The sequence below is a fragment of the Roseibium sp. genome (assembly GCF_965276855.1).
In the GTDB taxonomy this organism is placed as follows: domain Bacteria; phylum Pseudomonadota; class Alphaproteobacteria; order Rhizobiales; family Stappiaceae; genus Roseibium.
The window spans coordinates 2957444-3068252 of record NZ_OZ255700.1 but is presented as its reverse complement, the minus strand read 5'-3'; the positions used below and the strand labels follow the sequence as shown (position 1 = coordinate 3068252).

Sequence of the window (110809 nt, the reverse complement as noted above, 5' to 3'; positions counted from 1 at the left end):
GGGAAAGTCTATGCCAAAGAGCTGCAGCAACATGCCCCATTATCAAAACACAAAAGGCAAATGCCGCTCGATGATGCAAAGATTGCGGCGGAGCCTGGGCTAGAAGGTCCGGGTCGGGAACATTGCCGCTCAGGATCTCGGGCGCAGCGCCTGTCAAAACCAATATGCCCACCCCGCTCACCAGAAGAATTACGGGCAGAACGCGCAGAAAGCCGTGAACCATCTTTCCGGCCCAATCTATCCCTTTTGATTGATGCCCAATCGTCGAAGCCTGTCCTCCTGCAACCAGCCAGACGGCTAAACGCATCAACGACAACAATCCGGCGAGCAAACCAGCCGCGAGATGGATCCTTAGGAACTCACCGCTCATGGATGGTATCTGCTGCGCCATGTAGCCCGTCGCAAGCGCCAACGCCACGAACACTGCAATCAACCAGTGAAGGGTTCGGGTTTTCGAAACGGCTCGAACCATCATGACCCGTCCTCCTGTTCGATCGGCACATAGAGAGCTGCATGAAACACAGTTCCCTTGAGCGCGCCTGCAGCACCGCTCTCACGGTACTTTTTGATTGCCGCGGCGTAGTCATCGGCGCTCTCCCACCTTGCAACATTCACAAGCTGGAATTTCGCTTTCGGCATGATTGATCTGTGAAGCTGGGTTTCGATGTAACCCGGCTGTGTCTCCAGGAAAGCTCGTGCGGACCTCCATCCTTCAATCGTTGTTTCCACCTGGTCCGCTGGCACTTCAAACGCGTTGATGAGTGTGACCGGTTCTTCGGGCGGCATCTCCTGCGCTGGAGCTTGGGAAGAGATTGAAAGAGCCGATGTGGCAGCGGCGAGAGTGCGTCTGGTTCGTTTACTGAGCATTTGCGATCTCCATTAAATAGCAAGCTATATTTATTTATATAGTATGCTATGTATCGTATATGCAAGGCATGGCATTTGAAAAAAATTCTTCAGCCGGCTACCTGGCAAATCATATGGCGCGCCTGTTTGCGTCCGGCCTTCAACGGCGGATCAAACCGCTGGGGCTTGCGACAGGCCAGTTCCCAGCACTTCTCGCTCTTTGGCAGAAGGAAGGCCAGACGCAGAAAGACCTGGTCGCCGCGCTCGACATTGAACAGGCAACGCTTGCAAACACCTTGTCGCGTATGGAGCGCGACGGCCTCGTCATACGCAAACCATGTGACGAAGACGGCCGCGTTCAGCGCATCCATCTGACACCTAAAGCGCGTGCACTCAAGGACGATGCGATCGATGCCGCCATGGCTCAAAACGCCGTTGCGTTGGACGATTTAACAGAAGAGGAAACCGCGCAGTTTCTGGAATTTATGCGCCGGGCAATTGCCTCAATGCAGTCCGGCTGAAGACCCAGGCCTCACGCTGGCTGGATCAGATCCCATTTGTTTCCGAATGGATCCTGAAACACCGCCACTGTGCCATAAGGTTCGCGTCGCGGGGCCTCCAGAAACTGGACACCCTTCTTCGACATAGCGGCGTAATCCCGATCGAAGTCATCGGTCGCTAGAAACATGAACACCCGCCCGCCGGTCTGGTTGCCGATGGCTGCCTGCTGCTCCGGCCCATCTGCCTTGGCCAGGAGAAGCCGCGTTTCCGCGCTACCAGGAGGAGCGACGAGAACCCAGCGCTTGCCAGGCTCCAATTCTGTATCTTCAATCAACTGAAAACCGAGCACATTGACATAGAACTCCAGACCTTCGTCATAGTCCGGTACGAGAAGTGACACGGCGCTGAGAAACTGTTTCATGAAGACGCTATCCTGCGGTTACGGGGGCTCGCACCGCTATCACGGGCAACAGTCATTTCCAACGCCGCATCTGCAAGCGTCCAAAGGAGTTCTCACCCCTAACCTGCTGCGGCCTGCCTGGATTAGGCTGCCTTGTCTTGGCCGTTCTCCCAGATGTCGTTGTTCAAGAAACCGTTGACCGCCTCACTCAAGGAACTGCTTACATCCGCCAAGACCCGGCTGAGCTCTTCAACTTCATTGGAACTGCCGCGTGTTTCCGTGATGGCGTCCTGCAGGACATTGACGTTTTCAGTGGCGCTTCGACTGCTTTGGGCCGCACGCGCCATGGCCTCACTGATTTCACCCGTTGCGGCGCCTTGCTCCTCGACCGCGGAGGCGATCCCCGCGGTCACCTCTTCAACCGTATCCATGTGTTGTCCGATGGACTGGATCGCTTCAACCGCGCGGTTGGTGGACGACTGAACAGCTGCAACCTGCGACGAAATTTCGTCCGTTGCCTTGGCGGTTTGTGTCGACAATTCCTTCACCTCGGCCGCCACAACGGCAAAACCTTTCCCGGCCTCACCAGCACGGGCGGCTTCTATCGTCGCGTTTAACGCAAGAAGATTGGTTTGCTCTGCAATGTCCCGGATCATGTTGATGACGTCGCCAATTTTTTCCGCCGTTCCGGCGAGCTCCTTGACATCGGTATCCGTCGATTTTGCCGTCTCCGCAGCCCCGCGGGTGATGCTCAATGCGCGGGTCGTGTGTTGATTGATCTCCTGAATGGAAATCCTGAGCTCCTCGGCAGCAGAAGCCGACGACTGCACGCTATCATCAGACAGCCGCGCCGCTGCGAGCGCTCCATCAGCAGATACTGAAGAGGCCTCTGCGATCCCCACCAGCGTTTTCGACGTCGTGCTCATCACGTCCGTTTGCCGCGTCAATTGTGACTGGATGTCGGAGATCTGAGTTTTGAAACGATTGACCAGCCGGTCCATCTCTGTCCTACGGGCGTCTTCAAGGGCCCGGCGTTCCTCAGCAGCGGTCTCGCTCCGCTTCACCTCTAGGGCATTGTCACGAAACACCTTCATCGCCCGTTTCATGTCTCCGAGCTCGTCCGCCCGGTCGTCATCTTCGATCACGGTGTCGAGGCGACCGTCAATCAGGTCACGAATATTGCGGATCAATTGTCCAAGCGGGCGCGTGAAGGTCAACGCGAGTAGATATCCGCCCACTCCGGCAAAGACGAACAAGACAACACCCGCAATCGCCATCCAGAACTTGAGATCGGCCAATGGCGTCATCGCTTCGGCTTCGGACTGCATTGCCAAAACCGCCCATGTCACACCTTGGTACTCAAAAGACTTGCCGACTTGAATGAAACGCCCATCCCGGTGCGCCGGACCGATCATGACTTTCGTCTGGCCATTCAAGGCCGCATCCGACGCTTCGGTTTGGAATTGGGTTTCAAGTATGTCGTTCTCATTCGTGAACCTGGAATTGTTCCGCAGGAACCCGTTCGCTCCGACAATCAGCGTTTCGCCGCTGTCCCCCAATCCGGCAGACCGGTTCATCAGTTGATTGATCCGGTCGATCGGCATTTGGAAAACGAGAACACCGGTTTTCTCTCCATCTTCGATCATCGGCATGGAGATGAAACTGGCCGGTGCGCCATGGCTTGGTCCGTAAGGAGCGAAGTCAAAGAAGTGAATCGCATCCGCCGGCCCATCATTTGCCGCATGGAATGCCCGTCCAAGATCCGTATCAGACCACGGACCACCCGCCTTGAAGTTGGTCGCGTAATCTTCTTCCTTGAAGACCGTATAGATCAGGTCGCCGTTCGTGTTGAACAGGAAGACGTCATAGTAACCGCGTTCGAGTAGAAATTTCCGGAACCAGGGATGAAACTCTCCGTGGGCGGCATCATAGGCGGTATCGCGACCAGCTGAATCAAGGAGATGTTTTTCTCCAAGCGGGTGCGGATTGTCGCGAATGTAGGCGGCCTTCAGGATCTCCGTATGATCCCCTTCAATCTCTTGCCAGGCATCGTTAAAGGCCGACAAGGCATCGTGTGCAAAGGGAAGAGTGCTGACGAGCTTCAGATCCGTTTCGATGGTGTGCAGATAATCGGTGAGCTCGCTGACACGGTTGGTGGCAATCGCCTCCAATCGATTCTTTGTCAGCTCTTGAATTTCGCTGGATGCAGAAAAATAACTGCTCAGGCCAATGCCCGCACCAACGGCCAGCGCAAAGCCCATTATTGCAGCTGGAATCTTTAAACGAATGGACAACCGATCCCACATGGAACCCTCCTCAATTACACGCGAGGGTTGGTGAGTACAGTTAACACGTGATTAAATCACTGATTGTGTCGTCTAATTTTTATGCAACCTAGGCATATTTCCGCAAAGACGCAACCGAAAGACCTCAGCGAGGTCGATATAATTTCGGGTAAGTTGAAATTGTCCGCCAAGAATTCCGAAAACATTGGAGGCAAGCAACAATCGACCACCACCGGAACTGATTCCCGGAACCTATTGCGCGCGGCGGTAGATCGACACGTTTGTAAAGCTCGCGACGTCGACGAGGTGCACGGTCTGGGTCACGGTGAGGGTTCTCCCATCTTCGGAAAGCTCCCGCTCCGCCTTCATGATCGTGAGGCCACCGCGCCGGGCTTCGGACACCAAATTGCGGTCATTTGCAAAGACCAGCCGCATGGCATCGACCAAACCGCTTTTCCCGAGCTTGACCTCGGGCCCATCGGGAACGGCTTCAAAGCTGTCGTTGGTGACATCCCCATCAGCTGAAACCTGGTTCATGGTGAAGACCGCCATGCCGAAATTGTCTTCGATCTTCAGTGTCGCACTTTTGGGCGGATCGCCTTGCTCGAATTCGCTGGCCTCAGAATCAAGGATCCAGGTACCGAGAAACGGAGCGATTTTGTCTTCGATCATAACAGTCTCAGGTCAAACAAAGGAAAAGCCGCCACCGGGATACCCGGTGACGGCCTTGGGTGCAAACAGGGATTTGATTAGCCCTTAAGAGCGTCCAGTTCGGCTACGATGGCATCGCCCATTTCGGCAGTCGATACGGTCGCTTCACCTTCAGCTGCGATGTCCTTGGTGCGAAGGCCTTTGTCCAGAGCGTTGGCGATGGCCTTATCCAGAAGATCAGCCGCTGCAACCTCCTCAAAGGAATAGCGCAGAGCCATTCCGAAGGATGCGATCATCGCAATCGGGTTGGCGGCGCCCGTGCCGGCAATGTCCGGAGCAGAGCCGTGGACCGGCTCATAAAGCGCCTTGCGCTTGCCGGTCTTGGCATCCGGCGCCCCGAGAGATGCGGACGGCAACATACCGAGGGACCCGGTCAACATGGCCGCCACATCTGACAGCATGTCGCCGAACAGGTTATCAGTGACGATCACGTCGAACTGCTTCGGCCAGCGCACGAGCTGCATGCCACCGGCATCCGCCAGCATGTGCTCCAGAGTGACGTCTTCAAAGCCGTTCTTGTGGGTCTGTGTCACGACTTCGTTCCACAGGACACCGGACTTCATCACGTTCCGCTTTTCCATGGACGTGACTTTGTTGTCCCGGGTGCGTGCCAGCTCGAATGCGACCTTGGAAATGCGCTCGATTTCGTAGGTGTCATACACCTGCGTATCGACACCGCGTTTCTGACCGTTGCCGAGATCGGTGATTTCCTTCGGCTCCCCGAAATAGACGCCGCCGGTCAGTTCCCGAACGATCAGGATGTCCAGGCCTTCGATCACGTCCTTCTTGAGCGATGATGCATCGGCAAGTGCCGGATAACAGATCGCCGGGCGCAGGTTGGCAAACAGCTCCATGTCCTTGCGCAGGCGCAGAAGACCGGCTTCCGGGCGGACATCATAAGCCACATTGTCCCACTTCGGACCGCCCACCGCACCGAAGATCACAGCATCTACTGCCATGGCCTTCGCCATGTCTTCTTCGGAAATGGATTGACCATGTGCATCATAGGCGGACCCGCCCACAAGACCTTCGTCGGTTTCAAAAGTCATGCCGCCTTTGGCGTTGAACCAGGCAATGACCTTTTTCACTTCGACCATGATTTCTGGGCCGATGCCGTCACCCGGCAAAAGCAGCAAGTTTTGAGAGCCCATTTGGCGTACCATCCCGCAAATTATAGAAACAGATGGCGTTGGGTTACCGCGCTTGCCGCTCTCTGGCAAGGCACGGGATGTTGCAAAGAACTCAAGCAAGGCCTACGGAAAGGTCAAGCGCAAACTATCACGCGGTAAAGGAACGCAGAAGCCGACATGCCACTCGCCATCGAATTTGCGCTGAGAGGTGGAACCTCTGCCATTTGCCTCTTGCTTGGCGTTTTATGGCTCTTACGCGATAACAGTTTAACAGCTCGCCTCGGCGCCATTTTTGTACTCATAACCGCGTGTTACTCGCTGGCCTCTTCGCCCAGTTCTCATGCTCTTTTTGGACCCGGCCAGCTTGCGCTTGGGGTTATCGCTTCATTTGGTCCCGTAGCGTTTTGGCTGTTCGCACGAGCCCTTTTCGACGACAATTTTAGGCTAAAACTTAAAGATGCAATACCGGCGTTTCTGATCGCGGCCTGCCTTGTCATCAAGATCCCATTGAAAGATGGATTGATCCACAATACGGCCACTCTGGTTCATGCAGGCACGATCTATTTCACACTATTCCACGTGGTTTACCTGGCAATCCGCGACTGGCAAGGAGATCTCGTATCCAAGCGGCGTGCGTTTCGAGTAGCCATTACCACTCTTGTTCCGGTGATTTCTCTCGTTACAACAACGGTCGAAATCTCACAGATCTGGCTTCCACTGCCTAGAGTACTGGTGGATCTGCAGGTTCTCATTTTGGGCTCAATGGCCTTCGGATTTGCGCTGTGGGGGTTGACCGCGAACATATCGCTGTTCGCAACGAGCTCCCGACGGTCCGACCACGTATCAACATTGCCAAGTTCATCGGAAGACGCCCTACAATCACCTGCAGACCGTATCGAGCTAGAACAACTAAATCGCCACATGGAGGATGGCGGTTTTCGAGAAGAAAATCTGACCGTGGGCCGCTTGGGCGAACGACTAGGCATTCCGGAACATCGCCTACGCCGAATTATAAACAAGGGCTTGGGATACCGAAATTTCTCCGCCTTCCTTAACAGCTACCGGCTAACGCAGGCTGCGCAAATCCTGAATTCGCCAAATCATGCGCGTGACCAGATCCTACAAATCGCGCTCGACCTTGGCTACGGATCCGTCGGGCCTTTCAATCGAGCGTTCAAGGCAAAATTTGGCGTAACACCCACCGACTACCGCGCCGCAGGGCTAGCCGTTTCCGAAAAATCCATGCAGATTTCGAAAAAAATGAACTGATTTCGAATCCGGCGCGAATGCACTGATAGAAGCAAGCACACGACCTCCATCACAAACTCACCGGAGGTCGATCATGTTCCCATCGTCTGAGACGTTTCTTCAAACTTCCACCCTATTCGTCGAACTCGCCAGTACAGAGTTCATGCGCTACATTCTCGCCGCTACCGGGCTTCACGTTCTTCTCAACAGCGGTCTGAGGCCTCTTGCGCTGCGCCGTAGGATCCGGTCCGATCAGCCGCCAAAAGGACAAATACGTCGGGAAATCCTGACCTCGGCCCGGTCGGTCCTAGTCTTTGCCGGCATCAGCCTGGCCGCGGTCTGGGCGGTCAAGATGGGCTGGGCTCAAGTTCACCAAGATCCCGATACCTATGGGTGGCCCTACTTTTTTCTTTCCGTTGCCATTCTTATTGTTGGACACGACACTTGGTTCTACTGGATCCACCGGCTGCTGCACGACAAGAGGCTTTACCGGAGATGGCATCATCTCCATCACCGAAGCTTCAAGCCGACGCCCTTTACTGCGTTTGCGTTTAACATCGGCGAAGCAGCCCTCCATGGCCTTTACACGCCCCTAGTAATCCTCCTGCTGCCGGTTTCATATCTTGCGTTGTTCTTGTTTTCCATCCACATGATCGTGCGGAACACGATAGGTCATTGCGGTGTGGAACTGTTTCCTTCTGCAAAATCAGGGCGCCCCTTCTTCGATTGGCTAACGACGGTGACACACCATGACCTCCACCATGCGTCACCCAATTGGAATTTCGGCCTCTACTTTACCTTCTGGGACCGATTGATGGGTACGGAACACCCGGATTACCTGAAGCATTTTGCAGCTACTAGAACGTCCCTTTCTTCGTTAGAAACTGTTGGAGAAAAGTCGACCGCTCGACCCATATTGAAACGGTTGGGCCTGGGCGCAGCAGTGATGATAGCGGCATGTCTCACCAGCCCGAGCGCCGATGCTGACCAATCCGCGGCGGAGCTAGAACGCCTTTCCGGTTCCTGGGTCTCGGAAGGTTATGGTGCTGTCGTCAAACTGCATTCTTGTAACCAACCTCCAACCGAGTTATGCGGGACGCTGATATGGATCTGGAGCCCACAAAGCCAACAACATCTTGGCATGAAAATGCTTTGGGGCTTTCGGTTTGACGGCTCTGGCTGGCGGCGCGGAGAAATCGCAATCCCAGGAAAAAATCAGGTCTTCCGCAGTGACATACAGATGATTAATCTCGATACATTACAGGTCAAAGGCTGTGCCGTAATTGTCTGCAAGTCACAGATCTGGCGACGGCTCGACAGCCTTCCCCATATTGGTCTTCCACGTTAGGAACCGCACCAGCATTATAAATGTGCGGACGTCGCAACTAGTTGTCCGAGCGTTGCTTCGGCAATCCCGACCGGATTGCCCTTCGCTTCGCTTTTCAGGCTTGCGATCTGGCGGCCCAAGATGTCCTTACGGTCCACACTCAGGCCGACCGGCAGGTGCAAGATGGCCGCCGAACACCGCAGAAGCGGAAACTTCCTGGGAATGCCATGACGGTCAGACGCCTCGATGTATCCCTGAAGCCGGTCCGCCGGATCGTAGAGGCTCTCCGCCTGGTGGCGGAATTCTTCCTGCAGATCATAGACCATGCGCCGCATTTCTTCCGACGTCCGCCCGCGGGCACCAATGAAAAAGTCGTCCCCGCCAATATGGCCGGCAAAGACGTTCTCACTGGTTGCCATGCGCTTCATCAATTCGGAGAACAGCAGCAGCGCCCGGTCTCCAAGGGTGAAGCCGTAGGCATCGTTGAACGGTTTGAAGTTATCGAAATCGAGATAGCAAAACGACCGCTCAATATCCGGGCTCTGGGCATCGTTCTGGACATACTGAATGATCAGCGCGTTGCCCGGCATTTTGGTCAGCGGGTTCTGGTTTTCCGCCGCCCGCATCCGGACTTCATTTGAAATCTTCAGCAAGGATGTCGTTGTCAGGAATCCGCTGTATTTGCCATTCTTGGTGATGATGATGCCGCCGGCCTCATCATCTTCATCCGCGACCATCGCAACGAGCTGATCAAGCGGCGTATTGACGTTGGCCACCGGACACCGGTGCGTAAACGCTGTCAGGCTGTTGCTCATCACCGGGTTGAGCAGCAGATCCCGGCCAAACGGCATGTAAACAAACGTCTTGATATCCTTTTCCCGGATCAGACCGCGGGGTTCGCCGCTCGAATTGATCACTGGAATGAAAGGATTGGCCCGGCCGGCCCGCAACAGATTGAGGACTTCCTCCATCCGTGCATTGTCCTGAAGCGGCACCAACGGCCGGATCTCCCGGGCCACCAGATCAGCGTCGTCCCGCGGCATCATTGGCGTCCGTTTCACAGCTGTGGCCACAACCGGATAACGGATTTCGGCGTCTTCCAGATCCTGGAACGGCCGCGACACCAGATACCCTTGGATCAAGTCGCAGCCGATTGCCTTGCAAACCGCGAGTTCCTGCGTGGTCTCAACACCTTCTGCGACCACGCGCATACCAAGGACATGAGCGATATCGACGACGGTTTTCACCATCAACCGCTTGCGCGAATCGGTGTTGATTGACTGGATGAAGAACCGGTCCACCTTGAGAATATCAGGCTCGACCTCATACAAGGATTTCAACTGCGCGTATCCGCGGCCATAGTCGTCGATGGCAAAACCGAACCCGAGTTCGCGCCCGCGTTTGGTGAACTCATTCAACCGGCACGTCTCATTGACGTCCCCGGTTTCACTGACCTCCAGGATAATCTGCGCGGCGGATAGATCACCTTCGTCCAGCAGAAGCCGGGTCTCTTCGAACAAAAAGCCCTCGACATCCAACAAGCGGGCATCGACGTTGAGGAACAGTTTGGTCTTGCCTCGATTGGGCATGGCGACGAACTTCCGGATTGCCTTTTTCCTCAAAAGACACTCCAGCTCGACCAGGACCCCGGTATCTGCTGCAAAGTCAAAGACATCGCAAGGCGTTTGAAATCCGAGCTGCCCCACGTTGCGCAGCAACGCTTCGAACCCGTACCCATCGCCAGAATGCGCGTCGACAATGGGCTGAAACGCATAATCCAGAAGCGTCTCTGCGCTTTCAAGAAACGCGTGCACGCTTGGAAATCCATTCATTAATGGGGCAAACATCGGTTGTGCCGTCATAAAGTAAGCCTTGTTTTTCAAGGTGTTGACGACCGAAGCTTATCCATGCGTCTCAGCGAAAGTGTGTAACTTAGACGGCGAAATTACTTGTTGGTTATCAGTTGGTTACGCCGACAAAAAAGCATTTCAATCCAATAGGTTGAGATTGTTAAAATTGACACTATTCGGTTTGAGTTCCGAAGCGAATGCGTTTTTTGGAACGCGATGTTTCCACGCCGTTAATTTTTGACTGTAACGGCCATCAGCGTAGGCAGCAGGGTTCGCAAAAACGGCCTATTACAGAACACCTACAGCTTGAAGCATCAGGTTCAGCGCAAGAGCCGTCATGACCCATCGAAACCCTTTTTTGAAGGCCTGCTCATTCATCCGCCCAAGCAGTTGGCTGCCTGCAAGCGTTCCGAGAAATCCGCTGGCGATCATCGCAACAATCAGACCCAGCCAGGGTGCGAATGCGAATCCCAGAAGGCCGAATGCAACGATCTTGAAGACATGCATCATCATGGCCGTGATCGCTTGATTCGCCACGAATTGGTGGCGGGTGAGACCGAGTGTGGACAGCACGGATCCGCCAATCGGCCCTGCGGCACCGAAAAACATGGAGAGGAACGTCGAGGCAAAACCGGCACCGGCCATGGCCCGTTTTTTCATACCGCCCAACTTCGGCGGCTTGCCCCAAACCACCCAGACGACAAACAGGGCGATCCCTGCTTTCAAGATAGCCGCCGGCAACTGAACTGCGATTGAGCCTCCCAGTGCCGCGCCTGCCGCAGCTCCAATTGCGAACCAAACCGCAATCAGCCAATCGACATGTTTGATCTGAACCAGTGCCCGGCCTGCATTGGAACCGAACTGGACAACGCCGTGCACGGGAACCAGGGCATTCAAAGGCATAACCAGCGCCATGATTGCGATCAGAGCGATGCCCCCGCCCAAACCGACGGCAGCCGTCAAAGCGGATGTAAAGAAGCTGCAAGCGATCAGCAGCAGCGTTGCAAGCGCAGACAGGTCTTGCGGAATGAGGAGATCAATCAGGCTCACGCTGTCACGACCACCGTGTGTTTGCGTAATTAAGCGCCTCGCGAACATCGAGCTGGCGTGTGGAGTTGCCACTGCGCACATAAAAAATCGATGATTTGCCTTCTTCGAGGTACACAGCGCGCGGTGCCGGCCGGATGATGATCATCGCAACATCTTCCCCGCCAACACTAGAAAAAACCGTATGAATATAGGGACATAAATCACCTCCAAGGTTCTTCGAGACGATATCGTTGACTGTTCGCTCGAAGGCATCGTGATCCGGGCTGCGAAGGGTGGCCAGGTCTTTGGCAAGGCCAAGCGGTTTGCCATCATCATCGACACCAACGATCAGATGTCCGCCCTTTGCGTTAAAAAACCCGGCAATCGTTTTGGCGATCACCTTCTCCAGCCCGCGATTGATCCTGTTTTCCTGAACGTCCCACCGCAGCGACGACTTGAACTCGACCCGGTCGGTCTCACCTTGCGCAATCAGTTGCGGAACAAGCGCGATTTGTTCCTCGCGTAGGGATTTGTAGGCCTCGCTGGCCTGCAGGTAATTGCGGGTGAAGACACCGAAGGCGAGACCAACGATGGCTCCGACAAGTGTGTAGGCAACTGCGACATCCCAGTGACGGGGCAGAAGCACAAACCACAAACGGGCGTTCAAGAACTCAATGAGGAGAGGCGCCGTTTCCGAAAAACGCGCCAGTTCCCACCAAACCACCACCAGATTGAGCGGGTGAATGACAAGAACACCGACAATAGCGCCAACAAGGACGTAGGTCGGAATGATCGGCAGGCGAGACGACAGAAAGGACACGGCAGGAACCTGAAATGAAAACGCCGGAGTAACTCCGGCGTTTTCTAGCACATATGATCAGGCTGCGCGCGGCATCGCCGTTTCAACCAGCTTCACCCAATAGGAACAACCAACAGGGATGAGTTCGTCATTGAAATCATAGGCCGGATGATGAAGCCCGGCGCTGTCGCCGTTGCCAGCAAAGATAAAGGCCCCCGGACGCTCTTCCAGCATGAATGAGAAATCCTCACCGCCCATCATCGGGTCGATGGACCGATTGACCTTGCCTTCTCCTGCGATCGTCTCGGCAATGCCGGCAGCAAAATCTGTCTGCTCATCATGGTTGGCCGTAACCGGATAGCCGCGCAGGAAAGTAAGCTCGGCGGTGGCACCAAATGCATCGGCAACAGAAGCAACAATCTTGTTCATGCGCTCTTCTGCCAGATCCCGCATCTGCGGGCTCAAGGTTCTTACGGTTCCGCGCAAGGTGACTTCCTGCGGGATCACGTTGAAAGCATTGCCGCCATTGAACACGGTGACCGACACCACAACGGAATCAAGCGGATTGGCGTTCCGGCTTGCAATCGTCTGCAGCGCGTTGACCATGTTTGTGCCGGTCACGATCGGATCGATGGTTTCGTGTGGCTTGGCCGCATGACCACCACGCCCCGTGATGACGATCCGGAACTCATCGGTCGCCGCCATGATCGGTCCTTTGCGGATCGCGAACTCGCCAACCGGCATACCCGGGAAATTGTGCATGCCGTAAACTTCATCGATCGGCCAACGGGTCATCAGACCATCATCGATCATGGCTTTTGCACCGGCGCCGCCTTCTTCGGCCGGCTGAAAGATCACAACAACCGTGCCGTCAAAATTGCGGGTTTCTGACAGATACTTTGCAGCGCCCAGAAGCATCGCGGTGTGGCCATCATGACCGCACGCATGCATTTTGCCCGGGACTTTGGAAGCGTAGGGTTTTCCGGTGATTTCCTCGATCGGAAGTGCATCCATGTCTGCGCGCAGTCCGATCGTCTTGCCAGCACCGCCATTCTTGCCCTTGATCACGCCGACAACACCGGTTTTGCCGATGCCAGTGACGACTTCATCCAGACCGAAGCTTTCCAAGAGCTCGGCAACCTTGCCGGACGTGCGGACCGTTTCGTAGAGGATTTCCGGATTTTCGTGAAAGTCGCGGCGCCACGCTGTGATCTCGTCAGCCAGATCTGCGAGACGGTTTACGATGGGCATGAAGAACTCCTTGGAAAAACTTCAGTTATGTAGGGGTGTCCGCAACAGCGCATGTTCTGCAGCCAAAGCGGAAGAGAATGTCAGCCGGTGGAAAATGTCACACATGCGAACGGTTTGGCAAGGATATCCGTGCAGGGACCGGACTTCAGGATTGTTTTTCCGCCACCTTGTAGACGTGTGTGTTCTTTATTTCATTGTCCTCCAGCTGGCCAACAACAAGCACTTGGTAATCCGCCAGCTCCTTGAGCCGTTCCTTCGGCAGATAAGACCGGCCCGGATCACCGACATAAACCTCGATTCCGGCCTCAATCAGCGCGTCCAAGAATGTCATAACCTGATCGGCCATGTGTCGGTCGTAAAACACGTCCCCGCAAAACACGACATCAACATCCGGAACGGAAGACCGGGTGATATCTCCCTCAGCGAACGTTGCAACCACGCCATTCAAGTCCGCATTAATCCGGGACGCCGCGATGGCAAATGGGTCAATGTCGACCCCCTGACAAGTGCCCGCACCTGCCATTTTTGCCGCAATGGCAACAAGACCAGACCCGCACGCAAAATCCAACACGCGCTTCTGATAAACCACTTCAGGATGATCGAGCACATAGCGGGCAAGACCTTGACCTCCGGCCCAGGCAAACGCCCAGAAGGGAGGATCAAGACCAAGCTCGCCAAGCTCCTCTTCGGTTTTTTGCCAAAGATCCATCGCCTCATCTGCAACATGAAGAGAGATCTCTTCCGCATGCGGCACGGGCCGTATCCGGGTTTCTTCCCGGATAAACTTTTCAGGATCGGTAATTCGGGCCAAAAGCGTTTCCAAAAACCGGGTGTCGGATCAGGCTGGCTTGGACATTCCGCCCATTTCGCAGACGATCTTCCATTCCTCTTCCGTGACGGGCTGAACCGACAGACGCATGGAGGTCACCAGGGACATTTTTTCCAAACGCGGCTCCGCCTTTACCTGTGCCAGTGTCACCGGGTTCGGCATGTCGCACACGGCCTTGAAGTCCACGCATTCCCAACGTGGATCATCCGTTGTTGTGTCTGGATGGATCTCGCTGCAGACCTCAACAACACCGACGACTTCCTTGCCGATATTGGAGTGATAGAAGAAGGCTTTATCGCCAATCTCCATGGCGCGCATGTTGTTGCGCGCCTGATAATTGCGAATGCCGTCCCATTGTTCACCGGCATCGCCCTTGGCTTTTTGCTGCTCCCAAGACCACTTGTCCGGTTCGGATTTGATCAACCAGTACTGCACTTATGCATTCTCCGGGTTTTTCACGACCCAATTCCAGGGTCGGATTTCAACGCTCTCAAACAAACCGGCTTTTGCGTACGGGTCTTCCTCGGAGATCGCAAGCGCTTCATCCCGGTTGGCTGCTTCAATCACCACAAGGGACCCGGTCATGTTGCCATCGTCATCCAGAAAAGGTCCAGCTGCCTTCAGGCCATTTCCCATGCCTTTCAAGAAAGCGAGATGTGCTTCGCGGTTATCGAGACGTGTTTGCAGGGCACCAGGTTTGTCGGTGCAGATCAGGGCGTAAAGCATTGACGGTTTCCCATTAGACAGAGTGAGGCTGAACCTAGTGCCCCACCCTCACAAACTCAATGCCGCCGGAGTGCCCAGCGGTACACTGCTACAGCAAAAACAGACGATTCATTCCAATTACGATTGCATCGACGGAAGCCCGGCCGAAGTCCAGAACTCCCGGTCGCAAAACCATCGTTTCTGAAAACTGCTCGACAAGCGGATTGTATAAGTGTTTCTTGGCGCTCCCGGCCATCATCTTTCTGCCAGGCACTTTGAGATTGGATTTTCATGTCTATTGGATTTGTCCGCTCAGCCATTGTGCTGGGCCTTTTGGCCGTGGTTGGTCCCTTTGCCATTGACCTTTACCTGCCGGCCATGCCGCAGATCGTGGCTGATCTGAACACGGACGATGCTGCTGTCCAGTTTACGTTCACCGTGTATTTCATCGCGTTCGGTTTGGCGCAGCTGATCTATGGCCCCCTTGCCGATTGCTATGGCCGCCGCCTGCCCGTGTTTCTCGGGCTTGTCGTCTATATTATCGGGTCCTTGATGTGCGCCTGGGCTGCCGACGTTGACGCCTTGACACTCGGCCGGCTGGTTCAGGCGATTGGAGCAGGCGCGCCTATGGTGATCGTCCGTGCCGTTGTGCGCGATCTGCATACCGGGACCGAAGCAACCCGGCTTATGGCGCTGGTCATGCTGGTCTTCAGCGTCTCGCCGATGCTGGCACCACTGGCTGGCAGTTTACTCATCACGTTTGGCAGCTGGCGGCTGATATTTCTGACCCTTGGCGTTCTGGCTTTCGCATCGATGGTGATGATCTTTTTCCAGCTGCCAGAAACGCTGCCGCCCGAGCGGCGCAGCAAGATTGATGCAACTGCCCTGGTTCGCAGCACGATTTATCTCTTCGGTGACGCCCGCTTTTTGGGACTGACTTTGATTGGCGGATTTGCATTGGCGAGCTTCTTTGTGTTCATTGCCGCCGCACCGCTGGTTTACATGACCCAGTATGAGCTCACACCGACCGGTTTCAGCATCGTCTTTGCCATCAATGCGGTCGGTTTCTTTGCCTCATCGCAATTCGCCGCCCCCTTGGGCGAACGCTACGGCATGACACGCGTCGCCTTTGTGGGTGTGGGCGGTTTCACTGTGGCAACAACCACACTGTTCATCCTGGTCTGGTCGGGAATAGACGGTCTTCCGGTTCTGATGGCACTGCTTTTCGTTGCCAACTCGTTTCTGGGGCAGGTTATTGCTCCTGCGATGGTCATGGCTCTTGAAGACCATGGCGAACATGCCGGGATGGCATCCTCACTCGGCGGCACGCTGCAGATGGTGGCCGGCGGTGTGATGATCGGCCTCTGCACACCGTTTTTTGATCGAACCGCCTTGCCGCTGACGGGGGCGATCACCGCTTGCGCGATCATCACTCTGGCGCTTGCGCTTGTAACATTCCGGCCGGCACACCGTGGAGACGCCCCGGCCGAATAATTTGGTTCAGGTGGCGCTGCCGATCTCGTCCAGCTTTTTCTGCAGGGACAAATTATCGAGCGACGTCAATGGCAAGCTTGTAAAAATCGAAATCCGGTTGCTCAACATCCGGAAAGCCTCGGCAAAAGCCAATTGCTGCTCGGTCTCGTTGCCTTCCACCGCCACAGGATCGGGCACACCCCAATGCGCACTCATCGGCTGCCCAGGCCAAACCGGGCAGCTTTCCTTGGCCGCATTGTCACAGACCGTAAAGACAAAATCCATTTCCGGGGCGTCCGGGGTCGCGAATTCGTCCCAGCTCTTTGAGCGGGCATCTTCAGTTTTGTAATTCATCTTTCCAAGGAGCGCCAAAACTTCCGGCCGCACAGATCCGGAGGGCGTTGAGCCCGCGGAATAGGCCTTGAAACGGCCCTTGCCGTCGCGGTTCAGGATCGCCTCGGCCATAATCGAGCGGGCGGAATTGCCCGTACACAGAAAGAGAACATTGTAGGCTTTATCTGACATTACGAACTTTCCCAATGGTCTACATTTGACGTTGTCTCGGCTTGGCAGGTCACGATTTCCATGACTTGCGCGCATAAATCCGGGTGGCCACCACAACAATCAGCCAGCAGAAACGTCAGAAGATCGCGCGTCCGGTCCATATTCGCGAAATAGCGGATGCTGCGGCCTTCCCGTTCGTTCTTCACGAGCCCTGCCTGAAGCAGAACGCTGAGATTCGCGGACATGGTGTTTTGCCGGACACCCAAAACCTCTCCAATTTCTCCCGAGCTCATCCCGTCCGGCCCGGCCTTGATCAAAAGACGGAAGACGTCCAATCGTGTTTTCTGACTAAGAGCGCCGAAGGCCGCTAATGCGAAATTTATATCCATAAATCATGATATATTGATTTATTGGCGATTGGCAAGGCGTTTTGCAGGCTTGTTCGCCCCTGTCCCGGCAGCCCGATGTCGGAAAAATCGCTTGAGTAGATTGAAAAGAACTGATCCTCTCTCCGCATCGAGATCAATTCCATCGAACAGTCAAAGCGTTGATACCAAACGCATTGCTTCGACAGCAAAAACAAACAGTCGAAAGAAGCGCCGATGTCAGAAGCAGATTTTGCCGTGACAGAATATGAGGATCGTGCTGATCGGGCTCAGCGCTTGATGCATGAACAGGGTCTCGAAGCGCTTTTGTTCACGACCGAGGCCGAGATCAGGTATTTTACAGGGTTTCGCACGCTCTTCTGGCAAAGCCCGGCGCGGCCCTGGTTCTGTATACTTCCCCGAACCGGCAAACCCATCGCAGTCATCCCGCAAATCGGCGCGCATTTGATGGCCAGCACTTGGGTTGATGATATCCGGACATTTGCAGCGCCCCACCCCACAGATGAGGGGGTCAGTCTCTTATGCAATGCGCTCAAACCCTACGCGGTGGTCGGGATGCCGATGGGCCGCGAGAGTTCCCTGCGCATGCCGCTCATGGATTTCGAACGGATCAAGGCAAACCTTCACGGTAGCGAAATCCGGAACGCCAGCGCGCTTGTCCAGTCGGTCCGCCATATCAAGTCGGAAGCAGAAATCGCGATACACCGCGAAATCTGTCAGATTGCCTCGCGCAGTTTTGAAAATGCCTCCCACCTATTCCATGAAGGCCAAAGCCTGACGAGCGCCTTTCGAAGGTTCAAGATTGATCTTCTGGAGCAGGGTGCAGACGATGTCCCGTATCTTGTCGGCGGCGCCGGTCCGGGCGGGTATGGCGATGTGATTTCACCGCCCACCGATGCACCACTTAATGCAGGTGATGTGCTCATGCTCGACACGGGCGCGGTTAAAAACGGCTATTTTTGCGACTTTGACAGGAATTATGCGATCGGCCATGCCAGCAATGCTGTCCGACAGGCCCATCGCAAACTTGTCGAAGCAGTGCATGCCGCGGCCGCCATTGCCCGGCCGGACAAGACTTGCGCGGATCTTTTCAATGCCATGACCGATGTGCTTGGACAAACAGACGGAGATGTCGGCCGAATGGGGCATGGCCTCGGCATTCAGCTGACGGAAACGCCATCGCTCACTGTATTCGACACAACGGTCCTTCAGGAGCGTATGGTTCTGACCCTGGAACCGGGCCTTGATCTTGGTGACGGCAAGATGATGGTACACGAGGAAAACATCGTCATCCGGGATGGTGCGCCGGAATTCCTGAGCACCCCGGCAGACCCGGAAATTCCGGTCATTCAATAACAAGAGCGATACCATGGACCTCAATTTCCAAACAGACAACGGCCTTGCCCACAAAGCCGCCCTTGGGCTGATCGTTCTGCAGGCGGACGAGACGATCGAAAACGAATTCCGGCCCCTGTTCGACATCGACGGCGTGTCCTTAAATCACACCCGCATCGAAAGCGCCCCGGAAGTCACCTCCGAAACCCTGATGCGGATGAAAGCGCAACTGACAGGGACTGCTGCCCTTCTCCCGAACGCCCGGGCGCTGGATATTATTGGCTATGCCTGCACTTCGGCGTCGACCGTTATTGGCTCGGAAGAAGTTGCCAAAGCCGTTCAAAAGGCTCATCCAACCGCCAAAGTAACCAACCCGGCTGCAGCTGTGCTGGCCGCGCTTGAGCACTTGAACGCAAAAAAGATCGGAGTGGTCACGCCCTATATCGCCGAAGTTTCCGAAGCGGTTGTTTCTCTGCTTAAAGACAGTGGTCTTACTGTTATGAAGCTGGGCTCGTTTGGCCAATCCGAAGAAGCCGTGGTGGCCCGGATTTCACCAGCCTCGACGATGGATGCCATTTGTAGGGTCGGAAAGGACCAGGACGTGGATGCCGTATTCGCCTCTTGCACCAATCTACGGACCTTCCCGGTGATCGAGGCCTGCGAAGCAAAACTCGGCAAACCGGTCATCAGTTCCAACTCGGCGCTTGCCTGGCACATGATGGAGTTGGCCGGGATTGAAACCAAAGGGCGCGGACCGGGCCGGCTGTTCGAATAACACCTAATCAACCTTGAATCCCAAGAATAAAAAATGCCACCATTTGGCGAGCGAGGCGCTCGAGCCAAACACTCTGCATTGCAGTCTCAGGAGGCGGGAAAGTGGACTATGTGGCAGGTTTCATTTTAGGTCGCTTTCTGGATCCAGATCGCACAAATTGGCAAGCCACTGGGCCAAGACCAATTTCATGGGCAATGTGGTACCCGGCGGATCTGGACTCACCCACCGAAGAACAATTAGGCGGCGCCAAAGACAGACCTTATCTATCCAACGGTCCGGTAAGCCTGAACGCCGCCATAAGTGGTCGACAAAGCACTTACCCGCTCATTGTCATGTCACACGGCACAGGTGGGTCCGCTCTTGGCATGGGATGGTTTGGCCGGCGCTTGGCTGAAAAAGGTTACATCGTCGTTGGAGCGAACCATCATGGGAACACAGCGATTGAGCCCTATCAGCCGGAGGGGTTTCTATGCGCGTGGGAACGCAGCCGGGATCTTTCCACACTCTTGGATAAATTTGTCAGAGACCCAAAGTACGGCGGTCACATTGATCAGAAACGCATTTTCGCGGCTGGTTTTTCTTTGGGCGGGCACACCGTGATCGCGAGTGCCGGCGCAGTTTACGCCAAAGATCAGTTCCTCGCATGGCTTGCAGATCAACCCGGCGTAAACGGGCCGCGCGAATTTCCGGATTTGGGCGACCACGTGGAGCGGCTGACGGAAAACTCTGAGCCATTCCGGACATCTATGACCCGCCATGGGCACTCCTATCATGATCCCCGGATCAAAGCCGTTTTCGCAATGGCTCCCGCGCCGACGGTTCGCGGGTTCACCACGGACAGTCTAGCCGAAATCACAGTGCCGATTTACATCCAGACCGGAGCCGCCGATCAGGAATGCCCAGTCGAGAGTTGCACAAATTGGCTGGGCGCGAAAAACCCGTCTTTCCAGATTGAAATTCTGGATGGCGACATTGGACATTATGTCTTTTTGAGTGAGCCCACCAAATACGCCATCGAGGATGTTCCCGAAATTGCGATCGATCCCGCGGGCATTAACCGCCGAACCATCCATCAACATGCCGCTGACACCGCCGATCGTTTCTTCTCTGCAACGGTGTGAGATTTCCGGTAGTTCCGGTGCGCTTTGCGTATTGACTCTCAAGGTTTTCCGGGCAAAAAGAGCGCCGTCTCGAATTTTGTCGAATGTGAGTTTCCGATGACCCGGCTGAAAGCCGACATTCTGGATATAATGTCTGAAGCCCTTGCCAGCGTGACCTTCATGCGCGGCGGGACGATGACGCCTGACAAAACCACATTCAAGCACACGACAAAAACTACCAAGACCACCGCTTAAGGTGCCGCTCATCCCGCCTCCCCGGGGATGGGAGGCGCCAGGAAGCTGGCATGCCTGATGACCTGGGCAGCTGGTGAAGCGGGGAGACGGACAAGGACAGTCACATGGGTTTCAAGATCGCAATTGCTGGGGCAACCGGAAACGTTGGCCGGGAGATGCTCGATATTCTCGCAGAGCGCGGCTTTCCGGCGGACGAAGTCGTCGCGCTGGCCTCCCGCCGCTCCCAAGGTACGGATATTTCTTTCGGCGACAAAATGCTGAAGGTCCAGGCGATGGAGAATTACGATTTCTCCGATACCGACATCTGCCTGATGTCCGCTGGCGGTACCATTTCCAAGGAATGGTCTCCGAGGATTGGCGCGAAGGGCTGCGTTGTGATCGACAATTCGTCCGCCTGGCGCTACGACGCGGACGTGCCATTGATCGTTCCTGAAGTGAATGCCGATGCCATCACCGGTTTCACCAAGAAGAACATCATCGCCAACCCGAACTGCTCCACCGCACAGCTCGTCGTTGCGCTGAAGCCGCTGCACGATCATGCCAAGATCAAGCGCGTGGTCGTTTCCACCTACCAATCGGTTTCCGGCGGTGGCAAGGACGCCATGGAAGAGCTGTTCAACCAGACCCGCGCCGTTTTTGTAAACGATCCGATAGAGCCGGAAAAGTTCACCAAGCGGATCGCGTTCAACGTCATTCCGCACATCGATGTCTTCATGGAAGACGGCTACACCAAGGAAGAATGGAAGGTGCTGGCCGAAACCAAGAAGATGCTTGATCCGGCCATCAAGGTGACCTGCACCGCGGTACGCGTCCCAGTCTTCATTGGCCACTCCGAAAGCGTCAACATCGAGTTCGAAAACGAGATCACGGCGGAAGAAGCCCGCAGCATTCTGCGCGAAGCCCCAGGTTGCCTGGTCATCGACAAGCACGAAGACGGCGGCTACATCACGCCGTATGAATCTGCCGGTGAAGATGCGACTTACATCTCCCGCATCCGCGAAGACGCAACCATTGAGAACGGCCTCAACATGTGGGTTGTCTCCGACAACCTGCGCAAGGGCGCAGCGCTCAACACGGTGCAGATCGCCGAGGTTCTGGTGAACCGAGGCCTGATCACTCCGAAAAAGGCAGCAGCCTGATCCTTATCAAGCGGGCGCCCTCCGGCGCCCGTTTTTTCTTCTCTTCCCAGATATTATTGAGACAAGGAGCCCGGCGCCATGCCCGAGGCTTTTTCCGGTTCTTTTCAGGAATTCCTGACAACCACACCCGATGCCCGATTTACCGACTGGCTTGCCGCCCGCGCCGAACCGCACTGGAGCGCCGCCACCGGTCATGCCTTCACGAAGGCCATCGGCGACGGCAGCATGCCGGATGACGCCTATGCCCGGTATCTGATTGAAGACTATACCTTCATCACCGATCTGGCTTCGACTCTCGGGTATCTTGTTGCCAAAGCGCCCTCCATGCGTTCCAAGGCCCGGTTGTCGGGTTTTCTGGCTTTGCTGACATCGGAGGAAAACGACTATTTCCTGCGCTCGTTTGAGGCGCTTGGCGTATCTCCTTCCGTCTATGAAACAGCCGCTCAGGGTCCAGTCACACGGGCTTTTGCTGATCTTTTGCTGACCTCCTCCGGCAAAGGCACATATGCCGAGGGCCTGGCCTGCCTCCTGTGCGCCGAGTGGTGCTATCTGACCTGGGGTTTGCGCGAAGCACAAAAGCCACGCCCGCAACACTTCTATCTCGCCGAATGGATCGATTTGCATGCGGTCGAGGGTTTTGTGAGTTTCGTCAACTGGATCCGCGAAGAGATGGATGCCGTTGGCAGCGCGCTTGGCGCAGATGAACAGGAGCGGCTGGCGGTGATCTTTACCCGCATGAGTATGCTTGAAACCGCATTTTTTGACGCGGCCTGGACCGGCGAAGCGGCTCTTCCGACTGATCTTGCTGCGCGGTCTTAAAGAGAATGTTCGTCTATGAAGCTGCTGCTCTTGGTGCCGCCGCCCTTTGGGCGCTGACCGGCTTGATATCGGCTGGGCCAGCGCAGCATTTAGGTGCGATTGCCTTTAATTGCACCCGCATGGTGCTCGTCGCACTGATGCTGATTGCCTGGGTGGCGCTCACCACCGGTTGGGGATCGATCAGCACCGACCATGTCGTCCCTCTGATGTTCTCCGGCGTCATCGGGATCTTCATGGGCGACACGGCGCTTTTCCTGACGCTGAACCGCATGGGCCCGCGCCGCACAGCGATGCTGTTTTCGCTGAATGCGCCGATGTCGGCAATCCTCGGCTGGCTGCTCTTGAACGAAGACCTAACGGTCACACAGATCCTCGGAATTCTCATCACCTTCAGCGGCGTGCTGCTGGCCATCCGCTTCGGTAAACGCAAATCCCAGCTGCACCAGTGGGAAAGCATTCGCGGGCCGCTTTGGGCTGGCGTCTTTCTGGGACTGGCCGCTGCCCTGTCGCAGTCGATCGGCTCGCTGATCGCCCGGCCCGTGATGGAAACCGGTGCCGATCCGGTCGCCGCCTCCAGCCTTCGCGTCGGCATGGCTGCGCTCTGCCTTCTGGCATTAACCCGCCTTCCGGTCTCATGGGTGAAACCGGCAGGCCGGTTCACGCCATCCCTCGTTGGCCTGATCGCGCTTTCCGGTTTTCTCGGCATGGGCGTCGGCATGACGCTCATCCTGTTCGCGCTGTCCGGAGGTGAAGTCGGCATCATCGCAACCCTCTCCGCCACCACCCCAGCCCTCATGCTCCCGATGCTCTGGTGGCGGACCAAAGAAATTCCGGCCCTTGGCGCCTGGGCCGGTGCCGGTCTGGTTGTTGTGGGAAGCGGATTGCTGTTTGCGAGTTAGCCGGAAACATCCAGCTGTAACAAATCCGGCATGAACGGCAGATCTGTTTTGCCGATGTCGATCCCGGCCTGCATATAGAGCGTCGACAGCTGGCCCCGGTGATGGGTCTGGTGATTGAACATGTGTGTCAGGCACAACCAGCGCGGCCGGATCCGGGTCTGACCGTCACTGCGGCTGGTCCATTCCAAGGTCCCGGCCAGCCATTCGGATGTCAGTCCACCGGCAAACTCTTCAATGTCGGCGCAGATCTCGAAATGCGCGGCCTTGAGGCCATCATAATCCTCAAAGATATCAACGCCCATGCCGCCGACCTCGTAATCACGGCCCGTGAAGTGGCGCATCCAAGCGCGATCGCCGAAAAGCAGATGATTGAGCGTGGAATGAACGGATTTGAAGAAAGCCCCGCGGTCCTCTCTGCGATCCGCATCGCTCATCTTGTCCGCGGCCACATAGGCTTTTTCCGTCATCCAGGTGTTGTACTTGGCAAGACGCTGGTAAATCGCAATTTCAGTTGTCATGGGAAGGCCTTGGAACAGGTATCGGAATTGGAACCGCTTGATGCCAAAAAACAGCTCAGCCGGCTAGGCCCATTCAAGCAACCCGTCCTATTCAGCGGCGACCGTCGGGATCGGCATGGCTTCCGGGCCGTCTGCGGTTTCAAAACGCTCTGTGATCGGATCCATCACCCGCAGTTCCGCAGACCCGATGTCGAACCAGGCGCCATGCAGTTTCAACTCCCCTGCCTCAACAGCCTCTTTGACGAATGGGAAGGTCATCAAGTTCTTAAGGGATTGCCGTACGCCAGCATATTCCATGGCCAGCTGCGGGTCTTCGATCTTGTCGACCGGCATACATGCCATTGAAATCGCTGCAGGCTCCAGAAGCTTGATCCAGCGTCCAATGAACCCCTTCTGCGCGTGGTCCTGATTGGCGCTTTCGCGGAAGGCTTGGATGCCTCCGCACTTGCAGTGGCCCATGACCACGATGTGCTTCACGTGAAGACCGGTCACGCCATATTCAATCGCCGCACTTGTGCCGTGCTGACCTTCGGTGGCCTCGAACGGCGGCACGAGATTGGCAACATTGCGGACAACAAACAACTCACCCGGACCTGCGCCGAAGATGCCTTCCGGGGTCACACGGCTGTCGCAGCAAGACACCACCATGACTTCCGGCGTTTGCCCGTAAATCGCAAGATGTTCCTGGATTTCCTTATGGCGCACGAAACCCTTGTGCAGATAACGGCTGTATCCGTTGAGCAATTCGGATGGGAAAGCCATCGCCGTGATCTCCTGAGCATTGGCGCACGCAGTGCAGTCCAACAGTTTTACGGGATCACTCAAGCGCGCCCAATCAGGGGAAGTACGTACACGCCCTCAGCAAAAGTGGCTAAAAGTCTGGAGTGCTGGGACCTTAGAAGCGCTCGGCGCGCAGGACCTGACAATCGGACACGCAGACGACGCCGATGTGGCGTTCAACCACGCCAAATGCAGCTTCCAGGAGCTCATCCAGGCGTTCCGGACGGATAATGCAAATGATGGAGACCATGCCGCCGGCGCGGGACACCTGACCCTCGCGGCTCCACCGGCCAGACCGGCCACTACCGCCCAAAACCGGCAAAATTGTGTAGCCGGTGACCCCGGCCCGGTCGAGCGCGTTGGTCAAACGCGTTTCCATCGGCGCTTCGATCGTGATCTCGACCCGCTTGGCCTGTTTCATTTCCATGGCTTATCCCCCCACTGCCTGTGCGACACTTAAGTACAGCGGTATGCCAAGTGTCAGGTTGAATGGAAAGGTTATTCCAAGCGACATGGTGAGATAAATAGACGGATTGGCCTCGGGCAAGGCCACACGCATGGCTGCAGGCACCGCGATATAGGAAGCAGACGCGCTCAAGGTCATCAAGAGGACTGCCCCGCCGGTCGACAGACCGATCAGGCTGGCGGCGATCAATCCGGCCGCCGATCCCAGCACCGGCATCAGGATGCCGAAGCTGATCAGGCCCGGCCGCAATTGGTGGGCGCTCGCCCGCAAACCACGGCCCGCAACAAGCCCCATGTCGAGAAGGAACAGGCAGAGCACGCCTTTGAACGGCGAAACAATGAAACTTTCGATCTCCTTGAGGCCGTCTTCGCCGGTCAGGAAGCCGATCAGGAACGACCCGACCAATAGCACAATGGAGCCGTTGAGCAAGATCTCGCGCCACAGGCCCTGCGTATCCTGTTCACGTTCCTTGGCTTCCGCGCTTGAAGAGAACCGCGCAACGATCCAGAGCGCGGACAAAATGGCCGGCGCTTCCATCACAGCAGCAACAGCCACAAGATAGCCTTCACTAGCAATGCCCTGGCTCTGCAGAACGGACGTTGCCGCGACAAATGTAACAATCGAGATTGAGCCGTAGTGGCCAGCGACAGCAGCCGCATCCACCGTGCTCAACCGTGTCATGCCACGCAGAAGAGCGAACGCCAGGAACGGCAGCGCGAAGGACAGGATCAGACCAGCGATCAGGGACAGGATCAGGGTCGCATCAATCCCGTGCGCACTGACGCTCACCCCGCCCTTGAAGCCAATCGCAAAGAGCAGATAGATCGACAGGGATTTGGCGGCCGCTTCCGGGATCGTCAGGTCGGAGCGGACGAATGCCGCTCCCAAACCAAGCGCAAAAAACAAGATGATAGGCGACAAAAGGTTTTGCGCCGCCAATCCAAGAATTGTTTCGATCACCTCTGGCCGCCCCTGCTTGATCTGATTTTCGCGAGCCAACCGGCACGCTCAAAATACGTAGGATCACCTACGCCGCGCGGTATGAGACGTTTCCCGGCGGATTTCAAGGAAAAATAGCCCTGATTGCACCCGATTGACTAAGCCTTACGCAGCTCAAGTCGCGACATTTACCGCGTGCGGTGGCTCTTCACCGTCCGGGTGATCTTCATAGGCATGCCTGACATTTTGCGGCGGCACTTTGTCGACCGGTCCGGGCAACGGATGCACCGGGCCGTGGTCAACACCCGGTTCAAGGACTTCAAGAGCGGCAGCCTTGTAAGCGGCAATCCCGTCCAGCACGTGGTCTACAGAGTGATGTTCATCAATCACAACAGCCGGGTCTTCGTTCGAAGGTCCGGTGTCGTGGTCCTGGCGCTCTGCGGTACGCTTTTGTTCGCGGCCATATCCGGTGCCATCACCGTCCCGGTCCGCTGGATACTCTGTCGCATGCGCCACGACCTGGGCCGCAATGGGCCTTTCAATCGTCGTCGCCATTTCGGCCTCCTGGCCATCAGAGAGAGTTCGCCTTCTGGCAAACCTTCTTTGATTTTCACAACAAAGAGTTAACGAATCTTTACGGTATGTTAACCCGTTGTTCCAGAAGCAGCAAATCAGACAGGACCGGTTATTACGACCTAAGCAGCCTTTTCTGCGGCACCACCAACGATCTTGACGACATCCGCCATGATATCCGTCAGCTGGAAGTCCTTGGGCGTATAGACCGCAGCAATTCCCATGGCTTTCAGTTGCGCAGCATCTTCATCTGGGATGATGCCGCCGACGACAACAGGAATGTCATCCGCACCCGAGCTTCTCAGGAGATCCATGACATCGCGCACCAGCGCCAAATGGGATCCAGAAAGAATGGAGAGGCCAATGACGTGAACATCTTCTTCGACCGCCGCATTGACGATCTGGGCCGGGGTCAGGCGAATGCCCTCATAAACGACCTCCATGCCGCAATCCCGCGCCCGCACGGCAATCTGTTCCGCGCCGTTGGAATGTCCGTCCAGCCCCGGCTTTCCAACGAGGAACTTGAGACGCCGGCCGAGTTTTTCTGACGCAGCTTCCACATCCGCCCGCACGGCGGCCAGATCACCAGCGTCGTCGCTGACGGATTGACCAACACCCGTCGGAGCCCGGTACTCACCGAAGACCTCCCGCAAGGTGCGCCCCCATTCCCCGGTCGTCACACCAGCTTTAGCCGCAGCAATGGACGGTTCCATGATATTCCGGCCTTCCTGGGCTGCCGCTCGCAGTTCGGAAATGGCCGCATCAACGGCCGCCTGCTCGCGGGCCTCGCGCCAGGCTTTGACTTTCTCGATGGCCTCGCCCTCGACATGCTCAGGCACTGTCAGAATGCCGCCGTCTTCGCCAGCTGCCAGTGGGGACGGCTCTGTCTCGGTCCACTTGTTGACCCCAACCACAACCTGATCACCGCTTTCAATCCCGGCAAGGCGCGCCGAATTGGCCTCGACAAGCTTGCGCTTCATGTAGCTGGATTCAACGGCCGCAACTGCCCCGCCCATCGCGTCAATGCGCGCGAGTTCTTCGCGGGCTTCGGCTTTCAGCTCCTCCACTTTGCGGGTGATTTCCGCAGACCCGTCGAAGATGTCCGCATACTCCAGAAGGTCGGTCTCATAGGCGAGGATCTGCTGCATTCTGAGCGACCATTGCTGATCGAACGGACGCGGCAGGCCCAGCGCCTCGTTCCAGGCCGGAAGCTGGACAGCGCGAGCCCTTGCGTTCTTGGACAAAACCACGGCCAGCATTTCAACAAGAATGCGGTAGACGTTGTTTTCCGGCTGCGGCTCCGTCAGGCCAAGGGAGTTTACCTGAACGCCATAACGGAAGCGGCGGTAGCGCTCATCTTCCACGCCGTAGCGCTCGCGGCAAATCTCGTCCCAAAGCTCTGTGAAAGCGCGCATCTTGCACATTTCAGTGACGAAACGCATGCCTGCATTCACGAAGAAGGAGATCCGGCCAACCGCCTTCGGGAAATCTTCCTCCGGTATCGCTCCACTTGCCTTCATGCTGTCGAGAATGGCCACTGCGGTCGCAAGTGCAAAGGACAATTCCTGGACCGGCGTCGCGCCTGCTTCCTGCAAATGGTAGGAGCAGACATTCATCGGGTTCCACTTCGGCATGTTGGAATAGGTCCACGAAATGACATCCGTCGTCAGACTCAGCGAAGGTGCCGGCGGGAACACATAAGTGCCGCGGGAAAGGTATTCCTTTATGATGTCGTTCTGTGTTGTGCCGGAGAGCAGCTTGCGGTCTGCGCCCTGTTCATCAGCTGCTGCTATATAAAGAGACAATAGCCACGGCGCGGTTGCGTTGATCGTCATGGACGTGTTCATGCGCTCCAGCGGGATCTCATGGAAGAGTGTCCGCATATCGCCGAGATGTGCAACCGGCACACCGACCTTTCCCACTTCACCGCGCGCCAAAAGATCATCCGGATCATAACCGGTTTGTGTGGGCAAATCGAAAGCCACGGACAGTCCGGTCTGCCCCTTGGCCAAATTCCCTCGGTACAACTTGTTGGATTCGGCGGCTGTGGAATGCCCCGCATAGGTGCGGAAGATCCAAGGACGGTCCCGCTCTACCTTGCCATCGCCTGCTGCGCTCATGCCGCTTCTCCTCCTAAGGCCTTATTTTGCCAGTCTTCTTTTCCCTGTAGCACCTGATTTACCGGTCTATCTCCCAAGACCAACAGTGTGCCGGAGTTTGCGCGCGCGCGAAACCCTTCTCTTGCAATGCAAAATACGACTGGCCAAAAAACGCAAGTTAAGCAATAGTCGTATAGATACGTATCTATTTTTGAACAATAGTTGCGCAAATTGGGGTTTTGCCCCGATAGAGCCTTTTGCACATGCGAAAGAAAATCGCGCCAAAGACAGCCCTGGGAGGGGAGAGTGACAGCAACAGCGCAAGCCAATGACAACCAAACGCGGGGAGACGCTCCGTTGAAAGATCTCTACGAAATCGGTGAAATCCCGCCGCTCGGTCACGTTCCTAAAAACATGTATGCGTGGGCAATCCGCCGGGAACGTCACGGCGCTCCGGAAGACGCGATGAAGCTTGAGGTCGTGCCGACCTGGGAACTGGACAGCCATGAGGTTCTGGTTCTCGTGATGGCCGCCGGTGTCAACTACAACGGCATTTGGGCCGGCCTTGGCGAGCCGATCAGCCCGTTCGACGGCCACGGCGCGCCGTTCCACATCGCCGGGTCAGATGCATCCGGGATCGTTTGGGCCGTTGGTGACAAGGTCAAACGCTGGAAAGTCGGCGATGAGGTCGTTATCCACTGTAATCAGGACGACGGCGACGACGAAGATTGCAACGGCGGCGACCCGATGTACTCCAATTCCCAGCGCATTTGGGGCTATGAGACCCCGGACGGGTCCTTCTCCCAGTTCACACGGGTTCAGGCGCAGCAGCTGATGCCGCGTCCGAAACACCAGACTTGGGAAGAAAGCGCCTGTTACACGCTGACCCTTGCAACGGCTTACCGGATGCTCTTCGGTCACCACCCGCACGAACTGAAGCCGGGCCAGAACGTTCTGGTTTGGGGCGCTTCTGGCGGACTTGGGTCCTATGCGATCCAGCTGATCACGGCAGCGGGCGCCAACGCCATTGGTGTCATTTCAGACGAAGACAAGCGTGACTTCGTCATGGATCTGGGTGCAAAAGGCGTCCTGAACCGCAAGGACTTCAATTGCTGGGGCCAGCTGCCGAAGGTCGGCTCACCGGAATACGCCGACTGGTTCAAGGAAGTGCGCAAGTTCGGCAAGGCGATCTGGGACATCACCGGCAAAGGCAACAACGTCGATATCGTCTTTGAGCACCCGGGCGAAGCGACGTTCCCTGTCTCAACGTTCGTCTGTAAAAAGGGCGGCATGGTCGTGATCTGTGCCGGTACGTCAGGCTTCAACTGCACCTTCGATGTCCGCTACATGTGGATGCACCAAAAGCGCCTGCAAGGCTCGCACTTTGCGCATCTGAAGCAGGCATCGGCCGCCAACAAGCTCATGATTGAACGCCGGATCGATCCTTACATGTCTGAAGTGTTTCCGTGGGATCAGATCCCGCAAGCGCACACCAAGATGTGGAAGAACGAACACGCCCCCGGCAACATGTCCGTCCTTGTTTGTGCGCCGACCACGGGCCTGCGGACCCTTGAAGATGTGATTGAAGCTGGAAAACGCTAAATCAACCATTCTCCCCGAAGGCTTAGAGCCTGATGCAGCCTGCCAGCCCGATGTTCGGGCTGGCTTTTTTGTTGGCCGGCACCGTCAGACTTTCGCCATCTGTGGGCAGCCCTCTCAGCATTCCTCACATGGCTTGTCGAACCAGTCCCAATTCTGCTGCTATTCGCCGACATTGTTCCTGCATCGAATCACGATGCACTCCAGATACAGGCGCTTATTGAACATGCGTGCGACAGCCCGGCGATCCCTCTCCAGACTCATGTTGATCCCTATCGGGCTTGCGGCCTTGGGGCTGTCCGCCTGCATGGGCGATCGCCTGCAGACGCCGCCGTTTTATCAGGATCTGGCAAAAACGGATGGACAGGTTGATCCGGCAACAGCCGCCCAGATGATCTCGCAATACCGGATCAACAACGGTTTACCGGCCGTCACGCCCGACCCGCGATTGACCTCCATTGCGCAGACCCAAGCCAACGCCATGGCATCCGCCGGAACGGTTCAGGCATCGCTTGCGTCCAATCTGCAACTGGAAACCCGCATGGCCGCGATCGGGGAGCCAAAAACCGCGGCATCTGAAAATGTGAGTGCCGGTTATCGCACCTTTGCGGAAGCCTTTTCCGGATGGCGGGAATCTCCGAAACACAACGAGGTGCTTCTCGCAAACTCCGCCACCCGCCTTGGCATCGCGACAGCCTATTCCGCTAATGCCAAGCACAAGGTCTTCTGGTCACTTGTCCTGGCAGCTCCGGCTCCAACTCAATAAACCCAATCAGGAACGCCTGGAACCACGCGGTGGCTGCATAGGCTGGTGCGGCCGAGGCGGTCTGACCTGGGCCTGCGGCGGGCGATCCGGAAGTATTGGTGCGACAGCACGCGGCGGTCTCGGCTGATAATAAGGACCACGCGGGCCGCGGGGCGGCGGGGCATAAACGCGCGGGCGCACCGGCCGATTATAGATGGTCACGTTTCGGTTTATGATCGGCACGCCGATATAAACGCCCGCACTTGGAATAGGCTGGCGGTAGTAACTGCCACGCGTTCCGTAGACCAGATAGCTTCCCGAAACCCATCCGGACATGTTCCCGTAGCTCGCATCACACCAGCCATATCCGGCGGTACATCCCGAAATCTGGACTGCCGCGCCTTGCGGCAGGGTTGTTATGACAGGATAGCTGGTTCCGGGTCCGGCCCGCATATTCAGCCCGCTTGTGGTGTAGGCGACTGATGCATTTGCTTGGGACATGGCTGGCTGCGCAAGAAACCCTGCGGCCATCATCGCCAATGCTGCTTGCTTCAACATGATCTTCTCTCCAAAAACTACCCATGACACGGCAGTGATGTGGAGATTTAAGATGGCCCAATTGCAACAGAGCCATTCATCTACGGTTCATGTCGCAAATCCAGCGCAGTTTTCTGAAAGACCCACAAGTACTTAATGATATTATTAAATATAATACAGACAGTAATGAAACGATATCTTCCGATATACGTTTGAAACCACTCAGAAGAACGGCTTGGTGCGGGAGGATGGCAGTCACTGCCAACGAAAGCGCCCGCAAAAAAACGGGCGCTCCTTCCTTTTCCGGATCGATCGTCGGGTCAGTACCGGCGGTAGCCGGGCAGCGGCTGAACCCTTACCGGACCGCGTCCATAGACCGGGTAGTTCTGCTGATAACGCGGCACACCCACGTAAATTCCGGACCGCGGGATCGACTGGCCATAATACCGGCCCTGAACGCCATAGCTGAGATATTTCCCCGAGACCCAACCTTTAACCGTGGTGAAGGCCGCATCACACCACTGAAAGTCCGCGGTACAGCCGAACACGGTGACCCCGGCGCCCTGAGGCAAGGTTGTCAGAACCGGATAGTTGGTTCCCGGCCCAGCGCGCATGTTCAAATTGGCCGTGGTGTAGGCGATTGCCGGGCCGCCGGACTGGGCGAGAGCCGGTGTTATTGTCAGGACCGCAGCGGCCAGAGCCATCGCAAAGCGGTTCAACATCCTCAAAACTCCTGTTTATCTGCCCAGACATCGACCATGTGAGCCGATAACGTGGCGAAAGTATAGCACCCTCAAGCGTTTCCGCCTTCAGACGGTATCATGTTCGCCCTTGATTTCGGTCAGAAGACCAGACTTCATAGAGCCTTATCCTCAGGGGGGCTCAAAACGTGATCGATTCTATTCTAAAAGCCTGCGCACGCCGGACATTTCAGGGCGCATGTATAGCGGCGGTTTTGGCAGCGGGCACGCTGCCGTCCAGTGCCTTCGATTCGCATGCGGGCTATTATTATCCAGCTCCTCAGACAAGTGAGCCCTACATTTCAAACGTTGAAACAGCCCTTGATGCAAACAAGCGTTCAAGAGCAGCCTTTGTGATCGGGCTTGCCGCTCAGCAGTCGAAACAAGCTTATGCCCCCGGCTACCACCTGTTCGCCAAGGGCGCGGAGCTGGAAAAACTGATCATTGTCGCCACAGGCGACGGTCAGTACGACACGCTCTACCGGATGCGTGCCCTTTTGGCGTCACTGACCTCCATGGCCAGGGGCACCGAACTCTTTGCCCGCACCGACCAGCCGCAGGAATTGAACTTCCTCGATTTCTGCAAACTAATCGGCTTCAAGCAAGTCACCGTCAGCAACGGCAAGGATGTCACCCACCAGATCAAGGTGAACTGATCCAGCCGCCCCGGACCGGACCAGGGTCAGGACCTAGCGCTTCAGCTCGCCGTTCAGCCAATCCCGAAATTGCGACTTCGTACCGAAGAAAGCATTGCGGTCGACATCACCCTTGATGCCCGGAATCCGGCCTTCTGCGGTGTATTGCCAGAACACCCAGTCGTCCCGCTGTTCGTAGATGTTGTTCGGATAGGTCGCCACTGAGCGCAGCCAGAAGTGTTCGTCCAGGAAAGCCCCCACAAGGCGATCCCGGTGAAAGTCCACGGAAGAATAGATCACCGGCCGCTTGCCATAGTGGCGCTCCATCTCGTCCAGAAAGAGCTTCATGTCCGGAAGGATCCGCTCCCGAGGCGGACGCGTCGTACAGGTCTTGGAGTGCGCGTTCCACTCCATATCCAGAACCAGCGGCAAAGCCTGCGGATCGACCGGAACAACTTCCTTGACCCACGAGATCTGTTCCTCGACCGGACGGCAGAAGTAATAGAAGTGATAAGCCCCGCGCCGCACGCCGGCTTTCCGGGCCCCAATCCAGTTGTCGACAAACCGGGGATCGGCGTGGTCCCCACCTTCGGTGGCCTTGATCCAGGCAAAGGCAACGCCGGACTGGCGGACCCGGTCCCAATCAATATCCCCCTGCCATCTTGAGATATCGATCCCGTGAACCGCAAAGTCCTCCGGTGTCGGATCTGGAAAATCATAGGCAGAACACGCGCTCAAAAACGCGAAACCGACCAAAGAACAAACCGTTTTGATCATTGCGAGCACAGCAACCTCGGCAGGGTTAAGAAATGGTTTTTTCGACCGCTAAAATGCAATGGAGTTCCTAACGGAACGTGGACGAAACTCGAATTTCCAAGCAAAATTACGTAGACACCTTCACGATCATCTGACTACGGCTGAAATGCGGCGGATCAAAGTCGGCAGAAGGGCTATCAAACTGCATATCCATGCAAGGTTCCCTTCGCTCTTTCGGACATAGGGGACCGTTTCCTTTGTCAGGAGAGATGATGGTATCGGGTTGACCAGGCGGAGACTATTGTTGACGATCCCGCCGCTGCACGATACGCGGCTCCATCCAAACTCTCATTCAAGGCTGATCAGCCCAAGGATCCTCATGACAAACCGGCTCAAACTCGTCACCTGGAACATCAATTCCGTGCGTCTGCGCATGCCGATTGTCGAACAATTGATCGAGGAAGTCGCACCGGACGTCATTTGCCTGCAGGAAACCAAATGTCCGGACGCAAATTTTCCGGAAAAAGCCTTCCGCGCGGCCGGCTATGAGCACATGGCGATCAATGGCCAGAAGGGCTACCACGGGGTCGCGACCCTCTCGAAGCTGCCGCTCAGCAATGTCGAGAAGCGGGATTTCTGCAATGTTGGCGACAGCCGGCATGTGGCAGTCGATGTGCCGTTCAACGGGACAGCCTTGAGGGTTCACAATTTCTATGTGCCGGCCGGTGGCGACGAGCCGGACCGCGAAAAAAACGACAAGTTCGGCCACAAGCTCGACTTTCTTGCCGAAATGCAGGACTGGCTGAAGGGCCCGGAAACAGCCCGCCCGGCTGTCCTTGTCGGGGATTTGAATGTCGCGCCCTACGAACACGATGTCTGGTCCCACAAGAAGCTTTTGAAGGTCGTCTCGCACACACCGATCGAAACGGACCTCTTTGAAAAAGTCCGGGAGAGCGGCGGCTGGCTCGACGCGATGCGCCAGTTCACCCCAATGAAAGACAAGCTTTACACTTGGTGGAGCTACCGGGCGAAAGACTGGTCGGCTGCCGACAAGGGCCGCCGTTTGGACCATGTCTGGGTGTCTGAACCTGCGGCCCCCCACATCAAGAGCACCGAAGTCCTGCGCGACGCCCGCGGCTGGGAAAAACCATCCGACCACGCCCCGGTTGTTGCAGTGTTTGAGGCTTAATGCTGGTTCGATGGTTCCAATAAAAAAGCTTACGATTGAGAAGATCTCCAACCGTCACAGCGGCGAATATGACTTTTTCGTTTCAGGAAAGTCTTTGCTTCAAGAGCTGAAAGGCCTTGGCCGCGGCGGCATGGTTGCGAACTTGGGTAGCGAACGGGATCTGGTCGACACTCAAATGCGTGAATTGCTTCTGTGTGAAGTTGCAGGAACCACCGCGAACGGCCACATCCCACTCTATGTCTGTCCCTGCCGTGACCTTGCCTGTGGCTACATATCGGTGAAAGTCACCCATTCAAAAGGATGCTTCATCTGGAGCAACTTTGCGTATCATTGGACTGACTTCACTCAAAACGAAGTTTCTGAATCGGTTACCCAAATATCAGAACTAAAAGCAAGTCGCTTCAAGGAAGCAGATTACACTGCGGCCTTGGGGCATGTGTCTCACTAGAAAAAACTAACTAACCAAAATTAATCCCAATAAGAAATCTCCGTCCGGTTTTCCGGACGGGCGGCCCATTCAAAATAGGCCTTGTGCAGTGCTGCCGTGATCGGGCCCGGCGCATCATTTGAAAAGATCCGGTCATCCACCCGGGTGACCGGTGCGACGCCGCCACCTGACGTGGTGATGAAAACCTCGTCGCACTCGAAAAACTCGCTGAGCGGCAAAGCCCGGATCTCAATCTCAAGACCTTGTTCTGCCGCGATATCCAGCACCGTCTGACGGCTGATGCCTTCCAAAACACCGCTTTCGGCCGTCACCAGGGTTCGACCTTTCACGGCAAACACATTGAAACCCGGCCCTTCGGTCACGTTGCCATTATCATCCAGCAAAATGACGGTCTCCGCGCCGTTGTCCTTGGCCTCAAACAGCCCCTTGGTGAAATCCCCCCAGTGGTAGTTTTTGACCTTCGGATTGACGCTGGCGGGCGAAATCCGGCGCACCGTCTCGGCAATATGAACATGGGCCCCTCTCTCCGCGATCTCTGGCCGGATGACGTGAATGTAGGGCACGCACCAGGCAAAGAAGTGGTTCTTGCAGTCCCTCGGGTCTCGTGAACCCGACACCTGGTTCACGCCCCGGGAAGTGACCATGGCCACATAGGCCTTTTGCAATCCCGTCGCTGCTACGAGTGATTGAAGAACTTCTTTTATCTCTTCATCGCTCAGCTTCGGGTCCAGCCGCAGTTCGTCCATCGAGCGGCGAAAACGGGCCAGATAATGGGGCAAGCGAAAGAATGCACCGTCCAGTACCGGGACCACATCATAGGTGATGTCCGAATGGATTAGCCCCCAATCGGTAACTGGCAGCGCAGCTTCTGCGACCGGCATCACCTTGCCGCCCATCCACGCCGCACCGTTGGAAAGATCTGCGACGGTGACCCGAACATCGGCGGAAGTAGACATGGAGGACAGCTTTCGGTGAGATGAGAGGCGATTCGGCGAGACTACGGCACCAGAATGACCTTGCCAAACACCTTCCGTGCCGCGATTTCATCGAGAGCCGTGCCGATCTCCTCAAACGGGTAAACGCCGTGAATATGCGGCTTGAGCTTGCCTTCACTCACCCAGGCCAGCAGCTGGCGCATATTGGCCTTGTGGCCTTCCGGATCTTTTTTGATCGCCGCGCCCCAGAACACGCCGCGGATGTCGCAGCCTTTCAAAAGGGTGAGGTTAAGCGGGATTTTCGGAATATCTCCCGAGGCAAAACCGATCACCAGGAAGCGGCCTTCCCAAGCGGTCGCCCGAAGCGCTTGTTCGGCGAGATCTCCACCAACCGGATCATAGACGACATCGACACCGGCGCCGCCAGTGAGTTCCTTCAAGGTGTCCTTGAGGGAGGCCTTGGAGTAATCGACCAACTCATCAGCCCCAAGAGATTTTGCAAAGGCGAGTTTTTCTTCCGACGAGGCACAGGCGATCACCTTGGCGCCCATGATCGATGCGATCTCGACGGCGGCCTGACCAACACCGCCGGATGCCCCGAGAACCGCGACCGTTTCCCCTGCCTTGAGGTCGGCCCGGTCGCGGAATGCGTGCAGGGTCGTGCCATAGGTGACCGTAAGACCGGCAGCGGTCTCGAACGAAATGTCGTCAGGCATTTTGACCAGAGAATCCGGCGTGATGACCACTTTTTCCCGCGCCGCTCCAAAAACCATGTAGCCCATTACCCGGTCACCGGCGGCAAATTCTGTGACACCGTCGCCGACTTGTTCGACAATCCCGGCGAATTCCGCGCTCGGAGAAAACGGCGGCTCAGCCTTGAACTGATATTTGCCCTGAATGATCAGGGTGTCGAAGAAGTTGAGCGCACAGGCCTTTACGGCGACAACGACTTCGCCAGCTGCGGCCACCGGATCTGCGAGTTCCTCGATGACGAGATTTGATGGCGGGCCGTAGGACGGGCAAATACAAGCTTTCACGGGGCACTCTCTCAATCTGGAATTCTGTAAAGTTCCCTATGCTTAGCAAGCCATGAAAGACAGGGGAACTGGCTCAAAAGTCGTAACGGCTGGCAAGGTCGGCAATTGATCCTGCCGGCAAAGGTTCAAACTGCGACGGCTTTCGGGTATGAGACCGGAAATCCATCATAATGAACGAAGAACGGAAGAAAAATGCGCGGATATTTCGCGGTCGGAGCCGAAGGCCTGTCAAAACGGATGAACCTTGGAACGCTGATGCGGTCCGCTCATGCCTTTGGTGCGAGCTTCTTCTTCACCGTGGACGCCGAACAGAAGATCCGCAGGGCCCCTAAATCGGACACTTCCAAAAGCCCGGGACATTTGCCGACTTTTGACTGGGACAGTGTGAACACCATGGACCTTCCCCGCGGCTGCCAGCTGGTCGGGATCGAATTGACAGACGAGTCCATCGATCTGCCGAGTTTTGGCCACCCCTTGCAGGCCGCCTATGTGCTTGGCCCGGAACGCGGCTCATTGTCACCGCAAATGCTGGAACGTTGCGATCACGTGGTGAAAATCCCGACGAAGTTCTGCATCAATGTCGCCATGGCTGGCGCGATCGTCATGTATGACCGGCACAGGGCAATGGGCCGTTATGCGGACCGGGCCGTATCGTCAGGTGCCCCGACAGTGGAACGGCCCAAACATGTCAGCGGCGGCCCGATCAGCCGGACCGGACGGATTGTTCCGGGAAATTGATCAGTTCACGTCGACAGCTTCGTCAGCCTCGATCAACTGACGGAGCCGGCCAAAGGCGAGACGAATACGAGATTTTACCGTTCCAAGCGGCAAGCCTGTCTGGTCGGAAATCTCGCTGTGCGACAGCCCGATGAAAAACGCAAGGCGCACGACTTCTTTTTGCTCGTCGGGAAGCGAGGCCATGGCGGCCCTCACGCGCTCTTCGCGGAGCCGGGCATCCATTTCATCAGCAACATCGGGAAGCGGCGTTGGCTGCAATGCGGGTTCTTCGGGATCCAGCTCTGCGGTTTTTTGCCGCCGCAGCCGGTCAATCCGGCGGTTCCGGGCAATCCGAAACAACCAGGTGCTTGCAGATGATTTTTGCGGATCGAAAAGATCGGCCTTGCGCCACAAGGTCACCATGACGTCCTGAGCGACCTCTTCGGCCACGGCGTCATCGGCCCCCTGTTTCATCAGGTAGCCCTTCAGACGCGGTGCGAAATGATCGAAAAGCTCAACAAAAGCCGCTTTGTCTCGGCTTGTTGCGACCTTTACAATCAGATCGGAAAAATACTTCGTTTGCACCAACGGCCACTCAACTCCACTTCAACTCCTCCTGTTTAGCAGGTTCGTCGCAATTCGGAAGAGGGAACAGCAACATCGCCACACTGTCGCCCTGTTTTCTCGCGAGAGGCAATAGAGGACAGCCGTGCGGGCCCACCCTTGCACTCTGGAGAAAAAGAATTGTCGACATTAAGGCTTCAACCCTTTCGTAACCCGCTTTAAGTTATCATTAAAGCAACGTTTATATGTGTGTCGGCAATTGAATTAAATTTGACCGGAACCCCAAACCAAACGGTGTGGAGATCATGAAAGCAATAACGCTGGTACTGGCCCTAGCAGGTTTAGCAGTTTCGAGTGCAGCAGCGTTCGCGCAGACCCCGACGCTTTTGAAGCAGCATAAGGACTGGGCGGCATACGCGCTGACAAGCGGCAGCGGAAAAGTCTGCTACGCTTTGACCAAACCAACGACCATGCTGCCAGGCGACAGAAACCACGGCGATGTCTTCTTCTTCGTGACGTCCCGTCCCGCGGAAGGTGTCAGTTCTGAGCCGAGCCTGCTGGTTGGCTATCCCTTCAAGGACAAGTCCTCTGTCAGCGTTGATGTCGACGGCAAGGGCTTCACTCTGTTCACAAACAACGACGGAGCCTGGGTCGAAAACGCGGCCACGGAAGCTCAGTTGGTTGCAGCGATGAAGGCCGGCCGTGAGATGTCCGTAAATGGTGAATCCAGCCGGGGGACACGGACAACCTACAAGTTTTCGCTGTCCGGTGTGACGGCTGCGATCGACACCGCCGCACAAGCCTGCCGCTAACGGCTGCCGTCACCTTCAAAGGCGGCTCCACGCATAACTCCGTTGCGCTCGGAAAACTTGATTTTCCGGGCGCTTTGTGGTTTTGAGACAGTCAATATCTCCCTGAGAAAAACAGGTGAACCGGCATCGACGCTGCTTCGGCAAGCGGAACGACTTCGTGGCCGGACAAAAAACGGATCACAAAATGGCGGTTACGCTCGACATCGCGCGGGAAAATCCCAACGCGCAGACAGTTACAGGCATTGCACCAAATTCCGGGCCGGACGAAGACAAACCGACACTGATTGGCCTGTCTCGCGAGGAACTCGGTGAAGCTCTGGGAACAATCGGCGTGCCGCAAAAACAGTGGCGCATGCGGTCGTCGCAGCTGTGGCATTGGCTCTATGTGCGAGGTGTTTCCGACTTTGCGGAAATGACAAACATCGCCAAGGATCTGCGCGCCAAGCTGGATGATGCTTTCACCATCGCGCGCCCGAAGATCGTGTCGGAACAGATCTCCGTTGATGGAACCCGCAAGTGGTTGTTCCAGTTTCCGCCGCGCGGGGCCGGAAACCCTGTCGAAGTGGAAACGGTTTACATTCCGGAAGAAGGCCGGGGCACGCTTTGTGTGTCATCTCAGGTCGGCTGCACCCTCACCTGCACCTTCTGCCATACAGGCACGCAGAAGCTGGTCCGCAATCTGACTTCTGAAGAAATCCTGTCCCAGATCCTGATTGCCCGCGACCGGCTTGGCGATTTTCCAGATGCGCACACGCCGCAAGGTGCGATTGTGCCGTCCGAAGGCCGCCTGGTCACCAACATCGTCATGATGGGCATGGGCGAGCCGCTCTACAATTTCGAGAACGTGAAAAAGGCCCTGCTGATCGCCTCAGACGGCGACGGACTGTCACTCTCCAAACGCCGCATCACCCTGTCGACATCCGGCGTTGTCCCGGAGATCTTCCGCACAGGTGATGAGATCGGCTGCATGCTGGCAATTTCCCTCCACGCCGTTAGGGACGAGGATCGCGACATCCTGGTGCCGATCAACAAGAAGTGGAACATCAAGGAACTTCTGGACGCCTGCCGCAAATATCCAGGCCTGTCGAACGCCAAGCGCATCACCTTTGAATACGTGATGCTGAAAGACATAAACGACAGCAACGAAGACGCGCTGGAGCTGGTCCGGCTGCTCAAGGGCATTCCGGCGAAAATCAATCTCATCCCGTTCAACCCCTGGCCGGGCTCCCAATATGCCTGTTCGGACTGGGAGCGGATCGAGGAATTCGCCGACATCGTCAACCGGGCCGGTTACGCCTCTCCGATCCGCACCCCGCGCGGACGCGATATCTTTGCCGCCTGCGGGCAGCTGAAGTCAGCCTCTGAGCGCATGCGCAAGAAGGACCGGGATGCATTGGCGGCAAAAAAGGCTGCGGTTTATTAAGTGAACCAAAAGCGTGCCGACCCGGTCATCGGCTATGGGCTGGCCGTTCTTGTCGCTAGTGTTGTGTGTGTCGTGTTTTTGTTTGCAGGCGATGTGCTTGCTGGCCGGGGAGACTTGGTGGCATCCACAGGCCAATTGCTCGGGATAATGTTGTATGGCACTTTCATTACAGCAGTGACGGCATGGCCAGGATATTGGCTCACTCTCTTTGCCAGCAAAAAACTTGACTATAATTCTTTGCCCTTCTTTATGTTCTGCGGATTAGCAACAACCTATTCCGCAGTTTTTATTGCAGCCCTTACGTTTTGGGGCAGAGGAGCTTTCTGGTTGATGCTTGAGCCGGGGCTCTATGCGGGCGGCGCCGCCGGCGGCCTTGCATACGGTCTTTATGTTAAGTGCCACTTGATGGCAGATGACGCATAGCCAAATCATAAAACTTGCTGCCCTGCTGAGGTCTCTTAGTCCACAGTCCTATAAATTTTCGACTTGCCACCCAACGTCAGCGCACCAACTACAAACAATGTAGGGTTGCTGGACGCGAAAAATGGCTGGAAGGCAAGTTACACGCAGACAGGTGGTTTTCGGGATTTGCTCAAGCTTGGGCTTAGGCCCGCTGAATACGTCGATTGCTGCCCAACGATACATATTTGTAACCGCAGAAGTCCCGCCTTACTCCCTTCCATCTGAGGAAGGCCGAACCGGATTTGTCATTGACGTGGTGCGCGAACTTTTATCGCGTCTGGACGCTCCTTTGGAAATCGTTTCGCTGCCCTGGCGCAGAGCCATGGAGACCCTGAAACAAGGCGAAAATGTCTTGATGGCACCATTGGCGCGCACACCGGACCGCGAGACGCGTTACAAATGGGTCGTCCCGATCCTCACCGAAGAAGTCCGCCTTTACACCATTGACGATGGCCCCATCCTGACACTCGAGGCCGCGCGCAAAATCCCAAGTATCGCGGTACAGGGCGGTTCCGCCATGGAAGAGCTCGGAGTCAGACTCGGGCTTCAAAATCTGGACGTTGCACCAGACAATTTTTCCATGGTGAAAATGTTGGCATACGGCCATTCCAACGCGATGATCAGCTTCAGAATGCTGGCGCTCTGGTCAATGGAACGAGAGGGGTTCGATCCCAAGCGATTGGTTCCGGGCGAAGTTCTGGACAGCTTCGACGTTTCCATCGCGGCAACCCTCGAAACACCCGAAGAAGTGCTTACTCCAATCCGGGAGGCATTTGAGATTATGCGGGCCGATGGGTCGCTAAACCGGATCCTGGCACGCTACGGATTGGGATCATGACGGTGTTGGTGATTTCTGTCTGAGAAACCAGGCGAAAAACCGATCAGTTCCTAACTGCGCTGTGAATTGAAAGCGACACTGCCAATCCCCATTTCCGGGATGCCGGGGGTGATCCCGGCTTTTTCTGCCGAACAGAAACTCCCCGGAGATCGTCATGACAAGTATTGATTACAGCGGCTCCCACCGCCGCAAGACAGGTACGCCGCAGCTCTTTCCCCCACTCACCCCGGCAACAGCCGTGACTTTACTCCTCGCAGGTTTGGTCGCGACGGGTGTCTGGGAAGTCTGGGCGCGTGGCGTGACACCTCTCCTGATCGGAGGACCTTTGGATCCTGCCGGCCTAATAAAATCCAGTTTCGGGATATCCTCCAGCTTTCTGGCCGAGACGATCCACATTGCAACCGGCCTCATCATCTATCCGCTGGGATATCTCTTGATCGCACAGCCGGTCGCCCGGCTTCTGCCTGTGGAGTTTCCCTGGTCACTCACAGGGGCTGGTTTCGGCATCGGTCTCTGGATCTTTGCCATGTATGTGATGGCGCATCTGGTGGCCGGTTTTCCAGCGTTCCTGGGGTTTGGAGATCTGGCGCTTGCTTCGTTCTTCGGGCACTTGCTGTACGGCCTCACCGTTGCCGGGATCGTTGCCCTGCGCAGGGCGTGACGCCGCGCATTGAAGACACCGCAGCAAAAAGGCCGCCTCAAGGGCGGCCTTTCGCATTTTTCATCTGATCCGTCCTAGACCAGACCGGCTTTCGTGAACGGCAGACTTGTTATCCACTCGTCCTTTGCGGCCGCAATTGCGTTGGCAACAGCCGGACCGATTGGCGGTGTTCCCGGTTCACCGATGCCGGTCGGAGATTCGGTCGAGGCAACGATATGCACGTCAATTTCGGGCATGTCGGAAATGCGCAGCGACTCGTAGGTGTCAAAGTTTGTCTCTTCGACATACCCGTCCGAGAGCGTCACCTGATTGCGCAGGATCGCGCCGAGTCCGTAGCCAATACCGCCTTCAACCTGAGCACGGATGTTATCCGGATTGACCGGCACACCGCAGTCGACGGCTGCCGTGACCTTTTCCACCTTGACCGTTCCATCCTCGCGGAAGGAGATCTCGACGACTTCCGCCACATAAGACCCGAAGGACTTGTGAACGGCGACGCCGCGATGGCGGCCTTCCGGCAACGGCGTGTCCCAGCCAGCCTTCTCGGCAGCCAGCTTCAACACATTCGTCTTGCGCGGATCGTCCTTGAGAAGCTCAAGGCGCAGCGCCACAGGATCCTTGCCGGTTTCCTTGGCGATCCGGTCGACAACCGTTTCCATGACATAGGCCGTGTGGGTGTGCCCCACGGACCGCCACCACAGAACAGGCACCGGTGTTTCCTGGAATGCCTGATCCATGTTCATCATGGGGAACGAATAGGTGGTGTCGGATGCCCCTTCGGTCATGTTGTGATCCACACCATTGGGCATCAGCATCGGCTCAAAGGCGGTGCCCTTGATGATGGACTTGGCCGCAATGTTGTATTTCACCGCCGTGACGTTGCCGTCCCCGTCGAGACCAACCTTCACTTTGTGCGCCGACATTGGGCGGTAGTAACCACCGGCCATGTCGTCTTCACGGGTCCAAACGATCTTCACCGGACGCGGCTCCATGCCGGCTTCCCGCATGGCCTTCAACAGGAAGGAGATTTCCGAGACAGGATGTGCATCTCCTTGCGCCCGGCGCCCAAAGGATCCACCGGCCCACAATGTGTTGATGCTGACCTTCTCGAACGGAATGCCGAGGATGGTGGAGGCAACGTTGTGGTCGATGGTCGGGATTTGCGAGCCAAACCAGAACTGTGCCGTTTCACCATCGAATTCACCGACAATATCCAGCGGCTCCATGGCTCCATGAGCCAGGAACGGGAAATCGTAGTCGATTTCCATGACCTTTGCCGACGTGTCCAAAGCAGCGTCGACATCGCCATCTTCGCGAACCTTGAGGCCCGGCTTGGTGGTCATGTCCTTGAGTTCGGTCATCATTGCGTCAGTGGAGCGGGTCTCAGCTGCACTGTCGTCCCATTCGATCTGCAGAAGATCGCGCGCCTTGATGGCCGGCCAGGTGCTTTCTGCAACCACGGCAACGCCATTCGGGATCTGGAAGATGTCGACAACACCGGCGACCTTCTTGGCTTCAGTCGCATCGAAGGACTTGACCGTGCCGCCAAACCGCGGTGAACGCGCAACCGTTGCAGTCAGCATGCCCTCACGGTTGAAGTCGATGGTGTAGGTGTTCGGCGCACCAACCGTTTTGTTCTTGACGTCCTTGCGCGGGAACGACTTGCCGATATAGACCCACTGGTCCGGTGTTTTCAGGGCCGGTTCAGCCGGAACATCTTCGTTTGCTGCCAAACCTGCAAGCTCACCGAGCGTTGCCGATTTGCCAGAAGAGTGGAACACAACACCCGCGGAAACGGTGATTTCACCTGCCGGCACGCCCCATTCCTTGGCAGCTGCGGAGACAACCATTGCCTTGGCAGCGGCACCCGCCTGGCGGTACTGCATGAAAGCGTTCGGCATGGCGGTGGAGCCACCTGTGCCCTGAACGCCGAACAGGCTGTTGGCATAAAGCTGCGGGTTGGACGGGGCCAGCTCCAGCACAATTTGCTCATGAGACGCGTCGAGTTCATCGGCAACCAGGGTTGCCAGACCGTTTGCCGTGCCTTGGCCCTTGTCGAGGTGCTTGGACAAGACAACAACCGTGTTGTCCGGCCGGATGTGCACAAACGGCTGAACAAATTCACCCCCATCCGCAGCGGCTTTCGCAGCGTTTGGCATCTTGGCGGCGATGATCAGGCCACCAACTGCACCGGCTGACATTTTCAGGAATGTCCGGCGGCTCGGCTTGGGAGCCTCAAGAGGTTTTTGGAGGAGATGCAACATGGCTTAGGCCTCCATCTTGTCGGCTGCGGCATGGATTGCCTTGCGGATACGGGCGTAGGTCGCAAAGCGGCAGACGTTCCCGTCCATGGCTGCGTCGATGTCTTCGTCGGTTGGTTTTGGAGTGTCGGTCAGAAGCGCTGTGGCTGCCATGATCTGACCGGACTGGCAGTACCCGCATTGCGGAACGTCCAGCTCGTTCCAGGCTTCCTGGACGGCCTTGGCGGCTTTTCCGTTCACGCCTTCGATTGTGGTGATTTCGGCGCCCTCAAGATCCCCGACCATGGTTTGGCAAGAGCGGATCGGCATACCGTCCCAGTGGACCGTGCAAGCACCGCAGGATGCGATGCCGCACCCGAATTTGGTTCCGGTCATTCCGAGCTCGTCGCGCAGAGCCCACAGCAGAGGGCTCTCGGGATCCGCATCAAGCGTGCGCGTTTCCCCGTTAATTTTCAAAGTTACAGACATGAGGAGGCGTCTCCCTTGGCTGGTCTGGACTGGCTGAAGGATGTAAACTACACTGTGCAGTGTAAACTCTAGATCTGCATCTGTAAACGCACTAGTTTACATAGGGCTCAATTTTTGGGATTAAAGAGCGATAAAGATTGCTGGGTTAACAATGTCGGTATCCGACCAGAAAAAGAAACAAATCGTCGAAGCGGCCATCGCCGAGTTCCAGGAAAAAGGTTTTGCCGGTGCAAGCATGGACCGGATTTCGGAACGGGCGCAGGTTTCCAAACGCACCGTCTACAATCACTTTGAAAGCAAGGAGACGCTTTTCAAAGCGATCAACCAGTGCCTGGCAGACCAGGTCAATTCAGCGCTTGAAGTCCCTTATGACCGGGACAAACCGATCCGCGATGCCTTGATCGAACTCGGCTGGGCCGAGGGCGAGCTGATGGTTTCTCCGTGCTTCATGAACCTTGCCCGCATGGTCATGAGCGAAACGATCCGGGATCCGGAACTGGCGGCGGACATGAACGCCCGCATGACCAAGCTCAGCATTTTCGCAGAATTCATGGAGCGGGCGACATCGGATGGGCGTTTGTCGGTTCAAGATCCTGCTGTCGCAGCAGAACAGTTCCTGGGACTTATCAAGTCGCGCAGCTTTTTTCCGAACATCTATGCCAATCGGGTCGCTGAACGCGACGAGATGGACAAGATCATCAACGAGAGTGTTGATCTGTTCCTGGCGCAATATGCTGCGCCAGAAACTGAAGGCGCAAAAAAGTCTGCTTGATCAGCCCATCGGGTCCTGATCCTAACTTTTCCCCGAAGGTCCCACAGGGTTATCCAGTAGCTGTCCCCAGCGTGTGCGGTCCGCCATTTGGGCCCGGGTTTCATCGGATATGAGACCGCGGACATTCTCTGGCGCCCAGCCACCACCGAGCCCCTTGTAAACCGCGACAAGGTTGGTGAGCACGTTCGCTTCCGCAGCAATCAGCCGCTCCTCGGCAACAAGCAGGCTCTTTTGAGCATCAACCACGCGATTGTAGGACGCCGTACCGTCTTCATACTGGGCTTCCACCTCGCCGACAGAGCTGCGAGCCGCCCTCAAACTCCGCCGAAGGTAAAGCGCCTGCTGCTTGGAGCGCAGGAACCCGGTCAGCGCATTTTCCACTTCCGCATAAGCGGACAGCACAGTGTTTTCGTAGTTCAGCAAGGCTTCCTGAAGCTTGGCGTCTTGCACCCGGACATTGTTCTGGATTCGGCCATAATTCAGGAAATTCCAGGAAAAACCGGGGTTGAAGAGGGCCGTTGTCGCCCCGCCCGTGAAGAGATTTGAAAAATCATCTGCCCGTACACCGATCGCTCCGGCAATGGTGAATGCCGGGAAGAGATCTGCCTTGGCCACACCGATTTGTGCCGATTGGGCGGCGGCAATGTACTCGGCCTGGCGAATGTCGGGCCGGCGGCGCAGCATGTCCGCCGGAACGCCGATCGCGACTTCCGCCGGCACTCGCGGGAAGCCAGACCGGCCGGAAAAACGAGCTTTCATCTTACCCGGCGGCTCACTCAACAGCACGCTCATGGCGTTGTAGGCCTGCGCAAGTTCAGCCTCATAGCCCGGAATGGCCGCAAGCGTGTTGTTGTAAAGAACGGTCGCTTCATGAACATCCAACTGGGATGCAACACCGTTCTCCAGCCGGAGCTGCGTGAGGTTCAGAGACTTTTTCTGAAGCGCAGCATTCTTCCGGCTCGAGGCAACGAGTTGCTGCAGCTCGCGGATGGTGACGTATGTGGCCGCAATATCCCCGGTGAGCGTCACCAGCGCATCATCGTAGGATGCCAGGTTGGCGTTCAAGTTGGCCTTGGCGGATTGAACGTCCCGGCGGATCTTACCCCAGATGTCAATTTCCCACGCCGCGTCAAATCCTGCAGAGACGCGCGAGATGTGACTGTCCACCAGCCCGGCGCGCTCAAGGTCGCGGATGATCGGATCCTGCGTGCTGAACCGGATGTTCTCCGAGTTCCCTTTCAACTGCTGGACCTGAGGAACCAGCTCGCCGCGCGCGATGCCGAGCTGAGCGCGCGCCTGGTAAACCCGGACACCGGCGGCCTGTAGCTCTACATTCTGGCGGTAGGCCTCCGCGATCAGGCCATTCAGCGTTTCATCCTTGAAAACATGCCACCACGGCACGGAGGCAGCGCTGCGGGTGGTGAAGCCGGTGCGGTGATCGACGGTGAGGTTTGCGCCCTTGCTCCAGCTGTCGAGCACCGGCGCCTCTGGGCGCTCAAAATCCGGGCCGACCATACACCCGGACAGGAGAGCCGCGCCTGCAACGCTGGCAATCAAACCCAATTGTCGAAACACACTCACCAACATCACCTACACATCAAACGGGATGATGAAATTCACCCAGGCATACAACCGCATATTAACCCGGCGCAGCACGGACACCCATTCTCCGCCACCGCCCGTATAGATCGCTGCAGCTCCATGAGCGCCGCCCGGAAATCGCTTCAGCGCCGGATCTTCATCCATCACGATCTCAACCGCGAACCGCCCCTGCGGATGCATGAAGAGGAAGTTGGGCACATTTCCGCTCGGTTTGATCTGACCTTGCCCGGTTCCTTCCCAAATCGCCTTCACTTTTCCGGTAAACACCTGACCGGGATAAATATCCAGGGCAACTTCAACCGGCTGGCCGGGCTCCACGAATTTCAGGTGTTCCTGAAAAAAGGTTCCAAGAAAATAGGGATTTGCGTCTGCAACAAAGGCGGCGATTGACGCGATCCGGAAGCCACCGACAACAAGTCCGGGCCGCGCTTGCTGGCTGATGATCCGGCCGTCCTCGGGCGCATAGATGGTTGTCTGATCAACATAATATTGCGCCTGGTCGACCTGGGCTTGAGCTGCGGCCACCTGGGCATTCACACCATCGATTTGCGCTGCGACAGCGAGCTGCGCTTTCGTCACATTCCCTTCTGCCTCGGCGACTTGCGCTTTTGCCCCAGCCAATTGTGCCGTCCATTGATCCAGCGTTTCCTGGCGGGCGCCACCTTTCGGAACAAGATCCGTGTAGCGCTTGACCTGCTCAGTGGCAAAAGTCTCATTGGCCTCAGCCTGAGCCAACTGATCCTGCGCCAAGACGACATCTTCTTGAAGGATCAACGCATTTTGCTGGGCCTCGACCAGATTCGCCTGCGCTTCTGCGAGCTGGGCGTCATAGAGCGTCGATTCAAACTGGTAGAGCTTGTCGCCCTTCTTCACCGGCTGGTTCTGAGTGACGAACACCTCTTGCAACAAGGTCGGATGCGGCAGCCGGGGCGCGATCTGGATCGTCTGGCGGATCACATGTCCGTCAATCGTGTAAGGCGCGAAGAAGCGTAGGAAGACAACCAACAGAAACAGGACGTGAAAGCCGACCCAGAAGGTCACCACCCCCCAGGCAACGTTGAACTTCAGAAGCTTGAACTTGTAGAAAACCAGCCAGGCAAAGATGCCATAGGCCCCGAGGATCAGAAGGGCAATCGTCATGCCGCGCCTCCGGGCTTGGGCTGCTCTTCTGATTGCGCGTTGACCTGAGCCTCGCCGACATCAGAGGCGCTGGACAGCGCCGGCGTCGCTGACAGCTGATCCGCCTCTCCATACCCAGCGTCTTCGCTTGTCTTGATTTCAGCGCCTTTTGGCAGCTTGCGGATGTCGATTGTCAGGGAGTCGTGATAGGACCACATCAACGCGTGGATCCAGGGAAAGACTGTAAACAAGCCGATCCAACCGCCCAATTTGACAGATTCAGCATGCGGGTGCTTGCGCTTCTCTGCAAGTTTGCCCGGAAGACCGCCCAACGTGATCATGACATAGAAGAAGGCAATAACCGCCAGAACACCGATCAAGAAGGTCAGGTAATCATAGCCGTCGAGCTTGAAATCGATCAGGTTCATCGGTCCTCCACACCAGCCCTCACATGGTTAAGCCCCGCTCTTCCGACACCCTCAAACGCCCGGCCCGCAATTGCAAGCCTCTTTGCAGCCCGCTCCACGCGTGTTTCAAGCGCAGGATCTTTGAAACGGCAGTCCTTTGCACACTTCTGGGGCTTGCGCGGCGAATAGAACCGGCTAAATTGCCGCAAAATTTCAACGAAGCGGACCTTTCCGCACAACTCACGAACTGGATCCTCCCTCAATGGCGTATGGTGACATCAAGAAAGTCGTGCTGGCCTATTCCGGCGGCCTCGACACGTCCATTATCCTGAAATGGCTGCAAACCGAACTCGGCTGCGAAGTTGTAACCTTCACGGCAGATCTCGGTCAGGGAGAAGAGCTGGAGCCGGCGCGCAAAAAAGCCGAGATGATGGGCATCAAGGAAATCTACATTGATGACCTGCGCGAAGAATTCATTCGCGACTTCGTCTTCCCGATGTTCCGGGCCAACGCCGTTTATGAAGGCGTCTACCTTCTCGGCACCTCGATTGCCCGTCCGCTGATCTCCAAGCGGTTGATCGAGATCGCCGAAGAAACCGGCGCCGATGCAGTTGCCCATGGCGCGACCGGCAAGGGCAATGACCAGGTTCGCTTCGAGCTCTCCGCCTATGCGCTCAACCCGGACATCAAGGTGATCGCACCGTGGCGGGACTGGACCTTCAAATCCCGGACCGACCTTTTGGACTTCGCCGAGAAAAACCAGATCCCGGTGCCGAAAGACAAGCGCGGCGAAGCCCCGTTCTCGGTCGACGCCAACATGCTGCACTCGTCCTCTGAAGGGAAGGTTCTGGAAGACCCGAACGAGGAAGCGCCGAACTATGTGTTCCAGCGCACCGTTGACCCGACCGAGGCGCCGGACGTTGTCACAGAAATCGAGATCGGCTTTGAAAAGGGCGATGCGGTTTCTCTGAACGGCGAAAAAATGTCCCCGGCCACATTGTTTGCAAAGCTCAACGACTATGGCCGCGACAATGGCATCGGCCGCTTGGACATGGTTGAAAACCGGTTTGTCGGCATGAAGAGCCGCGGCATCTATGAAACCCCGGGCGGCACGGTCCTGCTGCAAGCCCACCGGGCGATGGAGTCCATCACGCTCGATCGCGGAGCAGGCCATCTCAAGGACGAGTTGATGCCGCGCTACGCCGAGCTGATTTACAACGGCTTCTGGTTTTCCCCAGAGCGCGAAATGCTGCAGGCCCTGATCGACAAAAGCCAGGAACATGTCACCGGCACTGTTCGCCTGAAACTCTACAAAGGAAATGTGATCGTCGTCGGCCGTGCGTCGCCCTATTCGCTCTATGCGGAAGAGCTGGTGACTTTCGAGGACGACCACGGCGCCTACGATCAAAAAGACGCTGCCGGTTTCATCAAGTTGAACGCTCTGCGCCTGCGCACGCTTGCCAAGCGCAACCGGATCGGCTGAGCCATGAACACACCCGCCGCAACCCGCTTTTCCGAAAAGCTTGTTGCGGCGGGTTTTCTTTTGGTCGGCGGTTTTCAACCGGACGGCACAGACCATGTGCCGGAGATCGGCGGCGGCTCTGCGGCCAAGACACTGCTAATCATTGGCAGCACCGGCCCTGGATTGTGGCCAACCTTCAAGGCGGCGCCGGAAGCTGAAGACGGAAAACCGGATCCGATGGATCGATATACACGGCGGGTGTTGAGCAATCTTGCGGACGACTTTGGATTCCTGCCGCTCTTTCCGTTTGACGGCCCGCCCTATCATCCGTTTCAAAAATGGACTTTGAAGTGCGGAGGGTTCTCCCAGAGCCCGTTTGGACTTCTCACGCACACAACATACGGGCCTTGGGCCGGGCTCCGGGCCGCCTTTCTGTCCACCGATGAGCTGGACACCTCAACTGGCGAAGACACTCCTGGTCCTTGCATAACATGCCAAGAAAAACCCTGCCTGACGGCCTGCCCGGTCGACGCCATTCAATTGGAGACAGGCTATGACGTCCCACGGTGCCTTCAGTATCTTGGCGGCACACCAGATGCCGGATGCTGGACCGGATGCCACGCCCGAAAAGCCTGCCCTGTCGGCCAGGACCACGCACCGGACGCGACGAACGGCCGTTTTCACATGAAGAGTTTTGTAGGTTTAGCCTGAGATCAGCCCCAGGCAATAAAGCAATCCACCGCTGCTCTGGCCGGTCATCACCCGGATATCTTCACCACGCCGTCCTGATCGGGGCAGGTTGTCAAGGCATCTGCGGCTGTCTGACCGTCCGCCAACGGCGCATCCGGCCAGATTTCGGCAAGCGGGATCAGAACAAAGGCGCGGTCTCCCATGCGTGGGTGCGGCAACTCCAGATCGGGCTCATTCACAGTCCGTGTCCCGTAAATCAGGACATCAATATCTATGATCCGCGGCCCCCAGCGAACGTCGCGGACCCGGCCCAGCTCGGTTTCAATGGCAAGACACCGCGCCAACAGGTCCTGAGGCGACAGGGTGGTATCGACGACTGCACAAATGTTCCGATAGTCGTCCTGTGGTACCGGCCCCCAGGGCGGTGTGCGGTAATCGGACGATCTGGCGACAACCGTAATTCCCTCACTGGCGTCCAGATGCTCCAGCGCTTTTTTCAAATGCGCGGCCGTGTCGCCTATGTTCGACCCGAGGCCGAGGGCACATCGGGTCGGTGCAGCCACTTCGGCCGTAACAAGGTTTGTTTGATGGAGGGTCATTTATACGGGGTTCCGTTCCAGTCGTGTTGCCTCCGATATACGCACACAATCGGCATGTGGACGTACGTCATGAACTCTTATTATTGAAGCACCCTTCATAACGGCTGTCATATGCACGGCGATGGAGCCAAAAAGCCGTTCCTCGGTCTCAACGCCCAAAACCGCGCCGATCATGCGTTTCCGCGACGCGCCGGCAAGAATGGGCAGGCCGTGCTTATGCAAGGTCTCCAGCCGGTTCAAAATGAGAAAGTTCTGATCAATGGTTTTGCCAAAACCAAATCCTGGGTCGAGGATCTGCTTGTTTTCCGCGATGCCAGCCCGCTCAGCCAACGCCATGGACCTCTCAAAGAACCGGTCGATGTCAGCGAGGATGTCGATGTCGGCATCGGCATAATCACGGTTGTGCATCATCACGACCGGCACACCGAGCTCGGCAACCGTGTCGGCCATCGCCGGATCTTTTTGCAGGCCCCAGACATCGTTGACGAGCGCGGCACCTGCAGCACCAGCCCGACGTGCGATCTCCGCCTTATAGGTGTCGATCGAGACCGGACACCCAAGCTCGCAAACGGGTTCTAAAATCGGTGCAAGCCGGGACCATTCGTCATCCAGCGCAACCGGTTCAGATCCGGGCCGTGTGCTTTCCGCGCCAATGTCCAGAATGTCGGCCCCATCGGCGATCATGGACTGGGCATGCTCAAGCGCCTTGTCCGCCGCGTCGAACCGCCCGCCATCAGAAAAGGAATCCGGAGTCACGTTCAAAATGCCCATCACATGGGCGCGGCTCTCCGGCAAGGTGTAGGCAGCAGCTTTGGCCATCAGTCGTCCTTCATCGTCCACCAATTGGACCAGAAGTCTCGTCTGATGCCCCGCTCTTGACGGCAGGTCAAGCAAATGAATCCCGCGGACACGGGATAATCAAGACGTAGTTATTCGGCTGCGGCGTGCTGGGTGTCCTGGCCGCGGAGCAACAGGTAACAGACAACGCCTACCACCGGCATTGCCGGAAGCACAAAAGCAAGCCCGAGAACAGGATCACCGACAACGGCCACGATCAGGCTCGCAGCCACACCGCCGCCAAACTGAAGGAACCCCAGCATGGACGAAGCTGCGCCTGCAATGTGCGGGAACGGGGCCATGGAATCTGTAAAACTTGCCGGAAGAACAAACGCCAAGGCGAATACAAACAAGCCAACGGGTGCCATGACGGACGCAACGGAGGGCGCTTGTGTCAATGTCATGCCACACATCAAGACAGAGGCAACAACCAGCATCACCAATCCGAAGGGCACCAGCTTGTGCGCGTCAGTCACTTTCAACAGCTGACCGGTGACCACTGTGCCGAGGATAAATGACCCGGACTGCAGGATCATGGTGAGGCCGAAGATAGAGGGCGACAGGCCGACTTCGTAGATCAGCACGAAGGGCAGCACAGTTGCGAGGGCATAGATGTTGCCCAGGCCACAGCCGATTAGGATTGCCGGTGCGAGAAAGCGTGGATCTTTCAATAGCGTAGTGTAGTTGATGGCGAGCTGACGTGGGTTCAGGTGATGTTTGCCCGGAGACGGGTTCGTTTCCACTTGAAACACGGTCACGGCCGCCATCAGCGCCACGCCGTAGATCACCATGCACCAGAAGACTTCCCGCCAGCTGAACAACTCGAGGACAAACCCGCCGATCGTTGGCGAAAGCGCGGGCCCAAGCGCCAGCATCATGGCAATGGTGTTCATAATCCGCGCGGACGCCTGACCGGTGAATTGATCCCGCACAATTGCACGCGAGACAGAAATGCCGATCGCTGCGCCAACCCCTTGAAGGGCGCGGGCTGCCACCATGAACTCTACAGTGGGGCTGAATGTCGCCAGCACGCTGGAAATCAGATAGATGCCAAGAAACAGGATTGTGATCGGCTTGCGGCCGAAAGCGTCGGTCAATGGCCCGCACACCAGCTGGGTGGCAGCAAATCCGGCAAAATAGGATGTCAGGGTCAGCTTCACCGCACCATCAGTCGTGCCGAAAAACTCAACCAGCGCCGGCATGGCCGGTGTATAAAGCGCCATGGATATGGGCCCGACGGCCACAAGACCGGCGCCGAGCAGTGCCGTTCTGCGGGCACTCATCAAAGTGGCGGGTGTTGCTGTCATTTGCCCTTCCCGTTCGGCGAAAGCAGCAAAAGACTCTCTTTCATGTTTTGAAGAAGGGTTTCCAGCACCTTGCGGTCTTCCCCCATCACACCTTCCAGCGCGCGCGCCCGAACCCCCTCAAGAGCAACGCTGATGCGCTCCAGCAGCGGGTCGGCGTCTTCGGTCAGCAGCACCAGTTTCGCCCGTTTGTCGGACGGATCGGGTTGGCGCTTGATAAGGCCAGACTTTTCGAGCGAGTCGAGATAGCCCACCAGGGTCATCGGTTCCACGTACATCGCATCGGCCAAAACCGCCTGCCGTTGACCCGGCATCCGCCAGACGTAAAACAGTGTCCGCGCCTCGCCAACGGTCAACCCTGTCTCGACATCGGCAAGGGCCGCCTCGAACTGGCGGCGCAGCATGCGCGCCAGGTCAACAATCAGCATCGTCACACCGATATTGGGTGGAGGTAGTGTCATGAACAGCTCAAATTAATAAGGATACCTTACTAGTTAGGGCGGAGGTTCATTTCTGTCAATGCGCAGAACTACCACTGCATTGCACAATTCAAGGACTGCGCGTATAAAGGCGCCAAATTCGGCCCGGCAGAACCAGACTGCAGCCGATCCCGGAAATTCATATCCAGATGTGCTGCGGGTTCCCATGGGACCCGCTTCATGTCTTTTGGAGCCTACTCATGAAACTGCGTAACATTGCCATCATCGCGCACGTCGACCATGGCAAAACCACTCTGATCGACGTCCTCCTGAAGCAATCCGGTGCGTTCCGCGACAACCAGCGCACCGAAGAACGCATGATGGACTCCAACGACATCGAGCGCGAGCGTGGCATTACCATCCTGGCGAAGGTGACTTCGCTGGTCTGGAAAGACACCCGCATCAACATCGTCGACACCCCTGGCCACGCCGACTTCGGCGGCGAGGTGGAGCGCATCCTGCACATGGTCGACGGCGTGATCCTGCTGGTCGACGCTGCCGAAGGCCCGATGCCGCAAACGAAATTCGTTCTTGGCAAAGCACTGAAACTCGGCCTGAAGCCGATCGTTGCCATCAACAAGATCGACAAGCCGGAACAGCGCGCCGACGAAGTTCTGGACGAAGTGTTCGACCTCTTCGCATCGCTCGACGCCAACGAAGACCAGCTCGATTTTCCGGTCCTTTACGGCTCTGCCAAGCAGGAATGGATGGCGCTGGAGCCGGATGGACCGCAGGACAACATGGATCCGCTGTTCGACATGGTTCTCGACAAGGTCGCCGAGCCGGAAGCCGAAGACGGCGAGTTCAAGCTGCTGGCGACAACAATCGAATCCGACCCGTTCCTTGGACGCATCCTGACCGGCCGTGTCGTTTCCGGTACGGCGACGCCAAACATGGCCATCAAGGCCCTGTCGCGCGACGGCAAGCAGATCGAGACCGGCCGCGTCTCGAAAATCCTCGCCTTCCGCGGCCTGGAACGTCAGCCGATTGAAAAAGGTGAAGCCGGCGACATCGTCGCGATCGCGGGCCTGACCAAGGCAACCGTTGCCGACACGCTCTGCGCGCCGGGTGTTGACGAGCCGATCCAGGCCCAGCCGATCGACCCGCCGACCCTCTCCATGACCTTCCGGGTCAACGACAGCCCACTCGCCGGCACCGAAGGCTCCAAGGTTCAATCCCGCGTTATCCGCGAGCGCCTGATGAAGGAAGCCGAAGGCAACGTCGCACTGAAAGTGGAAGACACTGACGAGCCGGATGCCTTCATCGTTTCCGGCCGCGGCGAACTTCTGCTGGCGATCCTGATTGAGAACATGCGCCGTGAAGGCTTTGAGCTCGGCGTCGGCCGTCCGCGCGTCGTTTATCAATTCGATGAGGCCGGCAACCGTCTGGAGCCGATCGAGGAAGTCATCATCGATGTTGATGAGGAATTCTCCGGCGCCGTCGTTCAAAAACTTCAGGAACGCAAAGCCGATCTTCTGGAAATGAAGCCGTCCGGCGGCGGCCGCACCCGTCTGGTGTTCCACGCCCCGACCCGCGGTCTCATCGGCTATCAGGCAGAACTGATGTCCGACACCCGCGGCTCTGCGATCTTCAACCGGTTGTTCCACGCCTATGAGGCCTACAAGGGCCCGATCACAGGCCGCCACACCGGCGTTCTTCTGTCCAACGGCACGGGCGAGGCAGTGGCTTACGCGCTGTTCAACCTGGAAGACCGCGGCCTGATGATGATCGATCCGGGCACCAAGGTGTATCCGGGCATGATCGTGGGCGAGCACACCCGCGGCAACGACTTGGAAGTCAACGTCCTGAAAGGCAAGCAGCTGACCAACATCCGCTCTGCCGGCAAGGACGATGCGGTGAAGCTCACCACCCCGATCCGCCTGACGCTGGAAGCAGCGCTCTCCTACATCGCAGATGACGAGCTGGTGGAAGTCACCCCATCCAGCATCCGCCTGCGCAAGGCCGAACTCGACCCGCACGAGCGCAAGCGCCAGGAACGCGCCCTGAAAAAAGAAAGCGCCTGAGTTTTCTGATTTTCCAAGTGGTATCAAGTTGAAAAGCCCGGGTCGAAAGATCCGGGTTTTTTGTTTTTATCAACCTCTCCTGCCTTCATCCCATGCTTGACCATCATGGGCTCCCCACCGTCTCCGCCCGTTCCAGATAACTCCGGAGCCAATGGATCCCCGCACAAGGCGGGGATGACAGCCGATGGGTTTGGTGGGGCCTTACATTTTTTCATGGCGTTCTCGGAGCGAGAATCCCCGGATCAACTCCAGGACAACCGCAGCGGGCTTGGCAAACGCCATTCCCCGCACCCGGTCATCCCCGCCCCGCTAAGCGGAGGTGTGCGGGGATCCAATCCACTGGGCAGCATCGGCTGGAGAAATGCGGCCGCTCCAAACGCCAAAACTACGCCACCTCCTCCTGAACAGTCAGAAACCCATGGATCCCCGCACGAGGCGGGGATGGCGCCAGTGGGTTGGGCTTTGACTGCTGACTATCTTTGCCGCTCTGGAAACGCATGAGCCATGGAACAAGTGCGACGTGTTGGCTAACGGGCTGGTGCGACGTTGCCTTTTCCTCCGGTAGTCATCCCCGCCTTGTGCGGGGATCCAATCGCGCTCACATTATCTTATGGCGTTTTATGTCTACCTGTTGGCGAGCCGCAAAAACGGGACGTTTTACACCGGGGTGACCAACAACCTCGCACGCCGCATTCATGAGCACCGAGAAAAACAGGCCGAAGGCTTCACCCGCCGCTATGACGTAACTCGGCTGGTTCACTATGAGGTCTTTGAAACACCCGAAGACGCCATCCGGCGCGAAAAGCGCCTGAAACGCTGGCCACGGGCCTGGAAGATCAAGACAATCGAAGCGGCCAATCCAGATTGGCGGGACCTCTATGAGGACTTGAACCGATAGCTCTCTGTTTGGAAGTGAGGGATGTGGATCCCCGCATGAAGCGGGGATGACCGCAGCGGTTTTGGTGGGGCTGTACTTTTTCCGTGGCGTTCTCGAAACGAGAATTCCCGGATCAACTCCAGAACAACCGCAGCGGGTCTTACAAACGCTGTTCCCCCAACCGGTCATTCCATGGTCAAGCCATGGGATGACGGCGGAGTGTCGAAAAAGGCTGTTGCCCTCCGCGCCGTCCCGGCCTCTGAGCCGGGACCAAAACCGGACAGACAGGTCCCGGATCAAGTCCGGGACGGCCAAGCGCACATGCGATGCCGGAGAGTCCAAAAATCTTATCCACGCCCCTGACCCCTGCCCGTATACTTCTCCGTGCCTGTTCAACGGGCTTTCCGGGGGACCGTCCCTTGGGAGGGAACAGGCCGGGCGGGGCTGGGGGAAAAAGGTAACGGTTCTTTCCTGGCAGGTCCGGTGGTCAATGATCCCGGGGACCGTAGACCCGGGTGAAGCGGTGCGGAGGTGGCAACACCCAAGCGTCTGTTCGTGAGGCGGATCCACCATTGCCATGAGAAACAGCCCGGGCGGGGCGTGACAGCTTTTGCCGAAGAAACACTTTAAACAAGTAGCGCAAGGCAATGCTTGGCGCGCCTCGCCACTCCTGTCTCAAACGGGCGGCGATACAGCAAAAACGCCGGAGGAGGTCCTCGCGGCGCTTTTGGTTCTGGCGCAGTCTGATTGCGCCGTGCCTGTTTTTGCCATGTCTGTTTGTGCCATCCCGGCCTTTGAGCCGGGACCAAGGCCGCGGGAGAAGTTCCCGGTCAGGCGGTCCTTTGCGTGAGCGTTGAAATCCGGACTGCATTGGTCTGCCGGACCACACTCAAGAGGCACAGCCCGCCAATCACCAGCTCAACCACCAGCGCCGTCACCAGCCCGCTGTGCGGTGCGCCATCCAGACCCAGGCTGACAAACCGGCCAAACGCATAGGCAAGAAATACGGTGGCACCAAGCGCTGCGGAAAGCCGGCTCACCTTGGATAGGAACGCTCCGGCCAGAATGAGAGCCCCAAGCGCTGCCAGGTTGGCGCCCGGTGCGCGCAGCTCATTCAAAAGGCTCGGATTGCTGCCGAGGACGATGTCATAGGCGGCGTAAAAGCCTGCCGGCACGGCGGTGATGGCAAGGCCGATGCCGAGCGCCGTGACACCGGCGACGCCAAGGATTGCTCTGTCAAACCATGAGATTTGCATAATCGATCTCCTTTTTCGCAGACCTCAAGCAGCTGCCGACCAAGCACCGGAGCACGCCGCATCCCGGGCATAATCCGCAAAATCTTTCGGCGGGCGGCCAAGAGCGCGCTGCACCCCATCGGCAAGATGGGCGTTGCGGCCATCCAGCGTTTCGCGGGCGATCTCGGTAATGACACCGGCGATCATCTCGCCGCTGGAGCGGGCAACTTCTGCATGAAATTCTTCGAAGGAGATCGGCAGATGCTGAACGGTTCGTCCGATCGCAGTGGAAAGTTCCTGCGCCATATCGGCAAAGCTCAAAAGGCGAGGGCCAGTGACCTCGTAAAGTTCACCGTCATGCCCGTCCTCGGTCAGCGCTGCGACCGCCACCGCTGCAATGTCATCGACATCGACGATCGGTTCGCGGATATCACCGCCCGGCATCGGCAGCACACCGGCCATAACGGGCTCAAACAATGCGCCTTCCGAGCAATTCTGCGCAAACCAGGCCGCACGGACAATGGTGAAGGCAAGTCCGGACGTGCGGACAACTTCTTCGGCGCGTTCCGCGTGATGCTCGCCGCGGCCGGTCAAAAGCACCAGTTTTTCAACACCGGCATCCTTCGCAGTTTTGGTGAAAGCCTCGACCTGCTCCACAGCGCCGGGTACGGCAATGTCGGGAAAGTAAGACACATAAGCAGCCGAGACGTCCTGAAGTGCCGGGCCCCAGGTTTGCGGCTGCTCCCAATCAAACGGCACCGGCGCGCTGCGAGATCCGCGGCGAACGGAAATACCTTTGTCTTCAAGCGATTTGGCGATGCGGGAGCCGGTCTTGCCGGTCGCGCCGATTACGAGAATGGTTTTGTCTTCCATGGGTCCTCTCCGGATCAAATGTTGCGATGACCCGAAAATACGGATTTCAAAGAGACGAACAATTCTCAAACGTCTTCACTTATTATCCGATCGTCCAGAGAATATGGACGAACAGGAAACTTCGTGGCACAGTCATGTACATGATGATGACCGCGACCCCGCATGTGCCGAACCCGGATGCCATTGCCCAGCCGCTTGGCGACCCGCTTGGTGAAATCCTGCACCTTCTAAAACTCACCGGTACATTTTATTGCCAGTCCCGGCTCACCGCGCCCTGGGGCGTCGCGATCCCGGGCTTCGAGAACGTGATGAGCTTTGCCGTGATCATCGGCGGGCGCTGCTGGATGACGGTAGGCGGCGGTGACCCGTTTCAGGTGGAAAAAGGCAACCTGGTGCTGATGACCAAAGGCGCAGAGCTGAACCTCCGGAGCGATCTGAATGCCCCGCTTCTGACACTTGATGTGTTGCCGATCCGAAAGGTTACCGAGCTTTATGAAACGCTGGAATTTGGCGGCGGCGGTGAGGAAACCAGCATCATGTATGGCATCGTCCGCCTTGATCATGCTGCCAGCGGGCTGTTGATGCAGCTCTTGCCTGAAGTTCTGAAGATTGACACCTGGACCGAAGATGCCGGCAGCTGGTTGCAGGGCACGCTGCAATTCATTGCAAGGGAAGCACGCGAGCTCAGACCGGGCGGCGAAACCGTGATCACGCGTCTTGCCGATGTTGTGGTGATCGAAGCGATCCGCCGCTGGATCAACACGGCGCCGGAGGCTAACAAAGGCTGGCTGAAAGCCGCCCGCGATCCACAGATCGGCCGGGCGGTGCTGGCAATTCACAGGGCTCCGGCCGTGAGCTGGACGCTGGAAACGCTGGCCGACGTTGCCGGCATGTCGCGTTCGGCCTTCTCCGCCCGTTTCACAGAACTCGTTGGGATGCCCGCAATCGAATACCTGACCGTCTGGCGGATGCATCTTGCCCGTGCACGGCTCCTGGAGACAAACCAGCCCATCGCCGCCATATCGGCCAGTCTCGGCTACCAGTCGGAACCGGCCTTCAACCGGGCCTTCAAACGAGTATTTCACGTACCGCCTGGACAGGTCCGGAAACCCCGTGCTGCCAAAATCTGACGCTCGGTCACTGACACTTGGCGCCCTTTCGCCTTTTAGGGGCCTTTTCTTGTGCGCCGCAAACAGGTTTAATCCGGCCAATGCAAATTTCACGGGAGGCACGGGTGAGCAAGACGAACGCGGGTAATTTTTTCGAGGACTTTCAAATCGGTCAGGTGATCAAACACGCCACACCGCGCACTGTCACATCCGGCGACCAGGCGCTGTACACCGCGCTTTACGGCTCCCGTTTCGCGGTCCAGTCCTCCGATGCTTTCGCCCGCGCGCTCGGCTATGCCCACGCTCCGGTGGACGACCTCCTGACGTTCCATGTGGTCTTCGGCAAGACCGTTCCGGACATCTCTCTGAACGCCGTTGCCAATCTTGGCTATGCCGGTGGCCGGTTCCTTGCGCCGGTTTATCCAGGCGACACACTGTCGACCGTCTCCGAAGTGATCGGCAAGAAGGAAAACTCCAACGGCAAGACCGGCGTCGTTTACGTGCGCTCCACCGGCTATTCGGACGACGGCACGGAAGTGCTGGATTATGTGCGCTGGGTCATGGTGAAGAAGCGCGATGTAACAAGTCCACCCCCGGATGCTGTGGTACCCGATCTGCCCGCCGCCATCGACCCGCAAGCCCTCGGCAACGCCGTGCCGCTGCTTGATACCGTACACTGGGAAAATGACCTCTCCGGATCGCCCTTCCGCTGGGCTGATTACGAAGTCGGCGAGAAAATCGACCATGTCGACGGCATGACCGTGGAAGAGGCCGAGCACCAGATGGCGACCCGGCTATACCAGAACACGGCCAAGGTGCATTTCAACCTGCACACGGAAGCGGAAAGCCGCTTCGGCAAACGCCTGATCTATGGCGGCCATGTGATTTCGCTGGCCCGGGCGCTGTCCTTCAACGGCCTTGCCAATGCCTTCCATGTCGCCGGGATCAATGGCGGCCGGCATGTGGCACCGCTCTTCGCCGGCGACACCGTCTATGCCTGGTCGGAAGTTCTGGAAAAGGCAGAGATCGATGGCCGGTCGGACGTTGCCGCCTTGCGGCTGCGGCTCGTCGCCACGAAAAACCGCGCCTGCGCCGATTACCCGCTGAAGGATGCCGACGGCAAGTACGAAGACGGCGTCATTCTCGACTTCGACTACTGGGCCTTGATGCCGAAATAGCGGGATAGACTTTCCAAACCAAATCGGAGAGCGTTCCGGTTCAAAAACCAACTGGAGGCAAGCTGATGAAAACGGTATCTTTCACACAGATGAAGGACGGCACCAAGGCGGATTACGATCTTCTGGCGGAGGCCGAAAAGCCGTTTCATGCAGCAACAGCAGAGCGGATCCTCGCCGAGCTGAAACGGCAGGACGAGGACACCATGACGGGTTACAAGATCACCCGGATGGAGCATGGCCTCCAATCGGCAACCCGTGCGCTCCGGGAAGGCGCCGACATCGACTGGGTGGTCGGCGCGCTCTTGCATGACATCGGTGATGGTTTGGCACCGCAGAACCACGACCGGTTTTCCGCCGAGGTTATCCGCCCGTTCGTGCGCGACGAGGTTGCCTGGGTGGTTGAACATCATGGCATCTTCCAGATGCTTTACTACGCAAAGCATTACAACTGGGATGAAAACGCCCGCGACCAGTTCAAGGATCACCCGCATTTTCAGGCGTGCGCGGATTTCTGCGAGCGCTGGGATCAGGCGTCCTTCGATCCGGACTACAACAGCGAACCGTTGGAGACTTTCGAGCCGATGGTGCGCGAGGTCTTTGGGCGCAAGGCCTATGATCCCGCGGTCATCCGTGAGGGCATCTCTACCGGGCTGCCAGAGCTCTCAAACAAGACATAAGGCTTTAGGGCTTTTGGGCCGGCACCACATCGGTCGCGATCGGACCAACACCAGCTTCTGCAGCCTTTGGCCCGAAAGGCACCCAGCGCTTGAAGAAGTTGGCTGTGGAGCTTGAACGGCTTTCATTGTTGGCTGCAAAAGCGGCTTCCACCGGTTGAGTTTCTGCAGGAGACTCAGTGCTGGCAACGGCCGTGGATGGCGTCTCGGCCGGTGCAGCTTCAGATGCGGCTGAGACAGACTCTACCGTGCCCTCGTCACCGAAGCTCAGGACCTCGGCAATCTGGCTTTGGCGGTCTTCCCAACGCTGTTTACGCTCTTCGCGGGCATCAAGCCGCGCGACGATGGTCTCGAATTTCTCGTTGTCGCGGTTCTGCTTGGCCGCAACCGCCATGGCAATGCGCGGGCTGACTTCATAGGCCGGGCACTTCCCACGCGCGCGGAACGGCACACCGTCGACCAGTGTTGTCGCATCAAAGACGTATTTCTTTTCGCAAACAGAAATTGCCGGAGGGGTGTTGGTCACCTCGAAATGATCATATCCGGTCTTGAGCATCTTCCAGAAGGCCAAGTGCTGACTGTCATTGTGCTTTGCCAGGTTTTCAGGCGTCATGCGGAAAGGAAAGGCCTGCACCTGGAAGGACTTTGCCCCGCCCTTGAAGCTGTCGCGGGCAAGCGCGTAGATATCCTGCACCTGTTCATCTGTCATGGCATAACAGCCGCGCGAGGAACACGCGCCGTGAACCATCAGATGTGAGCCAGTCCGTCCGTGCGCCTGGTCATACCGGTTCGGGAACCCGAGGTTGAACGCCAGATGATAACTTGAATTCGGGTTCATCAAGGCCGGTGTCACCTCATAAAAACCTTCCGGAGCCTGCCGGTCACCTTCCTTGAATTTCGGACCAAGTTTGCCGGACCATTTGCAGATCTCAAACTCTTCCAGCAGCTTGAATTTGCCCGTCCGCGTTTGCTTCCAGACCTCCAGTTCGGATTCTTCCTTGAAGATCCGGATCATGATCGGTGACGTGGAGGACATGTTGAGGTCGGCCATCTTGCGCTTGATGGACGCACTCACAGGGGCTTTGTGCTTGTTGGGCCCAGAGGCGAAGTCGTCTGCCTGGCAGCCAACCAGCACGCCGGCCAAAAGAACGGCTGCAACGCGGGTATACGCACGTTTAGGCATGCGTTGGTGGTCCGCCGGCCGGTTGTCCGCTGAAGACGAGAAACGCCTGAAGATCATGTACCTGTCCCAAACTGATCGGATCTTGTTCAGCCCATTGCGTATAGGCTGATCAAAATTCCCATCTCGCCCCCAAGACCAAGCTAGGCAAGGATGGTTGATGATACGTTACTGTACCTGCAGAAAGGCAGCGAACCACAATCCGGTGATAAACACAGCTATTCCGCTGGCGCTTTTCGCAGTTATGCCTCAGTGACGGCAGAATCTGGCCACACAATGGCGAAAAGCCGCCAAGTGGCGGCCTTTCATCAAAATCTCGTCAGAAAAGACGGATCAGGACAGAGTCCGGCCAATAGCGATGAACTTCTCGCGCCGCTGCTTGCGCAGCTGATCGGCGCTCAGTCCCGCCAGTTGCTTCAACTCTTCTTCAATTGCGGACCCAGCTGTGTCGATAACGATTTCACGGGCACGATGCGCACCGCCGACCGGTTCATCAACTATGCCGTCAATAACGCCCAGCTGTTTCAAATCTTGAGCTGTGATCTTGAGAGCTGTTGCTGCGTCCTGAGCCTTGGCGCTGTCGCGCCACAAGATGGATGCCGCCCCTTCCGGCGAAATCACCGAATAGATTGCATGTTCCATCATCAAGACCTTGTTGGCCGTGGCGACTGCGATCGCGCCACCTGAGCCGCCCTCACCGATCACCACGGCAACAGACGGCGTTCCAAGCCCAAGACCGGCATCCGTGGACCGGGCGATTGCCTCGGATTGACCACGCTCTTCGGCACCGCGGCCTGGATAAGCACCGGATGTGTCCACAAACGAGATTAGCGGCAAGCCGAAACGCTCAGCCATTTCCATGACGCGCACAGCCTTGCGGTAGCCTTCCGGGCGCACCATGCCGAAGTTGTGTTTCAGCCGGGTTTCTGTGTCGTGACCTTTTTCCTGGCCAAGCACGGCAACGGACTGGCCACGGAACCGGCCGATACCGGCCACAAGCGCATGGTCTTCAGCGAAGTTCCGATCACCTGCGAGCGGAGTAAAATCCTCGATCAGCCCGGTGATGTATTCAATCGCATGCGGCCGGTCCGGATGACGGGCCACCAGTGTTTTCTGCCAGGGTGTCAGCTTCGCGTAGATGTCTTTCAGCGTCTGCGCGGACTTCGTTTTCAGCCGGTCGATCTCGCTTTCAACATGAACAGCTTCACCATCTTCTGCGGCCAGTGCCCGCAATTCCTGGATCTTGCCTTCGATGTCGGCGACGGGCTTTTCGAATTCCAAATAGCTGTGCATGTACTCGCTAACCTGAAACATGTCGGACCCGCAGCTTTTTACGGTGCCGAAAATCAAGAGCCGGCAGCACAGGTGTCCCACCGGCATGGTTATGAGGGCTGTATCAAGAGACGGGAAGTGGTGCAAGCTTTCCCGGCAACTCAGATCCCGCCAGCCTGATCAACTTCTGCAACAGACTGGCTTGGCATTCAATAGAAGACCATCGGACGCAGGAGGTTGGATTCCGGTAACAAAGCTATCGTGCGGCCCGATCGCTGCCATTGCCATCAATGTTGAGTTTCGAAGCCTCAACCAGCAACCGGCCGTTTTTCGTTGCAATCGAAATCCGGTACGGCACCAGAACATTGTCCCGGCCCATTGGCGCAACCCAGATCTCCATGGGTGCCTTCGCCATGTATTTCACGGACGCCTTGGATGGACGGTGACCGGCAACCGGAACCCATTTGGCTTTGCACACCACAACCGGGCCGTCATAGCCGCGGCCGGAAACTTCCTTTGTGCCCTGATAGGACAGTTTGATGTCAAACCGGGTCCAACCGTCAAAAATCGGCAATTTGCGCGAGCAGGCTTTCGGACCAAGACTGTCTTTCGCCCGCCGGACCGGCATCAACGCCGCGCTCAAAGGATCCATCGCATTGCGGCGATGGCGTTTGGTTACCTTGATACGTTCCGCATTCGGTTTGAACTTCGGCGTTACTTCCATGGACCGGATGTTGCCCGAGCCCTGGTTCAGGTTGACAAAGAAATCCAGATTGGCCGCATGAGAGGCCATCCGGTACTTGGACGGGACCACCTTCGAACCCACGAGCCATCCCGACGCTTCGGCACCGCCCTTTCCGGTCGAAAACAACGTTCCGATTCCGGCAGGTTCCATCGCGACCTTGGCCGAATAGGCATTGCCCTGCATCACCAGGGAGAGCGTCCCCCGAGCGACCTTGAACCCGGCAATCGATATGGAATAGACGCCCCCGACGGTGCTTTTCTTCGCGTGCGCCGGAGCAATCAGAAGAGCTCCTGCCAGAAACGGCAGAACTGCCATCCGTCCAATTGACTTTATACCAATCACTTCAAAACCTCCGCGCCGCACTGCCGGCGGCGTTCGCGCCCCCGCGCCAAGGATGTTCCGCAAGGTCAACAATAACATGAAATCACCCTTGCGAACCGTGTCAATTCTTCTAAATCTTGGTAACTCACTGGTTAACGCATTGCCGAATGCGGAATAAAAGTAAGGAATCGCATCAAAGGCGCGCAGATGTCTTGACGTTCGCGCACACTCCCTTTATAGCGGGGCAACTTTTTTCCGAGAATTGCCGGAGACGATGTCGCCGGACCTCAGGTCCGCGCCGCTTCCGGTTGGTCTTGCTGGGTTCCTGTAACGGCCCAGCCACAAAAACAAAAGGTGATATGATGGCTCGCCGTTGCGAACTCTCTGGCAAAGACGTGATGACAGGCAACAACGTCTCTCACGCAAACAACAAATCCCGCCGCCGGTTCCTGCCGAACCTGTGCAACGTGTCCCTGATGAGCGACACGCTCGGCGAAACCTTCAAGCTGAAAGTCAGCGCCCACGCTCTGCGTTCCGTTGAGCACCGCGGTGGCCTTGATGCGTACCTGATGAAAGCTTCCGACGCTGAGCTTTCCGACAATGCGCGCAAGATCAAAGTCAGCATCAAGCGCAAGCAGGAAGAAGCTGCTGCTGCTTAACCCTTAAGGGGTACAAAATGGAAAAAACCCGGAGTTTTTCCGTGGCTGATCTCGCCATCGCGGTCTTCGCGATGGCGATTGTCGTTGTGGCCTCGAATTTTCTGGTCCAGTTCCCGGTCGAGCACACGCTGGCCGGAGTTAACCTGGCGGACCTCTTGACCTGGGGTGCCTTCACCTATCCGATCGCATTTCTGGTCACCGACCTGACCAACCGGCGCTTTGGCCCGTCCGCAGCGCGGAAAGTCGTTCTGACCGGCTTTGTGATCGCGATCGTCGTTCCGATGGTGTTCTGGACGTTCAACGAAGCCTTCACGACCCCGCGGATTCTCGTCGCCTCAGGAACAGCATTCCTCGTTGCCCAACTGCTCGACGTGACGATTTTCGACCGCCTCCGCCGCTTGACCTGGTGGAAAGCGCCGATCGCCTCGTCTCTGATCGGCTCCATGATCGACACCCTGCTGTTCTTCGGAATTGCCTTTGCTGCGGCCTTCGCCTTCATCGATGTCAGCTTTGGCATGGAAGACGGCTCGCTTGCGTTCCCGGTTCCGTTCCTCGGGGTTGCCGATGCCTTCCAGGTCCCGCTATGGGCTTCGCTGGCTGTGGGTGACTTCATGGTCAAGATGCTGGTCGCTGTCGCACTGCTTGCACCGTACCGGATCGTGCTGAACATGTTCCAGCCGCAGCCCAACGGATCAGTCGCCTAAAGGCTCAAACCTCTTAGAACGCATCATCAAGGCGCCGCTCCGGCGCCTTTTTGCTTGATGGCAAACCCTTGACGTTCCGTCGTCATCCCGGCCAGACAAAGCGCAAGTCGGCATCGGGACACCACAAATCTATCGACTTCAACAATACTCGTGCCAACGGGCTCTGGCGCGCCGATCCCGGGTCTCCGCATACGCTTCGCCCGGGATGACCCAAATGGTTTTTGCCGACAGCTTTAAGGACATCCGAAGAAGCGCCTTTTTTGGGGATTCCTACGCCCAATTCACGCAGACTATAAGTCCTTCCGCATTATGAAATTCAGCCGCTTCTGCTCTTCAAAGGTCTCAAACGTGTCCCATCCTGCCTTCAGGTAAAAGCCTTCTGCGTTTGGCGTATAGAGGTAGAGCCGATTTATGCCTGCGCTTCGGGCCAGCGCCTCCAGTTCCTCGACCAGACGGGATCCATATCCTTTTCCTCGGAATTGCGGCTCTACATACAAACCGGCCAGCCAAGGATTAAGGTCAGGCCTGTGTTCAACGTCATTCAGGCAAAGGGTAACCATCCCGGCAGGCGTTTGTTCTTCCAGCAGCACAAGAACGGTCGGTATCTGATCGTCACTTTTTGCACTCTGCACATCAAAGTCCACAGCGTCAGCGCGTGTGTACACGCTATCTTGCATAAACGCATCCCATCGCCATGCAGCGGTGATCTGCGCGAGTTCTGGATTGTCCTTGGTACTGATGATGCTCGGCCGCATGATAGTGTTGCCTCAGGTTGGTTAAACCTAAGATGGTAACTTGAGGGCCCCGCCGCCACTACTTAAGACACTTTACTTATCCAGCCGAAACCGCAACAAAAGCGTACGCTGCAACAGCGAGCGGTTGTTGTCGGACAAAAGTGTCAGGATGGTTTCACCGGCTGCATTCTGGTGAACGGCCAGCGCTTCCATGTTATCGATCTGGTAATTGAAGTCCGCCTCCAGAAGGATTTCCCCATCCAAGACAGCCCCGGCCTTGAGATCGCTGCCAAGAAGCCGCCGCAACCTGAGGCCAATCAGGTCTTTCATGTTGAAGCGCCGCTCCATCAGGAGAAGATCCCCGTCGGGCAGGAACGCAGCATCTGTCACATCAAAGCGGTCATGGCGTTTGATGGAGAACTCTTCAGCACCGTCCGGGCCAAGGACAAACCCGAGGAAATTGTGTTCATCGCTGGGTGTTGTTTCGCTGATCGCGATCAGTTGGCCGTCAAGTGGGCCACCTGCCGGTCCTGCGGCCAGCGCTTCGATGCCCGTGTTGCGCGGCAATCTGTCGAGCGCCTTCGGCAAGGCCAGCTGGCCGAGCATTCTTTCATCCCCGGTCAGGAGCGGCCACTCATAATGATAAACCGCGTGATTGCGCTCTGCAGACACGTAAAGGCCAGTGGCATTGAGGGTCAGCGCCTCGGTGTCATGCCCCCAGCGGGCCCTGAGTGATTTTCCGTCCGCCCCCAACAAAACGGCATAGCGCAGATCTGCCAAACCCGTTGGAGCACCTTCATCTGTTTGCTCAACCGTTGCGGCAACCCAATGGCCATTGTCCGTGACCGCCAGCAGGCGATTTCCGTTATCAAGACTGATCACCCCGGACAATCCGCCGGTCTTGCGGTCGGACGCCAGGATCTCAAATCCGCCCAGAAACGTCAGCTTCCCGAACTCGGTATTGGAATGGCCGATATGGAAGGTCTCAATCGGCCGTGTCTTCACCCGGACCTGTTTTGCCTCATCCAGGAGACTTTCGGCCGACACGAGCGCGGAAAACGACAGAACCGCTGCAGCCAGTCCGGCTGCAGCGGTTCCGATAAACCTGGAGAAGAAAGCGCTCATGCCCTCACCGCTCACTCATCGGCGCCCAGCCCGGCGCTGGCGGCCTCTGCCGAATTGCGCCGCCATCTGGACCTCGTCGTCAAAGAGGTCGGCGAGCTGATCGGTCATGGCCCCGGCAAGCTCCTCGGCATCGACAATGGTGACAGCACGGCGATAGTAGCGTGTCACGTCGTGGCCGATGCCGATAGCAATCAGCTCCACCGGCGAGCGCGTTTCAATGTCCTCGATCACATGGCGCAGGTGACGCTCCAGATAGTTGCCCGGATTGACCGATAAGGTCGTGTCATCAACCGGTGCGCCATCGGAAATCATCATAAGGATGCGGCGTTGTTCCGGCCGGGCCATCAACCGGTCATGCGCCCAGAGCAGCGCCTCCCCATCGATGTTCTCTTTCAGGAGGCCCTCGCGCATCATCAAGCCGAGATTGCGCCGGGCACGCCGCCAGGGCGCATCAGCGGACTTGTAGATGATATGCCGTAGATCATTCAGCCGGCCCGGTGTTGGCGGTTTGCCCGCGCCAATCCAGCTTTCGCGCGACTGACCGCCCTTCCAGGCTTTCGTGGTGAAGCCGAGAATTTCGACTTTCACGCCGCACCGTTCCAGCGTCCGCGCAAGAATGTCGGCACAGGTGGCCGCCACCGTGATCGGCCGGCCGCGCATGGAGCCGGAGTTGTCCAGAAGCAGCGTGACGACGGTGTCCCGGAAGTTGGTATCCCGCTCTTGCTTGAACGCCAGAGGTGCCATCGGGTCGGTCACAGCTCGGGTCAGGCGCGCAGTGTCCAGAAGACCTTCTTCAAGGTCAAAATCCCAGGCCCGGTTCTGCTGGGCCATCAACTTGCGCTGTAACCGGTTGGCAAGGCGGGCCACGGCCCCTTGCAGATGGGTCAGCTGCTTGTCGAGGAAACCGCGAAGCCGGTCCAGCTCGGCGGTGTCACACAGTTCTTCAGCCGTGATCGTTTCATCGAACTGGGTCGTGAACACCCGGTAATCGGATTCAGGCGGCTTGTTGGAGAACGGATGATCCTGACGGTCGCTTTCGCCGGCTTCTTCAGAATCGTCAGCCATATCCTGGTCGACCATCTGGTCGAAGTCGGCTTCAGAGGCTTCCGTGTCACCGGCGTCCTGCTCTTCCCCGGAAAGTTCCATTTCCTGAGGTGCAGCTTCCTGCTCACCGCTGTCGTCTTCGGTGTCCTCCCCGGTTTCGGCCTCGTCGTTGTTGCCGGCGTCTTCGTTCTGATCGGGATCGAGGTCCTCGTCCTGCTCACCCAGCTCATCCGCCATATCGAGGGACTTAAGGACGTCGCGCAAACGCGAGGCAAATCCGTTTTGGTCCTCGACCTCGGCTTCGAGACCGTCAAGCTCCGCGCCGGCCTTGCTTTCCACCCAGTCGCGCCACATGTCGACCAGCTTGGCCGCACTTTCCGGCGGCTTGGCACCGGTCAGGCGTTCACGGACGATCAGCGACAGAGCGTCTTGAAGCGGGGCTTCTTCCCGGCTCGCAATGTCCGGCGCGCCGGACTTGCGATACTTGTCGTTGAGCATCACGGCCAGGTTGTCGGCCACCCCCTGCATCCGGCGGGCGCCGACCGCTTCACAGCGTGCTTGTTCAACGGCCTCGAAGATCGCCCGCGCATCCATGCCCTGGGGCATGTTTTTGGCGTGAACAGCCTTGTCGTGGCACGCGATCTTGAGCGCCATGGAATCCGAGAGCCCGCGTGTGACCGCGACCTCATGCGCATTCAGCTTTCGGGACGGTTCAGGCAAGCGGGCAGACAGACCCGACAAGCCCGGCCGGTCGCCGGAGAAGGTGACTTCCAGCTCCGCCTCGCCCGAAATCGCCCGCATGGTTCCTGCGACGGACTGTTTCAGCGGTTCCGTCGTCGGGGCGGGCTTGTTGCCCGGAAGAGAGTTGCTACCTGGCCGCGGCGCCATCGGGACCTCAGCTCATTACAACGTTGACAGCGGATTCCGGCAGATCCTCACCGAAGCAGCGTTGATAGAACTCTGCCACAAGTGACTGCTCCATGTCGTCGCACTTGTTCAGAAAGGTCAGACGGAAGGAGAAGCCGACATCACCAAAGATTTCCGCGTTTTCCGCCCAGGTGATGACCGTCCGCGGGCTCATCACAGTAGAGAGATCTCCGTTGATGAATGCGTTCCGGGTCATGTCCGCAAGACGAACCATCTTGGACACCGTGTTCCGGCCTTCATCGTTCTGGAAGTGCTTGGCCTTCGACAGAACAATGTCGACTTCGTTGTCGTGCGGCAGATAGTTCAGCGTGGTGACGATCGACCAGCGGTCCATCTGTGCCTGGTTGATCTGCTGCGTGCCGTGATAAAGACCGGACGTATCGCCGAGCCCGACCGTGTTGGCAGTTGCGAACAACCGGAAGGCGGCGTGCGGGCGGATGACCCGGCTCTGGTCGAGAAGCGTCAAACGGCCCGAAGACTCCAGAATCCGCTGGATTACGAACATCACGTCCGGACGGCCTGCATCGTATTCGTCGAACACCAGCGCAACATTGTGCTGATAGGCCCACGGCAGAATGCCGTCCTTGAATTCGGTAACTTGCTGACCGTCCTTCAGAACAATTGCGTCTTTACCGACCAGATCGATACGCGAGATGTGACTGTCGAGGTTGACCCGGATACACGGCCAATTCAGACGCGAGGCAACCTGCTCGATGTGCGTCGATTTGCCCGTCCCGTGGTAGCCGGTCACCATCACGCGGCGATTGTGCGCAAAACCCGCCAGAATTGCGAGGGTCGTTGCCCGGTCAAAAAGATAATCGGGATCCGGTTCCGGCACATGCTCTGACGGCGTGGAAAAGGCCGGTACCTTCAGGTCCGACTTGAAGCCAAACACCTCTTCGACGGAAATTTCAGTATCCGGCATCGCCATGGCCGCAGTCGTCGTCTCAGTCATCAGTCCTCCGCAGTCCCGGAGCGCCGGGATGGGTCGTTTGGGAAAAGCAAGCAGGGGCCTGCAAGCTTAGAGGAAACCGGCCTTTTTCAGAACGTTGTACGCCTGAATGATTTCCCGCAGGCGGTCTTCCGAAGAGCGATCCCCGCCATTGGCATCCGGATGGTTTAATTTCACAAGTTCTTTATAGCGCGCTTTGATTTCGCTTCCACGTGCTGTGTACGGCAGATTGAGCACATCAAGCGACCGTTTTTCAAGCGTCAAAAGCTTTCTTTCGCGCGGACGGCGCACTTGTTCGGCCCGGCGTTGCGCATTGCCGCGCATCGATGCCCTTGCGTCAAACCCGTCAGGTCCATCGGCCGCCTGCCGGTTGACGCCCATTTTCCAGGTCGGGCGGTGCCCGGTCAGGCTGTCCTTCTGGTAACTGCGGACGTCATCGTCGCCCATACCGTTGAAGTAGTTATACGTCTTATTGTATTCGCGAACATGGTCGACGCAGAAGTGAAAGTACTGGCCTTCGCGGTCCCGGCCCTTTGGCGCCTTGTGTGTACCAGGGCGATTACACCCCGGGTGTTCACAAACGGGATGCCGGTCCTCGGACATCCGCTCCTTGCGCTCTTTGTCCGGCTTCACCCGGATGCTGTCGAATATTTTTGAATCGAGTTTCATTGGGTCGATTATGGGATCTTGTATCCACCGGGCAAGCCGGTGACGGTGGTATTTGGCCGTCTTCCAAAGTCTTTTGGACGATGAACCCGGCGCAGGAAATCAAACAGCCTGAGACAATATCAGGCTGTACAGCACACGCCTAGACTTGAACTTTTAATCCGTGCTCCCCAAAGTCCGGACATGAGCATGAAACAGACCATTACCGACAAACTGACGGCCGCTTTTGCACCGTCTCATCTCAACGTCATCGACGAATCAGAAAACCATCGCGGACATGGTGGGTGGCGCGAGGGCGGCGAAACCCATTTCCGGGTTCAGATTGCCGCTGACGCCTTTCAGTCGATGTCCCGCGTCGGACAGCACCGCGCGATCAATGACGTTCTGGCAGACGAACTTGCCAGCAGCGTTCACGCGCTGGCCATCGAAGTCAAAAAAGCCGAATAGTTCTCGGGCGCACCGATCGGATCAAGCAGAAGCCGCCGCCCGGATTTTGCTGAGTGGCATGATCCGGAGCCGTGTGATCCGGTTTTTCTCCCGCCGCAGAACCGTGAAGCGGAACCCGTGGAACGTGAAGATCTGACGCTCTTCCGGGATCATCCGCGCCTCATGAATAACCAGGCCGGCAATGGTCGTTGCCTCGTCATCCGGCAAGTTCCAATCCGCTGCGCGATTGAGATCCCGGATCGGTACAGAGCCATCAACAATGACGGAACCGTCCGCTTGCGGACGCAAGCCTTCCAGCTCCAGATCATGTTCGTCCGCAATCTCGCCGACGATCTCTTCAAGAATATCTTCCAGCGTCACGAGGCCCATCACCTCGCCGTATTCGTCGACGACGAGAGCAAAGTGCGCCTTCCGACGCAGGAAGGCGTTCAGCTGGTCCTGCAGACTGGTCGTGTCCGGAACAAACCAGGCCGGTGCGGCTATCTCCAAAATGTTGATTTTGGAGGTGTCGCCCTTCGCGGAATTGAGTGCGCGCAGCAGATCCTTGGCGTGCAGGACCCCAACAAAGTTGTCACTTTCCCCGCGCCACAGCGGCAGGCGGGTGTGAGGCGAGGCAAGGGCTGCCTCAACCAGATTGGCCGGGTCTTCGTCTGCGTTGAGCGCCACCATGTTTGTCCGGTGGACCATCACATCGGAGACTTCCAGCTCAGCCAGATCCAACAAACCGCCGATACGGTCACGCTCGCCTTTTTCCAGACCGCCTTCCATGTGCTGCAAATCAACGGCGCCACGCAGTTCCTCATGCGCGGACAGGATTGACGCATCGTCTCCGATATTCACGCCGAGCATCTTCAGGAGCATGCGCACGATCCATTCGACCCCAATCACAACCGGGCCGAACACCGCGACAACAACGCGCACGATCGGCGACACCGTCAACGCGAACCGCTCGGGATTGGAAATCGCCCAGGTTTTGGGAAGAACTTCCGCAAAAACCAGGACGAGCGCGGTCATGACCAAAGTCGCAATTGCCACGCCGGCTTCGCCGAACAGCGCCAGAAAAACTGTTGTCGCCAGAGCTGAGGCAAGAATGTTGACCAGATTGTTGCCCAGCAAGAGCGCGCCGATCAGGCGTTCCCTCGACGCAATCAACCGCCCCGCAACCCGGGCTCGCCAGTCTCCGGTTTTTTCAAGCTGGTGCACCCTTGCGCGCGACGCAGCAGTCAGCGCTGTTTCGGAGCCGGAAAAGAAACCGGACAGAAACAGAAGAAAAAAGATGGCGGCAATGGAGAGCCAGAGTGCGGTCTCGGTCATGGGTTCAGTTTTTCCTTTAAGAACTCTGACACCAGATAGGGATCAACACCCTTTTCGACAAAGGCCTCCCCGATTCCCTTCGTCAAAACGAACGTCAATGCGCCCCGGCTCACCTTTTTGTCCTGCGCAATCAGATCCATGAACACTTCGACACCGGGCAGTTGCCCCGGAATATCGGTGATCCGGATCGGCAGTCCGACATCTGTCAGGTGCTTCTCAACCCGGCCAACAGTGTCTGCCCCAATCAGGCCGAGTTTTTCAGAAAACTCATGCGCCAACATCATGCCGATGGAAACACCTTCACCATGCACAAGACGCTCGGTTTCATAGGACACTGCGCCCTCCAGCGCATGACCAAATGTATGGCCGAGATTCAGAAGCGCCCTGCGGCCGGATTCCAGTTCGTCGGCGGCAACAACATCGGCTTTTGCCTGGCAGGACCGGGCAACGGCATCGTCCCGTTCTTGTCCGCCAGCAAAGATGCCCTGCCAGTTGGTTTCCAGCCACGCAAAGAAGTCCGCATCACCAAGAAGGCCATACTTCGCGACTTCAGCGTAACCGGCCCGGAAATCGCGCGGAGTGAGCGTGTCCAGAATTGCCGTATCGGCCAATACGAGCGCCGGCTGATGAAACGCGCCAATCAGGTTCTTGCCGTGACGCGAGTTGATCCCGGTTTTTCCGCCGACGGAACTGTCGACCTGCGCCAGCAAGGATGTTGGCACCTGGATGAAGGCCATGCCCCGGCGCACCGCAGACGCCACAAACCCGGTCAAGTCACCAACCACACCGCCGCCCAGAGCAACGATTGCGTCGTTGCGTTCAAGCCGTGCGTTCAGGACTTCATCGCACAAACGCTCAAACTGCGAAAAGCACTTGGTGCTCTCCCCGGCCGGCACCGTGATCGGCGTGAAGTCAATCCCCGCCTTCTCCAGGCTGGCCCCAAAAGCTGAAAGGTGAAGTCTGGCGACATTTTCATCCGCAATGACCGCCAGCCGGGCGCCCGGCAAAACCGCGGCAATTTCCGCTCCTGCTGTTTCCAGAACATTCCGTCCGATGCGGATATCGTAACTGCGCGCCCCGAGGTCCACCCGAACGGTTTGCATTGCTTGCGACGTGTTGGCGTCAGCGGCGTCCAGATTTGCCATTTGCTTGATTTCCAAACTGCAATGGTTGTCAGAAAAGGCTGCGTCAGCCTTGTCCATAAAGGTGGTCTGCGAGGGTCAGGACGATCTGGTCAACAACGGCCTCGTGCGGCACGTCTTTCGAGGTCACCGTCAATTTTGCCTGTGCGTAGACCGGTTCGCGTTCGGCCATCAGCTTGCGCATGGTGCCTTCCGGATCTGGATTGCGCAGAAGCGGACGCGTTGATCGCCGGCGCACCCGCGCCATGACAGTCTCAAAATCCACCTTCAGCCAGATCGACAGGCCATGTGCCTCAATTTCCGACCGGGTCGTATCGCTCATGAAAGCACCGCCCCCGGTGGCCAGAACCTGCGGCCCTTCTTGCAGAAGCCGGGCAATCACACGCTCTTCGCCGCTGCGGAAGTAGGGCTCGCCATGTTCTGCGAAGATTTCCGAAACGGTCATATTCGCAGCGCGTTCAATCTCGCTGTCGGCGTCCACAAATTCCAGGCCGAGCCTCTGAGCAAGACGTTTGCCCACCGTTGATTTGCCGCAGCCCATAATGCCGACCAGCACAATCGACCGGTTGCCGAGTGCAGCAACGAGAGTCTTCAGATCAACCGTGTCCTCTTCCCTGTCATTGGCTGGGTTCTGGGACATCTGGGTGTTTTCGTGTTTCTTCATGGCGGCGTTTTACCATATTCGCTGCAAAACGCACGAGGGCACAGCGCGAAACATCAGCGCTTGTGCTGCGCAGCGAACTTGCAACAATCAACAGCTTGGGGAACCATGCCAAGAAGTCTGATTCGACACCAACGGAGACCGACGTGCCAACGCTCACCCGCCTTTTGATCGTGCTCCTGATTTTGGGCGCACTCGGCTACGGCGCGGTCTATTCTCTGGCGACATTCGTGGAGCCACGCGAACGCGAGATCACCGTGCGGGTCAAGAAGGATGGGTTTGGCCGCTGATGGCAACCGGGTTCGATCTGGAGAATTTCCTGGAAATGCTCGCCGCAGAACGGGGCGCGGCGGAAAACACGCTGGCAGGTTATCGGCGGGACCTGGAAGACTTTTCCGGTTTTCTCAGCCGGACAAAACTGGCTGAGGCAAACTCGGACCACATATCAGCCTATATGAGCGACCTCACCCGCCGCGGTTTCGCTGAAAGTTCTCAGGCACGGCGGCTATCGGCCCTCAAGCAGTTCTACAAGTTCCTATATTCAGAAGGCAGCCGCCAGGACGATCCGACCCGGACGTTATCGGCACCTAAGAAACGCGGCAGCCTGCCAAAAGTCCTCTCCATGGACGACGTCGATCGCTTGATCGAAACGGCACGTCTGCAAACAGAAGCGTCTCACAAATCAAAAGCAGCCGCCTTGCGCGCGCAGCGCATGTACACGCTCATCGAGGTGCTTTATGCGACCGGGCTCCGGGTCTCCGAGCTGGTAGCACTACCCGTCACCGCCGCCTTGAGGGACGCACGGCTGATTGAGATCAAGGGCAAGGGCGGCAAGGAGCGCCTAGTTCCTTTGTCTCATGCCGCACAGTCTGCCATGAAGATGTATGTTGGGCTGCGTTCGGCGGAAGGCGCTTATGAAAACAGTCCGTGGCTGTTCCCCTCTCATGGGGGAAGCGGGCATTTGACGCGTCAACACTTCGGTCGGGACCTCAAAGATCTCACGATTGCAGCAGGGTTGGATCCGTCGCAAGTCTCCCCGCACGTCTTGAGGCATGCCTTTGCATCGCATCTCTTGCAAAACGGAGCGGACCTGCGCGTGGTCCAGCAACTTCTTGGACACGCGGACATTTCCACCACACAAATATATACCCATGTGCTGGATGAGCGGCTGCGGGAACTGGTGGAAACGGCCCATCCACTTGCCCGGAAATAGGCCGCAAATCCTCTGTTGCGCCGCAGCAAAGCAACACCTACACTCCGCTGCCTAAAATTTTAGCACCGGACTTGGAAACATGCTGCAGCCCGCCAGCACTTACGACACGCTCACCAGGAATTTCATGTGGCCTCAGCCGACGGCGTACAACATAGCTTCGGTTGTCAGCGATCAATGGGCAGCCGCAACACCAGACCGGCTAGCGATCCGGCGTGTGTTTGACGACGGGCAGACCGAAGACTGGAGCCACCTGGAACTGAACCGGGCTGCGAACCGCTTTGCGAACGCCTTACAGGCACTCGGAGTAAAACCCGGAGATCGGGTCGCTCTGCTCCTGCCGCAAATCCCGCAAACCGCCATTGCACATCTTGCCACGTATAAAATCGGTGCGATCGCGGTTCCATTGGCCGCCCTGTTCGGCTTGGAAGCCCTCAGTTACCGGCTGTCTGATTCCGGGGCGAAGGCTTTGGTGACAGACACCGCAGGCCTTGCCAAGCTGAACGAGGTCCGGGATCAACTCCCCGGTCTGGAGTTGGTCATCTCCGTTGATGGAGCAGAGCAAGGCGTTGAAGCATTTTCTGAGTTGCAGGAGCGCGCCTCAGACACATTTCAAACAGTTCAGACCAGCCCGAATGACCCGGCCTTGATGATCTATACGTCCGGCACCACGGGCCAACCCAAAGGCGTGCTCCACGGCCACCGGGTGCTGATGGGGCACATGCCAGGGATTGAACTCTCGCAAAACTTCCTGGGACAACCGGACGACCTCTTCTGGACACCGGCCGATTGGGCTTGGGCGGGCGGTCTCCTGAACGCCCTTTTCCCAGCTCTGTCGCTCGGGGTTCCCGTTGTCTGCCACGCTTCACGGAAGTTCGATCCGGAATTCGCATTCCGGCTCTTGGAGCAACAGAAGATCCGCAACGCCTTCATCCCACCAACTGCATTGCGCATGCTGCGGGCGGTCGAAAATCCGGCCAGCCGGTTCAAGTTAAACTGGCGCAGTGTGGGCTCAGCCGGAGAATCGCTCGGCAAAGAAACCTACGACTGGTTCGCGGATGAATTCGGCTTCAAGGTCAACGAGTTCTATGGCCAAACCGAAAGCAACGCAGTCCTCGGCTCCAGCGCGGCCTTGGGCGTTACCCGCTCTGGTGCAATCGGCAAGGCAACGCCCGGCCATGACGTTGCCATCATTGATGAAGCCGGAAATCCTGTGCCTGCAGAAACGCTCGGTCAAATCGCTGTAAGGCGTCCGGATCCCGTGATGTTCCTTGAGTATTGGAACAAACCGGAGGCGACGAAGGACAAGTTTATCGGCGACTGGATGATCACCGGCGATCAAGGAGTGATGGATGAGGACGGGTATGTCCATTTCGTCGGCCGTGACGATGACCTCATCACCTCCGCCAGTTACCGGATCGGTCCGGGGGAAATTGAAGACTGCCTGATCAAACATCCGGCCGTTGCGCTGGCCGCAGCGGTTGGAAAACCGGACCCGCTGCGCACCGAAATCGTCAAAGCCTATGTGGTACTGAAAACCGGGGAACAGCCGACACCCGCCCTGGAAGACAGCATTCGCTCGTTCGTTCGGGATCGATTATCGGCGCATGAATACCCACGTGAAATTGGTTTTGTGGATTCCCTGCCCATGACCACGACAGGCAAGGTCATTCGCAGAATTTTGCGCAATCAGGCCCGCGAAGAAGTCGCATAAAGAAAACGTCTCTTAAATCCGGACGATCAGGCAGCCAGCAAGGCGGAGAGATCCGCATGGCTGTCCACCACCTTGTGTGCGCCCGCACTTTGAAGCTGCTCCGCGTGACCATCATGACTGTGCCCGCCGCCGACAAATCCCCAAACGGTCATCCCGGCAGCCAGACCGGCCTGAACACCATTGGAGCTGTCCTCGATCACCAGGCAGTTTGCCGGTGCAACACCCAGTTTTTCAGCCGCAAACACAAACAAGTCCGGTGCCGGTTTGCCGTTGGTCACTTGTTCGCCGGAGTAGATATGCGGCGCAAAATAGTCGTGAAGTCCTGTGTGTTGAAGCTTATGGATCAGACGGTGGAGGCGCGACGATGAGGCAACCGCTCGCGGACCGTCATGCGCTTCGAGCAAGGTCTTGATCCCGGCGATTTCTGCAAGCTCGGAATTGATCCGCTCCAAGGTGGCGGCATCGAGTTCCGGACCAAACGTTTCGGGCAGAGGCCCTTTGCCCAACGCGCGGTGATCATCGTCTAGTTTGACCCAGAAATCAGCGCTTCCAAGCCCCTGAAAGCGGCTCATGTAGTCGTCCAGGCTATAATTCAGTCCGATCCGGGCGAGATGTTCACGCTCCACCTCAACATAAATTTTTTCAGAATCGACCAGAACGCCATCGCAGTCGAACAGAATTGCCTCAAAAGTCATATGTTTCCAAATTCGTTAGTGTGAACCGTCGAAGAGACCTTTAACCACCTGTCTTTGAAACAAGATGACAAGGATGGCAGGAGGCAAAACCGCGACAACCGCGAGCATGACCCCGGACAGGCTGTTCTGTCCGAAAAACTGCATCCCCCTGACAACTGTGTAGGACGCTTCATCGGATGTGATCATGACCGGCCAGAGGTACTGGTTCCAGCCGGTGACGAAAAGCACCAGAAACAACGCAGATGCTGTGGGCAGGCACAAGGGCGCCAGGATATCGGCCAGGAACCGCAATGGCCCTGCCCCGTCCAGCCGTGCGGATTCCTGGAGCGTATCGGGTACCGTCATCAGGAATTGCCGGAAAAACAAAGTCCCCAGCCCGGATGCGGCGAGCGGTAGGATCAGTCCGGCGCGCGTGTTGACGAGACCCAGATCGACGGCAACGGCATAGGTTGCGAGAAACCGGGATTCCAATGGGAGCATCAAGGTCAACAGCAGTAGCCAGAAGATAAACGTCGCAAACCGGACCCTGAAATAGAGAAGCGCAAAGGCAGCCAGAAGCGAGACCACGGTTTTCAACGCAGCAAATCCTGCCCCGAAAACGAAAGAATTCCAAAGCATAAGGGCAGCCGTCACATCGCCGGAAAAGCCAGCACTTGTTGTGAAAAACGCGGTGTAGTTCTCAAGACCATGCGCCCCGATATCCAGGCGCGGTGCGATCCGCGTGCCAGGCGCATGCGTGGTTGCTGCAAACAAGGCGTAAACCGGCAAGCTCATGAACAAAGCGCCGGTTATCAGAATGACATGGTCAACAAATTGAGCGCGAAAACGCCGCCAGGATGGCATCAGGAGTGTTCCGGAAAACAAGAAAGAGCGCGGAGAGTAGACCCATTCGCAGCGAATTGAAAAGGCTTAGAGCACGACAATACCCGAATGCTTTGCCTTGTGTTCCGGCTCCACGTGTATGGTAATCCGGGCGCCCGGCACATCTTCACTGATAGCTGCCTCGATCCGGTCGCAGATCTCATGGGCTGCTTCAACGGTCATGGAGCCGGAAACCACGAGATGAAAATCAATGAAGGTCGTCTTTCCGGCGATACGCGTTCGCAGATCATGCGCTTCCAGCGCGCCTTCGCCTTGCTCGGAAATCTGCAGCCGGATCTTTTCGAGAACATCGGCTGAAGCTGCCTCGTCCATAAGGCCACCGACAGATTCTTTGACCAGTCCCCAACCGGACCACAAGACCGTGAGGCCAACCAAAATCGCCAAGACCGAGTCCAGGATCGCCCAACCGGTCAGAAGAACGAGGACCACGCCAATGAGGACACCGAGGGAACTGACAACATCGGTGAAAAGGTGCTTGCCATCGGCGACAAGCGCCGGCGACCGGACTTTTCGGCCGACCCGCATCAGATAAGCCGCCCAAAGCCCATTGATCAGTGCGGCCAGAACATTCAGCCCGATGCCAAGCGGTGAAAAATCGGGACTGTCGCCGTGTACAAGCCCCATCCAGGCGGCCCTGAAGATCGACAAGGCGGCCAACACAATCATCACGCCAACAAGAACGGCGGCGAAATACTCTGCCTTGTCATGACCATAAGGATGATTGCTGTCGGCAGGTTTTGACGCGAACCAGACGGCTATCAGAGCTGCGAAGGATGAGGCAACGTTGACGATGGTCTCAAGCGCGTCGGAGTAGAGCGCAACAGACCCGGTCAGCCAGTAGGCACCGAATTTCAGGCCAAGGACCACAAGACCGATTGCAATGCTGAAAAAGGCAATACGGAGCTGCGAGCCAACCGCCATTAAGACCCCCTAAGGCCTCGGCGGCCCGCTGGTTTTCTGAGCGCTGCAAGGGGTAACAGGTTTTGCCCTCAAGACAACCGGCAATCGGGACTATCAAGTGAAAAACGGAGACTTATAGCGTGTCGTTTTTCATTGATTTCAGGCTGCTTCAGGTTTCGCGTACGAGACAAAGCCGAGTGGCAGGGGCACCTGAATTCGTTTGAACGCGACTTGCTCTAAAACCGATCAACGCTCAAACAGCACTTGGCCTGATAGCCTTGCAAAAATCCCCGCCTGTTGGCCGGGGTGTTTTGGTGGGTTGGCAGGTTCTCGGAACTTGTGCGGACCGGCTGGCAGCAGCACCTAAAAACCCTTCTTCCAATCCATCGCCGCAGCGCCAATGATCTGGCCGGGCCCCTCATTATCCTCAACCTGGATCAGGATAATGCACCGGGCGTCGCTGATCAGGTTCAGCTTCGTCTTTGCCATGCGGAACGTCTCTTCGCCGCCCGACCACATGCCCATCGGCATAAGATCCCGAACGACGTTCACATAGGTGATTTCGCGCCCCGCATTTTCCCCGCGACCAATGTCCACTGTCGCTTCATCCTGCACGCGCAAGAAATAGACGGTTGCCATTTTTGCACCCGCAGGCAGCTCACCGCTGACTTTAGCCTCAACGGCCATATCCGAGATTTTGAGCGTCACGTCAGTTGCAAGCGGCTCAGCGCGCTTCAAGGCGGCACGGACATCCGCCTCGCGGCTTCCGACAACATGTTCCTCACCGTTGATCACCATTTGCGGAGTGTAAACCGACCGGTCGCCGCGTTTTTGTGCATAGGCGCGCTGGCGCTGCGAATGAACCGGGCTCGCAAGCGTGTCTTTCCATCCAAGGTAATCCCAGTAATCGACCGGCAATACCAACGTCAGAATGTCGTCCTCTTCCTGCACAAGCTGCTCGGCGAGCCGGTCAGCCGGCGGGCAAGAGGAGCAGCCTTGGCTGGTGAAGAGCTCGACGACCTTCTGCGGCCCCGCGTTCGCAGCATTCGAGGAAATGCCCGCCGCAAATAATCCGCAAACAAAAATAAAACACGCTCGGACAGCGTGTCGTGCTGTCCGGGTATGGATGCCCACCATTGGCTCTTGTCCCGTAACTGTTTTCAGTAAGATAGGCAGGCACCTTGTAAAGAGCGAGTCACGTGCCGGTGATAGCGCGCGCACCACTGATTTTTCGCACGTTTGTGAAAATTGAAAGACAGCCCGTGATCAGCGCAAGGGTTTCACCCCTCGGCCATAATCTTCCGCAGTTCCGGAAGGAAACCGGTCTCATAGCTTTGCGGATCGAGCGGGCCGATGAACTTGTAGCGGATGGTGCCGGTCTTATCGACAATGAAGGTTTCCGGAACGCCGTAGACACCCCAGTTGATGGCTGTCCGTCCGCTGTCATCGACGCCGATGCGGTCATAAGGGTTGCCGAGACTTCCAAGGAACCGGCGCGCGTTCGCGGCTTTGTCCTTGTAGTTGATCCCCAGGAGCTGGAACCCATCCAGCTTCGCCAATTCTTCCAGGAGCGGGTGCTCCTGCCGGCACGGGCCGCACCAGGACGCAAAGATGTTCACGACGGTAACCTGACCGATCAGGTCTTCACGCGAAAATCCGGGCATCGGAGCGCCGTTTTCAGACAAGCCCTCAAGCGGCTCTAAGGAAAACTCCGGCGCAGGTTTATTGATCAGCGCGGATGGGATCTTGCTCGGATCGTCTCCGAGCGTCAGCTGAAACAGAAACAGCCCGGCAAGCGCTGCAAAAACAATCAAGGGCAGCAGAACGAGGACCGGAAAGCCACGTTTTTTGAGCTCAGATCCCGAACCATTTTCAAGTGTGCTCATGAGGCCTGAGTGCTCCTGTCTTCCGGCCGTGCGCGTTTGATGCCTTGGTCGGCGAGGTCGTTCAGAGCTTTTTCCTGCGCGGCCTTGTCCAATCGCACCCATGCGATCAGGACCAGGACCGTTAATAGGCACAGGCCATAAGAGGCGAGGATAAATCCGGCGTGTGGTCCAAGATCCATGACGTCACTCCGCAGGTTGGGCGGCCCCGGCAGGACCTGGCTGTGCGGCACTCGCTGCACGCATCCGCAGAGCGCGGACACGCCGCCGCAGGATTTCATTGCGCATGGCCATCAAGTGAAGAACGAAGAACATCAGCGTGAAGGCAACGGCCATCACCAACAGCGGCCACAAGATATCCGGGTGAATGGTCGGGCCATCAAACCGCATCACACTTGCCGGCTGATGAAGTGTGTTCCACCAATCGACGGAAAATTTGATGATCGGCAGGTTCAGGGCGCCGACGAGCGTCAGAACAGCCGCAGCTTTCCCGGCCTTGATCGGGTCTTCCATCGTGCGCCACAGTGTCATCAGGCCCAGATACATGATGAAAAGGACGAGGACAGACGTCAGGCGGGCATCCCAGACCCAGTAGGTGCCCCACATGGGCTTGCCCCACAAGGAGCCGGTCACGAGCGCCATAAAGGTAAAGGCGGCACCGATCGGAGCAGCACTTTTCGCCGAAACGTCCGCCAGCGGATGCTTCCAGACCAAGGTTCCGATCGACGACAGGGTCATCACCGAGTAGCACATCATGCACAGCCAGGCGGCAGGGACATGGATGTACATGATCCGCACCGTGTCCCCTTGCTGATAGTCCTCCGGCGCGACGAAGAAGCTCATGTAAAGCCCGACCGCGAACAACAGGAGACACAGCCCTGTCAACCAGGGGAGGACCACCTGCACGAACCTCAAAAACCGCGTCGGATTTGCGTAATCCCAGAATGCCATGGAACCGTTCTAATCTAGAGCTTTGCCTGCTTCAATGGACAAGTCTGCCGCAGGAGGCATTGAGGGCTATCAATATAGCGTTAGTCTGACGCAAATCGCAGTGCCGTGGCAGATGCTATCGGGCCAACAACGGCCGCAATGAGAGACAGCGCACAGAGGATCAGAAAAGGCGTCAGGAAAGGTACAGGATCACGGATCGCAGCATCAGCCGAACTGACGCCGAAAATCAGAACGGGTATCGCGAGCGGTACAACCAGAACGGCCAGCAGGAGGCCACCACGGCGCAGGGAGACCGTCAGCGACGCGCCGATTGCGCCGATTAGCGTAAGCGCCGGGGTTCCAACCAGCAGCGTTGCAGTGACCGCCGCCATGGAGACTGGATCTAGGTTCAAGAAGATACCGAGCACCGGCGCGGCGACCACCAGGGGCAAACCCGTCGCGGTCCAATGCGCCAGACACTTGATCAGAACAACCAGCTCCAGGGGTCGTCCCGCCATCAACATGAGATCAAGTGTTCCGTCATCGCGATCCGCCTGAAACAGACGATCCAATCCAAGCAGCGTTGCCAGCAGGGCCCCGATCCAGAGGATTGCAGGACCGATCCGTGCGAGCAGATTGAGATCCGGGCCAACACCGAAGGGAATAACCGTCACAACGGCCAGGAAAAACAAAACGCCGACCAAGGCGCTACCGCCCACCCGAACCGACAGCCTCAAGTCCCGTTGAAACAATGCCATCGCCCAACCCGTCATAGGAAGCCCTCCTCAAGGACCGGCTCCGCCGGTTGCGCGGCTTCCAGATGCAATGTCTGAGTTTTGGCCAAAGCCAACTCGGTGTGGGTCGCCGTCACGATCAAACCGCCGGATTCTAGGTGGCCGTTCATCAAACTGAGCAACAAGACTTCGGAGTTCTTGTCCAGCGCTGACGTCGGCTCGTCCATCAACCAGACCGGCCGCGCAGTTACCAACAGCCGGGACAGCGACAACCGCCGTTTTTGACCCGCAGACAGGTAAGCTGCGGGTAGATGGGCGGTATGACCAATCCCGAGCAATTCCAACGCCTCTATCGGCTCCCGCAGATCGCCGGCAAAACCAGTTGCGCTCGTTGGTGCTGTAAAGCTCTGCCAGAATTCAAGGTTTTCGAGCACCGACAACGGCGGTTTCACCGCGTCCTGATGGCCAAAATAATGCGCGTGTTCATGCGCAGGCCTGTCGTCTTCACCACCGTCGAACCGGATCGTGCCACCCGCCAGAGAAACCAAACCTGCCAGCGTGCGCAGCAGCGAGGACTTACCGATGCCATTTGCACCAGTCACTACAAGAGCTGTGCCTTGGCTGAGAGTGAAAGAAAGGTTTTGAAACACCCGGCGCCCACCGCGATCAATGGTCAGGTTCTCAGCAAAAAGGGTCAGGACACCGCTCCGGAAAGTCGTACAGATCGTCCGCCTTGTTAGTGCGTTCTTGAGGGCAATGGCAAGCGCACTCTGAAACTCAAATCACTCTGCATTGTGATCTTTAAGTTATCGCCTTGCCCTTGCAACAGCAGCAAGCCACGGAATGTTAATGTCCCCATGTCATAAATACGGAAGAATACGCAAAAGGATTTTTTCGTGCAGTCTCCGGACAATTCGGCGCCTAAAACCGGTCAGGACTCGAACCTTGCTGCGCGGCTCAAGCAGCTGTCTACGCGGGTGTTTAGCCTTTTGGGGGCTGACGGAACAGACAATCAAGCCGCACAACGCATGGCCATCGCCAGCTTTGGAATTCGGATAGGCGGAGCGGCCCTTGCCTATCTTTCCCAAGTCGTTCTGGCCCGACTGCTCGGCGCCTACGATTATGGCATCTTCTCCGTCGCCTGGACATTTGTGATTATTCTTGCCGTCATGGCGTGCGGTGGCTTCTCCGCTTCTGCCAGCAAATTCATTCCAAAATACCGGGAGACTGGTGATCCGGACAGCCTGCGGGGTTTCATCAGCACCAGCCGCCAGTTGGTGTTTCTGATGGGGGCCGCCCTTGGCCTAATCGGGATCGGGATGGTTGCCATGCTCAGCCCGGTGATCGATTCAAGTTATGTGGTGCCGTTGTCGATCTCCCTTCTCGCCTTGCCGTTCTTTTCCTACGCCATGGCACAAGATGGCATCGCGCGCAGCTACGATTGGCCATTCCTTGCGATGTTGCCGACATACATTTGGCGCCCGGCCGCACTTCTTATTATCTTTTTGATTTTTCTGGTATTTGTAGGTGGCGCAACAGCCACAACAGCAGCAATCGCCGCTGTCTTGTCCGCTTTCGGCGTCGCAGCCTATCAACATGTTCAACTCAACCAGCGCCTGAACCCGGTATTGCCCAAAGGACCGAAAAAAACCGACATCCGGCTCTGGATCTTCATTTCCCTGCCAATGCTGATTGTCGACGGTTTCTTGCAGTTGATCACCAGCGCTGACGTGATCATGGTGAGCTTCTTTGAAGAACCGGATCAGGTGGCAATCTACTTCGCAGCCTCCAAAACGCTGGCTCTGGTGCATTTTGTTTATTTTGCAGTGCGCGCTGCGTCTGCGCATCGCTTTTCCCGCTATCTGCACAGCGATGACATGAAAGGGCTCGCCGCCTATGTGCGTCAGGCTGTGCACTGGACCTTCTGGCCGTCCGTTGGAGCCGGTGCCGGATTGCTGGTCATTGCCCCATGGCTCCTGGAACTCTTTGGATCCGGATTTTCTGACGGTTACACGCTGATCGCCGCGCTGATGATTGGTGTGCTTGCGCGGGCTTCCGTTGGTCCGGCGGACGCACTCTTGACCATGACCGGGCTGCAGAAAACATGCGCGATTATCTACGGAACCACTTTTGTCATGAACGTCGTTCTCAATCTCATTTTGATCCCGTGGCTGGGCTTAATGGGTGCCGCCGTTGCCACGAGTTGCGCAATTTTATTTGAAACAACCGCCCTTGCTATCGCGGCCAAACGAAAGCTCAATATCACCACGTTTATTTTGCCATTGTTGTTTCAAACGGGGAAAACCGCCGCTTGACCGATCCATCGGACATGAAGGAGCAGCTGGAAGTCCTCTGGCTTGACCCGCACTCGCCCGATGTGCCGTTGGACAGATGGCAAGACCTGGCGGACACCAGCCTTGATCCCAACCCTTTCTTCACACCAGGGTTTCTACAGCCCTATTTGCGGGCTTTTCCATCGGCTGCAGTGCGCCTCTTGGTCATACAGGACCGGGATACAGAACTCTGGAGAATAGCCGCACCCGTCGGACGCCGCCGGGCAGGGTTTGCAGTCCCCATCCCGACCACTTGGACCTCCCACTACGCCCCTCTTGGAACGCCGCTCCTGCGAGACACCAGCGGCCTGGGGGATATCACCGCTTTCTTGGAAGCTGGGTCCGGATCTGCAAATCTGATGGCCATACCATTTCTGCCCTGCGACAGCCGGGTCGCGGCTCTGATTGAAGAAATCGCCGGCTTCGAAAGCAACTGGGCCCAGAGCCTTTCCCGCGCAGGCCACAGCTCCGGGGAGCTTGGAGAAGGCCAATACAACGCCGCCATGTCGGGAAAGCGCAGAAAGGAAATGCGCCGACAACTGCGCCGGCTTGAAGATCACGGCCCAATACGCACGGCCCACCTTCTTGGTGAGGAGGCACTCGAAGGCTTTGAAGACTTCCTAAAGCTCGAGGCCAAGGGATGGAAGGGACGCGCAGGCACTGCACTCTCAAGCAACGAGGAAACTGCATCCTTTTCCAGACATGTGATCAAGAACCGCTCTATACACAATGGCGTTCGGATTGATCAGCTCTGGGCCGGAGACACCCTTGCAGCATCGCTCGTTCTTTTCATTGAAGGATTTCAGGTCTTCTCCTGGAAGATCGCCTTCAACGAGAATTTTGCGCGCATGTCTCCAGGGGCCCAGATTGCGGCGATTTCAATGAGGCAAAATCTGCAAAACGCCGATTTCCTGGAAGCGGACTCCCTGGCTGTCCCCGGCCATTCCATGATCGAACCGCTCTGGCGCGGCCGGGTTGATATTGGAACGTTGATCCTTTCGAAGGGGGCTCGGGGCTCTTCGCTCGCAAGTCTCGCTGCGGCGGATCTTAAACTGGAACATACCGTGCGCAGCAAGGCCAGAGCCTTGAAGGCATTCTTCAGTTAGCGGATTGGCCATTCAGCTCTGATTTATAGAGAAACGCAAACGCGAAACCCTTCGATCGAGTCTCCGTATTGGATCTGCGTAAAAAAAAGCCCCGGGGAAAATCCCCGGGGGTCCAAGTTTGCGGTCCGAGCCAATAGACCGCCTGGGAGATTTCGGTTGGCCGGCTGGGGAAAGATGTTGAGCCAAACCCCGCCGGGCCGGACCGCCGCCATTTCTGGCGACCGTCCAAAAGTGCGATTTACATGCGCTGAGAGCCGGTTCCGAATTCCGGATAGGCTTCGACACCGATCTCAACCTTGTCGAGACCCAGAGCCTCTTCCTCTTCGGAGACCCGGATACCCATGGCAGCTTTCAGGATGAACCAGACGATGCCGGATGCGACCAGTGTGAACACGCCGTAGGAGACGATACCGACGATCTGGGTGCCGTAGGATGCACCGTCGTTGGACAGCGGTACAATCAGCGTGCCCCAGATACCTGCTATCAGGTGGACCGGGATTGCGCCAACAACATCGTCGATTTTCAGCTTGTCGAGCAGCGGAACAGTGAAGACAACGATCACACCACCGATGGCACCGATGAAGACGGCTTGCCATACGCTCGGAGCCAGCGGCTCAGCTGTGATGGACACGAGGCCAGCCAGAGCACCGTTCAGAGCCATTGTGACGTCGACTTTTTTGTACATGACCTGGGTCAGGATGACCGCAGCAACAACACCGGCAGCAGCAGCCATGTTGGTGTTTGCAAAGATGCGGGAGATGTCGGTCACGTCACCGATGGAGCCCATTGCGAGCTGGGATGCACCGTTGAAGCCGAACCAGCCGAGCCACAGGATGAAGGTACCCAGTGTTGCAAGCGGCATGGAAGAACCCGGCATCGGGTGAACAGCGCCGTCCGTGCCGTATTTGCCTTTACGGGCACCGAGGATGATCGCGCCAGCAAGAGCTGCCCAGCCACCAACGGAGTGAACCAGCGTGGAACCGGCGAAGTCGGAGAAGCCCATCTCGGACAACCAGCCTGCGCCCCACTGCCAGGAACCTGCGATCGGGTAGATGAAGCCGGTCAGGACAACGGTGAAGATCAGGAACGGCCACAGCTTGATGCGCTCAGCCAAAGTACCGGAGACGATAGACGCTGCGGTTGCCACAAACACCATCTGGAAGAACCAGTCAGATGCGGTGGAGTAACCGGTGTCCAGCGCATCGCCGCCTACCGGATCGAAGGAATACGGACCGAAGGAGCCCATGAACCCACCGTCAACGCCGGTGTACATCAGGTTGTAGCCAGTAATCCAGAACATCAGACCCGCGATGGAGTACAGGGAAATGTTCTTCAGGCACTGCATGGAGACGTTCTTGGAGCGGACGAGGCCGGCTTCCAGCATGGCGAAACCAGCGGCCATCCACATGACCAGGAAACCACCGATCAGGAACAGCAGCGTGTTGAAGATGTAGGCGACTTCCGGTGTGACGGCCGGAGCTGCTTCAGCGTCCTGAGCCAATACCGGCAAGGCGGAGAGGCTCAAAATAGCCAGCGATGCCGCGCCCTTAGCGACAAGTTTTTTCATGAGTACGTTTCCTTACCTGAATGTCAGAGAGCTTCGGCGTCGGTTTCGCCGGTGCGGATGCGAACAACTTGATCGATGGAGTAGACAAAGATCTTGCCGTCCCCGATTTGACCGGTCTTGGCGGCCCCGGAGATGACCTCGACGACTTTGTCGACAGATCCGCCGTCTACGGCGACTTCGATCTTCAGCTTCGGAAGAAAGCTGACCGCATATTCGGTCCCGCGGTAGATTTCGGTATGACCCTTTTGGCGGCCGTAGCCCTTCACTTCTGTAACCGTGAGCCCCTGGATGCCGATGCCGGTCAAGGCATCGCGCACTTCGTCGAGCTTGAACGGCTTGATGATGGCCATCACTATTTTCATTGCTCGTTCCATTCCCCTCTTTAGTGCCCCTTCCCGGCGAAGAAGCTCCGAAACCGATCCGCCTGTTTGTCCGTTGTTCCCCTCTGGATGGGCCTTGGATCTTGCTGGCGCCGACAATCGGCACACGAACCGGTGTTGCCCCATCCTTTTCAAGGACTGTGCCAACTTGAGGATTTGATTCGAGAAACGGCTGTTTTCCGGCGTTTACAGAGCCGAACACTCCGCAGGAAGCCGACTCTCCAGCCGAACGGTGATGGTTTTTCAGGCAATAGAATTGCACATTAATTGTACAGATGCCTGACTTTTGTCGAAAAAATAGGCAACTATTTTGTGCGGCGCACACAAGCATAAAAAAACGGCAGACCCGAAGATCTGCCGCGGAAAAACCTGGAAGGCAGCCGAGTCAGGCGGAAAATCCCCCCCCCTTTAAGAAAGCGATCTCGGCGTCCGTCGATGTCCGGCCCAGAACGTCATTTCGGTGCGGGAACCGGCCGAAACGGCGGATGACATCCATGTGGATCAAAGCGTAGTGATAAAACTCCATGTTTCCAAGCGGCTGGCATAAATCCACCGCACGCTCCTGAAGCTGCATATCTTCAGCATGCTCAAAGGGCAGATAAAAGAACACCCGCACCGGCTTCGGGAAGGCCTTGTCATATCCGCGCGCGACGGCCGCCTCTGCAATGGCAACAGCTTTTGGATCAGCGGCAAATGCTTCCGCAGATCCCCGGAAGACGTTCCGGGTGAACTGGTCCAGCAGAAGAATCAGTGCCAGCGCGCCGCTCGGCGTTTCAGCCCATTCATCCAGATCGCCCTGTTGCGCCGCCTTGATCGTAGCAAGGAACGTGTCCCGGCAACGCGCATCAAAACCGTCATCGCGCGCAAACCATTTCTCCGCGCCCGCTTCCCACCAAAAGTCCAGGACGTCTATCGGACTTACCAGACCGTCGCTCATCAAAGGATCCTCTTTTCACGGCACCACCAGGGTATTCTCGGCGCCTGTTTCCAGGATATATATGCAAGGAAAGCAAGATGCTGTGAATGGAGTTCTGCGCGTGACCGAAAACACCCTGGATTTGATGGGCCTGAAATGCCCGCTTCCGGTTCTTAAAACAAAAAAGGCACTCTCAAGACTGAACACTGGCGCGGAACTCACAGTCCAAACAACGGATCCAATGGCAGAGATTGACATCCCGCACTTCTGTCAGGAACAGGGCCATACACTGGTAAACAAGGAAAAGACCGAAACGGGGCACAGCTTCGTGATCCGGAAAGGCTGAGCCGTTTTACTGGATGAACAGTAACGAATCTCTGAGTTCGTAGCAGGCACTTCGGCTGCACCCGAACTCCGGAACATTCGTCACGGCGCGATTATTTTCCTGCAATCCGATCAATCTTCCTGGCGAGCTTCAGATCCAACTCACTTAGCCCACCAACGTCATGTGTCGCCAAAGTGATATCGACGGTGCTGTAAACGTTCGCCCACTCTGGATGGTGGTTCATCTTCTCTGCGGCTAGGGCAACCTGGGTCATGAACCCAAAAGCTTCCAAAAAATCACCGAATTTGAAAGTCGCGGTGATTGCATCCCGGCCACTGACGAGTTGCCAATTCGCCAGGCTCTCCAAACCAGCAGTGCGCTCCTCCGGCGTCAGTTTTTCAACCATGCTTCACTCCCTTTAGAAAGGCTGTCTGCATCTTGCCGACACCCTTGATTTCAACAGCGCCTCGCTCTTGAAAGTCGAAATTAGTCTTGGCCATACTACGAAATGCGTCTGTCACCTGGATCTCACCAGCCACAGAATGCGATTCCATGCGGCTCGCGACGTTCACGGCATCTCCCCAGACATCGTAGGAAAACCGCCGCTTTCCGATCACACCGGCAATGGCTGGACCGGTATGAATACCAATCCGCAAGTTCAAATGCACGCCGCTGAGCGGTTCACTGGACTGGATCACACTCATCATCTTGAGCGCCAGATGACCGACCGCGACTGCAGCCTCGTGGGGCGGTCTCTGCAGCCCTCCAACCACCATGTACGCATCCCCGATCGTTTTAATTTTTTCAACGCCAAACTCTTCGACCAGATGATCGAAATCCCGAAACAGGCCATCAAGAAACCCGACCACCTCATCCGGTTGAAGGTTCCGCGCTGCCGGAGTGAACCCAACGAGATCCGCAAAGAGCACTGTCACAGCTTCATGCCGGTCAGCAATTCGTGTTTCTGGCGCCTTTTTTAGCCGATCTGCGATTGGCCGGGGCATGATGGTTTCGATCAAGGTTTCAGCTCGCTCGTGTTCGGCTGCCAAGGCAGCCTCAGCGCGATGCAACGCCGTCAAAGCATACACAATCAAAACGCTGGAGATGATCAGAACATTGACCATGACCTGCGCTGCCAATTGCTTTCGAAAGGCAAGGTCGTGAGGCATTACAGGCCCAACGTTCGGCGCAAAGACATACGCGGAGACCAGAAGAGCCAGGGCAAGACAGAAACAGCCCGCAAAAAGGCGCCAGTGGCCCACTCCGAAGAAGATGAACGCTGCTCCGCCCAAGGCAAAATAGGCCTGCGTCCCGCTTTCCAAACCCAGCGACCAAACGACGAACGTGTTTCCGGCCGCGATCACCACTACGAAATAGATCGCCGCAACGTTGTCGCCAAAGCGATGCAATCGCGAAGTCGCGGCAAACAGGCAGATCATGATGATCCCATAAATGCTGAGCGGCATCAGTTCATGAAATGCATAGGTCAGGTTCTGGATCGTATGAAACACGTTGTCGGCAATGCCAACCAGCGCCGAAACGTTCACGACCATCTGCCGGCGCCGGACATAGGGATCCGTTGACGTGATGCCAGCAGACGCCAGCCCCTTAAGCCAAACGGGCCACCTGACCTTGCGTAGTCTTTCAATCACCGGCAAAACCGACGCCTTCATTTTGTCCCTTATCGATCTTTGTGCCGGTGGCACAAAAAACGCCACCCTGTACTCTGAGGGATGTTCTTCAAAACGTGTTTCCGACAGCAAATGTCAGGACCGCAGCCGATCCGCTTGACAGCAGCGTCAGTGCCCGGTTGATAGGCTTATGACTTCAGTACTTTTCGTCTGCCTTGGCAACATCTGCCGTTCACCGCTCGCCGAAGGGGTTTTTCGCGCCACAGTGGGAAATGCCGGATTGAGCGATCGCTTCTTAATCGATTCAGCCGGAACGGGCGCTTGGCACGCAGGAGACCCGCCAGATCCCCGATCGATTGAGATCGCCGCACGGCACGGAATTGACTTGACCGCACAACGGGCCCGTCAGGTGACCGATCGCGATTTCACGCAGTTTGATTTCATCTTGGCGATGGACTCAAACAACCTGAGCACATTGAAATCACGCACCAAGAAAGACCATCCCGGCCTGCGTCTGTTCCTGAACTCACCACCAACCGATGTGCCGGATCCTTATTATGGCGGCGATGATGGTTTCGAACGGGTCTACCAAATGATTGATGGTGGCAGCCGATCCTTGCTGACCGCTTTGAAGGCGCATTTGTGACGTTCGAACCAAGAGGTTCATAAATCCGTCTCAGTCGCTGCGCTAATCAGAAGTTGATCGTTTCAATTTCTGGCGCTGAAATGAAAATCCTGTGGTGGTCGTTGGCCGCTGTTCTCATCCTGCTCGGCCTGGCGACCGTATGGTTGCCGATCCCGACTGGCGTGCCGCTCTTAGCGCTCGGCAGTGTGGTCATCATCGGCACAAGCCGGAGCGCCGCCCGCCACTTGCGCAAACGCCGCAAGTCAGCACCGCAACTGAATGACATGATCACCTGGGTGGAGGACCGGTCGCCATTACGATTTGCCCGGATCCTCAAACGCACACGGCCGAGAAAAAAGTGACCCGTTAGGTTCTTTAGTTCTCTGACTGTGCGCTCCCGGAACCGCGAAGGGCTTGCCGCAGCCGGACAAGAAGCCGTTTTGCCAAACGATGCAGCCGCCGGCCGTTTCGCGTGAACCATTCGTCCAGCCCCTGATCCGTCATGAGGGGCGGTTTTTTCAAATAAAGCAGCCAATAGACGCTCAGGATTACAAGGAACGTCAGCCCCCAAGACAACATGGTGTCGGAGAAGAAATGCCCGCCAAAGGCAACCCGATTGATTGACAGGATCAGACACAGCGGCAGCACAAACGCAAGAACCGCCTTCCGCCAAGAAGCTGGAACCAGAAACGCCATCGTCACAAGCCAGATACCTGCAGCCCCTTCGCCGGACGTAAACGAGCAATTCCGTTCGCAATAATCAGTCATTTTCCAGACTGGTTGAAACGGCAACTCCCCGCCAAACTCTTCAATCGAGCGCGGCCGTGGGCGGCCCCAGTTATCCTTCAGGATCGAGTTCACCAAGATCCCCGGTCCCAGGATCAATGTGGAGATGAGAAACACCGGCTTTCGAAGCGGCAAGATTGGAGGCCGGCCTGGCAGCAACAACTTGATCACCAAAATGGCCACCGAACAGATGGCGATCGTTTGAACCAGATACGGTCCAAGGTGCCGGACTTTTTGCAGGAACGGATTGTGTTGCGCCCAAAAGCCATCCGTTTGACTGTAGAAAAGACCGCTTACCCACAAATCGGTTTGGGGAAAGGCCAGAAAAAACGCAGACACCAGCGCGACATAGGCGATGGTGGCCAAGAACGGATGTGCGATGCACCAGGCAACAGCTTTGCTTGTGGCAATGTTCTGGATATGCTTTGTCAAACGCGTGTCGATCATGGCCGCTGTTTAGCGCATCCCTGTTGCCCATCCAATCCTTTCCTGCCGGTTTTCTCCGGCGTGCTTCATGAAAAACTCGATCGCTCCATGACCACTGACCCAAAACTCCAGTCCAACGTCGTCCAACTACACGCAACGACGCAGCCATCGATCGAGTTCTGGTACGAATTCGGCTCTACTTACAGCTACTTGTCCGCAATGCGGATTGAAACACAGGCGCGGGATGCCGGTGTCAGCTTGTCTTGGAGACCGTTCCTGCTTGGCCCGATTTTCAAGAAAAGCGGCTGGGACACGTCGCCGTTCAACCTCTATCCGGCCAAAGGCCGTTACATGTGGCGGGATATGGAGCGCCAATGCGCCCGCTATGGCCTGCCATTGACCATCCCGGATCCATTTCCTCAGGCCGGATTGCTGGCCGCGCGGATTGCTCAGGCAGGGCGGACACAGCCTTGGATCGGCGACTTCACGCGCGCCGTTTTTGTTGCCGAGTTCGGCAGCGGTGAGGACATTTCCGATGAAGCCTTTTTGGCGCACCTCCTCCTGGAGGCAGGCGCTCCTGCCAAGGACGTTCTCGAGGCTGCTAAATCGCCAGAAGTAAAGGACGCTTTGCGCGCATCTGTCGGCGAAGCGGAAGAAAAAGGTATTTTCGGTGCACCCAGTTTCGTGCTTCAAAATGGCGAACTGTTCTGGGGCGATGATCGCCTCGCCGATGCGCTCGAAATGGCAATAGAGATCGCAACAGCCTAATTGCGACCCCGCTGCCCGTCTCGACGACTGACTAGATCCAGTGAACACTCTTGAGTTGCTGCGCTCTTACAAGGACATCGTAAAGAGCAGACGGCGCCAGCGGCTTGCCCAACCCCTCCATAAATCCAGCCTTTCGAAGCAAATTGTCGCCAAAAGCTTCCAGAGCAGCAGTAACCGCTATGAGCGGCAACTCCTCGGCCGGTCGGATCCGGCGCAGCTCCTGGGCAACTTCAAGACCCCCCATGCCGGGCATATGAAGATCCAGGAGAACGGCCCCGAATTCCTTTTCCAGAGCCAGTCTAATCGCATCCTCGCCCGAATGAGCAATGTCGGAGGTCACGCCAAAGGATTCCAACAAGGCGGCCAAGAGGCGGCAATTGGTTTCATTGTCGTCTACGATCAGGACATGGTCAGGAAGTTCATTGTCTTCTGCGCCCGCCTTTGAAGCAGTCTTACCGCCTTTAATCCCGGGCGCGGCCGGCTCTACAGGGATTTGCACTTCGAAGCGGCTGCCGCCCGCCTCCGGGGAGGAGTGGTTCAAGACGCCGCCCATTTGCCGAACCGTTTGGGCAATTCCCCAAAGGCCAAGACCGCTGCCCGGTGTTTTTTCCTGAGCTCTGCGCCCTCTCACAAAAGGACGGAACAGATCGTCCCGTTCCGTTGGATCAATGCCGGGCCCTGTATCAGTAATTGAGAGACTGACCCAATAGGCGTCTGCAGCACTCGCACTCGACTGCTCGGAGGATCCAAGCTGCTTTTCAGGAAACGGACAAGAGATCACCTCAAGACTGATGCCGCCTCTCTCCGTGTACTTGATTGCATTGTCGAGCAAGGCGGAGACAGTGCGCCGGAGTTGGCCCGCAGCAGCCGTCTGGCACGCGCCAGCCGTGTCCTGAAGCCGGACCGTGAGTTTCAGGCCTTTTTTCTCGGCAGCCACACGGAACAGATCTGCACAATCGTGAACAAGGGATGATATTGAAACGGCTGCATCTTCGCCCGCATTCCCGGGAGCTGCATCCGCAATCAATTCCGTTGTCATCTGCTCGAGAGAGTCGATGGCCCTCATGAGCACGGACAGTTGCTCTGATTGGGCGTCGTTCAAAGGCCCTGTTTCAATCAGTTCTGCTGTCAGCCGCATGGCGCCCAAGGGCGTGCGCAAATCATGCGCCAGAAGCGCAAGATTGACACTGTCCTCATCGTATTCAGCCATTCGGCGCGACCCCAATTCAAAACGGATGGCATCAGGGGCTTGCGTCCCGATCTCCAGCGAACCAGTATGACAGACTTGCTTACCTTCCCCGCTGGCCGGTGTCCACCAGCCATGCTCAAGCCCCGTCAAAGGCATGTTTGTTCAAACACTCACAATCGTTGCCCCTGTCTTTCTGCTGATCGGTTTTGGATACGGTCTGGCCCGAACCAAAATCCTCAGCATGAAGGTAAGCGAAGCGCTCGGCGAATTTGTCTATGTGGTCGCCATTCCGATCCTGATTTTCCGGACGCTTGTAACAGCAGATCTGTCGGCAGGACTGCCATGGGCGCTTTGGGCGAGTTACTTTCTCGGGATCGCGTGCGCCTGGACACTTGGAACTCTCGTCATTCGCAAAGGCTTCGGGCGCGATGCCCGTGCCGGTGCGATCGGAGCGATCTCGGCGGCCTTTGCAAATACAATTCTGGTCGGCCTGCCGCTGGTCGCAGCGGTTTACGGGGATGACGGCCTGATCCCCTTGCTGCTCATCGTTTCCATCCATCTGGCCTTCATGACCGTTTTGATGGCGATCGTGATGGAGCGGGCCGCCGCCCATGACAGCGGCGGGGAAAGCCCACCGGTACTGACCTTGATTAAAAGCGCCGTGAAAAGCCTGATCCGCAATCCGCTGGTGATCACCATTATCGCCGCGTTCTGCTGGCGCATGACCGGGTTTGACCTGCCGTCTTTGGCCAGTGACCTGCTGAACCGGATCGGCGCAACCGCATTGCCCCTCGCCCTGATTTCGCTGGGTATGAGCCTTGTTCAATATGGCATGCGCGGCAACATACTGCCCGGGCTGGTCCTGTCAGCCATCAAGATCGTCATCATGCCGGCAGCTGTATTCTCGCTGGGGTTTTTCGTCTTCAACTTGCCGCCGCTGTGGGTGGCAGTTTCCACCCTGACTGCAGCCTGCCCGACCGGGATCAACGCCTATGTTTTTGCAAACAAATACGGCACCGGTCACGCCATGTCAGCGAACGCGATCACCGTAACCACAGCGCTGGCCGTTTTGACGACAAGTCTCTGGATCTGGTTCCTGGAATATGTCCTCGGGATGTAGTGAAAAGGGCAGAGCGTTAGAGCCCAATACGTTTGCGAAGATCCGCGTGGGTCACGCCGGCGTCCCGCAAGGATCGCAGGCTTGTGTCCTGGTTTGACTTGGACAACTTGCGGCCATCGTTACCAAGGATCAGCCGGTGGTGGCGGTATCGGGGCTCCGGCAGGTCCAACAGGTGCTGAAGCACGCGGTGGACGCTCGTTGCTGCATAGAGATCCCGTCCACGCAGCACATCCGTGATTCCCTGGCGCGCGTCATCGACGACAACGGAGAGGTGATAGCTGGTCGGCGTGTCTTTCCGGGCCAGAACCACATCGCCCCAGGCAGCGGCATCAACGGCGATGGATTCATCCGCATCAAACAAAGCCGGGCCTTCCGCGCCAAACTCCTGCCAGGTGAGTGGTTCTCCGATTCGGTCAAGGGCAGCCGTCATATCAAGTCGAAGCGCAAAGGGCGCATCGCTCTGAGACCGTTCTTGTATTTCCTCTTCGCTAAGGACCGCATCGTCTCCGGGATAAAGCGGCGCGCCATCCGGATCCCGTGGCCAAGGGCTGCCCTTTTCTTCGTGACCCGCGACGAAGCGCTTGATCTCGGCCCGCGTCAGGTAGGCCGGATAGACCAGCCCGAGGTCCTGAAGCTTTTCCAGCGCCGACCGGTAGTGCGGAAAGGCTACCGACTGACGCAGCACCGGCTCATCAAGCGGCACACCAAGCCATGCCAGATCCTCAAACAGATCCCGTTCCAGCTCAGGCGTGCACCGGGTCTGATCAATGTCTTCGACACGCACCAGGAACCGGCCATGCAACGCCACAGCCGCCCGGGCATTGAGCAAGGCCGACAAGGCATGGCCAAGATGCAGATGTCCATTCGGAGAAGGCGCGAAACGAAAGACGGGCTCAGTCATGAAGCTTGAGAACGGTTGATTGGAAGCTGCGGGTCTTTTACGGCTAACCGTTCCTATCATTCCGAAGCCCTTGCGCAAGCATGGAGACCGTCGAAGTCCCGCGATGAAGCCAATTCACACAGAAGATGACTTGAACCGGGGGCTTTCGGAGCTCCTTGCCGCAAATCCGCGCTTACAGAGCATCTCAGAAAAGGCAGGGCTCCTGCCGCTGCGCCGTCGGCCAGCTGACTTTGAAGGACTGGCGCATATCATCACCGGCCAGCAGGTCTCCGTTGCCAGCGCGAGCGCAATCTTTGCCCGCTTGCAGACCTTGGTCACGCCATTGACCGCTGAGAATCTGTCCAGCTTTGGCGATGAAGATCTGGCCGCGGCTGGCTTGTCCAAACCCAAAATCCGGACCCTGCGCGCCGTAACAACAGCCTGTGAGAACGGCCTCGATTTGGCCGGTCTGGCGACTGCCCCGGCCGAACACGCGCACACCCAATTGTGCGAAATAAAGGGGATCGGGCGATGGACGGCCGACATATTTCTTCTCTTTTGCGCAGGTCACCCGGACATTTTTCCAAGCGGAGATCTTGCCCTTCAAATCGCTGTTCGCGACGCGTTCGAACTCAGTGAAAAGCCGGACGTAAAAACACTGGACCGGATTGCCTTGGATTGGGCACCGAACAGAGGCGTCGCAGCACGGCTGTTCTGGGCCTGGTACCGTGTACATAAACAGGGCAAGGAAACCCTGCCGGTCTAATCGGAAACCATCGATCTGGGATACATCGCCCGTAAAGACTTCTGCGCTAAGGCTTCATGGCAAGGGTTCTAGTGAGATTTCGGTGGTGCAATGAGAACTGTTGTCTGTTTCTTCGCAATTCTATTTGGGTTTGTCCTGACATCCGCTTTTGCCAGCGAACCGCTCTCAGCATCTGAAAACAGATGGGCACGAATGTCGAACGCCTGCCAGACTGAACTGGGCCTTTCGGCAGACCAATGCGGCTGCATTTTCACCAAGTCACTGGACACAAATCTTTCCAACGTCGATCTCTCATTTTACTACGCCAACGAACCGGGCCGCCTGTCTGCGCAGGCACTCGCCAAGTTGGATGAACTGCGTCAAATTTGCACGACAGATGGGACGGCCGGTGGCTCAGTTCAGCCAAGTGAACACACCGACTTATGTGAGAGCAAAAGCGATATGGACGCGCCCCGCTGCAGCTGTTTCTTGCGAAAAACCACCGCGGCTAACTACGCGTCCAATGATGTTGAAATGTTCCTGCGCGGGCGTGCATCGAAGGTGAGCGAGTTCAGCCTCTACACAGAGATGACCATTCACCTTCTGGATTGCGAGAAGGAAGTCATTCAAGGCCGTTGAGGCGCAGCCAATCGGAAGCCGCAAGCCGCTTGCCAAGGGCCTTTAGGAGGACACGGACCCACTCATGGAGGCGGCAGACCGGATCAGCAACTCGATATCTTCTGGCCGCGACAAACGGTGATCACCATCCGGCACGACTGTAAACGTCACATCATCCTGCGGCAGAGCCTGCACCAGCCGTTCCGCATGACCAAGTGGAACATCCCGGTCCAGCGCACCTTGCAGGATCGTCACCGGCACCCCGATCTGAAGAGAGCTGCCGAACAGCAAATGAGACCGCCCGTCTTCGATCAACTTGCGGGTGATGACATAAGGATCATCGCTGTAGTCGGACGGCTGCTCCCAGCGTCCGTCCTGCAGGATTGCCGCGCGAATGTCGTCCGAGAACCGCTCTTTCCACATCAGCTCTTCTGTGAAGTCAGTCGCTGGCGCGATCAATATCAACCCCTTTATCCGGTTTGTTTCCTTGCGTGAGAGAGCCAGGAGAAGAGCAATCCAGCCGCCCATGGACGAGCCGACAAGAATCGTATAGCCGCTCGTGCAGGTGTCGAACACCGCCTCGGCTTCCTCCAGCCAATCGGACACGCACGCCTCTTCAAATGCGCTTTCCGAAAGTCCATGCCCGGAATAATCAAAGCGAACCGCTTCCTGCCCTCGCTCCCGAGCAAATGCAGACAGGGCCTCGGCCTTGGTTCCGCTCATGTCAGACTTGAAACCCGACAGCCACATGAGACCGGGCGATCTTCCCGCATCTTTCCGGACAGCGATTTTCCGCCTCTGACCGTTTTTTCCGACCTCGATGAATTGCGGTTCCGCCGCGCCCATACTATGGCTCTCTTTCAGTTTCTTCAGCTCGTGTCCTTTGGCACAGCCATTCGTCATTTGAAAGACCGCCCGGAGCTTTGCTGGTGTCCCTGCCCACCGCCCCAACCGTATTGCAAGTGATCCCCGACCTGAACTCGGGGGGCGCGGAACGCACCACTGTCGACATTGCCCGCGCTCTTATCGATGCAGGTGGAACCGCACTCGTAGCTAGTCAGGGCGGGCAGATGGTACGCGAGCTGGAAGATATCGGTGCCCAGCATTTCACACTGCCGGTCAAATCAAAAAACCCGATCACGCTCTGGAAAAATGCTGGCCTGTTGAGCAATCTCATCCGCGCGCAAAACGTTGACATCATTCACGCACGGAGCCGGGCACCAGCTTGGTCTGCGCTCTTTGCAGCCCGCCGGATGCATATACCGTTCGTCACCACCTATCACGGCAGCTACAGTCAATCGAATGCGGTCAAGGGCATTTACAATTCAATCATGGCCCGCGGCGACACAGTGATTGCGAACTCCAAATACATTGCCGATCTGATCACCGACCGGCACCCGTTTGCAAAAGATCGCATCACAGTGATCCATCGCGGCTCGGATTTGAAAGGTCTCGCGCCGGAAAACGTTAGTGCCCTACGGCGCCAGGCTTTGAAAGACAGTTGGGGCGTTCCCACAGGCCGCCCGATCATCATGAACATGGCCCGTCTCACCAGCTGGAAGGGCCAAAAGGTTTTGATCGAGGCCATGGGCGCGCTCAAAGCGTCAGGAATGACTGCTCCAATCGCTATTCTTGCCGGTGACGCTCAAGGCCGGGACGGCTACGTGGCTGAGTTGAAGCAGTTGATTGCAGACTGGAACCTGCAGGATCAGGTCAGATTGGTCGGCCATTGCGCGGACGTGCCGGCGGCCATGGCGCTATCTGATCTGGCTGTTGTTGCCTCGATTGAACCGGAAGCCTTCGGCCGAGCCGCTGTTGAAGCCCAAGCTGCCCGTGTTCCAGTCATCGTTTCTGACCTTGGCGCCGTGCCCGAAACCGTGCTGGCACCGCCTGATGCTGCAGAAAAAGACCGCACCGGATGGCGCGTTCCGCCTGGTGACAGCGATGCGCTGGCCTCGGCGATCAAGACTGCGCTTGCACTATCAGCAGAAGACCGGCTCGCACTGACAGGCCGGGGCCTGACCCACGCGAGCCGAAATTTTACTGTCGAGACGATGTGCGCTAAGACGCTAGCCGTTTATGCCAAGCTGCTGGATCGCTGACCGTTCCGTTTAAGCCGCCCTGATCTGACCGAGGAAGCGGTTCACTTCATCACGCAGCAGATCGGATTGCTCGGTCAGTTCGTTGATGCTGGACTGAACCGCATGGGTGGCTTGGCTTGATTCCACAGATGCATCTTTCACAACCTTGATACTGTCCGAAACGTCCCGGGTACCATTCGCGGCCTGAGCAACGTTTTCCGCAACGCTTTGGGTTGTTGCACCTTGCTCTTCCATGGCAGACGCGATCGCGGTCGAGGACTGTTCGAGATCGCGCATGACATCACCGATCTTCGCAATGGAACCGACGGCTGTTTTTGTTTCCGCCTGAATTTCGGTCACCAGCTCCGAAATGTTTTCCGTTGCCTTGGCGGTTTCATTCGCGAGTGCCTTCACTTCACTGGCAACAACCGCGAAGCCCTTCCCGGCCTCCCCAGCGCGGGCAGATTCGATGGTTGCGTTCAATGCGAGCAGATTGGTCTGTTCGGCGATATCGGAAATCATCGAAACGACTTCGCCGATCCGGTCTGCCATGTTGGCAAGCGTTTCCATCTGCGTTGCAGTGCCGGTCACATCCTGCGCCGCACTTTTTGAAGCAGCCGACGCCCGGATAATCTGCTCGTTGATCTCGCTGATTGAAGCGGTCATTTCTTCCGCGGCGGACGCAACCACAGACACATTTTCCGTTGTCTGCGCTGAGGCCGACGCTGCCACTTCAGCGCGTTCGCTGGTGTTTTCCGAGACACGCGCCATAGTCTGGGCGCTGTGATCCAGGTTTGTCGCAGTCGTAGAAACGCGTTCAACGATGGCGCCAACGGACGCTTCAAACTGACCTGCGAGGTTCTCCATGAACGCGCGTTTTTCCTCTTCCGCGCGGGCAGTCCGGTCCTGCTGGTCTTGCTCAAGCTCCTGCGTCCGGATTGCGTTTGCCCGGAAGACTTCCACGGCGCGCGCAATACTGCCGATTTCATTGCTGCGGTCCGCATACGCGACGGTCACATTATTGTTGCCACCCGCAAGCTCATTCATGACCTCGGTCAGGTCGTTGATCGGGCGCGTGATGCTCCGCCCGATCAGCCAGCCAAGACCGATTGCCAGAACCAAGCTGATCGCTCCGATCACCAGGAAGAGATTGTTCGAGAAGTTGCGGGCAGATTCGAGACCGGCACTTGCAGCCTGTTTGCCAAGATAAGCGGCTTCGGACAGCTTTGACCAATCCGGCATGATCTTTTCGAATGTTGCATCGGCCGCATCGATCTGTGCATTGATGAACTGGGACTTCTCGGCGAACAGTTTGAAACTGGCTTGGTAGGCATCGAGCAATGCGCTGATTTCTTTTTGCTCTGCTTCCGGCAGACCGCTGCCTGGCAGCATCTCTGCAAATTCACTGCGCCGGTCATCAATCCGGCCAATGTATTTATCAGCACCGCGCAGCATGAAGTCCTTCTCGTGACGCCGCATCATCAACATCTTGACGGTCAGTGCATCGAGGTTCGCTGCTTTTAGACGCTCCTCAACGTTGTGTACCGCGCCGCGAAGTTCGCCCTTAAGGCCGGCCTTCTCGTTCAACCCCATCTCTGTCGATTGAGTCACGATCGTAGCGAAATCAGCCTTGTGCTGCGCCAAAGTGCTTTCCAGGCTTTCAATCACCGGCATCTGATCGGCAGCTTCCGGCTTTTCTGCGGTGAGCTTCAGGAACTCGACGGCTTCGCCATACCTCTCGTCATATGTGGTTACGAGAGTCTCATCCTTTGTCAGCAGGAAGTCCTTTTCCAATCGCCGCATGTCTTGCGCTTTCGCCAGAACCTGGGACACGTAGTAATCCATCTGGGAGTACTCAGCGAGACGGTCGTTCTCGGCGCTGACAAGCTGCTGACTATGCCGCGCGACGAAAAACAGCATAACGATTGCAACAACGGTGATAGCCGACAGGCTGCCTACCCGTGCGGCAATAGATAAATTGGTGAGTGACTTCATGGTTGCACAGACTCTTCTTTTTTACCGAGAGATGCATTACGCAACTCACGCACAGTAAGAACAGAAGAAGCAAAACGAATTAATTTTCTTTTACAACCGATATCAAAAAACCTAAAAATTGAAGGTAATTTGATTGAGTTTTTTTGAGAAATACAACCCATGGATGATTAAATACGGTTAAATACTAAGTCGGCTAATAAAAACCTACATTATCAATCAGAGACTCATAGGAAATTGTCGGACGCTCACAATTCGCTCCTCCTGAAGTTCTGCCACTGATGCGACCTCATAAGGTCAAGGCAAAACCTCACGCTCCCTGTTGACATGAGATCCGCAAACCACAAACGGCAGCTCTGGAGTTCACTCAGGCCGCAAGCGGGTAAGCCTCTTCCACCAAGTATGGGCCTCCGCCAACACTTGATTTTGCGGAAAACAAGACGAACCGGCCCGCAATAAATGGCGGTGCCTGGAAGTTACCGCGCTCACACAACCACTTGGCAACATCTTCATTATTGGAAGTTTTACAGCGGGCCAGAGTGACATGAGGCACGTACTTGCGCCGCTCTGCCGGCAAGTGAAGCCGTTGCAGGATGCGCTCTTGCTCGCTTTGAAGCTCAGACAAAGCCGATGTCAGCTGCACACCGGCCCAGACCGCGTGTGGCTTACCGTTGCCGAAGGACCCAAGGCCATCAAGCCTGATCTCAATGGGATCGCGACGGATCCGGTCGAGTGCATCAACCACTTCATCCGCCGTGCGATCATCGATATCGCCAATGAAGCGCAGAGTGATGTGATAGTTTTCCGGATCGATCCAGCGGGCGCCCCGAAGGCCTCCCCGGAGCATGGACAACATGAGGGCCGTCTCAGACGGAATCTCAAGGCCTGTAAAAAGCCGCGGCATAGGTGTTCCCTCCGCCAAACGCTGATGTCCCCATCAGGAATCAACTTGATGAAATTGGCAAGACAAAAAACCAACACTTTGAAGACAGTGTAGTTTTTGTGTGGAGAGAGATTTCGAGCCGGGCAATTCCTTGCCCGGCTCGAGGGGGAGACTGTCGTTTGATTCTTTTGAAAACGTGAACGTCAGTTACGGCGCTGTGTTGCCGAATTCCTGATGAATCGCGTCGATCTTCTCAAGGACGTCGCTGCTTAACGTCACATCGGCAGCAGCAATGTCATTCTCCAGCTGATCCATGCGCGTTGCCCCAAGAATAACGGACGTCATAAAGTCACGGGACTTGGCAAAGGCAATCGCCATTTGCGCCGGATCGAGACCGGCTTCATCTGCCAGATTGAAATAGGCGTCATAGGCTTCGATCGACCGCGGGTGCTCATAGCGTTGCAGGCGGTCAAACAGCACTTTGCGGGAGCCTGCCGGCATTGCGCCATTCCTGTACTTGCCCGTCAGATAGCCTTGCGCGAGCGCGGAGTATCCAAGCAAACCAACGTTTTCACGTTGCGCGATCTCTGCCAATCCGGTTTCGAAAGTGCGGTTGACCATATTATAAGTGTTCTGGATCGAGGCGACCCGCGGCAAACCAAGGTGCTCGGAGGCCGCAACATAGCGCATGGTGCCCCAGGAGCTCTCATTGGAGATCCCGATGTGGCGGACTTTACCGCTTTTCACCAGGTCCGCCAGCACTTCCAGTGTGCTTTCGATGCTGTTCTCGTCTTCATGCAGCTCCGGCGGAGCCCAGCGCGCCGGATTGGCGCCGAAGTTGCTCATGTTCCGATCCGGCCAGTGGATCTGGTAAAGGTCGATGTAGTCGGTCTGAAGGTTTTTCAGGCTCCGGTCGACCGCAAATTCGATTTCCGCACGTGTCAGGCTGGCGCCTTTGCCGTGCTCGCGGAACCAATCCATGCCGGTCCGGCCGACAACCTTGGTCGCCAAAACGACTTTGTCCCGGTTGCCGGTTTTTTGAAACCATGTGCCGATGATCCGTTCCGTCCGCCCCTGCGTTTCCTTCTTTGGCGGAATTGCATAGAGCTCGGCTGTATCGAAAAAATTGATCCCCTTCTCCAGGGCATAATCCATTTGAGCATGACCTTCGGCTTCCGTGTTTTGTTCGCCATAGGTCATTGTGCCAAGGCACAATGCGCTGACCTTTATATCCGTGCGGCCAAGCGTGCGCAGTTCCATGAGGGATATCCTTGTTTACAGGTAAATTGTGTTCGGCAGGATCAGAGATGTCTGAATGCTATTTTTTGGAAGCTTGTACCAGCAACTCTTCGACCGTCGGCAGAATGTTTTCAACAATAACGCCAACGCCTTCCGCATTCGGGTGAATGCCATCGGCGAGATTGAGATCCGGGTTCAGCGCAACACCTTCCAGAAAGAAGGGATAGAGCAATGCGCCATGCGCCTCGGCGATGTCTTTGTAGATCGGGTCGAAAGAGGCAGCATAGTCCTCGCCAAGATTGCGTGGGGCGAGCATGCCCGCAACAAGCACCGCAATGTCCTTGTCGGTCAGGCGTTTCACGATTTGTGTGAGGTTGTTGCGTGTCAGGTCTGGCTGAATGCCACGCAAGGCATCATTGGCGCCAAGCTCGACGATGACCGCGTCAGCGTCATTCCCTACCGACCAGTCGAGCCTGGACAGTCCACCGGAGGAGGTGTCACCGGAAACACCGGCATTGACGACCTCCACAGAATGCCCGCGTGCATCGAGCGCTTTTTGCAGTTGTTCTGGAAAGCCGTCTCCAGCCTGCAGCTGATAGCCGGCAGACAAGCTGTCTCCCAGCACAACGAGCTTGATATCAGCAGCATTTGCAGTGCTGGTTCCCAACCACAACAGAGGCAGCATCAAAAACAGAAAGAAACGATACACTCTAATACACTTTCCTGACTGGAAGACTTGGCACAACAGGCCCATATGGTCGCAAAGTGACCACTTGTCGAGGGCATGTGATGGCCATAACGGCCAACATATGACCGTTATAAAGGCCCAAAGATGACGACGACACCAGCCATTGCCCTGAAAAATGTCCACTTGACCCTTGGAGAAGGGGCCGGACAGGTTCACATCCTGAAGGGTATTGATCTGGAGATCGGAAAGAGCACATCCGTTGGCCTAGTCGGACCATCCGGCTCGGGCAAATCGACCCTCCTAATGGTGATGGCCGGACTGGAACGCGCCGATGAGGGATCCGTTGTTGTTGCCGGATCAGAACTCGGCGGATTATCGGAAGACCAACTGGCGCTGTTCAGGGGCCGAAATGTCGGCATCATCTTTCAGTCATTTCACCTTGTCCCGAATATGACGGCGCTGGAAAACGTCGCAGTACCGCTTGAACTCGCCGGCGATGCGGACGCCTTCAAGAAGGCCCAGGCAGAGCTTGAGGCTGTTGGTCTTGGAAAACGCATGCACCACTATCCGGCTCAGATGTCCGGCGGAGAGCAACAACGGGTCGCCGTTGCGCGCGCGCTCGTCGTGGAGCCGGAAATCCTGATTGCAGATGAGCCGACAGGGAACCTAGACGAAAGCACCGGCGCACAGATCGTCGACCTGATGTTCTCAGCGCAGCGCGACCGCAAAACCACGCTGGTTCTTGTGACGCACGATCCGGCCCTTGCCGAAAAATGTGACCGGGTCATCCGGGTACGCTCGGGCGAAATCGAAGAAACCACCCAGAACCTGGCCGCAACGCAAGAACAGGTGTCCGCATGAGCGGATTTGTGTCCGGCGAGCTTGGCCGCAACAACCAGACCTTCCGCCTCGCCCTCCGGTTTGCCCTGCGCGAACTGCGCGGCGGCTTGAAGGGCTTTTACATTTTCATTGCCTGTATTGCGCTTGGGGTGGCCGCAATCTCCGGTGTGACCTCGGTTTCCCGAGCCTTGACCGAAGGGATCTCGCAGGAAGGCCAAGCCATTTTGGGCGGCGATCTGTCCTTCCGTCTGGTTCATCGTCAAGTGAATGAGGACGAGCGGAGCTACATCGACAGTCTCGGTGCAGTTTCGGAAGTCGCGACATTGCGCGCAATGGCCCGGCGCGCAGACACGGCGGACCAGGCGCTTGTAGAGCTTAAGGCGGTCGATGATGTTTATCCGCTCTATGGCGCGCTCGAGCTGCAATCAGGGCAAAGCCTTGTGGACGCACTGGAACAGCGTAATGGGCGCTGGGGAGCTGTGGCCGAACTGGCCCTGCTGGCCCGTCTTGATGTTGAAGTTGGTGACACACTTGAGCTTGGCCGCACGAGTGTTGAAATCACAGACGTCATTGAAACTGAACCCGACAAACTCGCGGGCGGAATGGAGTTCGGCCCCCGCCTGATGATCTCCACCGAGGCCATCGGCGCAACTGATCTCGTTCAGCCCGGTAGTTTGGTGCGCTGGCATTACCGGGTGCGTATGGATCCCGCGCCGAGCATCGGCGAGCTCAAACAGATAGAGGAAGTTGCGGAACAAACCGAAGCTGATGCCGGTTGGCGGGTGCGCTCCAGAGCCAACGCGTCTCCCGGCCTTCAGCGCAGCATCGACCGGTTTGCACAGTTTCTGACGCTCGTTGGTCTCACAGCTCTCGTTGTGGGCGGCGTTGGCGTTGCCAATGCGGTCCGGGCCTTCCTGGAAACGAAGCGGGAAGTCATTGCAAGCTTCAAGTGCCTGGGCGCAACCGGTGGATTTGTCTTCCAGATTTATCTGGTTCAGATGCTGGCGCTTGCCCTGATCGGGATTGGCATCGGGCTGGTCATTGGAGCAATGATCCCTTTTGCCGCTGGTGCTGCGCTATCCAATGTTCTTCCGGTCAAACTTGCGGTCGGCATCTATCCAAGCGAACTGGGCCTAGGCCTCGTGTACGGCCTTTTGACCGCGCTGGCTTTCGCGCTTTGGCCGCTTGGCCGGGCTCATGACGTTCCACCCACCGCCCTGTTCCGCGATATTGTTGCGGCGGGCTCCAAATGGCCCCGTAAACGCTATTTGTTCGCCACGGCTCTCACCGTGGTCGTCCTTGCGTCCATCGCCATCCTGCTGGCCTATGACAAGCGAATTGCCACGATCTATATCGCAGCGTCCGCCGGGGCTTTTGTGCTTTTGGTGGTTGTGGCGCGGATCATCATGTGGCTCGCCAAACGCCTGCCTCCGGTCCGCTCCACCGAGCTGCGGCTGGCGATTGCCAACATTCACCGCCCTGGTGCTCTCACACCATCTGTCGTTCTGTCTCTTGGCTTGGGCCTCTCCCTGCTGGTCGCCCTGACCCTGATTGATGGAAACCTCCGCCGGGAGCTCACCGCGACCATCGCAGGTGAAGCGCCAAGCTTCTTCTTTGTCGACATTCAAAGCCATGAGCGGGACGCATTTGAAACCCTGCTACGCGAAGAAGCTCCAAAGGCAGACCTTCAAAGTGTGCCGATGTTGCGCGGCCGGATTGTCAGCCTCAACGGCATCAGCAGCGATGATTTCGTGCCCGCCCAAGAAGGGTCCGACTGGGTCCTGCGCGGCG

Annotated in this window: 119 protein-coding genes (2 of these 119 cut by a window edge); 48 read left to right on the top strand and 71 right to left on the bottom strand. The window is 57.0% G+C overall.

Annotation, left to right across the window (positions count from 1 at the left end; all coding sequences use genetic code 11):
* Both ACQY4Z_RS14210 and ACQY4Z_RS14205 read right to left on the bottom strand, forming a co-directional pair.
* Window positions 1-475, bottom strand: partial view of a cytochrome b gene (locus tag ACQY4Z_RS14210; protein WP_428522283.1) — the 5' portion only. The gene continues 47 nt to the left of window position 1, outside the view; only the first 475 of its 522 coding nucleotides appear in the window; the start codon lies at window positions 473-475; its stop codon lies beyond the left edge, outside the window.
* On the bottom strand, window positions 472-867 hold the full coding sequence (locus ACQY4Z_RS14205; protein ID WP_428522281.1) for an antibiotic biosynthesis monooxygenase family protein: 396 nt from the start codon (window positions 865-867) through the stop codon (window positions 472-474). The genes ACQY4Z_RS14210 and ACQY4Z_RS14205 overlap by 4 nt, the downstream gene beginning before the upstream one ends.
* Window positions 868-926: 59 nt before the next feature.
* Here ACQY4Z_RS14205 and ACQY4Z_RS14200 point away from each other — a divergent pair, with 59 nt between their 5' ends.
* Window positions 927-1367, top strand: coding sequence for a MarR family winged helix-turn-helix transcriptional regulator (locus ACQY4Z_RS14200; protein ID WP_428522279.1), 441 nt, complete (start codon window positions 927-929; stop codon window positions 1365-1367).
* Window positions 1368-1378: 11 nt separating this feature from the next.
* On the opposite strand, the gene ACQY4Z_RS14195 is transcribed toward ACQY4Z_RS14200, so the two are convergent.
* The 4 genes from ACQY4Z_RS14195 to leuB form a co-directional block, all read right to left on the bottom strand.
* The gene (locus ACQY4Z_RS14195; RefSeq protein WP_428522277.1) at window positions 1379-1768 is read right to left on the bottom strand and encodes a VOC family protein; all 390 of its coding nucleotides are present in this window, start codon (window positions 1766-1768) and stop codon (window positions 1379-1381) included.
* 122 nt (window positions 1769-1890) lie between these two features.
* Window positions 1891-4053, bottom strand: coding sequence for a methyl-accepting chemotaxis protein (locus ACQY4Z_RS14190; protein WP_428522275.1), 2163 nt, complete (start codon window positions 4051-4053; stop codon window positions 1891-1893).
* A 231-nt stretch (window positions 4054-4284) separates the two neighbouring features.
* The gene (locus ACQY4Z_RS14185; RefSeq protein WP_428522273.1) at window positions 4285-4704 is read right to left on the bottom strand and encodes a hypothetical protein; all 420 of its coding nucleotides are present in this window, start codon (window positions 4702-4704) and stop codon (window positions 4285-4287) included.
* A 77-nt stretch (window positions 4705-4781) separates the two neighbouring features.
* Window positions 4782-5894 carry a 3-isopropylmalate dehydrogenase gene (gene leuB, locus ACQY4Z_RS14180; RefSeq protein ID WP_428522271.1) on the bottom strand — a complete coding sequence of 371 codons (1113 nt, stop codon included), beginning with the start codon at window positions 5892-5894 and terminating at the stop codon, window positions 4782-4784.
* A 156-nt stretch (window positions 5895-6050) separates the two neighbouring features.
* On the opposite strand from leuB, the gene ACQY4Z_RS14175 reads away from it, so the two are divergent.
* Complete coding sequence (locus ACQY4Z_RS14175; RefSeq protein ID WP_428522269.1) at window positions 6051-7142, top strand: helix-turn-helix domain-containing protein; 1092 nt, start codon at window positions 6051-6053, stop codon at window positions 7140-7142.
* A gap of 73 nt (window positions 7143-7215) precedes the next feature.
* Window positions 7216-8469 (top strand): sterol desaturase family protein, encoded by a 1254-nt coding sequence (locus ACQY4Z_RS14170; protein ID WP_428522267.1) that lies wholly within the window; start codon window positions 7216-7218, stop codon window positions 8467-8469.
* A 14-nt stretch (window positions 8470-8483) separates the two neighbouring features.
* Here the strand turns inward: ACQY4Z_RS14170 and ACQY4Z_RS14165 are convergent, their stop codons facing one another.
* From ACQY4Z_RS14165 to ACQY4Z_RS14135, 7 genes are all read right to left on the bottom strand, one after another.
* On the bottom strand, window positions 8484-10262 hold the full coding sequence (locus ACQY4Z_RS14165; RefSeq protein WP_428522265.1) for a GGDEF domain-containing protein: 1779 nt from the start codon (window positions 10260-10262) through the stop codon (window positions 8484-8486).
* 324 nt (window positions 10263-10586) lie between these two features.
* Window positions 10587-11348, bottom strand: coding sequence for a sulfite exporter TauE/SafE family protein (locus tag ACQY4Z_RS14160; RefSeq protein ID WP_428522263.1), 762 nt, complete (start codon window positions 11346-11348; stop codon window positions 10587-10589).
* Window positions 11349-11352: 4 nt separating this feature from the next.
* Window positions 11353-12147 carry an AlbA family DNA-binding domain-containing protein gene (locus tag ACQY4Z_RS14155; RefSeq protein WP_428522261.1) on the bottom strand — a complete coding sequence of 265 codons (795 nt, stop codon included), beginning with the start codon at window positions 12145-12147 and terminating at the stop codon, window positions 11353-11355.
* Between the two features lie 57 nt (window positions 12148-12204).
* Window positions 12205-13377: a M20 aminoacylase family protein gene (locus ACQY4Z_RS14150; protein ID WP_428522259.1), complete on the bottom strand. Its 1173-nt coding sequence runs from the start codon at window positions 13375-13377 to the stop codon at window positions 12205-12207.
* A gap of 145 nt (window positions 13378-13522) precedes the next feature.
* Window positions 13523-14188, bottom strand: a complete 666-nt coding sequence (locus ACQY4Z_RS14145; protein ID WP_428522257.1) for a class I SAM-dependent methyltransferase — start codon at window positions 14186-14188, stop codon at window positions 13523-13525.
* A gap of 27 nt (window positions 14189-14215) precedes the next feature.
* Window positions 14216-14641, bottom strand: coding sequence for an EVE domain-containing protein (locus tag ACQY4Z_RS14140; protein WP_133952271.1), 426 nt, complete (start codon window positions 14639-14641; stop codon window positions 14216-14218).
* Window positions 14642-14932, bottom strand: a complete 291-nt coding sequence (locus ACQY4Z_RS14135; RefSeq protein WP_133952273.1) for a YciI-like protein — start codon at window positions 14930-14932, stop codon at window positions 14642-14644.
* Between the two features lie 270 nt (window positions 14933-15202).
* Between ACQY4Z_RS14135 and ACQY4Z_RS14130 the strand changes: the two genes are divergently transcribed.
* Window positions 15203-16405 (top strand): multidrug effflux MFS transporter, encoded by a 1203-nt coding sequence (locus ACQY4Z_RS14130; RefSeq protein WP_428522254.1) that lies wholly within the window; start codon window positions 15203-15205, stop codon window positions 16403-16405.
* Window positions 16406-16411: 6 nt separating this feature from the next.
* Here ACQY4Z_RS14130 and ACQY4Z_RS14125 read toward each other — a convergent pair whose 3' ends face one another.
* Together ACQY4Z_RS14125 and ACQY4Z_RS14120 are read right to left on the bottom strand one after the other, a co-directional pair.
* On the bottom strand, window positions 16412-16909 hold the full coding sequence (locus ACQY4Z_RS14125) for an arsenate reductase ArsC (protein ID WP_428522252.1): 498 nt from the start codon (window positions 16907-16909) through the stop codon (window positions 16412-16414).
* On the bottom strand, window positions 16909-17277 hold the full coding sequence (locus ACQY4Z_RS14120; RefSeq protein ID WP_428522250.1) for an ArsR/SmtB family transcription factor: 369 nt from the start codon (window positions 17275-17277) through the stop codon (window positions 16909-16911). The genes ACQY4Z_RS14125 and ACQY4Z_RS14120 overlap by 1 nt, the downstream gene beginning before the upstream one ends.
* A 213-nt stretch (window positions 17278-17490) precedes the next feature.
* On the opposite strand from ACQY4Z_RS14120, the gene ACQY4Z_RS14115 reads away from it, so the two are divergent.
* The 7 genes from ACQY4Z_RS14115 to ACQY4Z_RS14085 all read left to right on the top strand — a co-directional run bounded on the left by ACQY4Z_RS14115 (window position 17491) and on the right by ACQY4Z_RS14085 (window position 23596).
* Window positions 17491-18630 (top strand): M24 family metallopeptidase, encoded by a 1140-nt coding sequence (locus tag ACQY4Z_RS14115; RefSeq protein WP_428522248.1) that lies wholly within the window; start codon window positions 17491-17493, stop codon window positions 18628-18630.
* A gap of 13 nt (window positions 18631-18643) precedes the next feature.
* Entirely contained in the window at window positions 18644-19384 is a 741-nt protein-coding gene (locus ACQY4Z_RS14110; protein ID WP_428522246.1) for a maleate cis-trans isomerase family protein, read from the top strand.
* Between the two features lie 332 nt (window positions 19385-19716).
* On the top strand, window positions 19717-20505 hold the full coding sequence (locus ACQY4Z_RS14105; RefSeq protein WP_428522244.1) for an alpha/beta hydrolase family protein: 789 nt from the start codon (window positions 19717-19719) through the stop codon (window positions 20503-20505).
* A gap of 96 nt (window positions 20506-20601) precedes the next feature.
* Window positions 20602-20739 (top strand): hypothetical protein, encoded by a 138-nt coding sequence (locus ACQY4Z_RS14100; RefSeq protein WP_428522242.1) that lies wholly within the window; start codon window positions 20602-20604, stop codon window positions 20737-20739.
* Window positions 20740-20843: 104 nt separating this feature from the next.
* Entirely contained in the window at window positions 20844-21878 is a 1035-nt protein-coding gene (locus ACQY4Z_RS14095) for an aspartate-semialdehyde dehydrogenase (protein WP_428522240.1), read from the top strand.
* A 78-nt stretch (window positions 21879-21956) separates the two neighbouring features.
* Entirely contained in the window at window positions 21957-22697 is a 741-nt protein-coding gene (locus tag ACQY4Z_RS14090) for a TenA family protein (protein WP_428522238.1), read from the top strand.
* Window positions 22698-22702: 5 nt separating this feature from the next.
* Window positions 22703-23596: a DMT family transporter gene (locus tag ACQY4Z_RS14085; protein WP_428522236.1), complete on the top strand. Its 894-nt coding sequence runs from the start codon at window positions 22703-22705 to the stop codon at window positions 23594-23596.
* Here the strand turns inward: ACQY4Z_RS14085 and ACQY4Z_RS14080 are convergent.
* The 6 genes from ACQY4Z_RS14080 to ACQY4Z_RS14055 all read right to left on the bottom strand — a co-directional run bounded on the left by ACQY4Z_RS14080 (window position 23593) and on the right by ACQY4Z_RS14055 (window position 28992).
* Entirely contained in the window at window positions 23593-24114 is a 522-nt protein-coding gene (locus ACQY4Z_RS14080; protein ID WP_428522234.1) for a DinB family protein, read from the bottom strand. The genes ACQY4Z_RS14085 and ACQY4Z_RS14080 overlap by 4 nt on opposite strands.
* A gap of 87 nt (window positions 24115-24201) precedes the next feature.
* On the bottom strand, window positions 24202-24876 hold the full coding sequence (locus ACQY4Z_RS14075; protein ID WP_428522232.1) for a carbonic anhydrase: 675 nt from the start codon (window positions 24874-24876) through the stop codon (window positions 24202-24204).
* A 133-nt stretch (window positions 24877-25009) separates the two neighbouring features.
* Window positions 25010-25321, bottom strand: coding sequence for a P-II family nitrogen regulator (locus ACQY4Z_RS14070; RefSeq protein WP_055673291.1), 312 nt, complete (start codon window positions 25319-25321; stop codon window positions 25010-25012).
* 3 nt (window positions 25322-25324) lie between these two features.
* The gene (locus tag ACQY4Z_RS14065; RefSeq protein WP_286183811.1) at window positions 25325-26359 is read right to left on the bottom strand and encodes a sodium-dependent bicarbonate transport family permease; all 1035 of its coding nucleotides are present in this window, start codon (window positions 26357-26359) and stop codon (window positions 25325-25327) included.
* Between the two features lie 114 nt (window positions 26360-26473).
* Window positions 26474-26854: a hypothetical protein gene (locus ACQY4Z_RS14060; protein WP_428522230.1), complete on the bottom strand. Its 381-nt coding sequence runs from the start codon at window positions 26852-26854 to the stop codon at window positions 26474-26476.
* A gap of 140 nt (window positions 26855-26994) precedes the next feature.
* A complete protein-coding gene (locus ACQY4Z_RS14055; protein WP_428522228.1) occupies window positions 26995-28992 on the bottom strand; it encodes a methylmalonyl-CoA mutase family protein in 1998 nt (665 codons plus the stop codon).
* A 285-nt stretch (window positions 28993-29277) separates the two neighbouring features.
* Between ACQY4Z_RS14055 and ccrA the strand changes: the two genes are divergently transcribed.
* Both ccrA and ACQY4Z_RS14045 read left to right on the top strand, forming a co-directional pair.
* Window positions 29278-30573 carry a crotonyl-CoA carboxylase/reductase gene (gene ccrA, locus ACQY4Z_RS14050; protein ID WP_133952301.1) on the top strand — a complete coding sequence of 432 codons (1296 nt, stop codon included), beginning with the start codon at window positions 29278-29280 and terminating at the stop codon, window positions 30571-30573.
* Window positions 30574-30877: 304 nt separating this feature from the next.
* Entirely contained in the window at window positions 30878-31336 is a 459-nt protein-coding gene (locus ACQY4Z_RS14045) for a CAP domain-containing protein (protein ID WP_133952634.1), read from the top strand.
* A gap of 6 nt (window positions 31337-31342) precedes the next feature.
* On the opposite strand, the gene ACQY4Z_RS14040 is transcribed toward ACQY4Z_RS14045, so the two are convergent.
* Window positions 31343-31873, bottom strand: a complete 531-nt coding sequence (locus tag ACQY4Z_RS14040; protein ID WP_428522225.1) for an SH3 domain-containing protein — start codon at window positions 31871-31873, stop codon at window positions 31343-31345.
* 299 nt (window positions 31874-32172) lie between these two features.
* Window positions 32173-32574, bottom strand: a complete 402-nt coding sequence (locus ACQY4Z_RS14035; protein WP_428522223.1) for an SH3 domain-containing protein — start codon at window positions 32572-32574, stop codon at window positions 32173-32175.
* Between the two features lie 167 nt (window positions 32575-32741).
* On the opposite strand from ACQY4Z_RS14035, the gene ACQY4Z_RS14030 reads away from it, so the two are divergent.
* Entirely contained in the window at window positions 32742-33248 is a 507-nt protein-coding gene (locus ACQY4Z_RS14030; protein WP_209176174.1) for a hypothetical protein, read from the top strand.
* Between the two features lie 33 nt (window positions 33249-33281).
* Here the strand turns inward: ACQY4Z_RS14030 and ACQY4Z_RS14025 are convergent, their stop codons facing one another.
* On the bottom strand, window positions 33282-34004 hold the full coding sequence (locus tag ACQY4Z_RS14025) for a glycoside hydrolase family 25 protein (RefSeq protein WP_428522221.1): 723 nt from the start codon (window positions 34002-34004) through the stop codon (window positions 33282-33284).
* A gap of 358 nt (window positions 34005-34362) precedes the next feature.
* On the opposite strand from ACQY4Z_RS14025, the gene xth reads away from it, so the two are divergent.
* Window positions 34363-35172, top strand: coding sequence for an exodeoxyribonuclease III (xth, locus tag ACQY4Z_RS14020; RefSeq protein WP_428522219.1), 810 nt, complete (start codon window positions 34363-34365; stop codon window positions 35170-35172).
* Window positions 35173-35182: 10 nt separating this feature from the next.
* Window positions 35183-35620: a hypothetical protein gene (locus tag ACQY4Z_RS14015; RefSeq protein WP_428522217.1), complete on the top strand. Its 438-nt coding sequence runs from the start codon at window positions 35183-35185 to the stop codon at window positions 35618-35620.
* Window positions 35621-35640: 20 nt separating this feature from the next.
* Here ACQY4Z_RS14015 and ACQY4Z_RS14010 read toward each other — a convergent pair whose 3' ends face one another.
* Complete coding sequence (locus ACQY4Z_RS14010; RefSeq protein WP_428522215.1) at window positions 35641-36576, bottom strand: aminotransferase class IV; 936 nt, start codon at window positions 36574-36576, stop codon at window positions 35641-35643.
* 41 nt (window positions 36577-36617) lie between these two features.
* Entirely contained in the window at window positions 36618-37592 is a 975-nt protein-coding gene (locus ACQY4Z_RS14005; RefSeq protein WP_428522213.1) for an NADPH:quinone oxidoreductase family protein, read from the bottom strand.
* A gap of 192 nt (window positions 37593-37784) precedes the next feature.
* Between ACQY4Z_RS14005 and ACQY4Z_RS14000 the strand changes: the two genes are divergently transcribed.
* Window positions 37785-38330 carry an RNA methyltransferase gene (locus ACQY4Z_RS14000; RefSeq protein WP_428522211.1) on the top strand — a complete coding sequence of 182 codons (546 nt, stop codon included), beginning with the start codon at window positions 37785-37787 and terminating at the stop codon, window positions 38328-38330.
* Here ACQY4Z_RS14000 and ACQY4Z_RS13995 read toward each other — a convergent pair whose 3' ends face one another.
* Window positions 38331-38897, bottom strand: a complete 567-nt coding sequence (locus ACQY4Z_RS13995; protein WP_422020762.1) for a sigma-70 family RNA polymerase sigma factor — start codon at window positions 38895-38897, stop codon at window positions 38331-38333.
* Between the two features lie 281 nt (window positions 38898-39178).
* Between ACQY4Z_RS13995 and ACQY4Z_RS13990 the strand changes: the two genes are divergently transcribed.
* The 5 genes from ACQY4Z_RS13990 to ACQY4Z_RS13970 all read left to right on the top strand — a co-directional run bounded on the left by ACQY4Z_RS13990 (window position 39179) and on the right by ACQY4Z_RS13970 (window position 43069).
* On the top strand, window positions 39179-39685 hold the full coding sequence (locus tag ACQY4Z_RS13990; RefSeq protein ID WP_428522209.1) for an invasion associated locus B family protein: 507 nt from the start codon (window positions 39179-39181) through the stop codon (window positions 39683-39685).
* Between the two features lie 184 nt (window positions 39686-39869).
* The gene (gene rlmN, locus ACQY4Z_RS13985) at window positions 39870-41108 is read left to right on the top strand and encodes a 23S rRNA (adenine(2503)-C(2))-methyltransferase RlmN (protein ID WP_428522208.1); all 1239 of its coding nucleotides are present in this window, start codon (window positions 39870-39872) and stop codon (window positions 41106-41108) included.
* On the top strand, window positions 41109-41531 hold the full coding sequence (locus ACQY4Z_RS13980) for a hypothetical protein (RefSeq protein ID WP_428522206.1): 423 nt from the start codon (window positions 41109-41111) through the stop codon (window positions 41529-41531).
* A 175-nt stretch (window positions 41532-41706) separates the two neighbouring features.
* Window positions 41707-42408, top strand: a complete 702-nt coding sequence (locus tag ACQY4Z_RS13975) for a substrate-binding periplasmic protein (protein WP_428522204.1) — start codon at window positions 41707-41709, stop codon at window positions 42406-42408.
* Window positions 42409-42562: 154 nt separating this feature from the next.
* A complete protein-coding gene (locus tag ACQY4Z_RS13970) occupies window positions 42563-43069 on the top strand; it encodes a hypothetical protein (RefSeq protein ID WP_428522202.1) in 507 nt (168 codons plus the stop codon).
* Between the two features lie 74 nt (window positions 43070-43143).
* On the opposite strand, the gene ACQY4Z_RS13965 is transcribed toward ACQY4Z_RS13970, so the two are convergent.
* Together ACQY4Z_RS13965 and ACQY4Z_RS13960 are read right to left on the bottom strand one after the other, a co-directional pair.
* Complete coding sequence (locus ACQY4Z_RS13965; RefSeq protein WP_428522200.1) at window positions 43144-45333, bottom strand: molybdopterin cofactor-binding domain-containing protein; 2190 nt, start codon at window positions 45331-45333, stop codon at window positions 43144-43146.
* Between the two features lie 3 nt (window positions 45334-45336).
* On the bottom strand, window positions 45337-45798 hold the full coding sequence (locus tag ACQY4Z_RS13960) for a (2Fe-2S)-binding protein (protein WP_428522198.1): 462 nt from the start codon (window positions 45796-45798) through the stop codon (window positions 45337-45339).
* 151 nt (window positions 45799-45949) lie between these two features.
* Between ACQY4Z_RS13960 and ACQY4Z_RS13955 the strand changes: the two genes are divergently transcribed.
* Window positions 45950-46570: a TetR/AcrR family transcriptional regulator gene (locus ACQY4Z_RS13955; protein WP_428522196.1), complete on the top strand. Its 621-nt coding sequence runs from the start codon at window positions 45950-45952 to the stop codon at window positions 46568-46570.
* 21 nt (window positions 46571-46591) lie between these two features.
* Here ACQY4Z_RS13955 and ACQY4Z_RS13950 read toward each other — a convergent pair whose 3' ends face one another.
* Genes ACQY4Z_RS13950 through ACQY4Z_RS13940 form a run of 3 tightly spaced genes read right to left on the bottom strand, consistent with a single transcriptional unit; the run spans window position 46592 to window position 49719 of the window.
* Window positions 46592-48151: an efflux transporter outer membrane subunit gene (locus ACQY4Z_RS13950; RefSeq protein ID WP_428522194.1), complete on the bottom strand. Its 1560-nt coding sequence runs from the start codon at window positions 48149-48151 to the stop codon at window positions 46592-46594.
* Window positions 48152-48160: 9 nt separating this feature from the next.
* Complete coding sequence (locus tag ACQY4Z_RS13945; RefSeq protein WP_428522192.1) at window positions 48161-49312, bottom strand: HlyD family secretion protein; 1152 nt, start codon at window positions 49310-49312, stop codon at window positions 48161-48163.
* Window positions 49309-49719 (bottom strand): DUF3302 domain-containing protein, encoded by a 411-nt coding sequence (locus tag ACQY4Z_RS13940; RefSeq protein WP_428522190.1) that lies wholly within the window; start codon window positions 49717-49719, stop codon window positions 49309-49311. Before ACQY4Z_RS13940 ends, ACQY4Z_RS13945 begins: the two co-directional genes overlap by 4 nt.
* Window positions 49720-49960: 241 nt before the next feature.
* Here ACQY4Z_RS13940 and ACQY4Z_RS13935 point away from each other — a divergent pair, with 241 nt between their 5' ends.
* Both ACQY4Z_RS13935 and ACQY4Z_RS13930 read left to right on the top strand, forming a co-directional pair.
* Complete coding sequence (locus ACQY4Z_RS13935; protein ID WP_428522188.1) at window positions 49961-51181, top strand: argininosuccinate synthase; 1221 nt, start codon at window positions 49961-49963, stop codon at window positions 51179-51181.
* 3 nt (window positions 51182-51184) lie between these two features.
* The gene (locus ACQY4Z_RS13930) at window positions 51185-51871 is read left to right on the top strand and encodes a hypothetical protein (protein WP_428522186.1); all 687 of its coding nucleotides are present in this window, start codon (window positions 51185-51187) and stop codon (window positions 51869-51871) included.
* A gap of 47 nt (window positions 51872-51918) precedes the next feature.
* Here the strand turns inward: ACQY4Z_RS13930 and folK are convergent, their stop codons facing one another.
* From folK to ACQY4Z_RS13910, 4 genes are all read right to left on the bottom strand, one after another.
* Window positions 51919-52449 carry a 2-amino-4-hydroxy-6-hydroxymethyldihydropteridine diphosphokinase gene (gene folK / locus ACQY4Z_RS13925; protein ID WP_428522184.1) on the bottom strand — a complete coding sequence of 177 codons (531 nt, stop codon included), beginning with the start codon at window positions 52447-52449 and terminating at the stop codon, window positions 51919-51921.
* Complete coding sequence (folP, locus tag ACQY4Z_RS13920) at window positions 52450-53268, bottom strand: dihydropteroate synthase (RefSeq protein ID WP_428522182.1); 819 nt, start codon at window positions 53266-53268, stop codon at window positions 52450-52452.
* A 110-nt stretch (window positions 53269-53378) separates the two neighbouring features.
* Window positions 53379-54593: a multidrug effflux MFS transporter gene (locus ACQY4Z_RS13915; RefSeq protein WP_428522180.1), complete on the bottom strand. Its 1215-nt coding sequence runs from the start codon at window positions 54591-54593 to the stop codon at window positions 53379-53381.
* Window positions 54590-55051, bottom strand: coding sequence for a MarR family winged helix-turn-helix transcriptional regulator (locus ACQY4Z_RS13910; protein ID WP_428522178.1), 462 nt, complete (start codon window positions 55049-55051; stop codon window positions 54590-54592). The genes ACQY4Z_RS13915 and ACQY4Z_RS13910 overlap by 4 nt, the downstream gene beginning before the upstream one ends.
* Window positions 55052-55269: 218 nt before the next feature.
* Here ACQY4Z_RS13910 and typA point away from each other — a divergent pair, with 218 nt between their 5' ends.
* Window positions 55270-57093, top strand: coding sequence for a translational GTPase TypA (typA, locus tag ACQY4Z_RS13905; protein WP_428522176.1), 1824 nt, complete (start codon window positions 55270-55272; stop codon window positions 57091-57093).
* Window positions 57094-57703: 610 nt separating this feature from the next.
* Window positions 57704-57991, top strand: coding sequence for a GIY-YIG nuclease family protein (locus ACQY4Z_RS13900; RefSeq protein WP_428522174.1), 288 nt, complete (start codon window positions 57704-57706; stop codon window positions 57989-57991).
* Between the two features lie 809 nt (window positions 57992-58800).
* Here ACQY4Z_RS13900 and ACQY4Z_RS13895 read toward each other — a convergent pair.
* Together ACQY4Z_RS13895 and ACQY4Z_RS13890 are read right to left on the bottom strand one after the other, a co-directional pair.
* Window positions 58801-59226 (bottom strand): DUF4345 domain-containing protein, encoded by a 426-nt coding sequence (locus ACQY4Z_RS13895; protein ID WP_428522172.1) that lies wholly within the window; start codon window positions 59224-59226, stop codon window positions 58801-58803.
* Window positions 59227-59250: 24 nt separating this feature from the next.
* Window positions 59251-60078 carry an NAD(P)H-binding protein gene (locus ACQY4Z_RS13890; protein ID WP_428522170.1) on the bottom strand — a complete coding sequence of 276 codons (828 nt, stop codon included), beginning with the start codon at window positions 60076-60078 and terminating at the stop codon, window positions 59251-59253.
* 134 nt (window positions 60079-60212) lie between these two features.
* Between ACQY4Z_RS13890 and ACQY4Z_RS13885 the strand changes: the two genes are divergently transcribed.
* From ACQY4Z_RS13885 to ACQY4Z_RS13875, 3 genes are all read left to right on the top strand, one after another.
* A complete protein-coding gene (locus ACQY4Z_RS13885; RefSeq protein WP_428522168.1) occupies window positions 60213-61208 on the top strand; it encodes an AraC family transcriptional regulator in 996 nt (331 codons plus the stop codon).
* A 104-nt stretch (window positions 61209-61312) separates the two neighbouring features.
* Window positions 61313-62365 (top strand): MaoC family dehydratase, encoded by a 1053-nt coding sequence (locus ACQY4Z_RS13880; RefSeq protein WP_428522166.1) that lies wholly within the window; start codon window positions 61313-61315, stop codon window positions 62363-62365.
* Window positions 62366-62430: 65 nt separating this feature from the next.
* The gene (locus tag ACQY4Z_RS13875; protein WP_428522164.1) at window positions 62431-63042 is read left to right on the top strand and encodes an HD domain-containing protein; all 612 of its coding nucleotides are present in this window, start codon (window positions 62431-62433) and stop codon (window positions 63040-63042) included.
* 4 nt (window positions 63043-63046) lie between these two features.
* On the opposite strand, the gene ACQY4Z_RS13870 is transcribed toward ACQY4Z_RS13875, so the two are convergent.
* From ACQY4Z_RS13870 to ACQY4Z_RS13860, 3 genes are all read right to left on the bottom strand, one after another.
* Window positions 63047-64222 (bottom strand): L,D-transpeptidase family protein, encoded by a 1176-nt coding sequence (locus tag ACQY4Z_RS13870; RefSeq protein ID WP_428522162.1) that lies wholly within the window; start codon window positions 64220-64222, stop codon window positions 63047-63049.
* A gap of 330 nt (window positions 64223-64552) precedes the next feature.
* The gene (locus ACQY4Z_RS13865; protein WP_428529562.1) at window positions 64553-65512 is read right to left on the bottom strand and encodes an acetyl-CoA carboxylase carboxyltransferase subunit alpha; all 960 of its coding nucleotides are present in this window, start codon (window positions 65510-65512) and stop codon (window positions 64553-64555) included.
* A 235-nt stretch (window positions 65513-65747) separates the two neighbouring features.
* Complete coding sequence (locus tag ACQY4Z_RS13860; RefSeq protein WP_428522160.1) at window positions 65748-66578, bottom strand: DUF3108 domain-containing protein; 831 nt, start codon at window positions 66576-66578, stop codon at window positions 65748-65750.
* 341 nt (window positions 66579-66919) lie between these two features.
* On the opposite strand from ACQY4Z_RS13860, the gene rpmB reads away from it, so the two are divergent.
* Together rpmB and ACQY4Z_RS13850 are read left to right on the top strand one after the other, a co-directional pair.
* Window positions 66920-67216, top strand: a complete 297-nt coding sequence (gene rpmB, locus ACQY4Z_RS13855; protein WP_055671930.1) for a 50S ribosomal protein L28 — start codon at window positions 66920-66922, stop codon at window positions 67214-67216.
* 17 nt (window positions 67217-67233) lie between these two features.
* Entirely contained in the window at window positions 67234-67920 is a 687-nt protein-coding gene (locus tag ACQY4Z_RS13850) for a queuosine precursor transporter (protein ID WP_428522158.1), read from the top strand.
* 290 nt (window positions 67921-68210) lie between these two features.
* Here the strand turns inward: ACQY4Z_RS13850 and ACQY4Z_RS13845 are convergent, their stop codons facing one another.
* The 5 genes from ACQY4Z_RS13845 to ACQY4Z_RS13825 form a co-directional block, all read right to left on the bottom strand.
* Window positions 68211-68675 (bottom strand): GNAT family N-acetyltransferase, encoded by a 465-nt coding sequence (locus ACQY4Z_RS13845; RefSeq protein WP_428522156.1) that lies wholly within the window; start codon window positions 68673-68675, stop codon window positions 68211-68213.
* Between the two features lie 72 nt (window positions 68676-68747).
* Window positions 68748-69779 (bottom strand): esterase-like activity of phytase family protein, encoded by a 1032-nt coding sequence (locus ACQY4Z_RS13840; RefSeq protein ID WP_428522154.1) that lies wholly within the window; start codon window positions 69777-69779, stop codon window positions 68748-68750.
* Window positions 69780-69794: 15 nt separating this feature from the next.
* Window positions 69795-71711: a cobaltochelatase subunit CobT gene (gene cobT, locus ACQY4Z_RS13835; protein ID WP_428522152.1), complete on the bottom strand. Its 1917-nt coding sequence runs from the start codon at window positions 71709-71711 to the stop codon at window positions 69795-69797.
* A 7-nt stretch (window positions 71712-71718) separates the two neighbouring features.
* Entirely contained in the window at window positions 71719-72705 is a 987-nt protein-coding gene (gene cobS / locus ACQY4Z_RS13830) for a cobaltochelatase subunit CobS (protein ID WP_008192290.1), read from the bottom strand.
* A gap of 66 nt (window positions 72706-72771) precedes the next feature.
* On the bottom strand, window positions 72772-73371 hold the full coding sequence (locus tag ACQY4Z_RS13825; protein WP_428522150.1) for a DnaJ domain-containing protein: 600 nt from the start codon (window positions 73369-73371) through the stop codon (window positions 72772-72774).
* A 180-nt stretch (window positions 73372-73551) separates the two neighbouring features.
* On the opposite strand from ACQY4Z_RS13825, the gene ACQY4Z_RS13820 reads away from it, so the two are divergent.
* Complete coding sequence (locus ACQY4Z_RS13820) at window positions 73552-73815, top strand: BolA family protein (RefSeq protein WP_428522148.1); 264 nt, start codon at window positions 73552-73554, stop codon at window positions 73813-73815.
* A gap of 21 nt (window positions 73816-73836) precedes the next feature.
* Here ACQY4Z_RS13820 and ACQY4Z_RS13815 read toward each other — a convergent pair whose 3' ends face one another.
* The 3 genes from ACQY4Z_RS13815 to ACQY4Z_RS13805 are packed head-to-tail and all read right to left on the bottom strand — an operon-like array spanning window position 73837 to window position 76911.
* Entirely contained in the window at window positions 73837-75129 is a 1293-nt protein-coding gene (locus ACQY4Z_RS13815) for an HlyC/CorC family transporter (RefSeq protein ID WP_428522146.1), read from the bottom strand.
* A complete protein-coding gene (gene aroB / locus ACQY4Z_RS13810; protein ID WP_428522144.1) occupies window positions 75126-76274 on the bottom strand; it encodes a 3-dehydroquinate synthase in 1149 nt (382 codons plus the stop codon). The genes ACQY4Z_RS13815 and aroB overlap by 4 nt, the downstream gene beginning before the upstream one ends.
* 43 nt (window positions 76275-76317) lie before the next feature.
* Entirely contained in the window at window positions 76318-76911 is a 594-nt protein-coding gene (locus ACQY4Z_RS13805; protein WP_428529560.1) for a shikimate kinase, read from the bottom strand.
* A gap of 167 nt (window positions 76912-77078) precedes the next feature.
* Here ACQY4Z_RS13805 and ACQY4Z_RS13800 point away from each other — a divergent pair, with 167 nt between their 5' ends.
* The 3 genes from ACQY4Z_RS13800 to ACQY4Z_RS13790 all read left to right on the top strand — a co-directional run bounded on the left by ACQY4Z_RS13800 (window position 77079) and on the right by ACQY4Z_RS13790 (window position 79856).
* Window positions 77079-77222, top strand: a complete 144-nt coding sequence (locus ACQY4Z_RS13800) for a hypothetical protein (protein WP_008192774.1) — start codon at window positions 77079-77081, stop codon at window positions 77220-77222.
* Window positions 77222-78145, top strand: coding sequence for a site-specific tyrosine recombinase XerD (gene xerD / locus ACQY4Z_RS13795; RefSeq protein ID WP_428522141.1), 924 nt, complete (start codon window positions 77222-77224; stop codon window positions 78143-78145). The genes ACQY4Z_RS13800 and xerD overlap by 1 nt, the downstream gene beginning before the upstream one ends.
* A 79-nt stretch (window positions 78146-78224) precedes the next feature.
* A complete protein-coding gene (locus ACQY4Z_RS13790) occupies window positions 78225-79856 on the top strand; it encodes an AMP-binding protein (protein WP_428522139.1) in 1632 nt (543 codons plus the stop codon).
* 26 nt (window positions 79857-79882) lie between these two features.
* Here the strand turns inward: ACQY4Z_RS13790 and ACQY4Z_RS13785 are convergent, their stop codons facing one another.
* From ACQY4Z_RS13785 to ccmA, 9 genes are all read right to left on the bottom strand, one after another.
* Window positions 79883-80551 carry an HAD family hydrolase gene (locus tag ACQY4Z_RS13785; protein WP_428522137.1) on the bottom strand — a complete coding sequence of 223 codons (669 nt, stop codon included), beginning with the start codon at window positions 80549-80551 and terminating at the stop codon, window positions 79883-79885.
* 15 nt (window positions 80552-80566) lie between these two features.
* Window positions 80567-81325, bottom strand: a complete 759-nt coding sequence (locus ACQY4Z_RS13780; protein ID WP_428522135.1) for an ABC transporter permease subunit — start codon at window positions 81323-81325, stop codon at window positions 80567-80569.
* A gap of 135 nt (window positions 81326-81460) precedes the next feature.
* The gene (locus ACQY4Z_RS13775; RefSeq protein WP_428522133.1) at window positions 81461-82354 is read right to left on the bottom strand and encodes a cation diffusion facilitator family transporter; all 894 of its coding nucleotides are present in this window, start codon (window positions 82352-82354) and stop codon (window positions 81461-81463) included.
* 342 nt (window positions 82355-82696) lie between these two features.
* Complete coding sequence (locus tag ACQY4Z_RS13770; protein ID WP_428522131.1) at window positions 82697-83470, bottom strand: DUF1223 domain-containing protein; 774 nt, start codon at window positions 83468-83470, stop codon at window positions 82697-82699.
* A gap of 143 nt (window positions 83471-83613) precedes the next feature.
* The gene (locus ACQY4Z_RS13765; RefSeq protein ID WP_428522129.1) at window positions 83614-84219 is read right to left on the bottom strand and encodes a DsbE family thiol:disulfide interchange protein; all 606 of its coding nucleotides are present in this window, start codon (window positions 84217-84219) and stop codon (window positions 83614-83616) included.
* Entirely contained in the window at window positions 84216-84398 is a 183-nt protein-coding gene (ccmD, locus tag ACQY4Z_RS13760; protein ID WP_428522127.1) for a heme exporter protein CcmD, read from the bottom strand. The genes ACQY4Z_RS13765 and ccmD overlap by 4 nt, the downstream gene beginning before the upstream one ends.
* A gap of 4 nt (window positions 84399-84402) precedes the next feature.
* Complete coding sequence (locus ACQY4Z_RS13755; protein ID WP_008196280.1) at window positions 84403-85167, bottom strand: heme ABC transporter permease; 765 nt, start codon at window positions 85165-85167, stop codon at window positions 84403-84405.
* Between the two features lie 80 nt (window positions 85168-85247).
* Window positions 85248-85919 carry a heme exporter protein CcmB gene (gene ccmB / locus ACQY4Z_RS13750; protein ID WP_081450514.1) on the bottom strand — a complete coding sequence of 224 codons (672 nt, stop codon included), beginning with the start codon at window positions 85917-85919 and terminating at the stop codon, window positions 85248-85250.
* On the bottom strand, window positions 85916-86578 hold the full coding sequence (ccmA, locus tag ACQY4Z_RS13745; RefSeq protein ID WP_428529558.1) for a heme ABC exporter ATP-binding protein CcmA: 663 nt from the start codon (window positions 86576-86578) through the stop codon (window positions 85916-85918). The genes ccmB and ccmA overlap by 4 nt, the downstream gene beginning before the upstream one ends.
* A 198-nt stretch (window positions 86579-86776) precedes the next feature.
* On the opposite strand from ccmA, the gene ACQY4Z_RS13740 reads away from it, so the two are divergent.
* Together ACQY4Z_RS13740 and ACQY4Z_RS13735 are read left to right on the top strand one after the other, a co-directional pair.
* Window positions 86777-88195: a lipopolysaccharide biosynthesis protein gene (locus ACQY4Z_RS13740; protein ID WP_428522124.1), complete on the top strand. Its 1419-nt coding sequence runs from the start codon at window positions 86777-86779 to the stop codon at window positions 88193-88195.
* The gene (locus ACQY4Z_RS13735; RefSeq protein ID WP_428522122.1) at window positions 88192-89319 is read left to right on the top strand and encodes a GNAT family N-acetyltransferase; all 1128 of its coding nucleotides are present in this window, start codon (window positions 88192-88194) and stop codon (window positions 89317-89319) included. The genes ACQY4Z_RS13740 and ACQY4Z_RS13735 overlap by 4 nt, the downstream gene beginning before the upstream one ends.
* A 238-nt stretch (window positions 89320-89557) precedes the next feature.
* On the opposite strand, the gene ACQY4Z_RS13730 is transcribed toward ACQY4Z_RS13735, so the two are convergent.
* The 3 genes from ACQY4Z_RS13730 to ACQY4Z_RS13720 all read right to left on the bottom strand — a co-directional run bounded on the left by ACQY4Z_RS13730 (window position 89558) and on the right by ACQY4Z_RS13720 (window position 92203).
* Complete coding sequence (locus tag ACQY4Z_RS13730) at window positions 89558-90886, bottom strand: ammonium transporter (RefSeq protein ID WP_428522120.1); 1329 nt, start codon at window positions 90884-90886, stop codon at window positions 89558-89560.
* 23 nt (window positions 90887-90909) lie between these two features.
* Entirely contained in the window at window positions 90910-91248 is a 339-nt protein-coding gene (locus ACQY4Z_RS13725; protein WP_040452614.1) for a P-II family nitrogen regulator, read from the bottom strand.
* A 403-nt stretch (window positions 91249-91651) separates the two neighbouring features.
* Entirely contained in the window at window positions 91652-92203 is a 552-nt protein-coding gene (locus ACQY4Z_RS13720; protein WP_428522118.1) for a DUF924 family protein, read from the bottom strand.
* Between the two features lie 61 nt (window positions 92204-92264).
* On the opposite strand from ACQY4Z_RS13720, the gene ACQY4Z_RS13715 reads away from it, so the two are divergent.
* Window positions 92265-92528: a sulfurtransferase TusA family protein gene (locus tag ACQY4Z_RS13715; protein ID WP_428522116.1), complete on the top strand. Its 264-nt coding sequence runs from the start codon at window positions 92265-92267 to the stop codon at window positions 92526-92528.
* Between the two features lie 91 nt (window positions 92529-92619).
* Here ACQY4Z_RS13715 and ACQY4Z_RS13710 read toward each other — a convergent pair whose 3' ends face one another.
* Both ACQY4Z_RS13710 and ACQY4Z_RS13705 read right to left on the bottom strand, forming a co-directional pair.
* Window positions 92620-92913 (bottom strand): 4a-hydroxytetrahydrobiopterin dehydratase, encoded by a 294-nt coding sequence (locus ACQY4Z_RS13710; protein ID WP_428522114.1) that lies wholly within the window; start codon window positions 92911-92913, stop codon window positions 92620-92622.
* A complete protein-coding gene (locus tag ACQY4Z_RS13705) occupies window positions 92906-94180 on the bottom strand; it encodes an adenylate/guanylate cyclase domain-containing protein (protein ID WP_428522112.1) in 1275 nt (424 codons plus the stop codon). Before ACQY4Z_RS13705 ends, ACQY4Z_RS13710 begins: the two co-directional genes overlap by 8 nt.
* Before the next feature lie 148 nt (window positions 94181-94328).
* On the opposite strand from ACQY4Z_RS13705, the gene ACQY4Z_RS13700 reads away from it, so the two are divergent.
* Window positions 94329-94784 (top strand): low molecular weight protein-tyrosine-phosphatase, encoded by a 456-nt coding sequence (locus ACQY4Z_RS13700; protein ID WP_428522110.1) that lies wholly within the window; start codon window positions 94329-94331, stop codon window positions 94782-94784.
* A gap of 80 nt (window positions 94785-94864) precedes the next feature.
* Window positions 94865-95125, top strand: a complete 261-nt coding sequence (locus ACQY4Z_RS13695; protein WP_428522108.1) for a hypothetical protein — start codon at window positions 94865-94867, stop codon at window positions 95123-95125.
* A 13-nt stretch (window positions 95126-95138) separates the two neighbouring features.
* On the opposite strand, the gene ACQY4Z_RS13690 is transcribed toward ACQY4Z_RS13695, so the two are convergent.
* Entirely contained in the window at window positions 95139-95996 is an 858-nt protein-coding gene (locus ACQY4Z_RS13690) for a phosphatase PAP2 family protein (RefSeq protein ID WP_428522106.1), read from the bottom strand.
* Between the two features lie 87 nt (window positions 95997-96083).
* Between ACQY4Z_RS13690 and ACQY4Z_RS13685 the strand changes: the two genes are divergently transcribed.
* Window positions 96084-96743, top strand: a complete 660-nt coding sequence (locus tag ACQY4Z_RS13685; protein ID WP_428522104.1) for a 2-hydroxychromene-2-carboxylate isomerase — start codon at window positions 96084-96086, stop codon at window positions 96741-96743.
* 31 nt (window positions 96744-96774) lie between these two features.
* Here ACQY4Z_RS13685 and ACQY4Z_RS13680 read toward each other — a convergent pair whose 3' ends face one another.
* Window positions 96775-98088 carry an ATP-binding response regulator gene (locus ACQY4Z_RS13680; RefSeq protein ID WP_428522102.1) on the bottom strand — a complete coding sequence of 438 codons (1314 nt, stop codon included), beginning with the start codon at window positions 98086-98088 and terminating at the stop codon, window positions 96775-96777.
* Here ACQY4Z_RS13680 and ACQY4Z_RS13675 point away from each other — a divergent pair.
* Window positions 98087-99052: an AEC family transporter gene (locus ACQY4Z_RS13675; protein ID WP_428522100.1), complete on the top strand. Its 966-nt coding sequence runs from the start codon at window positions 98087-98089 to the stop codon at window positions 99050-99052. The genes ACQY4Z_RS13680 and ACQY4Z_RS13675 overlap by 2 nt on opposite strands.
* 16 nt (window positions 99053-99068) lie before the next feature.
* Here the strand turns inward: ACQY4Z_RS13675 and gluQRS are convergent, their stop codons facing one another.
* Window positions 99069-99953, bottom strand: coding sequence for a tRNA glutamyl-Q(34) synthetase GluQRS (gene gluQRS / locus ACQY4Z_RS13670; protein ID WP_428529556.1), 885 nt, complete (start codon window positions 99951-99953; stop codon window positions 99069-99071).
* A gap of 103 nt (window positions 99954-100056) precedes the next feature.
* Between gluQRS and ACQY4Z_RS13665 the strand changes: the two genes are divergently transcribed.
* Window positions 100057-100698 carry a DNA-3-methyladenine glycosylase family protein gene (locus ACQY4Z_RS13665; protein ID WP_428522098.1) on the top strand — a complete coding sequence of 214 codons (642 nt, stop codon included), beginning with the start codon at window positions 100057-100059 and terminating at the stop codon, window positions 100696-100698.
* Window positions 100699-100788: 90 nt separating this feature from the next.
* Complete coding sequence (locus ACQY4Z_RS13660) at window positions 100789-101316, top strand: hypothetical protein (protein ID WP_428522096.1); 528 nt, start codon at window positions 100789-100791, stop codon at window positions 101314-101316.
* Between the two features lie 42 nt (window positions 101317-101358).
* Here the strand turns inward: ACQY4Z_RS13660 and ACQY4Z_RS13655 are convergent, their stop codons facing one another.
* Window positions 101359-102198, bottom strand: a complete 840-nt coding sequence (locus ACQY4Z_RS13655) for an alpha/beta hydrolase (protein ID WP_428522094.1) — start codon at window positions 102196-102198, stop codon at window positions 101359-101361.
* A gap of 26 nt (window positions 102199-102224) precedes the next feature.
* On the opposite strand from ACQY4Z_RS13655, the gene ACQY4Z_RS13650 reads away from it, so the two are divergent.
* Window positions 102225-103397 carry a glycosyltransferase family 4 protein gene (locus tag ACQY4Z_RS13650; RefSeq protein ID WP_428522092.1) on the top strand — a complete coding sequence of 391 codons (1173 nt, stop codon included), beginning with the start codon at window positions 102225-102227 and terminating at the stop codon, window positions 103395-103397.
* Window positions 103398-103406: 9 nt separating this feature from the next.
* On the opposite strand, the gene ACQY4Z_RS13645 is transcribed toward ACQY4Z_RS13650, so the two are convergent.
* The 4 genes from ACQY4Z_RS13645 to ACQY4Z_RS13630 form a co-directional block, all read right to left on the bottom strand.
* Window positions 103407-105371, bottom strand: a complete 1965-nt coding sequence (locus tag ACQY4Z_RS13645; RefSeq protein ID WP_428522090.1) for a methyl-accepting chemotaxis protein — start codon at window positions 105369-105371, stop codon at window positions 103407-103409.
* A 364-nt stretch (window positions 105372-105735) separates the two neighbouring features.
* On the bottom strand, window positions 105736-106272 hold the full coding sequence (gene thpR / locus ACQY4Z_RS13640; protein ID WP_133952435.1) for an RNA 2',3'-cyclic phosphodiesterase: 537 nt from the start codon (window positions 106270-106272) through the stop codon (window positions 105736-105738).
* Window positions 106273-106458: 186 nt separating this feature from the next.
* Window positions 106459-107511 carry an aldo/keto reductase gene (locus ACQY4Z_RS13635; protein ID WP_428522088.1) on the bottom strand — a complete coding sequence of 351 codons (1053 nt, stop codon included), beginning with the start codon at window positions 107509-107511 and terminating at the stop codon, window positions 106459-106461.
* A gap of 58 nt (window positions 107512-107569) precedes the next feature.
* Window positions 107570-108175 (bottom strand): arylesterase, encoded by a 606-nt coding sequence (locus tag ACQY4Z_RS13630; protein ID WP_428529554.1) that lies wholly within the window; start codon window positions 108173-108175, stop codon window positions 107570-107572.
* A 147-nt stretch (window positions 108176-108322) separates the two neighbouring features.
* Here ACQY4Z_RS13630 and ACQY4Z_RS13625 point away from each other — a divergent pair, with 147 nt between their 5' ends.
* Both ACQY4Z_RS13625 and ACQY4Z_RS13620 read left to right on the top strand, forming a co-directional pair.
* On the top strand, window positions 108323-109039 hold the full coding sequence (locus ACQY4Z_RS13625) for an ABC transporter ATP-binding protein (RefSeq protein WP_209180074.1): 717 nt from the start codon (window positions 108323-108325) through the stop codon (window positions 109037-109039).
* On the top strand, window positions 109036-110809 hold the 5' portion of the coding sequence (locus tag ACQY4Z_RS13620) for an ABC transporter permease (RefSeq protein ID WP_428522085.1). It continues 809 nt past the right edge of the window; only the first 1774 of its 2583 coding nucleotides appear in the window; the start codon lies at window positions 109036-109038; its stop codon lies beyond the right edge, outside the window. The genes ACQY4Z_RS13625 and ACQY4Z_RS13620 overlap by 4 nt, the downstream gene beginning before the upstream one ends.

Coding starts and splice junctions, on each gene's coding strand:
- ACQY4Z_RS13885 (WP_428522168.1), top strand. CDS start 60,213: ATGTACATGATGATGACCGCGACCCCGCATGTGCCGAACCCGGATGCC.
- ACQY4Z_RS13655 (WP_428522094.1), bottom strand. CDS start 102,198: ATGACGAATGGCTGTGCCAAAGGACACGAGCTGAAGAAACTGAAAGAG.
- ACQY4Z_RS14070 (WP_055673291.1), bottom strand. CDS start 25,321: ATGGAAATGAAACAGGCCAAGCGGGTCGAGATCACGATCGAAGCGCCG.
- ACQY4Z_RS13660 (WP_428522096.1), top strand. CDS start 100,789: ATGAGAACTGTTGTCTGTTTCTTCGCAATTCTATTTGGGTTTGTCCTG.
- ACQY4Z_RS14100 (WP_428522242.1), top strand. CDS start 20,602: ATGACCCGGCTGAAAGCCGACATTCTGGATATAATGTCTGAAGCCCTT.
- cobS (WP_008192290.1), bottom strand. CDS start 72,705: ATGACTGAGACGACGACTGCGGCCATGGCGATGCCGGATACTGAAATT.
- ACQY4Z_RS14085 (WP_428522236.1), top strand. CDS start 22,703: ATGTTCGTCTATGAAGCTGCTGCTCTTGGTGCCGCCGCCCTTTGGGCG.
- ACQY4Z_RS13890 (WP_428522170.1), bottom strand. CDS start 60,078: ATGGAAGACAAAACCATTCTCGTAATCGGCGCGACCGGCAAGACCGGC.
- ACQY4Z_RS14025 (WP_428522221.1), bottom strand. CDS start 34,004: ATGATCAAAACGGTTTGTTCTTTGGTCGGTTTCGCGTTTTTGAGCGCG.
- ACQY4Z_RS13805 (WP_428529560.1), bottom strand. CDS start 76,911: ATGTCCCAGAACCCAGCCAATGACAGGGAAGAGGACACGGTTGATCTG.
- ACQY4Z_RS14195 (WP_428522277.1), bottom strand. CDS start 1,768: ATGAAACAGTTTCTCAGCGCCGTGTCACTTCTCGTACCGGACTATGAC.
- ACQY4Z_RS14185 (WP_428522273.1), bottom strand. CDS start 4,704: ATGATCGAAGACAAAATCGCTCCGTTTCTCGGTACCTGGATCCTTGAT.
- ACQY4Z_RS14035 (WP_428522223.1), bottom strand. CDS start 32,574: ATGTTGAACCGCTTTGCGATGGCTCTGGCCGCTGCGGTCCTGACAATA.
- typA (WP_428522176.1), top strand. CDS start 55,270: ATGAAACTGCGTAACATTGCCATCATCGCGCACGTCGACCATGGCAAA.
- ACQY4Z_RS13665 (WP_428522098.1), top strand. CDS start 100,057: ATGAAGCCAATTCACACAGAAGATGACTTGAACCGGGGGCTTTCGGAG.
- ACQY4Z_RS14135 (WP_133952273.1), bottom strand. CDS start 14,932: ATGCTTTACGCCCTGATCTGCACCGACAAACCTGGTGCCCTGCAAACA.
- ACQY4Z_RS13815 (WP_428522146.1), bottom strand. CDS start 75,129: ATGACCGAGACCGCACTCTGGCTCTCCATTGCCGCCATCTTTTTTCTT.
- ACQY4Z_RS14105 (WP_428522244.1), top strand. CDS start 19,717: ATGTCACACGGCACAGGTGGGTCCGCTCTTGGCATGGGATGGTTTGGC.
- ACQY4Z_RS13715 (WP_428522116.1), top strand. CDS start 92,265: ATGCAAGGAAAGCAAGATGCTGTGAATGGAGTTCTGCGCGTGACCGAA.
- folP (WP_428522182.1), bottom strand. CDS start 53,268: ATGGCCAAAGCTGCTGCCTACACCTTGCCGGAGAGCCGCGCCCATGTG.
- gluQRS (WP_428529556.1), bottom strand. CDS start 99,953: ATGACTGAGCCCGTCTTTCGTTTCGCGCCTTCTCCGAATGGACATCTG.
- ACQY4Z_RS13965 (WP_428522200.1), bottom strand. CDS start 45,333: ATGTTGCATCTCCTCCAAAAACCTCTTGAGGCTCCCAAGCCGAGCCGC.
- ACQY4Z_RS13710 (WP_428522114.1), bottom strand. CDS start 92,913: ATGGTTGAAAAACTGACGCCGGAGGAGCGCACTGCTGGTTTGGAGAGC.
- ACQY4Z_RS14095 (WP_428522240.1), top strand. CDS start 20,844: ATGGGTTTCAAGATCGCAATTGCTGGGGCAACCGGAAACGTTGGCCGG.
- ACQY4Z_RS14110 (WP_428522246.1), top strand. CDS start 18,644: ATGGACCTCAATTTCCAAACAGACAACGGCCTTGCCCACAAAGCCGCC.
- ACQY4Z_RS14200 (WP_428522279.1), top strand. CDS start 927: ATGCAAGGCATGGCATTTGAAAAAAATTCTTCAGCCGGCTACCTGGCA.
- ACQY4Z_RS14120 (WP_428522250.1), bottom strand. CDS start 17,277: ATGGATATAAATTTCGCATTAGCGGCCTTCGGCGCTCTTAGTCAGAAA.
- ACQY4Z_RS13730 (WP_428522120.1), bottom strand. CDS start 90,886: ATGAAAAAACTTGTCGCTAAGGGCGCGGCATCGCTGGCTATTTTGAGC.
- aroB (WP_428522144.1), bottom strand. CDS start 76,274: ATGGCAAATCTGGACGCCGCTGACGCCAACACGTCGCAAGCAATGCAA.
- ACQY4Z_RS14190 (WP_428522275.1), bottom strand. CDS start 4,053: ATGTGGGATCGGTTGTCCATTCGTTTAAAGATTCCAGCTGCAATAATG.
- ACQY4Z_RS13870 (WP_428522162.1), bottom strand. CDS start 64,222: ATGCCTAAACGTGCGTATACCCGCGTTGCAGCCGTTCTTTTGGCCGGC.
- ACQY4Z_RS14060 (WP_428522230.1), bottom strand. CDS start 26,854: ATGGCGACGACGATTGAAAGGCCCATTGCGGCCCAGGTCGTGGCGCAT.
- ACQY4Z_RS14010 (WP_428522215.1), bottom strand. CDS start 36,576: ATGTCTACTTCCGCCGATGTTCGGGTCACCGTCGCAGATCTTTCCAAC.
- ACQY4Z_RS13945 (WP_428522192.1), bottom strand. CDS start 49,312: ATGACGATTGCCCTTCTGATCCTCGGGGCCTATGGCATCTTTGCCTGG.
- ACQY4Z_RS14170 (WP_428522267.1), top strand. CDS start 7,216: ATGTTCCCATCGTCTGAGACGTTTCTTCAAACTTCCACCCTATTCGTC.
- xerD (WP_428522141.1), top strand. CDS start 77,222: ATGGCAACCGGGTTCGATCTGGAGAATTTCCTGGAAATGCTCGCCGCA.
- ACQY4Z_RS13990 (WP_428522209.1), top strand. CDS start 39,179: ATGAAAGCAATAACGCTGGTACTGGCCCTAGCAGGTTTAGCAGTTTCG.
- ACQY4Z_RS14080 (WP_428522234.1), bottom strand. CDS start 24,114: ATGACAACTGAAATTGCGATTTACCAGCGTCTTGCCAAGTACAACACC.
- ACQY4Z_RS13725 (WP_040452614.1), bottom strand. CDS start 91,248: ATGAAAATAGTGATGGCCATCATCAAGCCGTTCAAGCTCGACGAAGTG.
- ACQY4Z_RS13900 (WP_428522174.1), top strand. CDS start 57,704: ATGGCGTTTTATGTCTACCTGTTGGCGAGCCGCAAAAACGGGACGTTT.
- ACQY4Z_RS13940 (WP_428522190.1), bottom strand. CDS start 49,719: ATGAACCTGATCGATTTCAAGCTCGACGGCTATGATTACCTGACCTTC.
- ACQY4Z_RS13785 (WP_428522137.1), bottom strand. CDS start 80,551: ATGACTTTTGAGGCAATTCTGTTCGACTGCGATGGCGTTCTGGTCGAT.
- ACQY4Z_RS13765 (WP_428522129.1), bottom strand. CDS start 84,219: ATGAGCACACTTGAAAATGGTTCGGGATCTGAGCTCAAAAAACGTGGC.
- ACQY4Z_RS13935 (WP_428522188.1), top strand. CDS start 49,961: ATGGCGTATGGTGACATCAAGAAAGTCGTGCTGGCCTATTCCGGCGGC.
- cobT (WP_428522152.1), bottom strand. CDS start 71,711: ATGGCGCCGCGGCCAGGTAGCAACTCTCTTCCGGGCAACAAGCCCGCC.
- ACQY4Z_RS13700 (WP_428522110.1), top strand. CDS start 94,329: ATGACTTCAGTACTTTTCGTCTGCCTTGGCAACATCTGCCGTTCACCG.
- ACQY4Z_RS13720 (WP_428522118.1), bottom strand. CDS start 92,203: ATGAGCGACGGTCTGGTAAGTCCGATAGACGTCCTGGACTTTTGGTGG.
- ACQY4Z_RS13645 (WP_428522090.1), bottom strand. CDS start 105,371: ATGAAGTCACTCACCAATTTATCTATTGCCGCACGGGTAGGCAGCCTG.
- ACQY4Z_RS13755 (WP_008196280.1), bottom strand. CDS start 85,167: ATGGCATTCTGGGATTACGCAAATCCGACGCGGTTTTTGAGGTTCGTG.
- ccmB (WP_081450514.1), bottom strand. CDS start 85,919: ATGACGGGTTGGGCGATGGCATTGTTTCAACGGGACTTGAGGCTGTCG.
- ACQY4Z_RS14075 (WP_428522232.1), bottom strand. CDS start 24,876: ATGGCTTTCCCATCCGAATTGCTCAACGGATACAGCCGTTATCTGCAC.
- ACQY4Z_RS14055 (WP_428522228.1), bottom strand. CDS start 28,992: ATGAGCGCAGCAGGCGATGGCAAGGTAGAGCGGGACCGTCCTTGGATC.
- ACQY4Z_RS13865 (WP_428529562.1), bottom strand. CDS start 65,512: ATGCACAGCTATTTGGAATTCGAAAAGCCCGTCGCCGACATCGAAGGC.
- ACQY4Z_RS13970 (WP_428522202.1), top strand. CDS start 42,563: ATGACAAGTATTGATTACAGCGGCTCCCACCGCCGCAAGACAGGTACG.
- ACQY4Z_RS14130 (WP_428522254.1), top strand. CDS start 15,203: ATGTCTATTGGATTTGTCCGCTCAGCCATTGTGCTGGGCCTTTTGGCC.
- ACQY4Z_RS13790 (WP_428522139.1), top strand. CDS start 78,225: ATGCTGCAGCCCGCCAGCACTTACGACACGCTCACCAGGAATTTCATG.
- ACQY4Z_RS13955 (WP_428522196.1), top strand. CDS start 45,950: ATGTCGGTATCCGACCAGAAAAAGAAACAAATCGTCGAAGCGGCCATC.
- ACQY4Z_RS13705 (WP_428522112.1), bottom strand. CDS start 94,180: ATGAAGGCGTCGGTTTTGCCGGTGATTGAAAGACTACGCAAGGTCAGG.
- ACQY4Z_RS13635 (WP_428522088.1), bottom strand. CDS start 107,511: ATGGAACTGCGCACGCTTGGCCGCACGGATATAAAGGTCAGCGCATTG.
- ACQY4Z_RS13770 (WP_428522131.1), bottom strand. CDS start 83,470: ATGGTGGGCATCCATACCCGGACAGCACGACACGCTGTCCGAGCGTGT.
- ACQY4Z_RS13845 (WP_428522156.1), bottom strand. CDS start 68,675: ATGCGGCCGAGCATCATCAGTACCAAGGACAATCCAGAACTCGCGCAG.
- ACQY4Z_RS13695 (WP_428522108.1), top strand. CDS start 94,865: ATGAAAATCCTGTGGTGGTCGTTGGCCGCTGTTCTCATCCTGCTCGGC.
- ACQY4Z_RS13675 (WP_428522100.1), top strand. CDS start 98,087: ATGTTTGTTCAAACACTCACAATCGTTGCCCCTGTCTTTCTGCTGATC.
- ccmD (WP_428522127.1), bottom strand. CDS start 84,398: ATGGATCTTGGACCACACGCCGGATTTATCCTCGCCTCTTATGGCCTG.
- ACQY4Z_RS14125 (WP_428522252.1), bottom strand. CDS start 16,909: ATGTCAGATAAAGCCTACAATGTTCTCTTTCTGTGTACGGGCAATTCC.
- ACQY4Z_RS13680 (WP_428522102.1), bottom strand. CDS start 98,088: ATGCCTTTGACGGGGCTTGAGCATGGCTGGTGGACACCGGCCAGCGGG.
- ACQY4Z_RS14090 (WP_428522238.1), top strand. CDS start 21,957: ATGCCCGAGGCTTTTTCCGGTTCTTTTCAGGAATTCCTGACAACCACA.
- ACQY4Z_RS13930 (WP_428522186.1), top strand. CDS start 51,185: ATGAACACACCCGCCGCAACCCGCTTTTCCGAAAAGCTTGTTGCGGCG.
- ACQY4Z_RS13780 (WP_428522135.1), bottom strand. CDS start 81,325: ATGAGCTTGCCGGTTTACGCCTTGTTTGCAGCAACCACGCATGCGCCT.
- ACQY4Z_RS13960 (WP_428522198.1), bottom strand. CDS start 45,798: ATGTCTGTAACTTTGAAAATTAACGGGGAAACGCGCACGCTTGATGCG.
- ACQY4Z_RS14115 (WP_428522248.1), top strand. CDS start 17,491: ATGTCAGAAGCAGATTTTGCCGTGACAGAATATGAGGATCGTGCTGAT.
- ACQY4Z_RS13825 (WP_428522150.1), bottom strand. CDS start 73,371: ATGAAACTCGATTCAAAAATATTCGACAGCATCCGGGTGAAGCCGGAC.
- ACQY4Z_RS13630 (WP_428529554.1), bottom strand. CDS start 108,175: ATGCTGCCTCTGTTGTGGTTGGGAACCAGCACTGCAAATGCTGCTGAT.
- ACQY4Z_RS13820 (WP_428522148.1), top strand. CDS start 73,552: ATGAGCATGAAACAGACCATTACCGACAAACTGACGGCCGCTTTTGCA.
- rlmN (WP_428522208.1), top strand. CDS start 39,870: ATGGCGGTTACGCTCGACATCGCGCGGGAAAATCCCAACGCGCAGACA.
- ACQY4Z_RS13840 (WP_428522154.1), bottom strand. CDS start 69,779: ATGAGCGCTTTCTTCTCCAGGTTTATCGGAACCGCTGCAGCCGGACTG.
- ACQY4Z_RS13690 (WP_428522106.1), bottom strand. CDS start 95,996: ATGATCGACACGCGTTTGACAAAGCATATCCAGAACATTGCCACAAGC.
- ACQY4Z_RS13775 (WP_428522133.1), bottom strand. CDS start 82,354: ATGGCGGTTGGCTCGCAGCTCCGTATTGCCTTTTTCAGCATTGCAATC.
- ACQY4Z_RS13910 (WP_428522178.1), bottom strand. CDS start 55,051: ATGACACTACCTCCACCCAATATCGGTGTGACGATGCTGATTGTTGAC.
- ACQY4Z_RS13850 (WP_428522158.1), top strand. CDS start 67,234: ATGGAAAAAACCCGGAGTTTTTCCGTGGCTGATCTCGCCATCGCGGTC.
- ACQY4Z_RS13875 (WP_428522164.1), top strand. CDS start 62,431: ATGAAAACGGTATCTTTCACACAGATGAAGGACGGCACCAAGGCGGAT.
- xth (WP_428522219.1), top strand. CDS start 34,363: ATGACAAACCGGCTCAAACTCGTCACCTGGAACATCAATTCCGTGCGT.
- rpmB (WP_055671930.1), top strand. CDS start 66,920: ATGGCTCGCCGTTGCGAACTCTCTGGCAAAGACGTGATGACAGGCAAC.
- leuB (WP_428522271.1), bottom strand. CDS start 5,894: ATGGGCTCTCAAAACTTGCTGCTTTTGCCGGGTGACGGCATCGGCCCA.
- ACQY4Z_RS14045 (WP_133952634.1), top strand. CDS start 30,878: ATGGGCGATCGCCTGCAGACGCCGCCGTTTTATCAGGATCTGGCAAAA.
- ACQY4Z_RS14205 (WP_428522281.1), bottom strand. CDS start 867: ATGCTCAGTAAACGAACCAGACGCACTCTCGCCGCTGCCACATCGGCT.
- folK (WP_428522184.1), bottom strand. CDS start 52,449: ATGACCCTCCATCAAACAAACCTTGTTACGGCCGAAGTGGCTGCACCG.
- ACQY4Z_RS13895 (WP_428522172.1), bottom strand. CDS start 59,226: ATGCAAATCTCATGGTTTGACAGAGCAATCCTTGGCGTCGCCGGTGTC.
- ACQY4Z_RS13915 (WP_428522180.1), bottom strand. CDS start 54,593: ATGACAGCAACACCCGCCACTTTGATGAGTGCCCGCAGAACGGCACTG.
- ACQY4Z_RS13625 (WP_209180074.1), top strand. CDS start 108,323: ATGACGACGACACCAGCCATTGCCCTGAAAAATGTCCACTTGACCCTT.
- ACQY4Z_RS14150 (WP_428522259.1), bottom strand. CDS start 13,377: ATGCCCATCGTAAACCGTCTCGCAGATCTGGCTGACGAGATCACAGCG.
- ACQY4Z_RS13685 (WP_428522104.1), top strand. CDS start 96,084: ATGACCACTGACCCAAAACTCCAGTCCAACGTCGTCCAACTACACGCA.
- ACQY4Z_RS14000 (WP_428522211.1), top strand. CDS start 37,785: ATGCGCGGATATTTCGCGGTCGGAGCCGAAGGCCTGTCAAAACGGATG.
- ACQY4Z_RS14040 (WP_428522225.1), bottom strand. CDS start 31,873: ATGTTGAAGCAAGCAGCATTGGCGATGATGGCCGCAGGGTTTCTTGCG.
- ACQY4Z_RS14015 (WP_428522217.1), top strand. CDS start 35,183: ATGGTTCCAATAAAAAAGCTTACGATTGAGAAGATCTCCAACCGTCAC.
- ACQY4Z_RS14175 (WP_428522269.1), top strand. CDS start 6,051: ATGCCACTCGCCATCGAATTTGCGCTGAGAGGTGGAACCTCTGCCATT.
- thpR (WP_133952435.1), bottom strand. CDS start 106,272: ATGCCGCGGCTTTTTACAGGCCTTGAGATTCCGTCTGAGACGGCCCTC.